This is a genomic window from Sorangium sp. So ce204 (assembly GCF_051526795.1).
Lineage (GTDB): Bacteria > Myxococcota_A > Polyangia > Polyangiales > Polyangiaceae > Sorangium > Sorangium cellulosum_B.
This window is the reverse complement of the sequence record NZ_CP150317.1, coordinates 9062098-9175673: the sequence shown is the minus strand read 5'-3', so window position 1 is coordinate 9175673 and position 113576 is coordinate 9062098. Positions and strand designations below refer to the sequence as shown.

Here is a 113576-nt window from a genome sequence, read left to right as displayed (position 1 = left end):
CAGAGCCGGTCCTCTTCATCCGCCTGCTTCGCATAGTACTCCTCGCGGAACGTCTTCTCTACGTCCGCCGCGAAGCTCGCCTCGGCGATCGCCCCAACCTCGGCATTGTCGGGCACCATCGCCTGGACGATCACGCACTCCACTTGCGGCAGGCCGCGGCGTGCCTGCTCGAAGCCGAGGCGCCGCACGATCCGCGAGAGGCCGGCGAGGCTCTGGGCGCTCGTCGTCGCGAACAGCACGTGGAGGTGCGCGAAACCCGAGAGCAGCAGACCCGCCGCGGGCGAGAGGCCGGCGCGGCCGTCGATCAGGATCGCGGAGGGTCGCTGCTCGTCCTCTCGGATTCGCTGCAACAAACGAAAGAGCGGGTGCCGTGACAGGTCGGCCCCCGCCTCTAGATCGATGCGCGAAAGCTTCGTCAGGTAGGCGTCATCGAGCATGCCAGCCGGATAGACCTCGATCCTACCTTCGCCGGTCACGCGCTCGCGCGCGCAGACATGGCGATAGTCGCTGAGGGGGAGATCGTCTTTCGCTTCGAGGAGGAAGTCGACCACTCCCCATCGCGCAGTCGTCCCCTGGCCGTCCGCGTCGAGTAGCCGGCCGACCCCGGGCGCGTCGAGATCGAAATCGACAACGGCGACACGTTCACCCGCGCGGGCGCGCGCGATGGCGTACGCCGCGAGCGCGGTCGTCCTCCCGACGCCACCTTTGAAGGAATGAAACACGATGACGGGAGGCCCCTCGGAGGCAGACCATATGGGCTGACTCTTCTCGATTGGCAGGAACCACGCGGTCCGGCTGCGATGCCGATCATTCAGGCGCAGCGCGTCGGACGGCACGACGGAGACGCCCTCCGCCCACGCGGTGTCATAGAGCAGCCGGTCCTCCGGCGGCGCCGACGTCCCGGCGAGCCATACGTCGCCTGTCCAGTACTGCGCGCAGGCCTGTCGGAGCCTCTCATCCACGCTGGCGCGCAGCGCGGCGTCGTCTCCGGTGACGTCCGGCCAGACGACGACGCGCACGCGACCGAACAGGTCATCAACGATCACAGCACGCTCGATGCCAAGCCCAGCAGCGTGGAGGTCCCGCATGACCTCCACCGCGGACGATCGTGCTTCGTCGAGATGGATTCGCCGCATCGTCAGATGACTCCATCCGCGCGCATCGCGAGGACTGAGCAGGTGTAGGCCACGCCGGCCCACTCGTGATACGAGCGTCCTCGTTCCGGCGTCACGGTGCCGGACGGCGCGTACCGCAAGACCTCGCTCCACCCGAAGACCGCCGCCGTCGGGGGGAGATCCGGCAGGTATCGAGCCCCCTCCGGCCCTACGAGGGTTGTCGCGAGCTTCCGCAGGTCGTGTCCACCATGTTGCTTCGTGCTTAGCATCTTGTGCCAGCTTGCCAGCTTCGTGGCGTCGTGGCTGCCGGTCGCTGGATCGAAGCTCCTGTCGTGGAGAATGACCGACTTTAGGGCACACTCGACGACGTAACCGCTCAGGTAGCCGGTGCCGTCATGGCGGCCCGCGTCGAGAAGCGCCGTGGCGTCAGCGAGGTGCTTCCCCGCGGCATCCGGGTGATCATCGTTCATCACGCGCAGCTTCGACATGAGCTTCCTGACTCGATTCCGCTCCCATCGGAGGCCAACTGGGGACCGCTGTCAACCCCAGGGCCCCTGGGCCGCGCTCGTGCGAGCTCCGCGGGACCATGCTGGAGCGGGCCGCTCCGCTGGATTTGCCCGTGCTGTCCCCCTATCTTTCCGTTCCGGTGGTCACACGCGCCCGCTTCGCGCCGGGTAGAGCTGTAAGAACCTGTCGCTCGGCGGATCGGTCGAGTCTGGAGGAGGCCAGCCGGCAGCCCCTGCGGGCAACGGGAACGGTCTGGGGGAGGCAGCCGGCAGCCCTGCGGGCAACGGAAACGGTCTGGGGGAGGCAGCCGGCAGCCCTGCGGGCAACGGAAACGGTCTGGGGGAGGCAGCCGGCAGCCCTGCGGGCAACGGAAACGGTCTGGGGGAGGCAGCCGGCAGCCCCTGCCGGCAACGGGAACGGTCTGGGAGAGGCAGCCGGCAGCCCCTGCGGGCAACGGGAACGGTCTGGGAGAGGCAGCCGGCAGCCCTGCGGGCAACGGAAACGGTCTGGGAGAGGCAGCCGGCAGCCCCTGCCGGCAACGGAAACGGTCTGGGAGAGGCAGCCGGCAGCCCTCCCGGCAACGGCAACGGTCTGGGGGAGGCAGCCGGCAGCCCTCCCGGCAACGGAGACGGTCGGCCGCGAACCGCCGCACGTGGATGGCACGGTGCGTGCCGACATGCGTGCTGATAGCTGCCAGACGCCGTGATGAGAGCAGCATGCTCGACGCCACCCCGCCGCGCGCCGGGCACATGACACCTTCATGCGACTTCTCGCGAACTTCGCGGGGCCCAGTCCATGATGCAAGATCCCGACGAGGGGCGGCACGCCGTCAGAAAATCAGCCGGCATGTCGATTGACGGGTGCGCGGGGGTGATTATCCCTGCCCGGAACGTCCGGCGTGCGCCTGGCGTTCTCAACACGTCCAGCGCGCGGGGGTGGAGCGCGTCGTGCCTGTTCTCCGCTGCTCCGCGACGACGAACAACGAGAGGTCATCCCCTCATGACGAAGCCTTCTCCGCTCAAGAAGAAGCCCGCTCCCAAGAAGCCCGCGGCCCCGCCCCAGGCGGCGGCGGCGTTCGACAAGATCCTGCCCGAGATCGAGGCGCTGAGCCCGGATCGGCTGATCGCCATCAACCTCGATATTCCCCGGGTCGTCTCCCAGGTGCTGGGCGTGCTGCCCGGCCTCCTCGCGCTGCGCTCCGCCATCGTGGAGCACGTGCCGACGCACGATGTCGCGTTGCTCGACCGGCTCGAGACCTACGCGCTGGCCGCGTGGTATGCGCACCTCGCGTGGCTGTCGAGCGGAGGCGCCGAGAACGCGCTGAAGCCGCTGCTCGCGGAGGCGGCCCCGCTGCGCGAGAACCTGCTGAGCGACGCCGAGGCGCTGGCTCGGCGCGGCCTGCTCGACGCGGACACGGTCGCGGAGATCCGCGCGGGGCTGGGGCACATCGACATGGCGAACGACCTGGTCGCGCTCTCGGCGCTGTTCACTGCGAGCTGGGCGGAGGTCGCCAGCAAGACGGCGGCGACCGAGGAGGAGGTGAGGCGCGCTGGGGAGATCGGGCCGCAGCTGCTCGCGGCCCTCGGCGTGCGGGAGCACGGCAAAGGCCCCGGGCCGACCGAGGCCGCGGACAGGAGAGCGCGGGCGTTCTCGCTGCTCATCCACGCCTACGACCAGACCCGCCGCGCCGTCGCGTACCTGCGCTGGGACGAGGAGGACGCCGATACGATCGCCCCCTCTCTCTACAAGGGCCGCACTGGCCGCGCGACGGCGCACAGCGACACCGTCGCCGCCCCGGGCGACGAGTCGCCGGCTGAACCGGCGGCGCCCGGCGCTGCGACCCCCGCAGCGCTGAGCGGCACGGCGGCCCCTGCTGCGCTGAACGGCACGGCGGCGCCCGCGGTGCCCGGCGCCGCGCCGAACGGCACGGCGCCTACCGGCTAGACACCGCCGCCCGCCTCCGCGGCGAACGCTTCCCGCTCCCCAGGATCGGCTGCCCAGGCGAACGCACCGGCGGAGAGCAGGCAGACTCCCCCGCTTGCGGTGCCGTTCGCGAGGCGGGATCGAGCTAGTCGCCGTCCGCGCACGCCGGCTTGGGGCAGCGGCCTTCCAGGATGTCGCGGCACACCTTGTCGCGCGCTTTCTTGTCGACCGCGCCGAGCGCTGCGTAGATCTGCTGCGTGCTGCACCCGAGCGAGCCCTCGGCCATGAGCGGGCCGCACGCGTCGAACACCTCCGGCGCCGGCAAGGCGGCGCAGAGGGCCTCGCAGGCCGCGATGTCCGCGAGCTCGAGCGGGCACACGGCCGCGTAGAGCACGCACACCGCCTCGCACCGCCCGACGCACCCGGCGCCGCCCTCCGGGCCGAGCGGCCCGGCCGCGGTGCAGCCGGCGGGATCGCCGGTCTCCGCCGCGCGGCACCCGGCATACCCCTCGGGCGACGGCATCGCCTCGCAGACGGTGCAGCACGCCTCGACCGACGGGTACTGCGGCGTGAGCTCGCAGAGATCCATCGACCGGGCGCAGTGCGCCGAGCACGCGGCGATCTCGCACGGGCCAGCCTCCTGCGCGGGCGGAACCCAGCTCTCCGGGCTCCCGTCGCCGGCGTCGCCCGCGGCGGCGCCGCTGTCGATGCCGTCGCCCTCGGCCGAGGTGTCGCCGTCCTCGGCGTCGGGCAGCGGGGCGACGACCTGACACCCGGCGAGCCACGCGGCGAACGCGCAGGCGGCAGCGCGGCGCGCCCTCACAGCGTCCCTCGCATGCTGATGTAGCCCGGACCGACCGCCCAGGTGACGCTCGACTCCGGAGCCTTCGAGCGCTCCAGGCCGAGGGTGATGCCGCCGACGGCCGCGCCGGCGATGGCGAGGCCGAACCCCACGTTCGAGACCCAACCCAGGGCGTTCGCGTCGCCTCGCGCGTCGGCGGAGCAACCCGAGGCGCCCTGCCGGCACGCCTCGGTGAGGTCGCTCCTCGCGCTCAGGTAGGCCGCGCCCACGCCGAGCCCCACCGCCAGCCCGGCGCCCGAGGCCACGAAGCCGCCGATGGCCCACGGCGAGACGCCGTCCGGGCGGGGCTCCGGGGTGAGCGTGACGTCGATCGCCGTGATCTCCCGCTCCGGGACGTAGACCCGCTGCCGGGCGCCGGCGTAGCCGTCGGCCTCGACCTCGACCCAGTGGTTGCCGGGATCGATCAGGGCCCCCTCCGAGGAGGCCTTCACCTCCTGGCCGTCGATCCGGAGCCTGGCCCCGGCGGGGCTCGGCATGAGCCGCACCTTCAGCCGGGGGATGCGGTCGTCGAGCTCGTCGCGCAAGGCGGCGGCGCGGCGCCGCGCCTGCATGAACGGCCAGGGCTCGCCGGGGAGCGCGCGCGACGAGGCGATCGTGGACGCGAGCTCGCGCGCCTCGCTGAGCCGGCCGATCGCGGCGAGCGTCTTCGCCACCTCGATGGAGGTCGAGGGCACGCGGACGAGCTGCTCGGCGCGCTGGTAGGCGCGGAGCGCCTCAGCGTACCTCCTCAGGATGAAGAGCTCGTCGCCCAGGTACACGAGCTCCCGGGCGTCGCGCCGCGCCTTCTCGTCCGCGGCGCCGCCGGCGGTGTCCGCCGCGTCGCCGGCGAGCGCCGGCGGCGACGCGAGGATCAGGCTGGTGATCATCAGCAGCGTGCTGGGCCGGGGGCGCATGGATCTCCTCTCCTGTCAGAAGCCGAGATCGCGGCGCCAGCGCGTGCGCGTCGCGGCCGTCTTGACCGGCGTCGCGGCCGGCGCGGCGAGCGCCGCCGGCAGGGCGCTCCGGGCGCCAGACACGGCCGGCACCCTGGCGTCGGCGGCCGCCCGGGTCGCAGGCTGCGCCGTGGCCGCGGCCTGCGCCGTGGCCGCAGCCCGCGCCTCGGCCTGGTGCGGCCTGGCGTCGTCCTGCGCCGTGGCCGCCGCTCGCGCCGCGACCTGCGGCGCCCTGGCCGCGGCCCGCGCCTCGGACAGCGGGCCCCTCGTCTCGCACTGGGCCGCGGGCTCGGCGGCGGGGGCGGCGCGCCCGGGCGCTCCGCCGGCCACCATCGCGAGCGACGCGGTCTGCGCTGCCGGCGCGGTCCGGGTGACGCCGGAGGCGACACCGGAGGCCCCCGCCCACGCCAGGGTGCTGAGGCCCATGACGGCGCCCGCGGCCAGGGCCCAGCTCCGCGCCCGCGCCCGCTGCCGGGGCGAGCTCGCGCCCAGCGTGCCGAACGGCATGAGCGTGGTCACGAGGGACGAGTAGCCCTCGCCCGAGCCGAGGGCCTCGCGCGGGGGCATGAGCTCGGTCTGGGCGGGCCGCGCGGCGCGCGGGGCGGAGACGGCCGCGTCCAGCGCCTCGAGGACGGCGCGGGCGTTCCGGGCGCGGCGCGCCGGGTCGGGCTCGAGCAGCGAGAGGACCCAGGCGTCGATCGCGGGCGGCACACCCGGGGCGAGCCGGGACGGCGGCGGGGGCGGCCCGCGGTCGATCGCCACGGCCACCGCGGCGACGGTGGCGCCGCCGAAGGGGATCTGCCCGGTCAAGCAGAAGTAGGCCACGACGCCGAGGGCCCAGAGATCGCTGTGCGGTCCGACCCGCGCGCCGCCCGCCATCTGCTCGGGCGACATGAAGTGCGGCGTCCCCAGGATGGCGCCCGTGACGGTGAGCCGCTCGGCCTCCTCGGTGGTGTTCTTGGCGATGCCGAAGTCGAGCACCTTCACGAAGGGCTCGCCCTCGCCCTCCACGAGGAAGATGTTCTCGGGCTTGATGTCGCGGTGAACGATCCCCGCCTCGTGCGCCCTGGCCAGCGCGGCGCAGAGCTGGCGGAGGATGGACACGGTCTCCTCGAGCGAGAGCCGCCGGCGGCGCTCGACCCGATCTTGCAGCGTCTGCCCTTCCAGGTGCTCCATCACGATGTAGGGGACCCCCTGGTCGGTGAAGCTCACATCGAACACGCGCACCACGTGCGGGCTCTGGATGCGGGCCGCGGCCTCGGCCTCCCGGTGGAGGCGCACGACGGCCAGGGGGTGGTCCATGTACATGTCGCGGAGGAACTTCACCGCGACATGGGTCCTGAGCGCGACGTGCTCGGCGAGCCAGACGCTCCCCATCCCTCCCTGGCCGAGCGCGCGGATGAGCCGGAGCTGGGAGCTCACGTGCATTCCCGGCATCGGCCCGCGCTCCGAGCTCGACGCGGTGTGGCAGCCTGCCTCAGCTGGGGCGATCAGGCAGGGCGATGGCTGGGTGGCCTCGCCTATTCCTAACGTCTTGCTCATGCCGGAGCTGGCTTGCACGCCGCGAGCCATCGCTCCGGCGGAGGGGTTGCCGGGACATGCGCCGGCGTCGAGGTGTCCTGTCGTGGCGTCGAGCCGCGCTGCGTGGCGCGCTCGTGACAGTTCGCTACAGGCGCGGCGGCGGCTGCGCTGCGCGCGCTGTCGACGCCGGATCGAGGACGTTTCACGGCCGCCGTCATCGCGCGCTCCACGCGTCGCCCTGTCGCCGGAAACCGTGACGTAACACGAACTGCGCTGTCAGTGGACGTCAGTGGACGCGGCGGGGGGCGCGCCGAGGGCGCGGGTCGAATCGGGCTTGTCGTCCGCGCGCCGAGTCACCAGGGTAGGCCGGGCGATGCAGCCTCTCCTCCTCTGTTCCCTGCTGGCTGGCGTCGGCCTCCTCGCCGCGGCGTGCGACTCGCGTCCCGCGGAGGCGCCCAGGCCGGTCGTCCTTCCGCCCGTCGCCCCGGGCGAGCTCCGCAGTCCGGAGGCGTTCGCGGCGATCCGGGACGACGACGCGCGCGCGGCCTCGCTCTTCCTCGAGGCGAGCAAGGTGCTGCTCCACCCGCGCTGCGTGAACTGCCACCCTCACGATGGCGTCCCGCGCCAGGGCGACGCCGGCGAGCGCCACAGCCCGCCGGCCGAGCGCGGTCCGAACGATCGCGGGGTGGCGGCGATGGAGTGCACGTCGTGCCATCAGGCGCAGAACCTCGAGCTCGCCCGCGTCCCCGGGGCGCCGGGCTGGCACCTCGCGCCGGCGGAGATGGCGTGGCTCGGGCGGTCGCCGGCGGCGATCTGCGCGCAGATCAAGGATCCGGCGCGCAACGGCAAGAAGACGCTCGCGCAGATCGTCGAGCACTCCAACCGCGACGAGCTCGTCGCGTGGGGGTGGGCGCCCGGCCACGGCCGCACGAAGGCGCCCGGCTCGCAGGCGGCCTTCGGCGCGCTCGTCGACGCGTGGGTGAAGGCGGGCGCGGCGTGCCCGCCCGAGGAGTCCCGACCATGATCATCCTGAAGGTGAACGGCGCGGAGCAGAAGCTCGACGTGGATCCGGACATGCCGCTCCTCTGGGTGCTGCGCGACGTGCTCGGCCTCACGGGGACGAAGTACGGCTGCGGCCAGGCGCTCTGCGGGGCGTGCGTGGTGCACCTCGACGGCGAGACGGTGCGCGCCTGCGTGACGCCGGTGAAGCGCGCCGCGGGCGGCTCGGTGACGACGATCGAGGGGCTCAGCCCCACCGGCGATCACCCGCTCCAGCGCGCGTGGGTGGAGCTCGGCGTCCCGCAGTGCGGCTTCTGCCAGGCGGGGCAGATCATGAGCGCGGCCGCGCTCCTGCGGAAGAACCCGCGGCCCTCGAACGACGACATCGACAGGTCGCTCGCCGGCAACATCTGCCGGTGCGGCACGTACACGCGCATCCGCGCGGCGGTCCGCAAGGCCGCCGGCCTTCCCACGGAGTGAAGATGGAACAGCAACGGGTCGTCCTCCTCCGCCGCTCCTTCCTCGCGGGGCTCGGGCTCGCGGTGGGCGGGCTCGCGCTCGGGGTCGCCGAGGCCGCGCCGCCCGCGCCGGCCGTGCCGCCTGCGCCGCCCACGTCCACAGACGCGCAGGCGCAGCCGGGGCTCCGGACCGGGGTGTTCCTCCACATCGCGCCCGACGGGACGGTGTCGATCGTCTGCCACCGGTCGGAGATGGGGCAGGGGATCCGCAGCTCGCTGCCGGTCCTCGTCGCCGACGAGCTCGGCGCGGACATGGCGCGGGTCAAGATCGTGCAAGCCGACGGCGACAAGGCCTTCGGCGATCAGAACACCGACGGCTCGCGCAGCGTGCGCGGCGGCTACGAGCCGATGCGGCGCGTGGGCGCGACGGCGCGCGCGATGCTCGTCGCGGCCGCGGCCAGGAAGTGGCGCGTCCCCGCCGCGGAGTGCGTCGCCCAGCAGCACGCGGTCCACCACGCGAAGTCGAAGCGCTCGCTGGACTTCCGCGAGCTCGTGGCCGACGCGGCGAAGCTCCCGGTGCCCGGCGCGGAGGCGGTCGCGCTCCGCCCCGCCTCGGAGCTCAAGCGCGTCGGCGGCCTGCTCCCGCTGCTCGACGGCCCGGCCCTCGTCACGGGCGCGGCCCAGTTCGGCGCGGACGTGCGCCTGCCCGGCATGCTCACCGCGGTCATCGCGCACCCGCCGGTCGTTGGGGGCAAGGTCGTGCGGTACGACGGGGCGCGCGCGCTGGCGGTCCCGGGCGTGAAGAAGCTCGTGGCGCTGCCGGCGCCGAAGGGCGGCGGGGTGGGGTTCCAGCCGCTCGGGGGCGTGGCGGTCGTGGCGGACACGACGTGGGCCGCGATGCGCGGCCGCGCGGCGCTGGAGATCGTGTGGGATCACGGCGCGAACGCGTCGTACGACTCGGCGAGCTACCGCGAGGCGCTCTCGCGCGCGGTGCGCGCGCCGGGCAAGGTCGTGCGCAAGGTCGGCGACGTCGACGGGGCGCTCAAGGCGGCGGCGCGCACGGTCGAGGCCGAGTACTACGTGCCTCACCTCGCGCATGTGGCCATGGAGCCGCCCTCGGCGGTGGCGAAGGTCGACGCGGGTGGCTGCGTGGTGTGGGCGCCGACGCAGAACCCGCAGGCGGCGCGGACCGAGGTGGCGCGGGCGCTCGGCGTCGACGAGGCCAAGGTCACCGTGCACGTGACGTTCCTCGGCGGCGGCTTCGGCCGGAAGTCCAAGCCGGACTACGTCGCCGAGGCGGCGCTGCTCGCGCGCGAGCTGGGCGTGCCGGTGCGCGTGCAGTGGACCCGCGAGGACGACGTGCAGAGCGGCTACTTCCACAGCGTCAGCGCGCAGCACCTCACGGCGGGGCTCGACGCGAGCGGCAAGGTGACGGCGTGGCTGCACCGGACGGCGTTCCCGCCGATCCCGTCGACGTTCGACGCGAAGGTGAAGACCCCGAGCGACAACGAGCTCGGCCTCGGCGTGCTCGATCTCGCGCTCTCGGCCCCGAACGTCCGCGCCGAGGCGTGCGACGCGCCGGCGCACGTCCGGATCGGGTGGCTCCGGTCGGTCTGCAACATCTTCCACGCCTTCGCGGTGCAGAGCTTCATCGACGAGATCGCGCACGCGCGGCAGGCGGATCCGCGCGAGGTCCTGCTCGAGGTGCTCGGCCCCGCCCGGAAGGCGACGCCCGCCGAGCTGGGGGTCGCCAGGGTCCCGAACTACGGGGCCTCGATCGAGCAGCACCCGGTCGACGTGGGCCGCCTCCGGCACGTCATCGAGCGGGTGACGGCGCTCTCGGGGTGGGACGCCGCGCGCAAGGCGGGCCGCGCGCTGGGCCTCGCCGCGCACCGGAGCTTCCTCACGTACGTGGCGGTCGTCGCCGCGGTCTCGAAGGACGCGCTCGGCAAGGTGAAGGTCGACGAGGTGTGGCTCGTGGCGGACCCCGGCACGGTCATCAACCTGGACCGCGTGCACGCGCAGATGGAGGGCGCGGTGGTCTTCGGGATGAGCATCGCGCTCCACGGGGCCATCACGATGAAGGGCGGCGCGGTCGAGCAGACGAACTTCCGCGACTACCCGGTGGTGCGGAGCCCGGAGGTGCCGGCGCGGATCCACGTGGAGATCGTGAAGAGCGACGCCCCGCCCGGGGGCGTCGGGGAGCCCGGGGTGCCGCCGGTGGCGCCCGCGATCGCGAACGCCGTGTTCGCCTTGACGAAGACGCGCGCCCGGGAGCTCCCGCTGCGGCGCCTGGGGCTGTGACGAGGGCAGGGCGCGCGGAGGGGTGAGCGAGAGGAGGCTGCCGCGAGCGGCCCGGATGGATTGAAAAGCTGAAGTTGGCGGCGGCGGCTGCCGGGGGCCTCGGTCGCGCACGAGCGGCCGTGGACTGTGCCGTCGCCGGCTTGCGGCGTCGCCCGCGGACACGAGGGTAAGCAGCATGCTCACGTTCCTCGGGGTCGCGGTCGTGGTCGTCGGCTTCGTGGCCCGGATCCATCCGCTCCTGGTCGTCGCGGCGGCCGCCATCGTGACCAGCCTCTCCGCGGGGATGGGCCTCGTCGAGGGGATCTCCGTCCTGGGCAAGGCGTTCAACGACAACCGTTATGTGAGCCTTGTCTGGCTCGTCCTGCCGGTCATCGGCCTGCTGGAGCGATCGGGCCTCCAGGAGCGGGCGCGCGCGCTGATCTCGCGGGTGAAGACGGCCACGACTGGGCGCATCCTGCTCGTGTACTTCGCGGTGCGGCAGCTCAGCGCGGCGCTCGGCCTGACCTCGCTCGGCGGCCACGCGCAGATGGTCCGCCCGCTGATCGCGCCCATGGCCGAGGCGGTGGCGGAGAACCGGTACGGACCGCTTCCGGACAGGACCCGCTGGCTGATCCGCGCCTCGGCGGCGGCGGCCGACAACGTGGCGCTGTTCTTCGGAGAGGACATCTTCCTCGCCATCGCGTCGATCCTGCTGATCAAGGCGTTCCTCGAGCAGAACGGCATCTTCGTGGAGCCGCTCCAGCTGTCGGTCTGGGCCATCCCCACGGCGGTGCTGGCGCTCGTGATCCACGGGACTCGGCTCCTCCTGCTCGACCGGCGGCTCCACCGCGACCTCGCCCGCGCGGACGCGGGGAAGGCGGCCCAGTGATCACGCTCGATGTCGTCTACGTCGTGGCAGGGCTGTTCTTCGCGGCGTCGGCCGTCCTGAGCGCGGCCGACCGCGAGAACTCGAGGCGCTGGAAGAACACCCTGTTCTGGGGTCTCCTGGCGATGAGCTTCCTCTTCGGCTCGCGCCTCGGGGATCTCGGCAACGGGGTGCTCGTGATCTCGCTCGTGCTCCTCGCGGGCGTCCGGGGCCTGGGCCAGGGGCGCCCCGCCACCACGACACCCGAGGAGCGGCGCGAAAGCGCCGAGCGGCGCGGCGACCTCCTCTTCGTCCCGGCGCTGATCATCCCGGCGACCGCCCTCCTCGGCGCGCTGGTCCTCAAGCGGGTCGAGATCCGCGGCGCGCACTTGCTCGACCCGAAGCAGGCGACGCTGATCTCGCTCGCCCTCGGCGTGGTGCTGGCGCTCGTGGTCTCGGTGGCCTGGTTGCGCCCGCCGCCGCTCGCGCCTCTGCAGGAAGGCCGGCGCCTGCTCGACATCGTGGGCTGGGCGGCGATCTTGCCCCAGCTCTTGGCCGCGCTCGGGGTCGTGTTCGCGGTTGCGGGCGTGGGGGACGTGGTCGGCGAGCTGGCCGGGAGCGCGCTCCCGAGCGGAGGCCGCCTCGCCGCGGTGGCCGCGTATACCGTGGGCATGGCGATGTTCACGGTGATCATGGGGAACGCCTTCGCGGCGTTTCCCGTCATGACGGCGGCCGTGGGGCTCCCCCTGATCGTGCGCCGGCTCGGCGGCGACCCGGCGATCATGAGCGCCATCGGCATGTTGTCCGGCTTCTGCGGGACGCTGATGACCCCCATGGCCGCGAACTTCAACATCGTTCCAGCGGCCCTGCTCGGCTTGCCCGATCGCGACGGCGTGATCAAGGTCCAGCTCCCCACCGCGCTGCTCCTGCTGATCGGGAACACGCTCCTCATGTACCTGCTCGCCTTCCGGCGCTGAGGTCGCCATCGCATGACGCACGCCCTGACACCGGACATCGCCTCGCGTCTCGCCGCCATCGCGCTCGGGCACGTGACGCGGGAGTACCCGAACAAGCTCGATCACGTCATGACTGGCCTCGGGGACGTGAAGGGCCCGCGCGACCTTCACCCCATCTTCCACGGCAGCTTCGACTGGCACTCGTGCGTTCACGGCCACTGGCTCCTCGCGCGGATCCACCGCCTCTTCCCTGGCGTGCCCGGCGCCGCGCCGGTCCGCGGGCTGCTCGACGCGCAGCTCACGGGCGAGAAGGTCGCCGGCGAGCTGGCCTATCTGCAGCGGCCGTCGAGCCGCGGCTTCGAGAGGCCTTATGGGTGGGCGTGGCTGCTGATGCTGGCGGCCGAGCTCTCGCGGTACGAGACCGAGGAGGGGCGGCGCTGGTCGGCCGCGCTGGCCCCGCTCGGCGACGCGTTCGCCGGACGGCTCCTCGAGTACCTGCCCAGGGCCACGTATCCGGTCCGCGCCGGCGCGCACACGAACAGCGCCTTCGCGCTCGCGCTCGCGCAGGAGTACGCCGCCGTGAAGGGCGATGAGCGGCTGTCGCTGCGCTGCGCCGAGGCCGCGCGCGCCTGGTACGGCCGCGACGCGGACTGCCAGGCGTGGGAGCCCTCGCAGGACGATTTCCTCTCGCCCTCCCTCGTGGAGGCCGAATGCATGCGCCGGGCCCTGCCCGGACCGGAGTTCCGTGGCTGGTTCGCGCGGTTCCTGCCGCGGGCGGCGCGCGGCGAGCCAGCGACCCTGTTCGAGCCCGCGACGGTCAGCGACCGGAGCGACGGCAAGATCGCCCACCTCGACGGGCTCAACCTGAGCCGCGCCTGGTGCTGGCGCTCGCTCGCCGCGGCGCTTCCCGAAGGGGACGCGGTCCGCGCCCGCGCCCTCGACGCGGCGGAGCGGCACCTCGACGCCAGCCTGCCGCACGTCGCCGGCGATTACATGGGCGAGCACTGGCTGGCGAGCTTCGCCCTCCTCGCGCTGGGCGAGGACATTGAGTGACGCGCCACGGGCGCCGCGGAGCGGTGCTCAGCGGCGGCCGGTGTTGCAGCGTCTATGTCGTGGAGCGGGAGACGGGATTTGAACCCGCGACGTCAACCTTGGCAAGGTTGCACTCTACCACTGAGTTACTCCCGCAAACGGCAGTCCAGCGCTCAGGAAACCACTCTCGTGCGGCGTGAACAGCGATGAGGCTGAGCGCGCCGGAACCTCCGAGGAGGTCGTTTCCGTCGATGGGCGCGGAGGAGTACCAACCGACGTCGCCCTAGTCAAGCACCGATGTGCTGGTCGTGGAGCTTCTCAGGAACGGAGAGCTGGGCCCCATGGTTTTCCGGGATCCGGCACCGGCGGGGCCCGGTTGTCGTCGAGGGGACACCTCGCACGCCTCTACCCCGCGCCGCGGGCGTACCTCCTGAGCTTCCGGTAGAGCGTCGACGCGCCGATCCCGAGCTCCGCGGCGGCGCGGGCCTGGTTGCCGCCGTGCCGCTCGAGCGCCGCGAGGATCGCGCGCCGCTCGACGCCCTCCAGCGTCCGCGCGGCCGGCTCCTCGCCCCCGCCGCCGCCGGTCGGCGCGGCGCCGCGGACGTCGTCCGGCAGGTCGTCCAGATCGGCGACGCCTCCCCGCGCCAGGGCGACCGCGTGCTCCACGGCGTTCTCCAGCTCGCGCACGTTGCCGGGCCACCCGTGGCGCTCCAGCGCGCCTTCGGCCTCCGGCGTGAAGCCCGCCACGGGGCGATCGAGCCGGCGCGACGCCGCCCCGAGCAGCGCCCGCGCGAGCGGCAGGACGTCCTCCCGGCGCTCGCGGAGCGGCGGAAGGCGTATCTCGATGACCCGCAGCCGGTAGTAGAGGTCCCGCCGGAAGCGGCCCGCCGCGGCGTCGGCCGCGAGATCGCGGTTCGTCGCCGCGAGGATCCGGACGTCGACGGGGCGGCTCGCGTTCTCGCCGACGCGGCGCACCTGCCGCTCCTGGAGCGCGCGGAGGAGCTTCGCCTGCACCCCGGGCGGGGCCTCGCCGACCTCGTCGAGCAGCAGCGTGCCCCCGCGCGCCGCCTCGAACAGCCCGGCGCGGTCGTGGGTCGCGCCGGTGAACGCGCCGCGCGCGTGCCCGAAGAGCTCGCTCTCCAGCAGCGTCTCGGTGATCGCCGCGCAGTTGACCGCGACGAACGGGCCCGCGGCGCGCGCCGACGCGCCGTGGATGAGCCGCGCTACCCGCTCTTTCCCGGCGCCGCTCTCGCCCGTGAGCAGGATCGTCGAGTCCACCGGCGCGACCCGCCGCGCGCGGTCGAGCGCCCGCTGCATCGCCGGGCTCTCCGCGACGAGCGGCGCCGGCGGCTCGCCCCGTGGCGCTGCAAAGGGCAGGGCGCTCGCCTTCGCGCCGAGCGCTCGCCCCGTCGTCCTACGCGGCGCGGGTTGCGCGGGCTCACCGAACGACGGGTCGAGGTCGCTGTCGCGGAAGAACGGCAGGTGCTCCTCCAGCGCGCCGCCCCACGCGGCGCGCGTCCGGCCCTGGAAGTGGCAGACGTCGTCGCCCCGGCCGATGCACCGATCCTCGATGACGTAGACCGCCTCGCCCGTCGCCCGCGTCATGTAGCCGCTCGCGATGCCGGCGAGCATCCAGCAGACCGGCTCGTCCGCGCGGCCGAGGCGCAGGAGGTGCTGCTCGGCCTCGTACGACGAGAGCAGCGTGGCGCCGCGCGAGGCGAGGGGCGTCGTGTCCCCGGGGGCGAGCCGGATGAAGCCCTGCAGCGTGTGGAGCAGGGCGCCCGCGCCGTGCAGCTCGGCCTCGCTGTCCCAGGCGAGCCGGGACACCATCGCCTCCGCCATCCGGGCGCCGTGCTCGACGCCGAAGCGCGTGAGCACGGCGCGCGCCCCCGCGTACCCCGCGAGCCGGACGAGCTCCTCGCGCAGCGTCCCGAGCGCCCCGGCGTCGAGGATGACCGCGCGCTCCCCGGCGAAGCGGACGACGCCGCCGCGCGCGTCGACGTCGAGCAGCTTCCGGATGTCGAGATCGGCTGCGCGCATGGGACGACCTTTCAAGGCGACAGGAGTGACCGGTCACCCTGACCGGCGGGTTCGCGAGGCGCCACGGACGAGCCCCGGATCTCCCATGGAAAGCGGCCTCTCCCGCGCGGGCCCGGCGTGTGCTCGGGCCGTCGCAGGAGGTCTCTTCGCATGAGCGAGCGCGTGGACATCATGACACCCGCCTTCCGGGCGGATCCTTATACGCCGTACGCAGCGATGCGCCGCGAGGCACCGGTCTGCCAGGTGGATCCTGGCGGGATGTGGGCGGTGAGCCGGTACGCCGATGTCGCGACGGTCCTGCGGACCCCGGAGCGGTTCTCGTCCCAGGGGTTCCGGGCCGCCTGGCAGCCGGCGTGGGTGGGGCACAACCCGCTCGCGAGCTCGATCCTGGCCATGGATGGCCCGGATCACGCGCGGCTCCGCGGCCTGGTGAGCCGGGCGTTCGGGGCGCCGGCGATCGCGCGCATCGAGCAGCGGGCCCGGGATCTGTGCGAGCGGCTCGCGGGCCGCCTCGACGGCGAGGTCGACTTCATCGCCGCGGCCGCGGCGCCGCTGCCGGCGTTCGTGATCAGCGAGCTGCTCGGTCTGGATCACGCGCTAGAGCCGCACTTCAAGCGGTGGATGGACGACCTCCTGTCCGTGACGCCCGAGCCGGCGAGCGCCGAGCACGCCGCCCGCGTCCGCGCCACGATCGCGGAGCTCGACCGGTACATGGCCGACGTCATCGCGGCCCGCAGGCGATCGCCCTCCGACGACCTCGTGAGCGAGCTCGCGCGCGCCGGTGAGCCCCTCGGCGACCGCGAGATCATCGATCTGCTCGTCAGCATCCTCGGCGGCGGCCTCGAGACCACGACCCACTTCCTCGGCAGCTCGATGCTCCTGCTCGCGGAGCGCCCCGCGGAGCTCGAGCGGCTGCGCGCCTCGCCGCAGCTCATCCCGAGGTTCATCGAGGAGATGATGCGTTATGACGGCCCGACCCAGTCCGTCCCCCGGCTCACGACGTCGGACGTCGCGCTGGCCGGCGTGACGATCCCCGCGGGCTCGCTCGTGCTGGCGCTGGTCGGCTCGGCGAACCGCGACGAGCTGCGCTTCACGGATCCCGATCGGTTCGATTTGCACCGCGGCCAGCCGAGCCTGACCTTCGGGCACGGCGCGCACTTCTGCCTCGGCGCGGCGCTGGCCCGGATGGAGGCGAAGGTCGCGCTCGAGGTGCTGGTCCCGAGGATCGGCGAGGTGACCCGCGCGCCGGGCGAGATCCCCTACAACCGCACGCTCACCGTGCGTGGCCCCGTGTCGCTCCCGCTCCGCTTCAGGCCGGCCTGACATGCCAACAAATTGAGGGGATTTGTCAGGTCCTGTTCTGCACAATGGCTGTCCATGCGATATCGAGCGTTCCTGCCGCTGGTCTTCGCTCTGCCGGCGTGCGGCCCTGCGGCCGCGCCCTCGCCTGCCGCGGGCGCCGCGCCCGCCGTGGCCAAGGCGGCGGCCCCCGCGGCGCCGTCTCCGTCGGCGCCCGCGGGGGGCGTCGCGCCCGCGCCTGCCGCGAGCGCCGCGCCGGCGCCGGCGCCGCAGAGCGCCTGTGCGCTGGAGCGCGGCTTCCACGGCACGATCGGGCCGAAGCTCGAGGTCTTTGCGCGGCTCGAGCGCGACGGAGGGGCGGTGCGGGGCCGTTACTTCTATGCCCACGTCGGCGTCGACATCCCGCTTTCCGGGTCTGTCACCGACGCCGGCGAGCTCGCGCTCGTCGAGGGCAACCCGGCGCGCCCGACGGGGCAGTTCGCGGGCACCTGCCGGGCCGACGGCCACCTCATCGGGACGTGGACGAGCCCGCGGGGCGCCTCGCTGCCGTTCGAGCTCGCCTCGGTCGGCGCGCGCGACGTGCTGCTCGTGGCCACGAAGAAGCGGGCGCGCCGCTTCCCGCCGCGGCCGAACCCCGATGGCCCGTCCGACGGCATCGGGATCCCCTTCGAGCCTGGCGAGGCGTGCAGCGAGGAGCTCGCCTGGCCCGAGGTCTTCGGCGCCGCGACGGCGACGAGCGAGGCGGCCCTCAACCGCGCGCTCGAGGGCGGCGCGTGGGTGTTCGAGCAGGGGGACGAGGCGAGTCTGCGCGCGTGCAAGACGGGCGAGCGAATGGCCGCGTCGCGCACCTTCGAGATCGCCCTCAACGAGAAGGGGCTGCTCGCGGTCCGCTCCCACGATGCAATGCGGTACGAGGGCGGCACGCACCCCTGGGATCCAGGGCCTGAGCGCTGGCACGTGCTCGACGCGCGCACGGGCGCGCCGGTGACCCAGCTGCTCGACCGGTCCGCCGCGTCGAAGAAGGCCCTGCGGCCCTTGCTGGAGCGCTGCCTCGCGCCGTTTGCCGACGGCGACGCGACCGTGCTCGAGCTGCTGCGGGAGCGCGTGAGCCTCGACAACCCGGATCTGCTCTTCCTGCCGACGCCCGCCGGGCTGAAGCTCGCCGCGACCGGATATCCGCCGCCGCTGCGCGTGTTCGAGGGGGATGGCCCCATCCTGACGTGGGCTGCGCTCGCCGGCGCGGGCGCGGTAGGCCCGAGGAGCCCTCTCGCTCGCCTCTGGGAGGGCCGCAGCGCGGCCGCGGCGGCGGATCCGTGCGCGAAGCAGGGGTCGCCCTGAGCCGGACCCGATCGGGCCTGTGAACCCGACCCGGGTTGATGCGACAACCGACAACCCGACGCGGGTTGTCGCCGACCATGGCGAGGTTGCTGATCGACTGCGATCTCGGCTTCGATGGCGTCCCCATCGTCGCGAGTCTCCAGGACGGCCTTCGGCGCTTGTTGTCCAGCCGCAACGGGGATCGTGCGATGAGCGTTGCTGGTGCTGTCGCCGCCGGCGCCCAGAGGCGGGATCCCGCGCGCAGCGATGAGCCGCGAGAGCGCTGAGGTTCAGCCGGCCCGGACGAGCGTCAGTGGACGTTCGACCCCGGTGCTGGCGAGCACCGTGCTACATCCGAGCGCGTGCCGACGCTCGTCCTCTCGCAGCGCTATAGCCCTGACTCGAACGCGCTGTTCGCCGCTGCCCTCGCGGCCGGCTGGGACATCGAGCGACTTCGCTCGTTCCGCTGCCCCGAGGGCCTCGCGGCGCGCGACCCCGTGCTCTACGGCGAGACCATTCTCGCCGACGCCATCATGGACGACCTCGAGGTCGCGCTGCTCGAGCCGACCGCCGACTGGCTGCCCCGCCTGCCCCAGCGCCACCGCCTTCGCAGCGTGCGCCTCGCGACCTTAGAGGATGCGCTGGCGCTCCGTGAGCCTTCGTTCATCAAGCCAGCGGATGAGAAGCTGTTCCCCGCGCGCGTGTACGCGGACGGCGCCGCGATGGATCCGGACCCGCGGTTGCCGCTGGATCTGCCCGTCCTCGTGAGCGAGCCCGTCGTGTTCGAGGTGGAGTTCCGGTGCTTCGTGCTGGAGCGCGAGGTGGCGGCGCTCTCGCCCTACATCCGCGGCGGGGAGATCGCGCGCAACGCGGCGGGCGACTGGGAGGCGGATTCAGCGGAGGTCGAGGCGGCGTCCGCGTCCATCCGCGCGGTGCTCGCCGACGCCGACGTGGAGCTCCCGCCCGCGGTGGTCGTGGACGTCGGGCGCATGGCAGGGCGGGGCTGGGGCGTCGTCGAGGCGAATCCCGCCTGGGCCTCGGGGCTCTGCGGGTGCGACCCGGCAAGGGTGCTCCCCGTGCTGCAGCGGGCAACCGTCCCGCGTAGGAGGGTCTCGGCGGCGGAGCAGCGCTGGCTGCGGCGTGTCGGGTGAGGGATCTGAAGCGTCCCCTCGAATTTCAGGGAAGCTCACAGGGAGGCGAGGAGGAAGAAGAAATGAATTCCTCCCTCTTGCCGTCTCTCGCTCCCCGCCTCCCCGCCTCCCTGTTCAATCTTTTTTTGCTAAACCTGTCAGCGAAATTCACGCCATCTTGGCGAACCACCGATCGAGGATGGTTTGCCCCCGCGCGAGCTCCGAGAGCTCCGTCACCTCGTTGAGAGCGTGCATCGTCCGCTCCGCCCCCGGCCCGAAATTCGCCGCCGGGATCCCGAGCGTCGTGAAGCTTGCCACTTCCGACCAGGTTTGCCGGGCCTCGACGCCTTGAACGCCGCTCTGTTCGAGAGCTGCGATGAGCGCGTGGTTCCGGTTCGGCGGCGCCGGACGGGAGAGCTCCTCGAACCGGACGGCCCCCACGCGGTCCACGAGCGCCATCAGCCGCTCTTGCGAGGTATGGGAGCTCGTGCTCGGACCGTACGTGTGGTGCACGTTCACTTCCAGGTGGTCTGGCACGACGCTGCCGGAGCGGCCCCCGTGCGCCGAGGTGGCGTTCATCATCTCGTACCAGGTGAGGCCGTCGACGACGTCGGGTACGGGCTCGAACGCGGCCAGCTGAGAGAGCACGCGCGCGAACTTGTGAATCGCGTTCACGCCGGCGCCGGGCAGCCCGCTGTGCCCCGTGCGGCCTGCAAACGCCAGCGTCGCGTGCGTCGAGCCTCCCGAGCCGAGCTGAAGCTTGTTGTCCGTGGGCCTGAGCACCAGCGCGAAGTCGGCCCCCCGGAGCTCGGCGTCCTGCTTCATGACCACCCTGAGCTCGCTCGCGTCGAAGCCGCACGCTCCGCGCGCGTGAAACACGAGGGTGATATCGGCGTGCACCTGCGGCCGGCGCTCGGCCAGATCGAGCATCAGGCAGAGGCCGCTCTTCTCTGCGGCTCCAGCGCCGAGCGCGCGGTTGTTCTCCGTCCGCGCTTCGCCTCGTTGCCCTGCGTTCGCCACGTCGAGCTGCCCGACGAGCAGGATCTTGGGGCCTCCCGACCCGCGCGTCAGCGGCGCGACCAGGGAGTCCCCGTAGCGGCGCGGCGGTGAAGCCAGGGGGAGCGCCGCGAGCCGTTGAGCCAGCTCGTCGGCCAGGTTGCGTTCCTCACCCGTCGGCGAGGGGATCCTGCACAGCCACAGCAAATTGTCGAGCAGCTCCACGTAGACCTCCGATCAGAAGAAACGATGCGCGCTGGCTCATCCTCCGTCGTACCGGAATTTTCGGTACCAGATCACCAGCCACAAGGCGACTATCGCTCCCAGCACGGTCACGTGCTTGCCGTTGAGCCAGAGCCCGGTGTGAAGCGTGAACGGCAGCGCGCCGGCCGCGAAGATCGCCGCGAGCTGCCCGAGATGGATGATCCGAAGATCGGCGAAGCCTCGCGGGTGACGCAGCCGCAGGGGAGCCCCACCGAGCGTGATCGACCCGATGAAGTACGGCCTGAGCTCGCGCACGAGCGCGTCGTGCGAGGCATCATCGTCGGGCACGCCCTGCAGCACGATCTCCACCCGAGAAGTCCACCAGAGCAGCCGGCGGAGGTACCACCGTCGGAGGACTCCTCCCGCCTGGCGCCTCGCCGAGAAATCAATGTAGCGAAGGAGCGCCTCGCACAGCGGCGGGGAGAATGTCTTCCGGGCGAATGGGCGGACGATAAGGATTTCCCCAATATGCGTCGGATCGAAGCGGGCGTCGCGCGCCAGGAGCCTGCCGTCGTTCCACCACGCCGCGCGCTCCAGGGGCACGACCCTTGCTAGCCGGTCCTCCTCCGTCTTCGCGAGGGAGCGGTCCATGATGCGGACGCTCTCCGTCATCTGGAGCGCGTTGCGGCCCACGGCGAGCACGCCGACGGGCGGGTAACCGCGAGACGGGCGCCGATAGATGACAGCGACGGCGGCTTCCTCCTCGAGCGAGATCCCGCGGGATGGGATCTCGGCCCGGATCCGGCGCTCGTCAGCGTAAAGGCGGATTACGTGCGGCACGCAGGATCCTTAATCCGGTGGAGCTGCGCAGGCGAGCAGATCCGCGCCATCGCCGCTCCGCCGCTCCGTCATGCCCATGCCGCCCACATAGGCGCCCCGATGCCATCGTGCGGAGCCCGCGCTTGCGCAGCGACGTGAGCATCGTGTCGAGCTGCTTGAGCTTCTCTTTCACGCTGCTCTCGAACATGCTGAGCACCCGTAACGCCGTGGCCTCCTCGTCCATCGAGATTCTTCCGTTCGCCTTGCCCCAGCGCAGAAACTGGCGAATGGCATCTGCTTCGTGCCGAGGCTTGAGCTCCTGGATCGGACGACGTGCCTCGTTCAGGCAAATGGACGGAAGATGAAGCTCGAACGCGGCCCAGCCGCACGCACCTCTCCTTGCTCCAGAGCGGGCACCACGTGATCCTCGACGGCCTCACGCAAGTCTGGCGCCAAGGCGGCCAGATTGGATCGGGTAAAAGCGGGCTCGCTCAGCGAGCTTGGCGAGACGCGGCAGCCTTCGGCTGGCTTCCGACGAACGCCGCCAGGTGCTCGCCGGTCAGCGTCGACTTCGCGGCCACCAGGTCGGCCGGGGTGCCTTCGAACACGATCCGCCCGCCGTCGTGGCCCGCGCCCGGCCCGAGGTCGATGATCCAGTCGGCGTGCGCCATCACCGCCTGGTGGTGCTCGATCACGATGACCGACTTGCCGGAGTCGACGAGCCGGTCCAGCAGCCCGAGCAGCTGCTCGAGGTCGGCCAGGTGCAGCCCGGTCGTCGGCTCGTCGAGCACGTAGACGCCGCCGTCGGCGCCCATGTGCGTCGCGAGCTTGAGCCGCTGCCGCTCGCCGCCCGACAGCGTCGTGAGCGGCTGGCCGAGCCGCAGGTAACCGAGCCCCACGTCGGCCATGCGCTGCAGGATCGCGTGCGCGGCCGGCGTGTGCCCCTTGCCGGCGCCGAAGAAGCCGACCGCCTCTGCGACCGACAGATCGAGCACCTCGGCGATGTTGAGCTTGCCGAGGCGGTACTCCAGGACAGACGCCTGGAACCGCCGGCCCTCGCAGTCCTCGCAGACCGTGGTGACGCCGGCCATCATCGCGAGATCGGTGTAGATCACCCCGGCCCCGTTGCAGGTCGGACAGGCACCCTCGGAGTTGGCGCTGAACAGCGCGGGCTTCACGCCGTTGGCCTTCGCGAACGCCTTGCGGATCGGCTCCAGCAGATCGGTGTACGTCGCCGGGTTGCTCCGCCGCGAGCCGCGGATCGGGGCCTGGTCGACCGACACCACCCCGTCACGGCCGGACACCGAGCCGTGGATCAGCGAGCTCTTGCCCGACCCCGCCACGCCGGTCACCACCACCAGCACGCCGAGCGGGATGTCGACATCGACGTTCTTCAGGTTGTGCGCGCGCGCGCCGCGCACCTTCATCACCCCCGACGGCTTCCGCACCGACCGCTTCAGGGAGGCCCGGTCGCTCAGGTGACGTCCGGTGAGCGTGCCGCTCGCCCGCAGCCCGTCGATGGTGCCCGTGAAGACCACCTCGCCGCCGGCGGTGCCGGCGCCGGGGCCCAGGTCGACGACATGGTCGGCGATAGCGATCGTCTCCGGCTTGTGCTCGACCACGAGGACGGTATTGCCCTTGTCGCGCAGCCGCAGCAGCAGCTCGTTCATCCGCTGGATGTCGTGGGGGTGCAGCCCCACCGTCGGCTCGTCGAAGACGTAGGTGACGTCGGTGAGCGACGACCCGAGGTGGCCGATCATCTTGGTGCGCTGCGCCTCGCCGCCCGACAGCGTGCCCGACGGCCGGTCGAGGCTGAGGTAGCCGAGGCCGATCTCGACGAACGAGTCGAGCGTGTGCCGCAGCGTCGCCAGGAGCGGCTTGACGGACGGCTCGTTCAGATCACGCACCCACTTGGCCAGGTCGTTGATCTGCATCGCGCAGGCGTCGGCGATGTTGATCCCCTTGATCTTCGAGGACCGGGCAGCCTCGCTGAGCCGCGTGCCGCCGCACTCGGGACAGGTGGAGAACTTGATAGCGCGCTCCACGAACGCCCGGATATGCGGCTGCATCGCGTCGACGTCCTTGGACAGCATCGACTTCTGGATCTTCGGGATCAGCCCTTCGTAGGTCAGGTTGATGCCCTCGACCTTGATCTTGGTCGGCTCCTTGTGGAGCAGGTCGTGGAGCTCCTTCTTCGTGAACTTGCGGATCGGCTTGTTCGGGTCGAAGAAGCCGCACCCGTTGAAGATGCGCCCGTACCATCCATCCATCGAGTAACCGGGGATGGTGAGCGCACCCTCGTTGAGCGACTTGCTGTCATCGTAGAGCTGGGACAGGTCGAAGTCGGAGACGGATCCCATGCCCTCGCATTTCGGGCACATGCCTCCGTTGACCACGAACTCGCGCTTCTCGGTCTTCTTCCCGCCGGCCTTCTCGATCGAGATCGCCCCGACCCCGCGGACCGACGGGACGTTGAAGGAGAAGGCGTTGGACGAGCCGATGTGCGGCTTGCCGAGGCGGCTCCACAGCACCCGCAGCATCGCGTTGGCGTCGGTCGCCGTGCCGACCGTCGAGCGGGAATTGGCGCCCATCCGCTCCTGGTCCACGATGATCGCGGTCGTCAGCCCTTCCAGCACGTCGACCTCGGGCCGGGCCAGCGCCGGCATGAACCCCTGCACGAACGCGCTGTAGGTCTCGTTGATCAGCCGCTGCGACTCCGCCGCGATGGTGCCGAACACAAGCGACGACTTGCCCGATCCCGAGACGCCGGTGAACACCGTCAGCCGCCGCTTGGGGATCTCGACGCTGACGTCCTTGAGGTTGTTCTCCCGGGCGCCCTGGACCCGGATCCAATCGTGGCTGTCTGCGGCGTGCTGTCTGTCTGCGGCTTGCTGCTTGGAGGAGGCCATGGTCGCGATCATGTCATCAACACCGACGGTCTGTGAAGGGGTTCCGGCAACCTGCGCGAGTCCGGCCGCAGCCACCACGACGTCACGGCCAGCGCGAGGACCACGAGCGGCGCGATGATGTGGCCAGCGTTGCTCGTGGCGTCGCTGGCGCCGACGGCGGCCCAGGCGAAGGCGGCGCCGGTGAGGTCGAACACGAGGCCCGCGTACGCCCACTCCTTCAAGCGCGGAAATCTCGGCGCCAGCAGCGCGAGCGCGCCGAGGATCTTCCAGATGCCGAGGAGCGTGACGAAGTGCAGCGGATAGCCGAGGCGCACGAAGCCGTCGACGCTCGCCGGCGCGTGGAGGACGTGGGCCACGCCGCCCGAGACCATGGACGACACGACCAGGCCTGTGGTCACCCAGTAGGCCACGAGCCTCGCGCGGCTCATGAGATCCTCTCGAGCAGGTCGACGAGCTTCCCGCCCATCATCTTCCAGCCGTAGCGCGCGCCGCCGAAGTTCTGCTTCTGGTCCGGCTTGAAGCCCGACTGCACGAGGGACAGGCGCGTGCCCGACGCCGTGGGCGTGAGCGTGAACGTCACGACGGTCTCCAGGAAGGGGACGCTCCACGTATAGCTGAGCTTCCGATGCGCTTCGATCTCCACGAACCGGCAATTCACGGTGCCGTCCCAGCCGGGGTACGGCTGCGTCTTGAGGGTGAACGCCGCCCCCGGCTCGAGCTGGAGGCCGATGGTGGGCAGGAGCCACTCCGCAAGCAGCGCCGGTTCGGTGAGCGCGCGCCACACCTTCTCCGGCGAGTGCTTCAGATCGAACTCGAACGAAATGGATTCGGTCTGCGATTGTGCGGTCGTGTCGGTGAGGTTCATTCGTCCATTTTCTCCAGCAGTTGTTCGAGGCGATCGACGCGCTCCGTCCAGAAGGCGCGGTAGTGCGTGATCCAGTCGACGAGCGGCTTCAGCCCGCGCGGCTCCACCCGGTAGTAGACACAGCGCCCCTCGCGCCGGCCGCTCACGAGGCCGGCGTCTTTCAACGTGGCGAGGTGCTGCGAGATCGCCGGCTGCGAGATGTCGAAGCGCGACGTGAGGTCCTTCACGGCCGCTTCGCCGCGCGTGAGCGACTCGAAGATCGCCCGGCGGCTGGGGTCCGCCAGCGCCTGGAAGATCTTGTCTTCGACCACGGCCGCGCTCTGCATCCACGACTTATAAGCCGCGGCTTATTGATTGTCAAGCGCGCGGATCCGGCTGTCTGGGCGCGTCGGCGCCGTGGGGCATGGTGCTGCGAAGCAGCCAGCTCTCCTGGTACGTGGCGGGGCGCACGAACGCGGGGAGTGTCTCCTCCGCCGCCGAGATCCGTGCGGCTTACTGTCCGGCCTTCGGATCCATCCACGCCACCTCCCAGTGGTGCCCGTCGAGGTCCTCGAAGCTCCGGGTGTACATGAACCCGTGGTCCTCCGGCGGCCCCGCCTCCTTGCCGCCGCCGGCGAGCGCCTTCGCCACCATCGCGTCGACGTCGGCACGGCTCTCGCACGAGAGCCCGAAGGCCCCCTCCACGTGCGTGGCAGTGTCGCAGATCTCCTTCTTGGTGAACGTCTTGAAGAACGGCTCGACGAGCAGCATCGCGTAGGCGTGCTCGCCGATGAACATGCAGGCGGCCTGCCCGCCCGTGACCTTCGGGTTGAACGTGAAGCCGAGGGCCTTGAAGAACGCCACGGTGCGATCGAGGTCCTTGATGGGCAGGCTGACGAAGAGCTTGTGGGACATGCAAATGTCCTCCTTCCGCGACATGGACCCCCGGCCCGCGGAGAAATCATCGGTCGCTCGAAAAAATCTTCGCGCCCTGCTCCGGCAGCTCCAGGGGCGAGGCCTTGCGCCACTCGCCGAGCAAGGTCGTCAGCGGTCGTCGGCCGACGCCAGGGCCTGGAACTGGGTGATGGCTTCGTAGACTCCCAGGCCGATGCCTCTGCTGAGCTGGTCCCGCTCGACCATGTTATGTGCCAGAAAGATCAGCACCGAGTCGTCGTCGGCGTCCGCGCGCCACCAGCCTCCGAAGCCCCCTGGCCAGCCGACTGCGCCCTTGCGGCCCCCACACACCGTGGGCTCGGCCTTCTTCGGATCGAGCACCACGGCGACGCCCATCCCGAACCCGTGACCGCCCCGGAAGAGCGGCATGCCTCCCACTTCAGCCGTGGCGCGCTGCTGCTCGGTGAGACGGTTGGAGGTCATCGAGGCGAGGGTCTCGGGCCGCAAGATACGCACGCCATCCACGGCGCCTGCTCCAAGGAAGATGCGCGCGAACGCGAGATAGTCGTCCAGCGTCGACCACAGCCCCTGGCCGCCGGAGACATAGGCCATGTCATCGGGCCGTTCAGGGACCGTCGAGCCGCCTGGGCAGGTGAGGCGCGCGGCGAGGCGGCCCGAAGCATCGAACCCGCAGTTCTTGACGCGCCGGTCCCGCTTCTCACGTGGCACGATGAAGCCGGTGTCGGCCATGCCGAGCGGATCGAAGATCCGGCGCTCGAGCACGTCGCCGAGCGGCGCGTCCTCGATGCGCGCAATGAGCAACCCGAGGAGATCGGTCGAGTGACCATAGTGAAGGGTGGCCCCCGGCTGGTCGATCAACGGCAAAGCAGCCAGCCGCGAGATCCACTCATCGGGCGCCACGTGGCTGTCGATGTCGCCTCCCAGCGCCTCCGCATAGGCCTCCGCGATGGGACCACGATGCAACGCCCCGTAGGTCAGCCCCGAGCGGTGCGTCAGCAGATCCTCGAAGGTGATCGGTCGCTCTGCCGGGTCGGTCTCGTCGAGCGGGCCCGTGGGAGAGCGCAGGACGCGCATGTCGCTGAACTCCGGTGCCCAGCGAGCGATCGGATCGGTCAGCGCGAAGCGCCCCTCCTCGAACAGCATGAGCGCCGCCGTCGAGGTGATCGGCTTCGTCATCGACGCGATGCGGAACAGGCTGTCATGCTCGAGGGGCAGCTTGGCCTCCAGGTCTCGCCACCCGACAGACGCGCGCTGAACCACCTTGCCGTCACGCCAGACCATCGTTGCTGCGTTGGCGAGCGCGCCAGCGTCTACGATCGTTCCGACGGCCCTCGCGATCGGCTCTCCTCCGTTCATTCGTTCCCTCGATTCATCCCATGTCCGGCCAACGTCGCGATCCGCTGCGTCGCAGGGCCTGGCGGCGGGTTATAACATGTGGACGGCGAGGCACCGCGGCCAACCTTCGTATTCCCGCGACCACGGTCGCGACGCTCCGCGGCCTTCAGGGAGGAGCACCCGAAGCGTGCGCGTGGTACCTTGGCCCCCATGAAGGAGGCTGGCGCCCCGGGGCTCAGGGAACGCAAGAAGGAGCGCACGCGCGCGCAGATCATCGAGACCGCGATCGAGCTCTTCCTGAAGAACGGCTACGAGCAGACGACGCTCGATGACGTGCTCGGGGTGGTCGAGGTCTCGCGGAGGACGTTCTTCCGCTACTTCGAGTCGAAGGAAGACCTCGTGATCGCGTGGATGGACCAGTTCATCGAGGCGGCGCGCGAGGCGGTGCGGGCGCGCCCGCCGAGCGAGCCGCCCGTCGTGGCGCTGCGAAACGCCGTCAAGACGATCGTGAAGTTTCACGAGGGGGATCTGCCCCGCTTCGCCCTGATCCAGCAGTTCGTCGCGCGGACGCCGGCGATCCGCGCGAGGCAGCGCGAGCGGCTGGGACACTGCGGGGAGGAGATCTGCGAGCCGCTGGCCGAGCGCATGGGCCTGGACGCGCGGCACGATCTCGCGCCGCGCGTGCTGGCGAGCTGCGCGATGGCGGTCGTGCAATCCGCGATGGACGCGTGGATCGCGCGCGGGGCCACCGAGGACCTGCCAGAGCTCGTGGACGAGGCCTTCCAGACGCTCGCGCGCGAGTTCGCCCGCGGTGGGAGCGGCACCTCGCCGCAATGAGCGCCGGCTCGGTCGTTTCCTCCTGAGGCGCGCCCCCGGTTCGTCTGCCGGCAGTTCCTCGTGCGCCTTCACAGCCAATCGCGCGCACGGCCCTTGACCTCCTCGAATTGTGTTGCTTTTCCTTCCCCCTCGATGCGCCTGGTCAAGATCAACCCGCCCGACGTCCACCGGACTCCCGGTTATCACCACGTCACGATCGTCGAGGCAGGCCGGCTGGCCTTCCTCGCCGGCCAGTGCCCGCTCGACCTCGACGGCAACGTGGTCGGCGCGGGCGACTACCTCGCGCAGGCCGACCAGGTGGCAGCGAACGCGCTGACTGTTTTGAACGCGGCCGGGGCGCGGCCCGCCGACGTGGTGCGCTCGGTGATTTACGTGGTCAGCGACGACGACCAGGTGCTGGGCGCGGTGTGGCAGCGACTGAACGACTCGGCGCTCGGCCCGGCCTTCGGTACGGCCAGCACCCTGCTCGGGGTCGCTTCGCTCGGCTTCACCGGTCAGCTGGTCGAGCTGGACCTGACCGCCGCGCTTCCCGGTTGATCCAGCGCTCCGACGTCACGCTCCCTGACCGAGGACCCTCGTTCAGCGGAAGGCGAAGCGGTCGACCGTGATCGTGTAGCTGAGCTGTTCGCCGCGCTCGATGCGGCCACCGAGCGATAGGTTGTGCTCCTCGCCGCTCGTCGCCACGTACTTCGCGTCGGCCGCCACGAACGTGCACGCACCCTCGATCGGCTGCGGGCGCTCGGAGAGGCAGCCGTGGCCGTCCTCGCCGACGGGGCGACAGACGCGGGTGTCGAGCTTCAGCGCCTCGACCTCCTCGCGCGAGAACAGGCGCTCCTCGTAGGTGATCTTCATGGGCTTCTCGCAGCGAACGTAGATGGGCAGGTACTGGTGCTGCGCGTCCCGGTACACGACGCCGTCTTCGATCTCCTCGCGCGTGCCCGTGGCCACGTCCAGATAGCCCTTCAGGCGGACCGGCGCCTCGACCGCAGCGGGGAGCCCCTCGGCGGGCATCGCCTCGGCGTGCGGGTGATCGCCGGCGTAGACGAGGACGTTGAGGAAGCGGTGCCGCGCGCCGTCCCCGGCGGGGCCGAAGATCTCGCTGACCGCGTCGCACCGTGCGGCCTGCTCGGCGGAGTGGCTCTCCATGTTGTCCCCGATCGACTCGAACCCGAGCTCGTAGACGCCCATGCTCGCTCCCCAGCCATTGTCGTTCCTGGACGCGGTCAGGCCGGCGGCGTCGTTGTCTGGGGCAATCCAGAGGTTGTTGGTGGCGAGCGCGGGGACGTGCGCCAGCGAGCGAACGAGGGAGCCGTCGTCGCCGCAGCCGCGCCCGATCTGTTCATAGGTGGTGTCTACCTCCGCCGGAGTCGACGGGGTTGCCGGCGCCGCGGTGCCCTCGGCGTTCGTGTCGCCATCCGCTCCGCCGCAGCCCGCGACGAAGATGAAAGGAGCCCCCACGAGAACCAGCGAACGAAAGCAATTCCTCATGACAGCGGTGAGAGCAAAGCTCGTACCTCCCCGATCCATGCGAATTTTCCGTCCAAATCGCAGCGCGAGACGCGACGCGTGAACGGGGCGCCACACCTCGGCTGCTTACGACGTGGCCGGCGTCATCAAGACCGTCGGTGCATCACACACCCTGGATCCAGCGTCGAAGCAAGGACAGCCCAGCTGGATCGACGGTTTCCGTGGCGACCGGCGGCATCCTCGCCAGGAACACCCCGTCGCGGTGGAACCGGCGGAACAGCGGGCTCGCCTCGGGATCGCCCGGCCTGACGAACCGACCCACCGCCGTCCGGTAGACCGGCGTGAGCTCGGGCTTCTCGAGCCGATCGACGCGCAGCGAGAGATCGAAATCCAGGCGCGGATCGGGGCGCTCGTCGAGGAGAGCGCGCTGCCGTGGCCATCGTCAAGAGGCCGATGCCGCGGCGTCAGCCATGGGGCGCGGTCCCCGCCTCGCCCTCGATCTCGCGCTTCAACGTCCGATCCAGCGCGAAGGTCCCGCCCGGTACGAGCGACGCGAGGAGCGCCGTGAGCGAACGGCGACGCGGCCACTCGCGCTCGGTGGCCGCGCGAAACAGCGCGGAGACGAAGAGGAGAAAGAAGAGCCCGTGGGCGCTGCCGGCGATCCGGACCGCGACCGGCAGGCCGAAGATGTATTTGAGCGGCATCGCGACGGTGAGGAGGACCAGGAACGACAGCCCTTCCAGGAAGCCGACGACGCGCAGGGTGCGAAGCGCGCTCATGATCGGACGTCAGACCAGGTGGGCCGAAAGACCATCATCAGCAGCACCACGAAGAGAGGGGCGAAGGTCGAGACGAACGCGCCGAGCGTGCGCCGGTCGCGCGCGACGCTGTGAACGAGGGCGAGCTGCGAGACCAGCGACAGGACGAGCCCTGCGATGACCCAGAGCTCCATCAAAGGGACCTGCAGCTGCGTGGTCAGCAGGTATCCCGCGATCCACGTGACGACCAGCCCCGGGGAGGCCACGGCGTGGACGGCGCGCTTGCGATCGGCGTGCGCCGTGGCGACGAAGCTGCCAATGAGGCCGCCCGCGTACAGGATGACGCCCAGGAACTTGATCAACCGTAGAATCTGGTAAGCGGGCATGAGGGGGGCTCCATGGCGCGGCGCGAGGCGCTCTTCACGGTTCGCCTTGTCGGGATGACCTCGACGACTCCGAGGCGTGAGACGGCCGGAGGGGCTCGCAAGCGCGGGGATGCCCCGGATGCCAGTGGCATCGAGCCGTCATCGCTCGGCGTATGGCACGGGTGGGATATGGCACAGCGGGGACGGCCCCGCGAGGGGCGTTCGTGCCAATCTTCGACGGCTTCTGGCCAGCTCGACGTCCCGGACCCGCGGCGGATCATAAAACCGTTGGCATGAAGTGGATCATCAAGCATCTTTCAGCCATGCATGTCGTGGCTGTGGTCGTGATGGACGGGGTCATCCCCTTCGACCTGTCGACGCCCTGCGAGGTGTTCGGGCGTGTCCGGCTGCCCGGGGGTCGGGCCGGGTATCAAGTCCGTGTTTGCGGGGTGACGCGCGAGGTGAGCGCCGGAGCGTTCGATCTCCGGGTGCGCTGCGGCCTCGACGAGCTGGCGCGAGCGGACACCATCATCCTTCCGGGCGTCGCCGGGGTGAGCGCCCCGGTCCCGGAGGCGCTCTTGCACGCGGTCCGTGCCGCGGCGGCCTCGGGCGCCCGGGTCGCCTCCATCTGCACCGGGGCGTTCCTCCTCGCCGCGACCGGGCTGCTCGACGGGCGCCGCGCCACGACCCACTGGCTCGCGACGGACGAGCTCGTGCGCCGCCACCCGGCCATTCGCGTCGACCCGAAGGTGCTCTACGTGGATGAGGGGCAGTTTCTGACGTCGGCGGGCGCCGCGGCGGCGCTCGACCTCTGCCTCCACATGGTGCGGCTCGACTACGGCTCGGCCGTGGCCGCGGACACGGCGCGGCTCTCGGTCATGCCGCTCGAGCGCGACGGGGGGCAGTCGCAGTTCATCCTCCACGAGCCCCCCGCGCCGGACGGCTCGTCGCTCGAGCCGCTGCTGCGGTGGATCGAGGAGAGCCTCGACAAGCCGCTCACGCTCGAGGACATCGCGCGGCGCGCGGCCCTCAGCGTGCGCACGCTGAGCCGCCGCTTCCGCGAGCAGACCGGCACCACGCCGCTCCAGTGGCTGCTCCGGGCCCGCGTGCGCCGCGCGCAGCAGCTGCTCGAAACGACGGGGCACTCGGTGGAGTCGATCGCGGCGAGGGTCGGGTTCGGCTCGCCGACCGCCTTTCGCGAGCACTTCCAGCGGCTCGTGACCACGAGCCCGCAGGCGTACCGCCGCGCCTTCCGCGCCGCGCCGATCAAGGCGAACGGCGCGATCCGCCCTCAGTCTTCGGCCCTGACGATGAACCCGTCCGAAGACGATCCCGGTCGTTTGTTGATGGCCAGGTAGACGCCGCTCGTGTCGGCCGCGATGTGGGAGATGGAATCGTCGGTCTTGACGAGCTGGGTGGGGTTCTTCCCGTCCACGCCGACGCGCCACAGCGCTCCGGACGAGGCCCAGTAGAGCGCCTGTGCGTGGGCGACGAAGAAGGTGCCCTCCACGTCGGGGGACGAGAGCACCTCGGTCGGATCGCCGCCGGATACGGGCACGCGCCAGATCGCGCCGGGGCTCATGTAATAAATGAACTCGCCGCTGATCGCGAAGCCCAGGAGGGTGCCACCGCCCACGGTCACGACCACCTGCGGCTCGCCGCCGGTCCGGGGGGAGCGCAGGATCTCGTCCTTGTCGAAAAACTCGACGTATTGCCAGTAGACGAACCCGGAATCCAGGGCCAGCGTCGTGCTGGAGATGTCGCCGGCTGGACCATGCACGACCTCGTCCCCGGCGTCGAGCCCGACGCTCCTGACCTCGAGCGGCCCCGAGCGCACTTGCTGGGTGAAGAACACGCGCTCGCCATCGGTCACGACGTCCTCGATGCGGCCAAAGTCGTCGACGAACGTCACCAGATCGAACACGGCACCGCCCGATTTCGGCATCGCGCGGACCCAGTGCGTGACCGAGTTTTCGGCCCAATACACGTTCTTCTCGTCCACCGCGACGGACAGGGGGACATTGAGTGAATCGTAGATCTCCTCGCGCCCTCCCCCCGCCTTCGCCACGCGCGCGACGGCGGTGTGTGTGAGCTGCTCGACCCAGTACACGTGCGACGCATCGACCGCGATGCCGTGATCGATGGACACGTGCCTCCCGGCGTGCGCGAGCACCGTGCAGCCGCCGGCCGACCCGCCCACGGGGAGGCACGCGCCATTGCAGGACACCTGCGCTTCTGGGCAGTCGGCGGGCCCCTGTCCGCCCCCGCCGGTCTCGCTGCCCGCGCTCCCGCCGGCCCCGCTGCCCGCGCTCCCGCCGGCCCCGCCCTCGCCCCCTTGCACCTGCCCCCCAGCCCCTTGCGCTTGCCCTCCAGCGCCCTTGTCGTCGCCTCCACAACCAACGATCATCGACATCACCACGACGGTGCTCCCGAACCAATTCAGCCGCATACAACTCTCCTGTTCCGAACTGCCGACCTGTACGCGCCCGCCGGCGCACGTTTTCGTCGCCGGGGGTCGCGCTGTCGCGGCGTTCGACGGTCGCGGGAGCGATCCATTCGACGCCGTGCGTCGCGCTCGCTCCCGGGCGATCGAGGCACCCGAGAAGGCCGCTCCCGACGCCGCCCCGCGGGGTGATCGCCGGCGATACCCGTGACGTGTGCCTATGCTCCGCCACGGCTTCCTTGCGTGTCATGAACGTGCTCGTTCTCCTGGCCCGGCGCAGGGCGGAGCTCGGCCTGGCGTCGCTCAAGGACGCCGTTGTCTCCACCGCTGGCTATCAGCCGCCAGGGCCGCAGCCGATTCAGCGAAGTTGCAGCAGCAGCGCCTCGCGCTCCCGGGCCAGGTGACCCCGAGGGAACTCCATGGCGTGCATGTCGAGCAGGCGTCGCGCCTCGACGTCAGCCCTGGCGTTGTAGGCCTGGATGGCCTTGCGCGCCTGGAGGATCAGGTCCTTCTCGCGCTCGCTCGCCCCCCGTTCAAGTCAGCAAGGACCGCTTGGACGTAATGTGGCCTAGGTCACCTGTTGACGCCGCCTTCCGTCAGGAAAAGCATCCGGGCTCGGGGGAGGGCATGGGGTACGGGCTGAAGGCAAAGGCGCGCGTGCTCGTGCTGTGCGGCTGTGCCTGCGCGCTCGCCGGCAGTGCTCCGGTGCCGGCACACGCACTCGAGTTCAGCGGCGGCGTCAGCGTGGGCGGGATCCAGATCGGGATCGATCCCAGGCTGGCCGTGAGCCCCTTCGCCGGGTGGCTCTGGCGCAGCGAGGGGGACTTCAGGCTCGAAGCCCATAACATGCTCAGCATCGTTCCAGGCGATGGTGTCGGGTTCTACGACCGAACGGCCGTCACTCTTGGGTATGCCACGAAGACAACGACCGTCAGCCTCGGGCCGTCCCTGGCGATCTACTCGATGCCGGTATGCAACATCGTGATCTGTAACCGCGTGGTGGGGGTTGCACCAGGCGGCCGCGCCCATTCCGATTGGTATTTCGTCGGGCCCTTGGGCGTCTCCAGCAGCGTCCATGTGGACTGGACGGGCGGCAGTAGTCGCGTTCTTCCTGGAAGTCTGGTTGTGATGGTGACCACTGGACCAGTTCTGAGATTTAGGGCAAGGTCGAAATGAATAAGATATTTGTTGTTCTGTGCTTCGGGCTCGCGGCGTGTAATTACGATGTGGGAGAGTGCTGGGTCCGCGGTGAGGGAAATGAAGGTGCCGGCGGTAGCATCATCACCCCGACAGGAGGGGATGGGGCCTTCGGGTATGTGCCGGCAAGACCGCAAAACGCACCGGTGGGAAGCGGAGCCTCTGAGGCGATGGCAGGGTGCACTCCCGACTGCCTAGAGGCGTGCAAGGAAAAGTGTGACAAGATATGGGAACTCTGCCGTGACAACTGCCCAAGGGGCGACACGAACTGCCTAAGACAGTGTACTGATGAATATAGTCGATGCCTCAAAGACTGCGACAGGAGATGTAAGTGATGCTCGAGCTGACCTTTAAGCTGACCCCAGAAGAGGGCGAGCCGCGCGACATCGTGGTTCGCATCCACGAGCCGACGCGAAACCCTCCGGGGAAAAAGTGGCCTTGGGCTGTCACTGTTGACATCGATGGGCGCCCATCTACTACATACGGGGTAGACCCTCTCGATGCGGTTGAAAACGGGGCCCAGCACGCCGCGATCGTGTTGCGCGGGGTCCATGGTGATGCGCTCGAGCCGCCCATCGAGCCGCGGATGAAGGAGGGCCAATAATCGACTCACGGATGCGCTAACACCCGCCAGCTGGGCGCCCGTCGTGGAGCACCGTGGAGCCCCGTACCCTGGCGTCGCTCGTCGCGCCTGCGCCCGGTGATCCCGCTCACGCGGGACCCACCAAATCCAGCAGCGCCAAAATTTGTCAGGTCACACGCAGGGCACACAAAAGAAAAAAGACACGGCTCTCGCCGTGTCTTTTTGGTGGAGGCGCCGGGAATCGAAACGCCTGCCGAGGGTAGGGATCCGCAGGGATCGCGTAGGTTTCCGCATGCGACGGGAGCGGCAAGCGTGCCGACGACGGCGGCTAAGTGCGCGAAACCTCGTGAGCCGGACGAATCCCGGACGAAACCGGCGGACCCGCGGACGGTGCTGCTCGGCCAGCTGGCGGAAGGCATGAGGGTGGCACTCGCGGCGGGCGACGTGGAGGCGGCGCGCATCGCCCACGAGACCATCGGGCGGCTGCTCGGCGCGCCGGGGGCTGATGCGGCCGGCGTCATCGACCTCGCCGCCGAGCGCACCCGGCGCGGCGGGTAGCGCCGGCTGGGGCGGCGCTCGCGGCGGGCGACGTGGAGGCGGCGCGCATCGCCCACGAGATCATCGGGCGGCTGCTCGGCGCGCCGGGGCCGACGCGGCCGGCGTCATCGACCTCGCCGCCGAGCGCACCCGGCGCGGCGGGTAGCGCCGGCTGGGGCGGCGCTCGCGGCGGGCGACGTGGAGGCGGCGCGCATCGCCCACGAGACCATCGGGCGGCTGCTCGGCGCGCCGGGGCCGACGCGGCCGGCGTCATCGACCTCGCCGCCGAGCGCACCCGGCGCGGCGGGTAGCGCCGGCTGGGGCGGCGCTCGCGGCGGGCGACGTGGAGGCGGCGCGCATCTCCCACGAGACCATCGGGCGGCTGCTCGGCGCGCCAGGGGCCGACGCGGGCGGCGTCATCGACCTCGCCGCCGAGCGCACCCGGCGCGGCGGGTAGCGCCGGCTGGGGCGGCGCTCGCGGCGGGCGACGTGGAGGCGGCGCGCATCGCCCACGAGACCATCGGGCGGCTGCTCGGCGCGCCGGGGCCGACGCGGCCGGCGTCATCGACCTCGCCGCCGAGCGCACCCGGCGCGGCGGGTAGCGCCGGCTGGGGCGGCGCTCGCGGCGGGCGACGTGGAGGCGGCGCGCATCTCCCACGAGACCATCGGGCGGCTGCTCGGCGCGCCGGGGCCGACGCGGCCGGCGTCATCGACCTCGCCGCCGAGCGCACCCGGCGCGGCGGGTAGCGCCGGCTGGGGCGGCGCTCGCGGCGGGCGACGTGGAGGCGGCGCGCATCTCCCACGAGACCATCGGGCGGCTGCTCGGCGCGCCAGGGGCCGACGCGGCCGGCGTCATCGACCTCGCCGCCGAGCGCACCCGGCGCGGCGGGTAGCGCCGGCTGGGGCGGCGCTCGCGGCGGGCGACGTGGAGGCGGCGCGCATCTCCCACGAGACCATCGGGCGGCTGCTCGGCGCGCCAGGGGCCGACGCGGGCGGCGTCATCGACCTCGCCGCCGAGCGCACCCGGCGCGGCGGGTAGCGCCGGCTGGGGCGGCGCTCGCGGCGGGCGACGTCGAGGCGGCGCGCATCGCCCACGAGACGATCGGGTGCCTGTTCGGCGCGCCCGGCGGCGTCATCGAACTCGCCGCGGAAAGCTGTGGTTGGGACTGGGAGCTTTCGATGCTGTTTGCTCCCTGCCGATGTTCCTGATGGCCTGCGAGCTATTTCGTCGAGTTACCGGGCGATCGCTCGGTGTCCCCGTGATGCTGTTCTCTCGTTGGGCCCAGAGTCGCCGCCTTTTGCTCGTGGAGCGACTGGTCTAAGGACTTGCCCGGATCCAATACTACACCCGTCTCATACACCTGTTCGGCCTGTGCAAGCTCATCATGCAACAGGGCCGGCCAAGGAATATCCCCCAGCATAATATCCTCTATTGCCCAGATGAGATGAACAGCCGCTAGTCCCAGCGCTCGAACGCCCCCAGTAAAGGCGATCTGCGTATCCTCGGTTACAAAAGGGCGTATTTGGCGACCGAGGTCCTTTTCGTTGTATACGCAAGGATTCATAATGACCGAACCTGCGGCAACGACATCAGGAAGTCGATCGATCGGTACGTCGCCGAAGGTCTCGAAGCGGGATGCTAAGGCTTCCGTTGGCTCGGCGCCCTTCCCGACGTTCAGGTTGAGTGCCCAGATGGCCGCATACCACGGGTTGCGAATCGAGGGGAAGCCCCGGCGTCGTTTGAACCACGCTGGCGGGGCGAGGAATTTCGGGGCAAATGCTTCCAATGGCATCGGCGCGCGCTTCAGCGCCTTGATCGCAGAAATTTGACTACACGCTTTAGCAAGAGATTGCCCCTCGTGTTTCTTGAGCACCTTCTCTTGTGCGTAAAGCGTATGCTTGGCTTCGATGTATGCTAGAACGGCCTCGGCTGGGACTTGCTCTTTTACTGCGAGATCTCGCCCGCTGGCACGTAGCGTTGGAAAGCGCGCGGCATCGTAAACGATAATATCGTCGCCCTGCATGTTGTTGTCCCTGTCGACGATGTATCCACGGCATACGCCGGCGCGCTCTGGCAAAAGGGCTCTAAGCGAACGGCATAGAGCCTTCTCGAATTCTTCACCTCGTTCGATATTGTGAACCGCGCGAATGGCCTTGAACTCTTGGTCCATTCGCTCAACAATATTGCCAAACCAATCGTTGTAACGCGCTGCGGCGACGGGAGCCTGAGCAGCGCCACCTCGTCGTTTTCTTTCCATTCGTCGTCCTGCTTCCTCGTTGTTGCTTGGCATTTAGCGGCTAGCAGAGGTGCGCAGGTGCAGGGTAACAATCTGCCCGGAGCCGTGATCCCGATGGGGCTGCACGCAGGCGATTGACAACGAGACGAGCGTCTCGTTGTCAGAAACCCGGACGGTGCGATCCACCCATCGCCGAGCGTGGGTATCGATTGCCATTCTCATGCTGACCACGTAAGCTCGCCGGACAAGCAAAGTGCCGCCCGCGGGTGCTGGTAACACCCCGGGCGGCGTGGCCGAACCCCGATCACGCGAGGTCCGACATGTCCGTTGTATACTTACGCCCCACGGCGGGCCAAGGAACCGATCCGCCTTCAGGACGGGCCGCTCGCCCGTCCGCTTCCTGTTCCGCAGGCGAGCCCGCCGGCCCGCGATTCCCCCACGAGGACCACAGGAGGCGCGCGTGAAGCGCCGGCGGAAGGGGGCCGGACGCCCGCCTGCCGCACGACATCCCCGGAAGCGCCCGTCGATGGCAGAGATCCTTGCCGAGCGCGGCATCGTCCTGGCGACGCTCGCTGGCATCCCGAAGCGCGACCGCGCGGACGTCGAGCAGCAGGTGCTCGTGAACGCCTGGAACGCCGTCCGCCGTGGGCTCTACCGCCCGGACCCGCGGGACAAGCCGCGCGACGCCTTGCGGAAGTGGCTCCACGGCATCGCCTGGCGCCTCGCCTCGCACTACGTGCACAGCGCGTGGGCGCGGCGCGCCGTGCTCCATCCCTCGCCTCTCGGGTTGCTCCGCGAGCCCGTCGGCGTCGACATGCACGCCCAGATCGAGGCGCGTGAGGTGCTGGACGCGATGGCCAGCTTGCCGCCCTGGCAGGTTGAGGCGTTGCTCTCGGTCGACAGCCCGGAGTCGCTCGTCGCGTACGCCAAGCGGCGCCGGATGAACCCGAGCACGGCAGCGTCCAGGCTTCGGATCGCTCGCGAAGCGCTGGCCTTGAAGCTACGGAGGTGGAGGCGATGAAGCCCCGCGACCCGAAGCGGCGCGTGCGCGTGACCGTGCCCGGGAAGCCCGTCACGCGCTCGATCACGCCCGCGCAGATCGACCGCTACCTCGACGCGACGGGGTGGCGGGACGACGGCTTGCTGCCCGCCACGACCGACCGCAGCGTCCCGCTCACCCGCATCATCGCCATGATCGCGATGCGCGAGCGCCGCTCCCCGGGCGAAGTTCTCGCTGACATCGCAGCCGGCAGGGGCCCGGAGCGCCGCACGCGGCGGGTCTGGCGGACCTGGGAGTAGGCCGGGCGCCGCCAGCAACGAGGACCGCACGCGCGCCGAACGCGAGGCCGTCGCCGAAGCGCGCGGCGCCTTGCAGATCCTCGACGCCATCGAGCGGCACTTCGTGCGGCACGACAGGTAGGCGCTCCACGGGCGGCGCATGCCGGGCGAGCTACGCGGAGCCTCGCCCCCACGCACGCCTGGCGAAGCGCGGCGCAGCCCGCCGGCCTCAGCATCGCCACCGCCGACGACACCGGGGGTCGATCGCTCCCCGGCCGTGCGGCCCTGAGATCACTCCCACATGCTGTAGGCTCGAAAGGATGCGGCCGGCGAGGGTGGAGCCTCCCGGCCGCGGGCAATCACGCGCGAGGTGACTGTGGTTAAGAAGGTACGCGCAAGCGAAGGCAGGAGCAAGGCAGGCGGGCACGGCAACGGCGAGGTGAAGCGGTTCCGAGTCGGCCCAGAAGAGATCCGCTCGGACGATCCCGAGGAGGTCGAGACGTGGGCGCATGCGAGGCTCACGGCATCGACAGACGCGGAGGCCGCCGGCGAACTCGTGGCGGATCTGCCCGCGATCGTCGGGCAGACGCCCGACGGAAACGAACTGCGTATCCAAGCCCGACCCGCCTTGCATCCAGCAATGGTCGATCTGAAGAGACTTACACGGGAGTTCTACGAGCTCGCGATCCAGCATGCCAACCCAGACGCAGTACCCGTGATGCACATCCTTCATGCGGTGTGCGACGCCGTGGAGAAGGGCGACTATGCAGCGCTGCGCGCGCCGGACAAGTGGGCACGCGACCGTCTTCGCCCTCCTCCCGGTTCAGCTGGCCGTTTTGGGTTTTTACCGCTTGAAGATTCAATGCGGCGTCCGCTTGATATCGCGCAGCTGTCCGGTGGCTTTCACATGCTCGCGAGCCTGATCCGGGTCGAGATCGAAAAATTCAGAGCGAATACGGCTACGCTCGAAGGCATGGCCACCCAAATCACCGCGTGTATGGCCCACAACTTCCCTTCGATCCCGAGCCTTTCAAGGGATCCCGACGTCTTCAAGCGGCAGGGTCAGATCGGGGTTCGTGTGCGCGAAGCACTGCTCGCGGTTAGCGAGACGCTCTCGGGCGAGCGTTCGGAATCGTTGGGGCAAACGATCGCCGAACGGCTGCTGCGCAAAGAGCTCGAGCTCTCCGGAAAAAGCCGCTCAGAAATCCGCAAAGCCTTCAAGTTCCTCGACCACAAGCCGCGCTCGCGATGATGTCAAGAGGGTGCCCCGCATCCCCCCGGTGGGGGGCAGCAGGTGCCCCGCATCCCCCCGGTGGGGGGCAGCAGGTGCCCCGCATCCCCCCGGTGGGGGGCAGCAGGTGCCCCGCATCCCCCCGGTGGGGGGCAGTTTCTAGCGGGACGAACCACCGCGATGCACGGTCTCGCGCATGGACCAGCACGCACCTGCTCGCGGACCGCGGACGAAGGCGAACCGCGCCCCCACAAATCTCAGTCTCCCCGTCGATGTTCGAGAACGGCTCCGCGTCATCTCCGAAGAAACGGGGATCCCGCAGTGCCGGATCGCAGAGCAGGGGCTTCGCCTTCGCTTGGCGCAGATCGAGCGCGCCCAGTCGACACAGGAGCGTTCGTCGTGAAGGCCGCGGTGGACGTCGTGGCCTTGCTGCGCGCGCAGGCGGATGCACTCGGTATGCAAGCCCGCACATCGCGTGCGCAGGCGGACGCGCTAGATGTGCAAGCCCGCACATCGCGTGCGCAGGCGGACGCGCTCGATGTGCAAGCCCGCACACTGCGCGCGCAGGCGGACGCGCTCGATGTGCAAGCCCGCATACTGCGCGTGCAGGCGGACGCGCTCGAGGCAGGCGGGGTCATCGCGCAGCGGACGCCGCGCTATGCGACCTCGAAGGCGAACCCGCTCGGCTCCGCCCGGGCGTTTCTGGACGCCGGGCGCCGCAAGAATTTCCCCACGTTCAAATGCGGAAAGGAAGTCTGGGCGGTCTGGACCGACGTCGAGACCTGGATCGAGAGCCGGAAGATCGTGCCTCGCGAACGCAAGCCCGTAGACGAAGCAGACGACGATCGCGCGCTGCTCATCGGCGCGGGTCTTCAGCTCCCACCGGCGAACCGCCGCGCTGGCCGAAGGTGACCGGACGGCAGCCTTATGAAGGGGTGTTCAAACACCACCGCCCCGCACGCCGGGAGCAGCCCCTACGTCGTCGGGGCACGGGTGGATGCGCTGGCGATCCGCTACCCGATGCGCGTCTGCCCCGCGGTGCTCCAAGAGCTGGCGCGCGCCAAGGTGGAGGCGCGCAGCGGCGGGGCGTGCGTCGTGATCGCGGGCGAGCGCTTCGCGGTCGAGCGGCAGGGCAGGCGGGGGAAACCGTTCTCCGCGGTCGGTCCGAGCGGCCGGATCTTCGTCGGGGAGGGTGACATCGTCGTGGATCTGGCGGTTCCGTTCCTCGCGTCGCGTCCCTTGGCGGAAGCCGTGAACCACGCCGACACGATCGCCGCGCACTTCGCCGCCCCCGTCTCCAAGGCCCCAGTGGGCCAGGTCCAAGAGCTCGATCTCTGCGTTGATGTCGCAGGCACGACGTTCAGCGAGGCCGATCGGGAGGCGTTCGTCGGCCGGCTGCGCCGCATGAGCAGCTGGCGGACCGACGCACGGCGGACGCGCAGCAGCCCCATGTTCACGGGCTTGCAGATAGGCGATCGGCGAAATCTAGCCTTCGTGCTCTACGACAAGACGGGCGAGCTCCGTCTGAGGCGCAAACCGGCCCGCGCCGCGATGGAGCGCACGGGGTGGATCGCGCACGGATGGGACGGGCAGGGGCAGATATGGCGTGCAGAGTTTCGCCCTCGCGGCCGGCACCTGGCCGAGCTCGGCCTACGTACGCCGTCGACGCTGCCCGAACGCCTGGATCCCGTATGGCAGCGGTTCACCCGCAAGACGCTGCGTCTCGTCGCCCTCGAAACCGCAACGCGCAGAGAGCGCTGCAAGACGGACCCACGCTGGGCAGTCCTACAGGAAGCCGTTTTCACGCAATCCGGAGCGTGCCCCGCCGTGCGCTTACGCCGAGCGCCGAGCGGCGCCACCTCGGAGACAGCGGAGCCGCGTGGATTGAACAGAGGTAGTATGAAGCAGGCCAATCCGCGGCTGATGATGGCCGAACACTTGATTCAAGGGATGGTTGAGGCGCACGCGGCGGGCGACATCGGGATGGCGCGCATCGCCCATGACGCGCTCGGACGGCTCCTCAGCGCCAACGGAGCGGCGCCGCGGGGGACGGTGATCGAGATCGGCGTGGCACGGAAGGGCGTTCCTGCCCTGCCGAGCTCCGGCGCTCGTGGTCCTCGGCTGGCGACGCTGGCAGCGAGCCAGGGCCCCGCGTGCTCGTCGCCATCAACTTCCCGGCCCACGGCGGAGAGTCGGAGCGGAACGCGAACGGAGCGCGCCGTCGCTCCGATCCACGAGGCTACGATGGCGCCTGATTCTTCGTACACGAAATATCTTGACAGGGCGGTGATAGGACATTGTTCTTCCGACGTCCCCCGCACGCGGCATGCCGGCCCGCGCTGATTTACTCGTGGGTAAATCAGCGCGGGCCGGCATGCCGCGTGCTGGGGGACGTGAGGCTTTCCCGATGGACACCATCGTGCTCGGGTTCGACCCTGGCGCCGCTCGCGTGGGATGGGCGGCGCTCGGCGCGGACGCGCGCGGGGCGCGGCACGTGGGCTCCGGCGTGCTCCCTGTCGACCTCGCGGGAGACTCCGGGCTCGATGCCCTGCGCGCGGCCGCGGGGGCGCTGCTCTCGCGCTACCGCCCCGCGCTGGTCGCCGTCGAGCGCGTCGTCCGGGTCTTCCCCCGCCCGCGGTTCGGTCCTGCCATGGCCAGCGAGCTCTGTGGCGCCTCGTGGGTCGGGGCCGAGCTCGCCGGCCTCGCGGCGGCGCGTGGGCTCATCGTGCGCACCGCGACGCTCCAGGCGGTGCGCTCGGCCCTGGGATGCGCCAGGGCAGGTGACGCCGCGCTCGCCGCCGCCATCCGCGCGCGGGTCGCCGGCTGGCCCGCCCGGTCCAGCGAGCATGCACGCGACGCCGCCGCGGTCGCGTGGAGCACGATCCGCGAGGAGGTGCCCGCGCCCGCGTCGCAGTCGTGGGTGATGTCGGCGGAGCTCGATCGCAATCCCCCTTGACCGAATACATGTTGAGATACATAATGTACATATGGGCGAGCGGACGAGGGCGATCGGTTACGTGCGGGTCTCGACCGAACATCAGGCGGACGGTGGCGTGAGCCTCGCGGCGCAGCGGGCGAAGCTCGAAGCCTACGCGACGGCCATGGATCTCGACCTCGTGGACATCATCGAAGACCCCGGCGTCAGCGCCAAGACGCTCGACCGCCCCGGCCTGCAACGTGCCCTCGGCATGCTCGATGCTGGCCAGGCTTCCGCCCTGCTCGTGGCGAAGCTCGATCGCCTCACGCGCAGCGTGCGCGACCTCGACACGTTGATCGCCCGATACTTCGCCGATCGCTTCTCGCTCCTGTCGGTCGCCGATTCGATCGACACGCGCTCTGCCGCGGGGCGCCTCGTGCTGAACGTCCTCGCGTCGGTCTCGCAGTGGGAGCGCGAAGCGACCGCCGAGCGCACGCGCGACGCGCTGGCCCAGCTCCGCGCCGATGGCGTGCGGCTCGGCGGGGCGGCGCTCGGGTGGGTTCACACCGGGGAGGCCGATGCGGACGGCCGGCGCATCATCGCCCGCGTGCAGGATGAAGCTGCGACGGTCGATCGGATCCTGGCGCTCCGCGCCGATGGCCTCTCGCTGCGCGAGATCGCCGCGACCCTGACCGACGAGGGGTATCGGACGAAGCGGGGCGGTAGCTGGGCGGCTGAAACCGTGCGAAAGGTGCTCGCGAGGTCGAGAGAGTGAGTTTCTCCATCGCGTGCAAGATATGGGGTAGCGCAGCGGTTCGGCATGCCCTGGCCGAGCCGAACCCCGACCCGGCGACCCGCGAGCTCTGCCAGAAGATCCTGAAGCACGCGGACCCGCCCGGCGCTTTCCGCGCGTGGGCGCTCGCGCAGCCCTGGCCGCGGTTCTGCGCGATCGTTCGCATCGTCTCCGGAGAAGAGCGTCGAGAGGTCAACGAAGCCGTGAAGGAAAGGATCAAGAGCATGGCACGCATGGGCCGCCCCCCGAAGGAAGACCGCAGCACCGTCGCCGGTGTCATGGTCCACGTCCGGCTCACCCCGGGAGAGGTCGAGACCGTGGATGCAGAGGTCGAGCGCCAGCGCACCATCGCGCCGCCCGGCCTCGCGGACAAGGTGTCGCGGTCGTCGGTCATCAAGGGCTTGATCTCGACGCTGCGCCAGCCTGCCGCAGAGCCCGCGCCCGCGGCTCCGCCCGCGCGCTCTCCCGCTCGCGAGAGCAACGAGAGCGACGTCCGCGAGCTCATGGCCCGCTGTTTCGAGCGGGGCCTTACCCAAGCCCAGCTGGCGAAGCTCTCCGGTGTCGAGCGGTCCCAGGTCAGCCGCTTTCACACGCAGAACGCCACGAAGCCGCCGTTGCCCGCCGAGAAGGTGGCAGCGCTCACCCACGCCCTGCGCGCGTGGGAGGCGAAGCAGAAGTAGATCGCGCCTGCCGCGCCCTGACGGAGACACCGACGCATGCCCCGACCTCCCAACGGAACGATCGAGCGCCACCGCGACCACTACGATGCGCGTTTCACGCTGGCCGATGGCTCGCGCCCGCGGGTCTGCATGCCTCCTGGCCTCTCGGAAGCTCGCGCCCGCGACCGCGCCAAGCGCCTCGCGGCGCTCGCCCGCGCCGAGGGCGCCACGAAGCCGCGGCGGGGCCGCACCGCAGCGGCTCCCGCGGGTGAGACCGTGGCCGCGTGGGTCGAGCGCTGGACCGCGGTGCGAGAAGAGCGGGGTCTGACGTCTGCGGCGGGCGACCGCGGACGTCTGCGGAAGTGGCTGTTTCCTCAGCTGGGCGACAAGCCGATAACCGCTGTGACCCGGCGTGATGTCGAGGCGTTCGTCGAACATCTCGATACCTCGGTGCGAGCCGGCGAGCAGTCGTGGAAAACCGCGGTGAACACCTGGGGGCTCGTTTCCAAGCTGTTCGATGACGCCTGCAACGCCAAGACGCTCTCGCTGCGCGTCCTCTCCAGCAATCCGGCCGCGGACGTGCGCGGGCCGGACCGGGGCATCAAGAAGGCGAAGGCGTACCTCTACCCGTCGGAGTTCCTGCCGCTCGTGTCGAGCCCGAAGATCTCGATCGCGTGGCGCCGCGCCGTGGCGCTCGCGACCTACCTCTACGTGCGGGCGAGCGAGCTCCGCGCCCTGACGTGGGACGACATCGATCTCGAGCGCGGCATCGTCCACGTGCACCGCAGCCTGGACCGCGAGGGCGGCGCCAAATCGACCAAGACGGGCACCACCCGCCGCTTCACCATCGAGCCGGCCTTGATGCCCCTCCTGCGCGCCATGCACGCCGAGTCAGGCGGCCGGGGCCGCGTCATCCGGCTCCCCGACGATCGCCACCTGGCACGCGCCCTGCGCGGGTTCATGACCGCGGCGCGGCTGGATCGGTCCGAGCTCTTCGCGGCGGACGCGACGCGGAAGAACATGACCTGGCACGACCTCCGCGCCACCGGCATCACCTGGCTTGCCATCCGGGGGGACGACCCGCTCAAGATCATGCAGCGCGCCGGCCATGCCGGTTTCCAGACGACGCAGGGCTACATCCGCGAGGCCGAAGCCGTCCGCGCGGGGTTCGGCGACGTCTTTCCGCCGCTACCTCTCTCGTTGTGGGAGGGTGGTGTTTCGTCCGGGAATCGTCCGGAAAGCGCGCAAGTGCGCGGAATCATGGTGGAGGCGCCGGGAATCGAACCCGGGTCCGCAAGGCATCCAGTCTACCTTCGTTCACGTGCGTAGTCGCCATGCGCCGGCGACGGCGTTCGTAGATTCGGCTACGACCTATCCCTCACTGAATCTCGGCCGCGTTATCGAGGGCGTCCTCACGCGACCCAGCCCTGTGGTTGACACCCTTAGAGTACTAGGACGACCTTCTCCTCGGATGGCTTAGCGGTTATTAGGCCGCGACAGCGTATGCGTTGTCGTTCGCACTTGTAACGTCCCGCTTGATAGGCGGAGCAGGAGCCGCCAGCACGCAGACAGACCTTCAGTCCCCACGTCGAAGCCGATCGCCCCCTCGTGGTTCGTTCAGACGGACCGAATATTGCTAGAAACCGTGCTGCCGTCAACCCCTCGGCGCCAGATCGTTCCGTCGCTGACGCCGTCGCGGACGTCGCCGTGCCTCGGTCGGGGCCCATCGGTCCGATCCTCCCGGCTTTCCTGTCTGCTGCTGCCTCCAGGCACCTCCGTCGGCCTTGCCCTCCGCCCCTGCCTCAACCTGCTGCCGCCGCTCGCCCGTCCGCTCCGGTCGGGCCCCTCTCTGGTCGGCCGCCCGCTGACCTCGCCGGCACGCCTCGCGCTCTCGACGGCTCCTCGCGGGTCGGCTAAGAAGCCCGCGAAAAGGAAAAGGAGTCGGGCAACTTATGGCGAGGATGGTCCAGTGCGTGAAGCTCGGCCGTGAGGCGGAGGGGCTGGAGAAGCCGCCGCTGAAGGGCGAGCTGGGCAAGCGGATTTTCGACAACGTCTCGAAGGAGGCGTGGCGGATGTGGCTCGAGCACTCGAAGATGCTCATCAACGAGTACCGCCTCGACCTCATCTCCGAGGCCGGCCAGCGGATCTGGATGACCGAGCTCGACAAGTACTTCTTCACCGGCGGGAACGAGGCCGCGCAGCTCCCGCCCGACTACGTGGCGCCCAAGGACAAGCCGGAGTAGCCGACCGCGACCGCGGTACCCCCGCGACCGCAGTTCCCCGCTCCCCATCGGCCCGGCGGCGCTCCCACCCACCCCATCCGGAAGCGCCCCGCCCCCGCCCGCCGCCCCTCAGGGCAGCGGGCCCGGAGCCGGCAGCGCTCCGCCCTTGCGCACGTACTCGATCAGCGCCGCCGCCATCTGCTTGTCGACCTTCTCGCACTTCGCGGTGACCGCCCCCATCGTCGCGCCCTTGCACTCTCTCTTCCGCTCGATGATGAGCTTGCCCGTCTTCTCGTCGGCCAGGAACGCGTCGCGCGTCTTCTGATCGAGGCTCTTCCACGGGATCGCCGCGAACTTCGGCTTCGGCGGCACGTGCTGCCGGACCTCCTCCGCCATCAGCGTGGCGCACGTCCCGTCCCATCGCAGGACCTCGTAGCCGCCCCCGGCTCCGCTCACGACCATGCCCCCCGTCTCCGGCTCCCGGTGATAGAGGATCAGCACCTCCTCATCGAAGACCAGCTTGTCGTTCGAGGACGACCCGCCGGAGGCGTTCACCGCGTCGGTGTCCCGCGTCAGGTACCCGCGCGTGAACGGCGACCCCTTCGCGAACAGGGTGAGCGCCACGTCCGGATGGAACCCGCTGCAGAGCCGCTTCACGAACGCCACCGGCGGCAGACACTCGTTGCCCCGCTGCTCGCACGTCGTCGGGATCTGCCGTGACGCTTCCGCCGCGGCGTCCTCCTCCTTCTTCCCACCTTCACCCTCCGCCGCCTCACCCTCCTTCGCGGCCGGCGCCGCAGCCGCCACCTCGGCCTCCGCACGATCCGGCTCCGACGGAGGAGGCGCCGCGCCACCGCAAGCGGCCAGGGTACCCACCAGCACAAGCGCAAACGAGCTCTGGACAGATCGCATGGCCCACGAACCTACCGGAGCCAGCCCGCCCCTCCGCATGGAAAAATAACGCCGACCCGCGACGCAATGCGCCAACACGGCGTCAAAACCCGTGGCGCATTGCAGGAAGCCGACCGCTGCTCGCAACGCCGCCCGCGACGCAATGCGCTGCAGATCACGAATGGTTCAAATTTCCGACAGCGCTTGACATCAGCATCCCATCAGCAGAGTCTGAGCTGATTCCGGCAGGAGGTGGTCGTGCTGGATCTTTCTTCGTCGACAGTCTCGTCATCGTGTGTTGGCGGTTCGCGTAAGTGCAAGTCTCACACGGGTGCTCGTCGAAGGCGACGGCGGGTGTCCGCTGCTCTGGGAGGGTGGGTGATGGTCGCCTCGTGTGTTCTCCTCGCGGGCTGCAGCGCGGCCGGGGAGCAGTTCGATCCGCCGGCGAGCACCGGCGAAGTGCTCACGGGCGCGGGGGGCGGCTCCGCTTCGGGCGGCTGGGCGAGCTCTTCGGGCTTGTCGGACGACCCGGGCGACCCGGGCGAAGTCGGCGGCGGCTGGCCGTCGGGCAAGCTCGGGCCGCCGTATCCCATCGTGCTCGCTCACGGCTTCTTCGGATTCGAGGACTTCGCGGGCGCGGGATACGTCAGCTACTTCTACAACCTCAAAGAGGCCCTCGCCGAGAGCGGCGAGACGGTCTTCACGCCCGCCGTCGACCCGTTCAACAGCTCCGAGGTCCGGGGCGCGCAGCTGCTCGCGCGGATCGAGCAGATCCTGGACGCGACAGGCCACGAGAAGGTGAACATCATCGCCCACTCGCAGGGAGGGCTCGACGCGCGCGTTGTCGCGCACGACAGGCCCGATCTCGTCGCCTCGATTGTCACCGTCGCCACACCCCACCTGGGCTCGAAGGTCGCCGACGTGGCGCTCGAGCTCGTCGCCCACGAGCGCCTGCAGGACATCCTGGACGATCTCATCAACGCGATCGGCGCGCCGCTCTACGATCAGATAGGCAACGAGACGAGCGTCTTCGCGGCGCTCGAGCAGTTCTCGACGCCCGGCATCGCGGAGTTCAACGCGAGGTTCACCGATTCCCCCGGGGTGTTCTATGCCTCCTTCGGCGGGCGGACGAACCGCGCGCGCGGCGGCAGCGACTGCTCGACGCTCACCCCCGCGCCCTTCGTCGCGCAGTTCGACGACGGCCTCGATCCGGTCCACCCGCTGCTGTCGCTGACCGAGACCCTGCTCGACGGCGGCATCGGCGAGTCGTTCCCGAACGACGGCCTGGTGCGCGCGCGGGACGCGCGGTGGGGGGACTTCTGGGGCTGTATCCCGGCCGACCATTTCGACGAGATAGGCCAGCTCTTCGGACAGAGTCCTGGCGCCGGGAACCCCTGGCTCTATATCGACTTCTACCGCTCCGTGATCGCGCGGCTCCGGCAAGAAGGCTTCTGACGAGCGCGCGCTCGTCCGCCATCGTCCGCGCTCGTCCGCGCTCGCCCCGCCGAAAACCGCCCCGAGCGGCCGCCCTCTCCACTACCATCACCCGTCGATGCTCACGGCGCCGCTCACCCGCGCTCTCCCGCTGCTCGCCCTGCTCAGCGCGGCGTGCAGCGGCGACGTGCGCCGGTTCCCCCTGCGCGATCCGGTCTGGCGCGACGCCGACCTGAGCCCCGTCTCGTTGCCCTGCCGGCCCGATCCCGAGGCGCCCAGCGACGATCCGCAGCACCGCCTCTGCTCGCCCGCTCCCTACGAGTCCTCGTTCGCGTGGGACGCCGCCGACAACCTCGTCTTCCGGCCGGTGACGCGCTTCTTCGCCGTGGAGCCAGGGAGCGAGGCGGCCAACGTGAACAGCGTCGACGAGGTGCCGGACTCCAGCTGGTTCACGAACCGGATCGGCAAGCGGCCGCTCTCCGCCGAGGAGCTGGTGCGCGGGCCGTGCGGCGACAGGACGCTGGATCCCGAGGCGCCGGACGGGTCCTGGGTCATCGACATGGGCAAGCCGAACGGCGCGAACCCCGGCTTCCGGATCAAGGTCGAGGGCGTCGGCAAGTTCATGCTCAAGGCCGACCCCTCGGACCAGCCCGAGCGGGCCACCGGCGCGACCGCCATCGCGGCGCGCCTCTACCACGCCGCCGGCTTCTGGGCGCCGTGCGACAGCGTGGTCTACCTGAAGCCGTCGGTCCTGAAGCTGTCGCCAGGGCTCACCGTGACCGACAACAGCGGTGTCGCCAGGCCCTTCGATCAGGCGGCGCTCGACGGCGTGCTCGCCAAGGCCTCGAAGCGTGGCGGCCGGGTCCGCATGGTCGCCTCGCGCTGGCTCCCGGGCCGCGCCCTCGGGCCGTTCCGGTACGAGGGGACCCGGGAGGACGATCCGAACGACGTCATCCCGCACGAGGACCGGCGCGACCTGCGCGGGGGGCGCCTGCTCGCCGCCTGGCTCAACCACTTCGACTCGCGCGAGCAGAACTCGATGGATGTCTGGCTCGCCGAGGACCCGAAGGACAAGGACGCGTCGCCGGGCCACGTGCGCCACTACACCATCGATCTCGGCGACTGCTTCGGCAGCGAGTGGGAGTGGGAGGAGATCTCGAAGCGCCTCGGCCACGCCTTCTACTTCGACGCCGAGTACGCGCTCCTCGACTTCGTGACGCTCGGCATCCCCGAGCGGCCCTGGGACCGGGCGAGCCACGATCCGCAGGGCGACATCTTCGGCTTCTTCAGCGATCGCGATTTCCGGCCGGAGGCCTGGCGCGGCGGCTACCCCAACCCGGCCTTCGGGCGGATGACCGAGCTCGACGGCGCCTGGGCCGCCCGGACGCTCGCGCGCTTCACGCCGGAGCTCATCGAGGCCGCCGTGAAGACCGGCGACTTCACGGCGCCGCGCCACACAGCGTTCCTGATCGGCAAGCTCCTCTCGCGGCAGCGCGCGATCATGGCGCGGTACCTGACGCGCCTGTCGCCCATCGCCGACGTCGCCCTGGCCTCGCCGGCGGCGCTGTGCGGCGTCGATCTCGCGCGGCGCACCGGCGTCGCGCGCCCGCAAGACCTCCGCTACGAGGCCGCGATGTACGCCGGCGACTCGCTCGCCCTGCGCGCCCGGCCTGTCGTGCGCCCCTCGCCGGACGGCCGCGTGTGCCTCGCGCTCCCCCACATCGCCGCGGACGGCGGCGCGCCCGACGACGCGCCCTCGCGCTACGCCATCATCGATGTCCTGAACGGGCAGGCCCCCGGTCCGCTGCGCGCCCACCTCTACGACCTCGGGCCGCGCCGCGGCTACAAGCTCGTCGGCATCGAGCGCCCCGACGACGCCGAGCCGCCCAACTGAGGTCCTTACCCTGACAATTGCCCTCATTTTTCGAGAGAAATTGAACAGGGAGGCGGGGAGACGGGGAGATTTTTGGGATTTTACTCCCCGTCTCCCCGCCTCCCTGTGAATTCAGATCCCCACCGGACATTCGCCCTGCTCGATCAAAAGCCGTGGGTGGCGCCGATCATGAGCCGCAGCTCCTGCAGGCCGGCCCCCTGCTCGAAGGTCTCGGTCGCAGAGCCGATCAGGACATCGATGGAGTGGTCACGCTCGCCTCTCGTGCGCAGGCCGAGCACGAACGACATGCGGAGCAGGTCGAGATCGAAATCGCGGAGGTGCTCGCCGAACACGTTGCCCGCGGCGACCTGCACCGTGCCGTCGACGAACGCCCAGACAGGATAGCGGTACTCGAGCGTCGCCGCGGCGGCGCTCCGCCCGCGCAGGCGCCCCTCGCGGAAGCCCCGCATCGGCGCGTCGCCGCCGAGCTCGGCGAGCTCGGTGAAGGGGACCTCCGCGGCGCCGAGCGGGTCGGCGAACGCCGCCGAGAGCACGAGGCTCACGATGCGATCGTGCCCGGTGAGGTCGACGAACCCGCCCAGCGAGCCGCCATAGCGGATCCACCGGCTCTCCAGCGGCCGCTCCAGGTCGACGGCGTGCTCTCCGGAGAGCTCCAGCCGGACGCCGTTGCCCCGCGCCGGGCGCGGCAGGCGCGAGTCGAGGCCGGCGCGGCCCCCGATCCGGTAGGCCGTATATCCGGTGTCGTACGACGGGGGCATCGGATAACGGCCGCGCGCGACCCGGACGCCGACCGTCCGCCAGCAACAGACGTCGTGGAAGTCGACCGTCTTCGCGCCGGTGATCGCCTCGACGAAGCTGAACGCCCCGAAATCGGCGTGGAGCGTCGCCGTCCCCTCGACGCTGCGGGCGTTGTAGCGGGCCCGGTCGCGCTCCAGCGAGCTCGGGCCGATCCCGGAGAACAGCCAGTCTGGCCGGGTGTCCGCCTCGCCGCGGAGCTTCAGGTGAGCGCGCTCTCCGAGGGGGATCCGGTCGGCGATCGTGAGCCTCCACCAGTCGACCCCGCCGGTCGCGGCGTGGACACGGAGCTCGTTGCCGGGGACGAACAGGTCATCATAGAAGAAGTAAACGCCGATGCTCTCGCGAAAGCCGAAGTCGAAGAGCGCCGTCGGGACGATACCGATGTTGTCGTTCGGCCCGAAGGTGAAGATGTCCTTGAGCTCCCTGAGCCACTCGCCCTGCTCCGCCGCGACGGTGAGCGCGCCGAGCGGCCGCCGGACCAGGTACTCGCTGGCGAGGTAGGCGGGGAAGAACACGACGCGCGGCACCCAGAGCAGCGCGTCGCCGGCGCTCGTCACCTCGTCCGGGCGACCGTCGTAGTCCGGCACAGGGCGCTTCGCGCCGGGCGCCAGCGGCGCCACGGCGGAAGGTCGTGGCGGTCTAGCAGGCTCTGCCTGCGCGCGAGGAGCCGCCGGCGTAGCAGGCTCTGCCGATGTGCGAGGCGCCGCCGGTGGCGCCCCCGGGACCACGGGCGGCGGCGCGGCGCCCCCCGCCGGAGGCGCGGCCTGTGCCTCGGCGCACAGCGACAGCGCGGCGCAGCTCGCGAGCGCGGCCACGCGCCGCCGAAATGCCGTGCCGAGCGCGCGCGTCGGTCCCTTCTCGTTGGTGCCCAATCCGCCTCGCCTCTCGCACGGAAACACGTCGCGGCGCGGGAGCATAGCGGAGTTCCCGACCCGGGAGACGCCTGTCTGCGCGGCGCGCCTGTCGCGCGTCCACGCGACGGCGCGGCGGGTGCGGCGGTTCACACGCCCGGCGGCGAGAGGGAGGTTGCCGGCCGGGACCAGGCTCGATAGCCTCCCGCGCTCGGCATCTCGGCATCGGTCCTGTGCCGGTGCCGCCAGAACGGCGGTTTTCCGGGCATGGAGCGGCGGGTGGCGAGCACAGGCGAGAACGAGACACGGGCCCGGGGCGTGCTTCACAGGCTCCTCGCGATCTTCGCCGAGGTGAAGCCGCGCGAGGTCTTCAGCGTGCTCGTTCTCACGCTGAACGTATTCCTCCTGCTCACGGGCTATTACCTCCTCAAGGTGGTCCGCGAGCCGCTGATCCTCGCGGGCGGCGGGCTCGAGATCGGCGGGCGGCGGCTCGACCTCGACGGCGCCGAGGTGAAGGCCTACGCGGCGGCGGGCCAGGCGCTCCTGCTCGTGGGCGTGGTCCGCGCCTATGGCGCCCTGGCCAGGCGCTTCGGGCGCATGCAGCTCACCACGGCGCTCACGCTCTTCTTCGCCTCGAACCTCGTCCTCTTCTTCCTCCTCGCGCGCCTCGGCGTCCCCCTCGGGGTGCCCTTCTATCTGTGGGTGGGCTGCTTCAACCTCACCGTGATCGCGCAGTTCTGGTCCTTCGCCAACGATGTTTACACGCCCGAGCAGGGCAAGCGGCTCTTCGCCATCGTCGGCATCGGGAGCTCGCTCGGCGCCATGCTCGGCGCGCAGATCGCGAAGCGCATCTACGTGCCGATCGGCCCCTACAACATGATGCTGCTCGCGGCGGGCGTGCTGCTCGCCTGCCTGGGGCTCACCTACCTCGTCCACCGCGACGACCTCGCGGGCTCGAAGGGCGCCGCGGACAAGGCCGACGCGCCGCCCGGGGGCGCGGCGGGCGGCTTCAAGATCATCGCGGGCGACCGCTATCTGCTCCTCATCGCCGGCCTGACGCTCGTCCTCAACTGGGTGAACTCGACAGGCGAGTACATCCTCGATCGCACCCTGATCGAGTCCGCCACGAGCGCGCTCCACACGGGAAGCGAGCAGCGCGGCGCGCCGGACGCGGCCCCCGCCGGCGCGGCCCCGGGCGCGCCGCTCGCGGCGGGCGCGCCGGTCTACCTCGTCGATCCGCAGGCGTCGCGCCTGCTCGAAGGGAAGATCGCCGCCGTCAAGGGCGGCGCGTTCGACGTCGAGGCAGGCGGCAAAGTCGTCGAGGGCGCCGGGGCGGGGCTCGTCCACCCGCGCACAGAGAAGGGGAAAAAGGCGGCGCTCGGCGCGATCATCGGGACCTTCAAGGGTGATTTCTTTTACTGGGTCAACACGTTCGGCGTCGTCCTGCAGCTCTTCTTCGTCTCCCGCATCTTCAAGTACCTCGGCGTGCGATTCGCCCTGTTCATCCTCCCGGCCATCGCGCTGCTCGGCTACGCGTCCCTCGCCGTCCTGCCGGCGCTCGCCGTCGTGCGCGTCGCGAAGATCGCGGAGAACAGCGCCGATTACTCCATCCAGAACACAGCGCGGCAGGCGCTCTTCCTGCCGGTCGGCCGCGACGCCAAGTACAGCGCCAAGGCGGCCATCGACACCTTCGTCGTCCGCGCGGGCGACGTGCTCGCCGCCGTGGGGGTGATCGCCGGCCAGGTGCTCGCGCTCTCCACACGCCACTTCGCGATGGTCAATATCGCCCTCGCGCTCGTGTGGCTCGGCGTCGTGGCCGGCATCGCCCGGGAGCACAGGCGCCGCGCCGCGGACGAGCCGGCGGCGCCGAAGCCCGACGACCTCGAGGCCGCGTAGCCTCAGGGCCGCGCGGCGCTCGCCTTCCAGCCCTCGTAGGCGTCCATCAAGGCCAGGTACAGCCAGCGGCCGATGACCTCGGCCCCCGCGCCCGACGGGTGCGCGAGATCGGCGCCGCCGAGCCCGCGCCGGGCCCAGATCCCCATCGAGCCCGAGCCGCCCATCGCGCCGAAGGTGTCGAAGTAGCCGCAGCCGACCTGCCCGGCCACCCTGCGCTGGATCGCCGCGAGCTTCGGGATCACCGGGCGGCTCCGGTACACCTCGCCCTTCTTGTCGGCGCGGTCCATCGGGCCCACGAGCAGGCACGACGACCCGGGCAGCGCCGCGGTCACCTGCTCGAGCACCGCCTTCATCGTCGACTCGTATTGATCGAGCGGGAACAGCTCGCCGTCCTCGCTCTCGTTCATGCCGTAGTGGAACACCGTCAAGGACGGGCTCCGCGCGCGCAGCTGCTCGGCGAAATGGGCGTCGTCGCTCTTGTCGAGGAAGCGGATGCGGCAGCCCTGGATGCCGATGGCGTCGAGCACCACCCCGGGCGTGTCCCGCTCCATCCAGACGCCGAACGCCCGCACCCCCGGGCCGTGCGCCCGCACCTCGATGGAGTGCGGCCCGTCCGGGACCTCGTAGGTCGCGATCGCCGAGCTGGCCGCGTCGGCCCGCGTGTCGATCATCTCGCGGCTCTCGCCGTCGATCTTGACCTCCATCCGCCCGCCCTCGGGGTGCTTCAGGTAATCGACGGCGAACCGCGAGACAGCGCGCCCGTAGGTCCCGGACTCCGCGGTGCCGAAGCGCGAGAACACCCCCGCGCCCTGCGACCGGAACGACACGCCGCCGAGCCCGTAGAGCCCGTCCTTGGCGAACGGGCCCACCACGCGGCTCACCTGCCAGCCCGGGCCGGCGAAGCGGACAACGTCGTTGTGGAAATATCCCGGCCAGGCGTTCGCCATCAGCATGAACCCGTGGCCGGCGTCCCCGAACCGCTTCTGCAGCTTGCGCCGCAGCGTCGCCGTCACGAAGTCGCTCGCCACGATGGAGTCGCCGAAGTAGGTGATGCGCGCGATCGACTGCGGCGCCTTGCGCTCCACCGCCGCGAGCGCGCGGAAGAACGGCGTCATCGCCTCGCCGCTCGGGTCCTCGATCGGCCGCGGCGGCTTGCCCTCGGAGGCGACCGCCGCCGGCATGAGCTCGGCGGCCGCGGCCGGCAGCGCGACCTCCTCGGGCTGGCGCAGCTCGGCCTGCTCGGTGGTCTCAATGACGAGCGTCGTCTCGCCGACCGAGGCCACCGGCGCCGGCGCCGGGACCACGACGAGCCCCTCTCCCTCGGGCAGCGGTGTGAGCAACCGCAGCCGCGACAGGCTCGGGTGCGCGTAGGGGACGAGCACGAGCAGGGCGAGCGTCGCCATCGCCCGGGCAGCCGGCGAGGCGAGCCCGTTCCGCGCCGGCGAGCTCACGGTCACGGCGCCTCCCTCGCGCCCGGCCGGAGGCCCATCGCGCCCGCCCGGCGGCGGCGCCTCGTGGACGTGGGCCTCGCGCGCATCCGGCGCGTGGACGGCCGGCTCGTGAGCCGTGGTGCTGCTCCTGGAGGTCATCGACGCACGTGGGAAGAACGATGGAAGCGGCGGCTACAGGCCCTTCTTGTCGAGCTTGTCCAGGGCCGCCGTCGCCTTGTCGCGGCAGACCGCGTCGCCCTGGTGGATGCAGATCGCGCGCAGCAGCTTGATCTCGCTGGCCGACGCCTTCCCGTTCCAGACCTTCGGCTCGAGCGCCCGCCGCTGCGCGGGGTACGAGCTCGAGTCGAGGCCAGAGCTCGCCGGCGCGGCGCCCGAGGCCGAGGGCGCCGAGGCCGAGGCCGAGGCCGAAGCCGAGGGCGTGGGGGCAGGTGCAGGCGCAGGCGCAGGCGCGGATTGCGGCAGCCAGGACGCCGGCGAGCCGACGTGCTGCGGCGCCGGCTCCGGCTCGGGCGGCGCCTCGGGGTCGACCTGCCGCCGCATCTCGGCCACCCGCGCGCGGAGCGCCGTCGGGACGCCCGTCGTCTTCGCGATCTCGTTGAGCAGCGCGAGCTTCTCCTCCTTCGTCCCGGCCTGCTCGACCTGCCGGAACATCCCCTCCGCCCAGCGCTCCTCGATCTCCTTGAAGCGCGGCGTCTCCCGGACCGGCGACGTCTCGGCGATCTCCTGCAGCTTCCGGTGCGCGGCGTCGATGTCCCCCGAGCGGAGGTGCTCCTGCGCCGCGTCGAGGATCTTCGTGTCGTCGCCCGCCTGCGCCGCCACCACGGGCCTCACGTCCGGCTCGGGCGTCGTGGACCCGTGCGACCGGGCGCGCGTGGCCACGATCACGGCGATGACGACGATCAAGGCGACCGCGAGCAGGAGCCCCATCGCCTTGCTCGCCCCGCCGAGCGAGCGGGACGACGGCGCGGAGGGGGCCACGCTCCCGTAGGCGCCCGGCGCCACGCCAGGCCCGCCGTCCGGCCCCGCGCGAAAGATCTTGCCAGCAGCGACGAAGCGGAGGCGGACGTCGCCGAGCTCGAGCGCGTCGCCCGCCTCGAGCAGGCCCCGCTTGAGCTCGACGCCGTTGATGCGCACGCCGTTCGCGCTCTGCTTGTCGACGACCTCGTAGCGGCCGCTGCCGAGGCTGATGAGCTCGGCGTGCAGGCGGCTCACGGAGCTGTGGTTGATCGAGATGGTCGCGTCCTCGGAGCGCCCGATCGTGAAGCGCTCGCCGTCGAGCGGGAACTCCGCGCCGGGGGTCGGGCCGACGACCATGACGAGCCGGTTCGGGCGGGTGTGGAGCGGCAGGTGCGCCGTGCTGCGGCTGCCCGGCGGCGGCGTCGGGCTCGTCACGGCGGACGAGAGCGCCTCGTCGACGATCTCGATGCGGTAGTCGCCGAGCTGCACGAGGTCGCCGTGGCGCAGGTGCTGCTCGCCGGTGACGCGCCCGCCGTTGACGTACGTGCCGTTGTAGCTGTCGAGATCCCGGATGACCCAGCCCTGGCCGTTCTTGGCCAGCGTGGCGTGGGTGCGCGAGACGTTGCGATCGGTCAGCCGGATCGAGTTCGACTCTCCGCGTCCGAGCGCGTACTCCTCATGGGCGAGGGGGAGCCCCGTCTGTTTCCCCTCGTCATCCTCGATCGTCAGCTTCCACATAGCGGGTTCGGGGTACTCGGGCGGGGCCAGGCTCGCCCCGCGAGCCCTTGTGGATCCGTGGCACCTACCGTTCGCCGTACGAGCCTCCTCAGCGAGGCGGGACTACTTTAGCGAGTCCGCCTCCGGGAAGGCAATGACGGCGCGCGGCCCATGGCGGGCGGCCGGGACCGCGCCGTCGCCAGCGCCGAAATCCACGAGCGCGCCTCGGATCGCCGCGCGCGCCGGGCAACCGCCGGGCGGGCCAGGCAGGCCGCCCGCCGGCGCGGCCATCCCGGAAGGCCTGGCCGGCCTTCGGGCGGGCGGAGCTAGTGGCCGCCGCCCACGGGCCGGAACGGATGGAGGAACGCCGAGAGCGCCCCCGGGTTCCGGGTCTGCAGCCAGAGCCTCCCGTGCCCCTGGAACTCGCAGACGAGCCCCTCGCCGGACAGGAACAGGCCCTTCAGGCCCGACAGCTTGCGCACCTGGTACCTCAGGCCCTCGGTGAACGCGAGCAGATGGGTGTTGTCGCAGAGATAGCCCTCGTGCTGGCGACCGACGTCGATCGCGTGGATACCGCCGTAGCTCGAGAACCAGATCTGCCCCTCGCCATACGCCCGGAGCAGCGACAGGCCGCCGGCGAAGAAGCCCTTGGCCCCCTGCCACTTCGTGTCGAGCGTGATGCCGGGCGTGGAGGCGAGATAGGCGCCCGACTGGAGGAACACCTCCATGCCCGAGCGCAGCACGAGGCGCTCGATCGAGCCCTCGGGGGCCGGCGCGAGCCGCATCGACTGCATGGGCGCCGTCGCCGTGAAGGTGCTCTGGAAGAGGCTCTCTCCGGCCGTCATCCTGCGCTTGAGCGCGCTGGCGAGCCCGCCCTGCAGGCTGGTCTTCATGTCGATGGCCGCGTCGCGCGCGACCATCGCGCCGCTCTCCGCGACGATCTGCTCGCCGGCGTGCTCGAAGGTCACGTGGAGCACGCCGAACTCGGGGTTGCCTCGGATCTCGTCGCGCACGTCGTCCCCCCGATCTCTAGGGCTGCCGCGGGGCGAGCCGCGCGCCGATCGCCGCGCCGTACCTGCCGGCGTTGCGCGACTGGACCCACAGGCTGCCGTTCCCCTCGACGTGGCAGACGAGGCCCTCGCCCGAGAGCCACGTGCCGAGCCACGTCGACGTGTTCTTGCCGATCCGGCAGGCGAGCGTCGACTCCCACGCTGCGATGTGCCCCGTGTCGATGACGACGTGGCCTCTCACCTCGAGCTCCTCGAGCGCGCCGAACGCGCCGATGATCATCCGCCCCTGCCCGGCCGTCTCCAGCGCGAAGAGCCCCGCCCCCGAGAAGAAGCCGCGCAGGCCGGACGAGCGCGTCCTCACCTCGACATCGGGGCTGGACGCGACATAGGCGCTGCTCTGGACGCACCATTGCCGGTCACCCACCTCCAGCACGGCCATGTCCCCGGACAGCGGTGTCGCGAACAGCACCTCTCCGCGCCCGCCCTCCGCGGCGAACGCGTTCCTGTAGAACGACTCTCCGGCCAGCATCCGCTTCAGGCCCGACATGAGGCCGCCCGACTGCGTCTCCACGCGCACGTTCGTCGACATGCCCACGAGCGCGCCGCTCTCGGCGAACACGCGCTCGCCCGGGTCGAGCCAGCACTGCGCGAGGGCCTGGGAGGGACGGTAGAGGAGATTCACCTGCATCGGACGTCTCCGCCGCTCCCTCAGGGCGGGAGCAGCGGCGCGAGCCACCCCACGAGCGCGCCGGCGCTGCGCGACTGGATCAGCACGCGGCCGCGGCCCGAGAGCTCGCACACAACGCCTTCGCCAGAGACCATGAGGCCCATGAGCCCGCCGCCAGGGCTCCTGATCTTGAGCGCGAGCGACGCGTCGAACCCGACGAGGTGCCCGCTGTCCACGACGAGCGAGCCGTCGCAGGCGAGCTCCTCGATCGCCCCGTAGCTCGTGATCCAGAGATCCCCGACGCCGGAGGCCTCGATGAAGAAGGCGCTCTCCCGCGCGAGGATGGCGCGCAGCCCACCCCAGCGCACCTTGACGTCGACGTCGCCCGCGCTCGCGAGGTACGAGCCCGCGCCGAAGAGCACCGTCTCTCCCTGGAGGCGGACGTGCTTGATGCCGCCGCTGAGCGGCGGGGCGAGCCACACCCACCCGCCCTCCGGCGCCTCGATCCGGTTCACGAAGAACGTCTCGCCCCCCGCGAGCTTCCGGAGCAGCGCGACGAAGAACGCCTTGAGCCGCCCGAGCAGCCCGGCCCCGCGGCCCGCGTTGAGCCGCACCTCCGTCCGCAGGCTCGGCGACCGCGCGACCATCGCGCCCGCCTCCGCGAGCAGCGCCTCGCCCGGATCGAGGCTCACCTCCAGCAGAGAGGACGACGGCTCATGCTTGGTGCGATGCTGCATTCGTCCACCCGCGGAGCGCGTACATATAACGGAGCGACGCCAGGAGCGGAAGCGGGAAGAAGGTATGTCGAGGTGAGCAGGACGCGGCGAATTTCATGTTTTCTGTCCGGTGGTTCGCTCGCGCTGACTTCTCCCCTCCAGCGTGGGTAGACTGAGCGGGTGAGCGACAGGCGACTGACGGCCTCCGAGCCGACGCCCCGCAGCGAGCCGAGCCATGGGTCTGGCTTCGTCGCGGCGCCTCAGCGCATCGCCGGGCGCTACGAGATCCTCGGCCTGCTCGGCACCGGCGGCATGGGCAGCGTGTACCGCGTCCGCGACGTGGAGCTCGACGAGGTGGTCGCCCTCAAGATGCTCCGCCGTGATCTCGCTGACTCCGCCGGCATGCTCGAGCGCTTCCGGCAAGAGGTGAAGCTCGCGCGCCGCGTCACGCACAGGAACGTGGCGCGGACGTTCGACTTCGGCGACCACGACGGCGAGAAGTTCCTCACGATGGAGTGCGTCGAGGGCGAGTCGCTGCACAGCGTCCTCGCGCGGACGGGCCCGATGCCGTCGCAGCAGGCCATCGGCATCGGCTGCTCGCTCTGCGACGGGCTCGGCGCCGCGCACGCGGCGGGCATCGTGCACCGCGACCTCAAGCCCGAGAACGTCCTCATCGACAAAAACGGGCGCGTCGTCATCACCGATTTCGGCATCGCGCGCACCTCGTCCGGGCCGAGCGCCGGCGAGTCGCAGGGCTTCGTGCTCGGCTCCCCCGCGTACATGTCGCCGGAGCAGCTGACCGGCGAGCCCGACCTCGACGCCCGCACCGACATCTACGCGCTCGGCATGATCCTCTTCGAGTGCCTCACCCACCGGCGCGCGTGGCCGGGCGCCGGCGCGATCGCGGCCGCCATGTCCAGGCTCAAGTCCCCGCCGCCCGACCCGCGCTCCGTCCGTCCGGACGTGCCCCTCGCCGTTGCGGACGTCGTCCTGAGGTGCATGGCGATCCGCCGTGAGGACCGCTACGCCAGCGCGGCCGAGGCCCACCGCGCGCTGCTGCTCGCGCGCTCGCGCGTGTCGATCGCCCCGCAGCCGGCGCAGTCGCTCGTGTCCGCCATCGCCGCGTCCTCCACCACGGCCGCGCCGACGGCGCCGCAGCCGATCGAGCAGAACCCGACCCGGGTCGCCGCGTCGTCCGGCGAGGCGATCACGGCGCCGCAGCGGCGGCTCAACTCGCCCACGCTGGCGGCGCCCGCGCCCGTGCCCACGCCCGCGCCGACGCCGACGTCGTCGCTGAAGACGGTCGCCGTGCTCCCGTTCCGCAACGTCGGCGCGCCGGACGACGAGTACCTCGCCGACGGCTTCACCGAGGATCTCACCGACACCCTGTCGATGACCGCCGGCCTCAAGGTCCGGCCGCGCGCGGCGGTCTCCCGGGTGCGGCTCGACGGCCGCGATCCCAGGGATGTCGGCCGCGAGCTCGGCGTGCAGGTCGTCGTCGAGGGGTCGATCCGCCGCACCGGCGGCGGCGGCTACGCGCCGGATGGGCCGCGCTCGCAGCCCCCCGCGCCGTACTCGCGGCCGGCGTCGCGCGCGCCGTCTGGCGGCGTGCGCGTCACCGTGCGCGTCATCGGCGTCGAGGACGGGTTCCAGCTCTGGGCGAAGCGGTTCGACAGCTCGCCCGAGGCGCTGCTCACGGTGAGCGACGACGCGGCGGGCGCGATCGCCGCGGCGCTCACCGTCGACGCCGCCAGCCGCGAGCGCGAGTCGCCGAGCGACCCGCGCGCGATCGACCTGTACCTGCGCGCGCGCCACCAGATGCGGCGCCTCTGGTACGGGGACGCCGCGCCGGCCGTGGCGCTGTTCGAGGAGGCGCTCTCGTTCTCCCCGAACGATCCGAGCATCCTGTCCGGCTACGCGATCGCCTTCGCGCGGCTGATGGGCGCGCGGGGCGAAGGCGCGGCGCAGTTCGCGAAGGCGCAGCAGGCCGCCGAGCGGGCGATCGCGCTGGCCCCCGCGCTCGGCGAGCCGTGGGTGGCGCTCGCCACGGTCCGCTTCAGCGCGGGTGATCCGGTCGGCGCCGTCCCGGCGCTGCGCAAGGCGCTCCAGTGCGCGCCGAGCCTGGCGAAGGCGCACGAGCTGCTCGGCCGCATCCTCCTCGAGGCGGGGCTCGTCGACGAGGCGATGTTCCGGCTCGACACGGCGCTGGTGCTCGATCCGAGCGAGCCGTTCCCGCGCTGGGAGCTGGCGCGCGGCCGCGCGCTGCTCGGCGACTGGCCGGCGGCCGGCGTGCTGCTCGACCTGCCGGCGGAGGACCCGTCGAGCCGCTTTCACAAGGCGGTGATGCGCGCCCGCTTCGGGCTGTGGCGCGGCGCCGCGTTCCCCATCGACGATCTGCCGCTCGCGACGGAGACCATCCCGATCCAGTACGCGCGCATCTACCGCGACGTGCTCGCGACGTCGCGGCTCTCGGACGAGCAGCGGGCGTTTTTGAGCGCGAAGGCGGACAGCTCCGAGCCGGGCAGCCGCCTGCGCCCGCTCTTCTTCCAGATGTACGCCGAGATCCTCGCCTTCCTCGGCGACGACGACGCGCTCTTCCGCGTGCTCGCCGGCGCGGTGGACGCAGGGCTCTTCGACGCCTTCTGGATGCAGCGCTGCACGGTGCTCGACCGCGCGCGCGCGGACGCGCGCTTCGCCCCGCTCCGCGCGCGCGTCGAGGAGCGGGCCGCGGCGATCATCGCCGCGTTCAGGGCCTGAGCGCCGCGGCGTCGCGGCGTGCATCTCAGCGCGCGCGGCATGCGAGCGCCTCGCGCGCGGCGCTCAGCTCCTGCGCGCGTTCTTGGCCGCCTTGGAGACGGCGGGCATCAGCAGGTCGCCCTCCACGTGGCCGGAGACGTCGAGGATGGTGCGCCCCTCCGCGTCGCGCCCGGGGCGCTCCCGCGTGTAGCGCTCGGCGGGCGCGGCGAGCACCACGCCGAGGTCGCGCGCGGCGCCGGTGAGCTCGGCCGAGAGCGCCTCGTCGACGAGGCGGGCCCGCTCGCCGCTCGACGAGCCGGCGGGGATGGCGACGGCCACCGAGCCCGCGACGACCCCGTCCTTCGCGAGCAGCCCGTGCGGCGAGCCGGTCGTCTGCGCGAGCTTCAGCGCGACGCGCGCCGCCTCGCAGCGGTCGCGCGCGGCGGCGAGCGACGCCGCGCCGCGGCGGAGGATCTCGCGCGCTTCCTCCGCGGGAGCGCCGCGGTACGTCTCGGCGAGCTCCGCGTTCTCCTCCCTGATCCGCGTCACCTCGGCCTCGGCGGCCGCGACGTCGGCCTCGTACTGGGAAAGATCGATCGAGCTCATGGCGTGTCGTCACCCTCGGTTCGTGAACAGGAGGCTCCCTGCGAGCAGCGCGCCGGCCGCAGCGGCGCCGTACAGGCAATAGCGCGCGAGCGCCGCCTGGCCAGCCAGGTGCAGCTCTAGCCCTGCGAAGCCGGCGGCGATCGCGAGCGCCGCGTAGATGAGCTGGCGCACCCCCGTATAGACGAGCGACGCGGCCTGGGCGAGGCCGCGGATCTTCACCTCGGCCTCGCCGCGGTTGGCGCGCGTGAGGTACTTGCGCAGATCGTCGGGGATCGTCAGCGCCTTGATCCCCATGTCCTTCGCCGCCTCGAGGGCGATCTGGGCCCAGTCGCGGCTGCCGAGGACGAAGTCCTGCAGGTAGGGGCGCACGACGTCCATCGGGTTCAGGTCCGGATCGAGCTGCGTGCAGACGCCGGTCAAGAGGAGGAGGGTGCGCTCGAGCAGCACGAAGTCGCGCGGCACGTGGAACGCGCCGGAGAGCTCCTTCAGCCCGATGTTCATGCGCCGGAGGTCGATCAGGCTCTCGATGCCCTTCTGCGGGTCGAGCTTGATGTCCTTCAGGTTGAACGACTCGAGCTTCACCTCGTCCTGGAAGCGCTGGTGGAAGAACTCGACGACCTTCTCGCTGACGTCGACGGCGTCCCGCCGCGAGAAGAAGCGCATCTTGCGCAGGGCCTTGATGATCCCCTCGGTGTCGCGGCGGATCACGGCCTCGAGGAACTCGGGGATGCCCTCGCGCATCTCCTGGGAGAGCTCGGCGACCGCGCCGAAGTCGAGCAGGACGAGCTCCCCGTCCGGCCCGACCAGCATGTTCCCCGGGTGCGGATCCGCGTGGTAGACGCCGTCGATGAAGATCTGCTGGCAGAAGACCTGCACGATCTGCCGGGCGAGCGCCTTGCGATCGACGCCGTGCGCGTCGAGCGCCGCGACGTCGCCCACCTTGATGCCCTCGACGAAGGTCGTCGTCATCACCCGGCGCGTGCAGTAGGCCTCGATGGGCCGGGGGAACCGGACCTGCGGCTGCTTCGCGAAGTTGTCCGCGATGCGCACGATGTTCCTGGCCTCGCGCACGAAGTCGAGCTCCTCCAGGATCATCGAGCGGATCTGGTGGTAGTAGGCGTCGAGCCCCTGCACGGGGACGAACTGCGCGACGATCGCCATGATGCGGCGGATGGTGCGCAGGTCGAGGCGGACGATCTCGTCGATGTCGCGGTGCTGCACCTTCACGGCCACGCGCGTGCCGTCCATGAGCCACGCCTCGTGCACCTGGCCGAGCGACGCGCTCGCGAGCGGCTCCCTGTGGAAGCGGGCGAAGACCTCGCCGATGGGGCGCCCGAGCTCCTCGGCGATGCGCGCCTCGATCTCCTCGTAGGGGCGCGGCGGCACCTGGTCCTGGAGCCCCTCGAGCCCTGCGCGCAGGGTCGCGGGGAGGAAGTTCGCCATGATGCTGAGCATCTGGCCGACCTTGATGAAGAGGCCCTGGAGCTCGACGATCGTGCGCTCGATGCGGCGGGCGTTCCTCGCGTGGACCTCGTCCACGCGGTTGTTCGCCCACGTCTCTCCGAGGAGGCGGCGGAGGAAGAAGAACCAGAGGTAGCTCGCGAGGACGGTGAACGTCGTCAGGTACGCGCGGATGAAGCGGCCGCTCTGCGCGGCGTTCTGGCGCAGCGAGCTCTGCCTCGCGGCGGGGGTCTGCGCGCGCCGCGGCGCCCTCGCGGATCCGGGCGGCGGGGCGTGGCCCGCGTCGAGAGGCCTCGGCGCGCCGTCCGCGTCGCGCGCGCCCTCGTGCTCGCGCTGGACCACGCCGGCGCGCGGCGCGCCGTCCGCGCGCGGCGGCTCTGCGGGCGAGCGAACCAGCCCGGAGGACGGGCCCAGCTCTTCGGGGACGGCGCCGTGTGACACCGCGGCAGCCTAGCATCGCTCCGCGCCGGCCCGCGAAAACGCGGGAGCGATGCGGCGCGCCATCCGCCCTCGCGTCATCGCGCCTGCGCCATGGCCTCCGCGATCGCGTCATAGACGGCGGGCCGCGCGCGACGGATCGCGTCGGAGGTGCGCGTCGGGTGGACGCGGTTCGTGAGCAGCACGCCGACGAGCTCCGCTTCCGGATCGATCCAGAGGCTCGTCCCGGTGAAGCCGAGGTGGCCGAAGGTCTGCGGTCCGAAGCGCGCGCCGGAGCTCGGCCTCTCGCCGCTCCTGCCGTCGAACCCGGCGCGCAGCGACCCGCCCGGGCGCGGCGTGATCAGCCGCTCCACCTCGTCGCGCGAGAGCCACTCTGGCCGCTCGCCCGCGAGCGCCTCGAGCAGCGCGACCCCGAGCCGCGCCACGGACATGGCGTCGCCGAAGAGGCCCGCGTGCCCGGCCATCCCGTCGCGCGCGATCGTCCAGGCGTTGTCGTCGTGCACCGCGCCGCGGATCACGCCCCCGCGGAACGCGACGTCCTCGGTGGGGACGACGCGCTCATCGAACCGCGGATCGCGCCGCCGGAGCGCGCGGACCGGCGCGACAGCGAGCCCGAGCGGCCCTGTCACCTCCCGCGCGACGACCTCGTCGAGCTCGGCCTCGCCGCGCCGCGCGACGGCGGCGCCGAGCAGCAGGTACCCGAGGTCGCTGTACACCGGCGGGAACCCGCTGGCGGGCGGATCTCCCTCGCACTCCGCGCGGCGCCCGTTCGCGCACTCGAGCAGCGCGCCGAGGGGATCGATCGGCGCGTCGTCGCCGGGCGGATGGAGCGGGCGGTGCGCCTCGAGCCCGGCGCGGTGGGCGGCGAGCAGCTCGAGCGGCACGCGCGCCGACCGCGTGCCGGCGAGCTCCGGCAGCACCTGCCCGAGCGGCTCGTCGAACCTCACCTTGCCGGCGCGGGCGAGCCTGGCGAACGCGAGCGCGGTGAACGGCTTCGTCACCGACGCCAGATCGAAGGTCGCGTCGCCCGTCGCCGCGGCCGGCGTCGCGCCGCGGGCGCCCGCCGGCGGGCTGTCTTCCAGCCACAGGCGTCCAGCGGCGCCCGCTCCGTACCGGACGTTGTCTCGCGTGCGCACGGCTGCGGCGACGCACGCGCATGGCGCGGCGCGGTGCGCTTCGATCGCGAGCGCTGCGATCGGCGTGAGATCGACGGGGGTCATGGCCGAGGATGAGGAGGGCTGGGCGCCCGTGTCAAACGAGCTCTGGCGGCGGGCGGGATGAGCCGGGCGACGCGTGGACAATCGCGACGCGTTCCCTGAAAGATCGAGCCGCACCGGCGGTCCTGCTTCAGGATCTCCCCGTGGCTTCTCCCGTGGGCACTGAAACACGCGCCGCCGTCGCGCCGCTCGCCGCGCTTGCGGCGAGGTACGACGATCGCCGGCCCGATCGCTGGGAGCCGGTCCCCGAGTGGCTCGACGCGGCCATTGCGTGCGACGTCGAGCTCGCCGAGGCTGGCCGCGTCGCGCGGGCGCCGCTCGTGGCCGAGCTCGCGCGCCGCTTCGAGTTTCTTGCCCACTACCTGGACGCGATCCTGCTCGTGCCGCGCGAGCGCTTCGTCCTGCCGGAGGATCTCGCCGCGTCGGCGGACGACACGCCGTTGCCGCTCGACCGCGCGGGGCACGCGACCGTGAGCGCGCCGCACGCGTACCTGCTCACGTACAGCCTGCTCGATCTCGGTCCGGGCGATCGCCTGCTCGAGCTCGGCACGGGCACCGGATACGGGGCGGCGCTTGCGCGGCGCATCGTCGGCCCGACAGGGCACGTGGCTTCGATCGAGATCGACCCCGTGCTGCACGCGCGCGCGGTGCGGCTGCTCGGCGCGCGGCCCGATCGCCGGGAGGGCGACGATGCGCTCGCGGCCAGCGCCGCCGGCCCGTCCGACGAGGGCGCGGGCGTCACGCTGCTGTGCGGCGACGGGCGCTCGCTCGCCGAGCGCGTGCTCGCGGGCGAGCGGACATCGCCGTCGGAGCGACCCTGGAAGGTCGCGGTGACGTACGCGTTGACCGAGCCTCCCACGGCGCTCGAGGCGCAGCTCAGCGACGGGGGCGTCCTTGTCGCGCCGGTCGGCGCGTGGGAGGGCCACCAGGAGCTCGTGCGAGTCGAGCGCCGGCAGGGCGCGCTCCTCCGCGAGGTGCACGGCGCGGTCCGCTACGTGGCGGAGCGCGGGCACAGCTAGCTCTCGCAGCGGCCACGCACCGACGCCTTCGCCGTCCGGTGTTGACCCATCCGGACCAGACGCCCCGTTCTCTGGACAACCGGAGCCATCGCACGATCCCGTGCCCGGCGACCCGCTTCGTCGGATGAACCTGTGCCATGCCGATGTGACACACCCATCGTGTCCAGATGTCCCCCCACGCTGTCCAGATGGCACACGCTCCTGTCCAGATGGCACATGTTCCTGTCCAGATGGCGCATGCTCCTGTCCAGATGGCACACGCTCCTGTCCTGATGTCCCACCATTCCGTCCAGGTGATCCGCCCATCGTTCCCGTGTGCGCGCTGTGGTGAGCCGTGCCCGTGATCCAGGGCCTCTGGATCGGATAGGAGCTGTTGGGCTGGATCGAGGTGAGCGCCGGCGGGGGTCTCCGCGCGGCGGGGGCGGGTGGGCGCGGCGAGCACCGACCGAGGTACCATCCGGTGTCAGGGGGCGCGGCGTCTCAGGCGCGCCTTGTGTGGCGCGCGACGAAACGTTCCAGGTGGCATGGCCCGAAGGGAGACATGCCGGGTGGTGTTCTCAGCGTAAGCTCTCCTGCTCCGGTCTTGGCGGATGGCCGAGCGCCCGCCCGCCCCCGCCGCGCGGAGACCCCCGCCGGCGCGTGCTGTTCGGCGTGGCGCCCTCTCCCTCCCTCTCTTCCTTCCCCGTCCCGTCGCACGCACCGCCCCCCACCGCCCCCCCTGCCGGATCAGAGAACGCGCCACCGTCTTTGACCCTGGACCGCCTGGAACTTTATCCTGGCCTCCCCAAGGCGGGGCCGCCCCTGCGCGTCGGCTAGGCCCGTCGTGGATCAGGGAGAAGACCGGGAGCACTATGGCGGAGTTCGTTTGGGAGGCGCGCGGCCGCACCGGAGAGATCCGGAAGGGCACCATGGAGGCCGAGAACGAGGCGGCGGTGCAGAACCGCCTCCGCGCTCAGCAGCTCAACCCCACCCGCGTCAAGAAGAAGGGGGCTCAGCTCAGCTTCAACCTGAGCTTCGGCTCGGGCGTCGAGCCGAAGGACCTCGTCAAGTTCATCCGCCAGTTCGCGACGATGATCGACGCGGGCCTCCCGCTGGTCCAGTGCCTCGAGATCCTGTCGAACCAGGAGCCGAACAAGGTCTTCCAGGCGGCGCTGAAGGACATCAAGAACACGGTCGAGCAGGGCGCCACGTTCAGCGACGCGCTCCGGCGCCACCCGAAGATCTTCGACGACCTGTTCGTCAACCTCGTCCAGGCCGGCGAGGTGGGCGGCATCCTCGACAGCATCCTGAACCGGCTCGCCATCTACATCGAGAAGCGCGTGAAGCTCGCGCGCCAGGTGCGGGGCGCGCTCGCGTACCCGATCGCCGTCATCGTGATCATGGTCGTCGTCATGGTCGTGCTGATGTCGTTCGTCATCCCGTCCTTCGAGACGATGTTCGCGGAGTTCGGCGCCAAGGACGCGCTCCCGCAGCTCACGAAGATCGTCATCGCCGTCTCGAAGGCGTTCGTCACCTACCTCCCGCTCATCGTCGTCCTGACCGCGGCAGCGGCCTTCGGCGCGACCTACTTCTACCGCTCGCCGTCCGGCAAGCGGATGGTGCACCGCCTCATCCTCAGGCTCCCCATCATCGGCCCGGTCATGCAGAAGATCGCCGTCGCGCGGTTCTCGCGCACGCTCGGCACGCTGCTCGGCTCCGGCGTGCCGATCCTCGACGCGCTCGACATCGTCGCGAAGACGGCCGGCAACGTCGTCGTGGAGGAGGGCCTCATGTACTCCCGCCAGAAGATCTCCGAAGGGAAGAACATGGCCGAGCCGCTCGGCGAGATGAACGTCTTCCCCGGCATGGTCGTGCAGATGGTCGCCGTCGGCGAGCAGACCGGCGCCCTCGACACGATGCTCAACAAGATCGCCGACTTCTATGAAGAGGAGGTCGACGTCGCCGTCGCCGCGCTGACGTCGCTGCTCGAGCCGCTCCTCATGGTCATCGTCGGCGGCATGGTGGGCATCGTGCTCATCTCGATGTACCTGCCGATCTTCGATCTCGCCGGCAAGATCAAGGCGGAGTGATGTCGACCGCGGCCTCCCCGGCGAGCCCCGGCGGCGAGGCCGGGGCGCCGCGAGAGCACGCCGGGGCCGCGCCGCCGCGCGACGCCCGCGCCTCGACGCCGGCGATGCTGCTCCCGTCCGGCGCCCCCGGCGGCGCCGAGGCGCCGCTCGCGAGCCGGCTCACCTGGCTCATCGCGCTGCGCCTCGCGGTGCTCACCGTCTTCCTCGTCGTGACCGCGGCGGTGTACCTCGGCGGCTTCACCCCCGGGAGCTTCTCCAGCAACGTCGCGCTGGTCACGGTCGCCGCCGCGTACGGCGTCTCCGGCATCTACGCCGTGTTCCTGCGCATGAACCGCGCCCTCCGGGCGATCGCGCGGGCGCAGCTCGTGACCGATCAGATCACCTGGACCGCGCTCGTGTACATCACCGGCGGGGCCTCGAGCGGCGCGACGTCGCTCTACGGCCTCACCTGCCTCACGGGGGCGATCCTCCTCGGGCTCCCCGGCGCCATCGTCGCCGCGGCGTCGGGGGCGGCGGCGTACCTCGTCCTGTGCGCGGCGCTCGGGCTGCACCTCCTCGGGGTGCCGCCGGATCAGCCGGCCGGTGCGTACGCGACGCACTGGGGCGAGCTGCGGTACCCCATGTTCGTCAACCTGCTCGCGATCCTGGTGGTCACGCTGCTCGCGAGCTACCTGGCGGAGCGGCTGCGCGCGACGGGCGGCCGGCTCGTGCAGGCCACCGCGCGGGCGGAGCAGGCCGAGCGGCTCGCGGCGCTGGGCCGCCTCGCCGCGGGGCTGGCCCACGAGATCAGGAACCCGCTCGGCTCGATCGCGGGATCCATCGAGCTCCTCCGCACGGGCGGCACGCTCTCCGACGAGGACCGCAAGCTCTGCGAGATCATCGAGCGCGAGACCGCGCGCCTGAACGACCTCGTCGGCGACATGCTCGATCTGTCGCGCCCGCGGGTGCCCACGCTCGAGGGCGTGGACCTCTCGGCGACGGCCCGCGACGTCGTCGTGCTCGCGGGGCGCTCGGGCCGCGGTGGCGACGTCGAGGTGCGCTTCGAGGGGCCGCCGTCCGCGCCGGTGACCGCCGACGCGGCCCAGATGCGCCAGGTCGTCTGGAACCTCGTGCGGAACGCGATCCAGGCGAGCTCCGCGGGCGCCGTCGTGACCGTGCGCCTCTGGCGCGACCCGAGCGCCTGGCTCCTGGAGATCCGCGACCAGGGGCGAGGCATCCCCGCGGGCGCCCGCGATCGCCTCTTCGACGCGTTCTTCACGACCCGCACGCACGGCATGGGCATCGGCCTGGCCGTGGTGAAGCGGATCCTCGACGATCACGGCTTCGCGATCGAGGTGGACAGCCGCGAGGGCGAGGGGACCGCGTTCCGGGTGAGGGTCCCGGACCGGCCGCCGGAGCCCTGCGGCGCGGAGCGCCTCGCCGTCGCCGCGGAGCTCTCCCCGCGATCGCGCCCGGCGGGCTGACGCGGAGCCCGCGCGGCCGCGGTCGATGCCTCGTCACATCGGACGCGTGGCGCTCCGTTCACGCCCCGGTGCGCCGCGCACGAGCTTCTCCCGGCGCCCAGCCGAGAGATCGCGGCCGAGCCCGCCGCCGCGCGTGAATAGGCCGCGGAGGCCGTCGTCTGCCCCTGGGGAGCGGGCCAGCGCAGTCGGATTGCTGTCTCTTCTCGCGGTGTTCATGGAGAGCAGGGATGCGACGTCGCCGGGCCACCGGGCCCTGCGTCCGACCTGGCAGGCCGTTTGCCATGCCGTTTGCGGATGGACAGGGTGAGCAGTAGAAGCCTCCCGAGGCGCGCTCGCTGCCCGCAGGCACAGAAGGAGAACCATACGTGACACGCAGGATGAACCATCTCTTCGCGGCGACGTTCTCGCTGCTCGCGCTCACGCTCGGCCCGGTGGGCCTCGCCAGCGCCGGGCCGGCGACGGACGTCGTCAAGGCCAAGCAGACGGCCCTGTTCGACCTCCTGAAGAAGGGGGGGGTCGAGAACCAGAAGAAGGTGGGCGCGGTCTTCGACGAGATGCTCGATTACGCGGCGCTGGCGGAGGCCTCGCTGGGCAGCGAGTGGGCCGCGCGGACCGACGCCGAGAAGCAGCAGTTCAGCGAGCTCCTCAAGCAGCTCGTGCGCAGGGCCTACGAGCGCAACCTGAAGAAGACGCTCGACTTCAACGTCGAGTACCTCAGCGAGACCGACAGCGGCGGCGTCATGACGGTCAAGACCAAGGCCGTCTCCAGGAAGGACGCGCGCGAGGAGCCGGTCGAGATCGCCTTCAAGCTCTCCCAGAAGGGGGGCGCCTGGCTCGTGAAGGACATCGTCACCGAGGGCGTCAGCCTGGTGGGGAGCTACCGCGCGCAGTTCACGAAGATCATCAAGAAGGATGGGTTCCCGGCGCTCATCCAGAAAATGAAGGACAAGCTCGCCAAGGGCGAGATCTGACCCGCCCCGCCGCGCCTCGTCCGGCGCGATCGCCGTGAACTCGCCTGAAATGCCGCCGGGTTGATACCCTTGGCGGGTATGGCTGCTGGACAGAGGCGCGGCCGGCCGGCGCGCGCGCTGGGCCTTGCGCCGTCGATCCGCGCGCTCGCGCCCGGCGGCGGCGCGGCCCCGCGCCCGCCCGACGACCGCCCTGTCCTCCGGCTCGCCGTCAGCAAGGGCGCGCTCGCCATCGAGCTCGGGGAGCCGTTCGCGCTCGGGCCGCTCCGCGTCACCGAGCTCGTGGTGCGGCTCGCCGGGATCCGGTTCCCCGTCGACCTCTCCGGCGGCGTGGCGCGCTTCCGGCACCGGCGTGGCCAGCTCGCCCGGCTCTCCGTCGAGGCGCAGGGGACCGAGCTCGCCGGCTGGGCCGCGCCGCGGCTCCGCGGCCTCCTCGGCGACGGCGCGCCGCAGCTCCTCATCGCGCCCATCGAGGACGGCGCGCTGGTCGCGCTGCGATCCGGCGAGACGGCGCTCGCGTTCGACGTCGCCGTGGCCCCGGGGGAGCGCGCGCTCAGGCTCCTGCCGGAGCGCGCCCGCGGCATCGGCCTCGCCGCCCCGCCGCACGCGCTCGCGCTGCAGGCGCTCTCGATGATGGCGGGCGCGCACGGGCGCCTCGTCGAGGGCGCGATCGTTCTGGACGCCGCGGTCGAGCGGATCGTCCGCCTGCTCCTGCCCGCGGCGGGCGCGAGGGCGCCCGCGGTGGAGGGGGTGCAGTGGGCCGTGGTCACCGCGGAGGCGGGCCGCTTCCGCGCCGAGGGCGCGCTCGGCGCGGCGCCCCCCGCGCTGGGCGACCGCGCGCTCCGGGCGCTCGAGGCGGCCGAGCTCGCGGGCGCCGCCGACGAGCTCGCGTCCGCGGGCGGGCTCGACGAGGCGCGGCGCGCCTACCTCGCCGCGCTGGAGCGCGCCCCGCGGCACCCCGAGATCTCCTCGCGCCTCGCCTGGCTCGACCTCGTGATCGGCGAGCGCGCAGAGGGGGCGCTCTCGACCGTCGTCGACGCCATGCCCGCCGTGGACGCCGGCCTCCTCGGCGGCGCGCTCCTCGAGGCGGTCGGCGATTACGACGGCGCGTTCTCCGCGCTCGCGCGGGCCGCGCACGCGGAGCCTTACGGCCCGCTCGCCGCGCTCGCGTGGCTGCGCGCGGCGGCGCTCGCGGACGCCGTCGACGTGCGCCTCGACGCGCTGAACCTCGGCGTGGCGCGCGCGCCCGGGATCGAGGCGCTGCGGTGGGCGCGATTCCACGCGCGGCTCGACGTCGCCGACGTGCGCGGCGCGCTCGCGGACGCCGAGCACCTCGAGGCCTCCGCGCGCGGCGCCGAGGCGCGCCACGCCGTGTCTCGCAGGGCCGCGGAGGCGTTCCTCGCGCGGGGCGACGTCGCCGACGCGCGGGTGCTCTTCGAGCGGGCGCTCCGCTACGCGCCGGAGAGCCCCGACGTTGTCGCGGGCCTCGGGCGCTCGCTGCGGGCGGCGGGGGAGGGGAGGCGCGCGCTCGACCTCCTCGCCCGGGCGCGCGCCCTCGCCGCGCGCAGCGGCGCGCCCGCGTGCGCGCTCGATCTGGAGCTCGGCCGCGGCCTCGCGGAGATCGCGGGGGATCTCCCGGCGGCGATCGCGCGCGTGCGGAGCGTCCCGCCCGGCGCGCCGGAGGCGCTGGAGGCGCGGCTGCTCGAGGGCCGCTGGTGCGCCGGGCTCGGCGATCTCGGGGGAGCGTCGGTCGCGCTCGGGCGGCTGCGGGACGCGGTGGAGCTCGCCCTCCAGGGCCGCGCGGACGACGCGGGCCCCGCTCGCGCGAGGGGAGCGCCGTTCGGCGACGGCGCCGCCGCCGTCGCGGCCCTGCTCGCCGAGGCCGCCGAGATCGAGGAGCGATCCCGGGGGGATCTCCTCGCGGCGCAGCGACAGCTGGGCCTCGCGCTGCGCCTCCGGCCGCGCGATCCGGGCATCAACGCCGCGTTCCGCCGCGTCTCGGGCGAGATCGCGCCGCCTGTCGCGCCTGTCCCGGCGGCGCCGCCCGGCCCGGTCCAGCGGCCCCGCGCGGCCGAGCAGCGGATCGAGGTCCACGTCGCGGCCCCGCGCCGGCGCACGATCCCGCCCGAGCCCGTGGTGATCGCCCCGGCGCCGATCAAGCCTCCCCCTGTCCCCCGCGCGCCGGCCGCCCCGCCCAGGGCCGCGCCGATCGACCCCGGGACCATCGACGAGATGCCCACGCTCGATGGATCCGACACGTCGACCGACCTCACGGCGCCCATCCCCAGCAGCGTCACGCTGGCGGAGGGGCAGGTGCCGTTGGCCCGCGCGTTCGGCGTCGACGACGAGCTCCTGGCCGAGCGGCTGGCCGATCGGCTCCGCGCCGATCCCGCCGACCAGGGGGTGGCGATGGCGCTCGCCGATGTGCTCGAGCGGCTCGGTCGCGACCTCGATCTCCTCGCCCTGCTCTCGGCGCGGATGGAGGAGGGGGACGACGCCGTCCGCCTGGAGGTCGCGCCGCGGCGGCGCGACGTGCTCGCGCGGCTCGCCGCTCGGGCGCGGGCCGAGGGGCGCGACTCCGAGGCGGAGCTCTACGAGATGCTGCTCCAGAGCGAGCCCGCCTGAGCGCGCCCGCCTGAGCGCGCCCGCGCGGTCTGCGCCCGAGCGGTCTGCGCCCGAGCAGCGAGCCGCGCGCTTGGCCCACGCGCCGCGCCCGTGATAGCCCGAGCTCTTGCGCAGCGCGCGCAGCGCTTGGAGGTGCAGCATGGCCGAGCAGCCGTCGAACCGCGCCCAGCAGGAGGGCTCGCCGTGCGAGCCGGGCGCCTCGCCCGCGAAGGCGGGCCGTCCGATCATCGTGCAGAAGTACGGCGGCTCATCGGTCGCCGACGTCGACAGGATCGGCAAGGTCGCCGAGCGCGTCGTCGCCGCGAAGCGCGCCGGCAACGACGTCGTCGTCGTGGTCAGCGCGATGGGCAAGACCACCGACGGCCTGCTCGCGCTCGCCCGGCAGGCGGCGAGCGCGGCCGCGGATCCTCCCCGGCGTGAGCTCGACATGCTGCTCTCGACCGGCGAGCGCGTGTCGATGGCGCTCCTCTCGATCGCCATCCAGGCCCGGGGCTTCGAGGCGATCTCGTTCACGGGCTCCCAGTCCGGCATCCTCACGAACGATCGCCACTTCGACGCGCGCATCATCGAGGTCCGCCCGTTCCGCATCGAGGACGAGCTCGCGCGCGGCCGCATCGTGATCGTCGCCGGCTACCAGGGGATGAGCTACCGCCGCGAGATCACGACGCTCGGCCGCGGGGGCTCCGACACAACGGCCGTGGCGCTCGCGGCGGCGCTCTGCGCCGAGCGCTGCGAGATCTACAGCGACGTCGACGGCGTGTACTCGGCCGACCCGCGGGTCGTCCCGGACGCCCGCCACCTGCCCGAGCTCGACTGCGCGGTCCTCCAGGAGATGGCCGAGTGCGGCGCGAAGGTCGTCTGCGCCCAGGCGGTCGAGTGGGCGCGGCGCTCCGGCGTGGCCCTCTACGCGCGGTCGACCTTCGACGCCGGCCCCGGCGCGCGGGAGACGGTGGTGCGCCGGTCCGCGCCGGGCTCGGCGCCTCCGGCGCTCGCGGCGCGCGCGATCGTCGCCGAGGGCAACGTCGTCCTCGCGCGGGCTGACGGCGGGCTCCGGCTCGACGAGGTCGTCCGCGCGGCGGGCGATCTCGGGCTGGGCTTCCGGGATCTCTCCTTCGGTCACGGCGGCGGCGCGTTCGTGATCCCGCTCCTCAACGTGCCCGAGTGGCAGGGCGCCAGGCGAAAGCTCGCCGCGCTGCTGCCGTCGCTCGAGCTCGTCGAGGGGCTCGCGGCGGTCAGCGTCGTCGGCGACGGGCTCTCCGCGACGGCGGAGCCGCTCGCGCGCTTCGTGGAGGTCCTCGCGCGCGCCGGCATCGCGCCTCGGTTCACGGTCGCGGGCCCCCTGCGCCTCGGCGCCCTCGTCGACGCCGCGGACGTCGCGGCCGCGCAGCGCCTGCTGCACGCGTCGTTCGTCGGCGGCTGAGCGCGCCGCGCGCGAGGCGAGCGATGTGCGAGCGCGGCGAGCCGGCGCTCGCGCGCCGCCCGCGCGGCGGAGGACGACCGTCAGTGCTTTCTCTGTCGCGTGAGCGCGACGAGCCCCGCCCAGCACGCGACCCACACGACCTCGCGCGACGCGTCCCAGGCGATCGCCGCCGGTCCGATCGACGCGGCCTCCTCGTCGGGGGCGCCGGGGGGCGTCGCACCGAGCTCGGCGACGAGCGTCGGGGCGGCGTTCGACGGGACGTGGACCAGCTGCGCCCGGCGCTCACCCTCGCGCGCGACGAGCGCGAGCAGCGGCGACGCCTTGTGGTCGCCCGCGAAGGCGAGGGCGGCGACCACCGCGAGCCCCTCCAGCACGCGGAAGGTCTCGCCGCCGTTGCGCGACACGCAGAGGAGCCCGGCGCCGGAGATCGCGATCGAGCGCCCGCCGGCCGCCGCTGCGAGCCTGCAGTCGTCGGCCTCGGCCGCGCGCCGCGCCGCCCCCGACAGCGGCACGACCGGCGAGCCTTCGTCGTCGCCGCGGAGCCGCTCGAGCTGCGGTCCTTCGGCCGCGCTCGTGAGCGCGACGATCACCCCCTCGCTCGCGCTCATCCGGAGCACGCCGTCCCGCAGCGCGGGCCCGGGCGACAGGGAGAGCGCGCCCTTCGACGGCGTCGGCGCGCCGTCGCGGCGGGGCGAGCCCGCGGCCACGGCGGAGGCGGTCTCCGGCGGCGAGACGACCGCGCCGGCCGCGGGCGACCACAGCGTCTTGCCGGCCAGCACCCACAGGCGCCCCGGCGTCGTCGCGAGCGTCACCGGCGCGCCGCCCGAGCCCCACGCGCCGAGCGGGCTCGCGCTCTTCCCCCGGTCGTCGCTCAGCAGCAGGTTGCCGCGGCGCGTGGCGATGAGGATCGCGCTGTCCGACAGCGCGATCGAGGAAGCCGACGTGTCGATGCCGGCGCGGCGCGCGGAGAGCGCCCCCGCGTCGACGACGAGCACGGCCCCGCGCTCGCCGCCCGCACGCTCCGCGCGGCGCGGGCGGCCTCCCGATCGCGCGGCGGGCTCGCTCGTCAGCCCGGGCTCTGCGCCGGCGCTGCCCGCGACGACGTAGCCGCCGGCCACCGCGAGCGTGCTGCACGGGACGGCGGCGCCCGCGTCCTCGACGACGACCCAGGGCAGCGCGTCCCAGACGGGGGCCTGGTCGTCGGGCAGATCGGGCAGCTCTGCGAGCAGATCTTCGCCCTCGTACGCGCCGTCCTGGTCCGCGTCGAGCGCCGGCAGCTCCCCCTCGTCCACGTCGTCCGCCGGGTCCTCTCCCGTCCCTTCCGCGCCGCCGTCGTCGCCGTGCGGCCCGCCGTGATCGTCGAGATCGTCCTGCTCGGCGTCGCTCTGCTCGACGGCCTCATCGGACAGCCACGTGCTCGCGTCGGCCTCCGCGATCCCCTCGTGGAGCGCCCCGACGTCGACGCCTTCTTCCGCGGGCTCGTCCTCTCCGGTCCCGCCGTCGTCCACGGCGAGCTCGACGCCGATCTCGAGGTCGCTCGCGTTCGCGTCGTCGAGCCCCTGCTCCGCGTCGTCGAGGGTCTGCAGGAGGTCGTCGAAGCCCTCGTCGCCCCCTTCTTCCTCGTCGTGCCCGAGCGGCGGCAGGTCGATCAGCTTGCCGTCGTTCTCGTCGTTCTCGTCGTGCTCGCGCTCGTCGTCATCGACGGCGGTCTTCGGCTGCGGCGCCGGGCACGTCTCGCGGCGCTCCTCCATTCGCTCGCTGCAGGCTCGTGAGGCTGACATCGGCGGGAGTGTAGCGCCCCTCGCGGCGCTTTCGCCCCGCGCGGCGATCCCCGAGCGCTCCGTGGGCCCCAGAGCCCGCCTGCCCCGGCTCGCGGCGGTGGCTCTCGTCGGCTCCCGTCGGCTCTCGTCTGGCTCGGGCCCGCGGCCCGTCGCCTCCCGACGACGCCGCCGGCGAGCCGCCCGTGCGAAGGAGGAAGGGTGAAGGTGAGCGGCCCGACGATCTCGCGCCGCTTTGGCGGGCTAGAGAACGCCGCGGGGCCCGCGGATCGAGGGAGGAACGCGGCCTCTTGACGCGGCGAGGGGGCTGGCCATCCCCGCCGGGTGTGCCCGCTGGATCCCTCCGGCGAGCGGTGCTTAGCTCCGCCGTCCATGGGCCGGAACGACAGCAATTCCAGGCGAGTCGCGTCCGCGTCTCCGGCCGGCGGGCAGCCATCGGGCGCCGCGGAGCAGCTCGGGCCCGCGCGCGGCCCCCTCTCGATCGCGGATGCGAGCGCCGGGATGCTGGTGCAGCACGTCCTGGTCCACCCAGCGGACGTCGTGTTCGTGAAGAGCATCGTCGAGGCGAGCGACGGCGTCGCGCTCCTGTTCGCGGATCGCGGCGGAGAGCTGACGCTCGCGGCGCCGCTCGGACGGGGCGACGAGTTCGCCGAGCTCGTGCGCGATCTGGAGCGCGACGTCGGGGCGCGTCGCCGCGACGCGCTGCGCTGAGGGTGGCATGACGGAGCGCCGCGACCCGAGCTCGGTCGATCTCGTCCAGGAGCCCTCGCTGGACGCCGCCGCGCCCGACGGCGCGGCGCAGGGCCTGCCCGCGTCGTCGGGCGCGCTGCTCGATCCGCGCATCCTCGCCGCCTGGCGGGAGTGGCTCGCCGCGCTCGCGACCGACGCCGAGGCGGCCATCGCCGCAGCGCACGTGTACGGGGAGCTCGGCCCCGAGGCGCGCGAGGCGTGGCTCGACGTCCTCGCGGAAGACGCGCCCAAGCTGCAGGTGCCCGCGGTGGCGATCTATGCGCCGCTCCTGTCGGTCGAGAGCGACGCCGGGCGCCGCGAGCGGATCGAGGTCGCGATCGAGGGGGGGGAGCATGCGCCGCGCCCGGCGGGCGGCTTCGCGCTGCGCGGCGTCGCCGCGGGGGGCGATCGCGTGGTGGCGCTGGTGACGCCGCTCTACCTGCGCTTCGTGCGGGTGCTCTGGTGTCGCTATCTCCCCGAGGATGGCATCGCCTGGGCGCGGCACGATCCCATCGTCCGCGCGGAGGACGCCCCGGGTCCGGGGATCCTGCTCGACGGCGCGCAGCTCGAGGCCACGCCGATCAAGCTGGTCATCGAGGAGCTGTGCCATGCCGTCCTGGCGCAGCGGCGCAAGGGCGCCGAGCTCCCACCCTCGCTGCAGCTCTGCGCCGATCTCTTCGACGCCCACCTGGAGGGTGATCCGCTTCCATGAGGCCGCTCGCGCCGGTGTGCACGCCGCTCCTGCTGCTCGCGATCGGCTGCGGCGGGGGCGGCGACGCCGTCCGGGAGCCGGCGGCGGGGCCGCCGCTCGCCGCGGCGGCGCCGGCGCCCGGCCCGGTGCGGAGCTTCTCGTACGAGACCCTCGACGGCCGCGAGCTCTCGACCGGGTCGCTCTCGGGCAGGTTCAGCGTGATCGGCTTCGTCGCGACCTACGATGTGGCGTCCCAGGCGGAGGCGCGGTTCCTCGCGGGGCTGTTCCGCGATCACACGCCGCGCATCAACGCGGCGCTCCTTGTCCTCGAGGCGAGCGAGAACCGGCCGCTCGTCGAGGCCTTCGTCGCGGCGCTCAAGCTCCCGTACCCGGTGGCGCTCGCGGACGCCCCGACGATCGCCGGAGAGGGGCCCTTCGCCGGGCTGCACCACGTGCCGAGCGTCGTCGTCCTCGACGCAGGGGGCCGGGAGGTCTTCCGGCACGTGGGTCTCATCACCCAGGAAGCGCTCGAGGAAGTCCTCCGCGGCCTCGAGCGCGCGAGCGCGCGGCCCGCGCGGTAGGCAAGGCAGCGCTGCCCGTCGAGATCGCGGCGCCGGGCGGAAAATCGCGTGTGGACGAACCATGGGGGCGGCGTCCGAGCGGCCGTGGCGCGCGCTGCCGACTTCCTGCTGAGGATGGCAATTCCGTGTGGCCTATTGGAATGCTGTTCACGGCGTTGCGTGGTGCGCTTTGCCGGGAGGAGAGATGCAGTCCTTTTTCTTCAGCTGGGGCGGTCTGCCTGGGCGATGATGGCGCGCATGATGATCGACCACATCGGTTTTCCAGTCTCGGATTATGAGCGGAGCAAGGCCTTCTATCTGGCGGCCCTGGCCCCCCTTGGCTACGGGCTCGTGATGGAGATAACGCCCGAGATGACCGGAGAGGCGGGCACCCACGCCGGCCTCGGGCCTGAGGGGAAGCCCGACTTCTGGATCGGCACGGGAACACCGCTGCAGGGCGGCTTGCATGTCGCCTTCGTCGCGAAGACGCGGGCCGACGTCGACGCGTTTTACCGGGCCGCGCTCGCTGCTGGAGGCGTCGACAACGGTCCGCCGGGGCTACGGCCGCAGTACCACCCGGGCTACTACGGCGCGTTCGTGCGTGATCCTGATGGGCACAACATCGAAGCGGTCTGTCACGGCGGGTGACGGTCGACGGAGCATGGCGAGCGCTCCTCTCCGGCGCTCGCCGCCCGCCCCTCCTCGCCCTCGGCGACCGTCCTTTGCTCGTGCTCAGAGCCTGCCGAGGAGCTCTGTCTTCTTCGCAGCGAACTCCTGCTCGGTGATGAACCCCTTTTGCCGGAGATCGGCGAGCCGCTCGATGGCGGCGAAGATATCCCCTTCCTGCGCCGGAGCAGGGCGGGGGGCGTCCGCCTGCACCGGAGCGGCCGCTTGCGCCGGAGCGGGCGGGGCGATCGGCGCCTGCTTCACGGCGAGGTCGCCGGAGATGATGGGCAAGCTCAGCACGCTCACCACGCCGTACTGGCTGGTGAACGTCACGGACGCCCCCGACCCTTGCTGCTGCGAAACGCCGCCGATCTGGTGATCGAGCGTGTCATAGACGCTGACGCGCCCGTTGACCTCGACGGCCAGGCGCCGCGCGCCGGGGAAGTAGGCATATCGGACGTTGTTCTGCGATCCGCTGGAGCTCGGCACGCCGAGCTCCCCGGGCCACCAGCTGCCCGAGCCCCCTCCCGAGCCCGGGACGAACAGGCTGACCGGCGATCCCCCAAACCCTCCACTGCCACCTTGCTGCTGCTGCTGACCGCCCTGCGATGGATAACTCGGGGGCGCTGGAACGAAGGGCTGGCTGGCCAGCAGGCTGGACAGCTCGGAGCACAGGCCGTCCACCTTGGCCTTGAGGCCGTTGTTGAACATGTCCCCGACCATGGTCATGCCGCCCTGCATCCACTGCCCGCCGCCGCCCAGCTCGGGGTGGTAGAACTGCGCCATCGTTCCATGGCCGTTCACGAGCGCCTGCAACAGCGTCATCACCGCGTCGGTGCTGACGAAATAGCGCTGTGACAGGTCGGAAACTCTCTGCTGACCTTCGAGGGTGAGTTGCTGCATGGTGAGGCGCTCCGGGAGGAAGCGCCCACCCTTGCACTGCGGTGCGTCGATCGCAATGCGAGCGAGCGACGATGACGGCGATACGGCGATCAGCCAGCGAGCTTGCGGACGCTCGCGAGCTGGACACAGACAGCGACGACGTCCATGGCGACGCGGATCTGCTCCAGCGGCGGCATCGAGGGCGCGACCCGGATGTTGCGGTCGCGAGGATCGCGGCCGTACGGGTACGTCGCGCCGGCGCCGGTCAGCTTCACGCCCGCCTTGTTGGCCAGGCGCACCACCTCTTTCGCACAGCCGTCGAGGGTGTCGAGGCTGACGAAGTAGCCGCCGCGCGGCGAGGTCCAGGTGGCGATGCCCTTGCCGCCGAGCTCGCGCTCGAACGTGGTCGTCACCGCCTCGAACTTGGGCCGCATGAGCTCGGCGTGCCGCTGCATGTGGCCCAGCAGGCCCTTGTAATCCTTGTAGAAGCGCACGTGCCGCAGCTGGTTCACCTTGTCCGGACCGATGGTCTGGATGCCGAGGTGCTTCTTCGCGTCCGCCACGTTCGCGGGGCTCGACGCCATGGCGGCGACGCCGCTGCCGGCGAACGAGATCTTCGACGTGGAGGCGAAGACGATCGGCCGGTTGGGGTGGCCCGCGGACTGGCACGCCGGCACGATGTTCGCGAGCTTGTCGCCCTCGGCGTAGAGGTCGTGGACCGCGTAGGCGTTGTCCCAGAAGAGGCGGAAGTCCGGGGCCGCCGTCTTCATGGCCGCGAGCCGGCGCACGACCTCGGCGCCGTACGTGGTGCCCGTGGGGTTGGAGTACTTCGGCACGCTCCACATGCCCTTGATGGCCGCGTCCTCGGCGACGAGCTTCTCGACCTGGTCCATGTCCGGGCCGTCGTCGCGCAGGTCGACCGTGATCATCTCGATGCCGTGGTGCTCGCAGATCGCGAAGTGGCGATCGTAGCCGGGGCTCGGGCACAGGAACTTCACCTTGGGCTGCTTCACCCAGGGGCCGCTGCCGTCGGGCACGCCGTGGATGAGCGCGCGGACCACCGCGTCGTGCATCATCGTCAGGCTGCTGTTCCCGCCGACGATGACCTGCTCCGAGGGGACCTCGAGCATCTCGGCGAAGATGGCCTTCATCTCGGGCAGGCCGTCGAGGCCGCCGTAGTTGCGTGTATCCGAGCCGTCCGAGGCGATGAGGTCGCCCGCGCCGGGCAGCGCGAGCATGCCGTTCGCGAGATCGAGCTGCTCGGACGACGGCTTGCCGCGCGTCATGTCGAGCTTGAGGCCGCGGGCTTCAAAGGCAGCAAAACGCGCCTCGAGCTCACGGGTGAGCGAGGCAAGAGCATCGGGAGACAACGAGCGCAGTTCGGTCATGGCGCGCGATATCTAGCAGAATTTCGCGCGTGCGTCGCGGCCGGACGGCGCGGCGGGCGGGGCGGCGCGGCGCGCCGATCGCGGAGAGGCTGAGGGGGCCGCCGGGCGCAGCTCGCCCGGCGGCGTCCGCCTCGTCCGCCTCACTCCGCGGCGATGGGCTCCACGCTGTTCGCCCCGTGGCTCACGTGGCGAACCTCGGGGTTGTTCTCGAAGTACGCCTTGCCGGCCAGGCGCTTGACCAGCGGGCTGAACCGCTCCGCGGCCTTGCCGCCGACGATGTCGCGGAGCAGCGCGACGTCCTCGCGCGCCCGGGCGAGCGTCTCCGGGTCCGTGAGGAAATCCTTCGCCGCCTTCGCCTTGGCCGGGGCCGCCATCACGGCGTCGCGGAGCGCGCCCGCCGCCGCCCTGGCCTTGCCCGCGGCGCGCTCGGCGGCCGTCTGCTTGATGAGCGGCGCCACCTCGTAGACGAGGTTGGCGGCCGAGCCGGCGACGCGGTGCGGCGCGTGGTGGAGCGGGCTCGCGTACTTCGGGTTCCTCGCGAGGAACGCGCGCACCTCGGCCTCCGTGACGCCCGCCTCCTCGTAGGCGCGGGTGAGCTCCTGCTCGGCCAGGATGCGCGCCTTGAACATGTACATCTGGATGCGCGAGTAGAAGTTCGTCGCGCCGTCGCCGCTCGTCTCCACCGCGCAGAAGATCGTCCCGGGGTAGCGCGACGTGATCAGCGACTGGACGCCGTCGGAGACGCCCGACGAGGGCATGCAGCCGAACGGCTTCACGCTCACCGTCACGTGCGCCTTCGACTTCACGGCGTTCACGATGAGCTTGCCGACCTCCATGTGCCCCTCGCCGCCGCGGAGGTCGTTCGAGTAGTAGTCCTTCGCCACCTCCGCCACGAGCTCCATGTCCGGAAGGTGGTAGTCGAGCAGGCCGAGCGGCAGCGCGAACGCCTGGAAGCCGACGCGCAGCGCGCCCTCGGCGAGGCGCATCGTCGCGAGGCGCTTCGCCACGCCGAACTCGTCCAGGCTGGCGAGGCCGTAGTTGCCCTCGTCGGCGCCGCGCAGGTCGCGCCGCTCGCGGGTGTCTCGGGCGCACTCCCAGATGTTGTAGAGCAGCCACGCCGTCGTGAGCTGGATGTCGTTCTCGCCGCCCTCGCTCTCGAGGAACTTCTGCAGGGCGTAGTTGCCGTCGCCCTCGGTCGTCATCGCCCAGAACTCGCCGATGATCGACGTCTTCGCCTTGGGCCGGAGCTTGTCCACCCGGACGCCCTCGAACTCCTTGCGCGCCTCGTAGAGCGCCTTGAACACGTTCGTCTGCTCGTAAAGCGCCTTGTAGAGGATGCGCTTCGCGCTCTCCATCGCGCGGTTCGTCGCGCCCGGCTCGACCTCGTAAGGCCGGATCCGGTAGCCGAGCGCGTTCAGCGTGTCGCCGCAGACGATGGCCTTGATGATCGCGATGAAGAACGCAGGGTTCATCTCGAGCCCGACGTCGTCGCCCGTCGCCTGCGAGAGCCCGCCGGTCTGCTGGAAGAGCATGACCCGGAAGCCGTCGAAGCCGGCGTCGCGGAGCGCCTTCCTGTACTCGGTCACGTACATGCCGAACCGACAGGGCCCGCACGCGCCCGCCGTCAGGAACACGTAGTTCTTGATGATGTCCTCGGTGGACATCCCCTGCTTGTCGCGCAGGTCGATGAGGTACTTCACGAGGCCGCCGACCGTGAAGTACGTCGGGTTGCACTGGCCGCGGTTGCCGAACTCCTTGCCCGTCTGCAGCCCCGCGTTGTCGCTCATCCCGAAGTAGTGGACGTTGTAGCCGAGGCCCTTCAGCGCGCCCTCGCACAGGAAGTCCTGCGCGGCGGTGAGGCCGCTGATGAGGAGCGTGACGCTCTCGCGCTCCTTCTTCGTCATCTTCGGCTTGAGCATGTTGTCGACCCACTGGCGCCGCTCGGCCTTGAGCCCGAGCCGCTCCCGCTCGGCCTCCTCGAACGCCCTGAGCTCCGCCTCGATGTCGACGTCGGTCTTGATGGATCGCGTCTCGCCCGCCAGAGGAAGGCGCGTCTTCTGCGTGGTGGTCGTGCTCGTCGTGCTCGTGTGTTGCATGGCGTGGCTTCCCTTCGCTTGGATGCTGGAAGGGGCGGCCCCGCCGTCCCCCCCTCGACCTTCGACGTGGTTCAGGCTTCCAGGGGGACGACGGTCCCGTCGGACTGCTTCTTCTTGAGCTGCACGAGGCCCGTCTTCTGGGCCTCGGGCGGCGAGACCGGCGCGACGTAGCTCCGGACCTTCTCGGCGAGCGCGGCGATCTCCCGCTCGAGCGCGGGATCCGTGATCTTGCGCGCCGCCTGCTGGTCGCGCTTCAGCTGGAGCAGCTCGAGCCGCTTCTCCTCGATGCGCTGGACCAGCTGCGCCTTCTTCTTCGCCGCGTCCTCGAGCGCCTCCTCGTGCAGCTTGAGGCTGTGCGCGTACGTCTTCACGCGGATCTTGATCGACCCGCCCGGCTTGTTGGCGTCGATGTCGTGCAGCGCCGCGTACGGCGTGGCGCTCGAGCTCACGATGCTGTCGATGATCCCGTACGTCGGCGCGTCGTGGCCGCACTTGAAGCTCGAGAGATCGAGCAGGACGACGTTCGGGTGGCGGGCGGCGAACTTGGCCGCCCAGACCTTCTGCGCGCTGTTCGCCGAGTAGTTCTCCGGCCAGACGTCGTTGATGTCGAGCGGGTGCTGGCCCGTCGCGATCTCGTCCTTGAAGTACCGCGCGAGGTACTCCATGTCGCGCGGGATGGACCGCACCGAGAGGATCGGATAACCGAGCACCTGGAACTCCTCCGGGATGCCGTGGTTCAGGCCCGGGTCGGAGTGGTACGGCCGGCCGATCATCAGGATGGCCACCCGGTTCTCGGACTCGACCGTCTCGAGGATCGCCCGCCCCTTGTCCTGGAGGTCGCGCTCGAACTGCGAGAGCGCCCGCATCCCCTCGCGGTGCGCGTGATCGCTCTCGTCCTCGGTGATGCCGAGCCGCGGGCCCCAGGTCTCGAACATCCGGCGCGCCGTCAGCGTCATCTCGGAGAACGTGAGCGCGGGGTCGAGGTACTCGATGCCGCGCGTCTTGAAGAAGTCGACCTCCTTCGTGAACGCCGCCTTCATGACGTCCGGCACGCCCGCGACGATCGGGCAGCTCGTCTTGTCCATCACCCCTTCGCCGAAGCTCGGCACATGGGTGAGGATGGGGAAGAAGATGTAATGGAGCTTCTTCTCGTCGCTGTGGTGGTGGAAGAGCAGGTTGTGGACATGGGCCTGCGCCACCTTGGACGGGAAGCACGGATCGATGGAGCCGTATTTGCCGCCCTCGACCCACATCTCCTCGCTCGTCGCGTCGCTGAAGACGACGTTCTGCTTGGGGACGCCGAGCGCCTCGAAGTAGGCGCGGTAATACGGGCCTGTCGAGTAGATGTTGAGCACGCGCGGGATGCCGATGCGGACGCGGCGGAGGCGCTCCCGCACCTCGATGCCGCTCCGCCGGAACGGGCGCGTCGTCTCCACCCGGCGGATGCCGAGGAAGCCCTTCTTGACGACCGTGTCCTTCACCGGCGCGCCGTCCTCCGGGAGCGGGGCCGTGTCGTAGAAGTGCCGGAAGGCGAGCTTCGACTCGTAGTCGACGAGGTTCGGGAACTGCTTCGCGATCTTCTTCCGCTCGGCGACGAGCGCGAGCATCGCCTGCTCGCTCTCGACCGTGCCCTTCTCGCACGAGAAGCCCGAGATGTAGCGGCTCGTCGTCCCGTCAGGCCGCTTCGTGTCGATGAAGGTCCGCTTGCACTCGTTCGGGCAGAAGTGGCAGACCGTCTCCTCGTCGTTCTTCGTCGTGTATTCGAGGGCGATCGCCGCGTCGATCCCGATGAACGTCGACCGGCCCTTGCGCTTCACGACGCGGAGCGTCTCGAACGCGGCGCCGAGCGCGCCGGCCTCGCCCGTGTGCGGGTGGACGAACACCTCGGCGCCGGGGACGCGCTCCTTGATGTAATCGACCTGCGCCTTGACCGCCGCGAGGTTGTACTGCGTGCCGCCCTGCAGCACGTAGCGCGTGCCGAGCGCCGCGAGCCGTGGGATCTGCACGACGTACTGCCACACGTTCTTCGGCAGCACCTGGGCGAGCCCGGCGAGCAGCTCCTCCTTCGAGAAGCCCTCCTTCTGGAAGTTCACGCGGTCGGTGTCGAGGAAGACGGCGCAGCCGTAGCTGAACTTCGGCGCGAGCTCGGCGCCGAACGCCGTGTCGGCGTACTCGGTCACCTTCAGGCCGAACTGGTCGGCCATCGCCTGGAGCAACATGCCGTTGCCCGCAGAGCACGAGTTGGAGAGGCGGAAGTTCGCGATATCGCCGTTCTTCATGAACAGGACCTTGATGTCCTGTCCGCCGATGTCGCAGATGACGTCGACGTCGCCGAAGAACTTCACCGCGCTCATCATGTGGGCGACGGTCTCGACGATGTTGACGTCGGCGCGCATGCACTCCTGGAGCACGTCGGCCGCGTACCCGGTGCCGCCGAAGCCGAGCACATCGAGCGTCGCGCCCTGATCGAGCACGTACTGCCGTAGCTGGGAGAGCAGCTCCTTCGCGTCCTGGATCGGGTTGCCCTTGGAGAGCTGGTAGGCCTTGCAGACGATGTTCCCGTCCTCGTCGATGAGCACCGCCTTCGACGAGGTGGAGCCACCGTCGAGGCCGATGACCCCGCGCACCACCTGGCCGGGCTCGAGCTTCATCGGCGAAAACCGCGGGATGCTGTAGAGCTTCCGGAACTCGTCGACCTCGTCCCGGGTCTTCACGAGCGGCGGGCCCGCGCTCTCGCCGAGCCGGGCCTTCCTGCCGTTCGTCATGTACTCGACGAGCCCCGCCTTGCCGCCGTAGCGGCCGACCTCCGGCGCCTCCTTGAGCCCGTAGACGCACGCGCCGAACGCCGCGTAGTACTGCGCGTTGTCCGGGACGAAGATCGTCTCCTCGACCGGCTGGTCCTTCGGCCAGTCGTAGCCGCGCTCGTCCCAGGTCTCGGGGATCCGCTTGCGCCAGCACTCCTGGAGGAAGGGGAGGTAGGTGTTGGGGCCGCCGAGCAGGATCACCTTGTGCTTCAGCGTCGAGCCGCGCGTCAGCACCGACAGGTTCTGGAGGACGATCGCGTCGGCGAGCGAGCAGAGGATCTCCGTCGAGGGGATGCCGCTCTTCACGAGGTTCACGATGTCCGTCTCGGCGAAGACGCCGCACTTCGCGGCGACGTGGTGGAGCTTCGAGTCGTCGAAGTGGATCTTCACCACCTCCGTCGAGGGGAGGCCCACCTTGATCATGCACTTGTCGATGGTGGCGCCCGTGCCGGAGGCGCACTTGTCGTTCATCGACGGCGCGGCGGTCTTGTCGCCCGTCTTCTCGTCCCGCTGGAAGATGATGATCTTCGCGTCCTGCCCGCCGAGCTCGATGACGCTGCCCACGTCCGGGTGCAGGCTTTCGACCGCGAGCGTGACCGCGTTGACCTCCTGCACGAACTTGGCGCCGAGGCCGGGGCAGAGGGGCGCGGCCCCGGAGCCCGTCATGAACACCCGCCAGCTGTCCCTCGGCGACGCGGGGAACGACGCCTCGATGGTCTCGAGGAGCTCGAGCACCTTCTCCGGCTGCTTCGTCTGATGCCGCTGGTAGTCGCTCCAGAGAATCTCGAGCGTCTGCGGATCGAGCACGACGGCCTTCACCGTCGTCGAGCCGACGTCGATGCCGACCACGACCGGATCCTGGATCTGCCTTCCCATCGGGGCTCCTCCCACCGCCGTCGCCGGTCCCCAGCGTCCGACTGACTGGCTGGTCAGTCGTGATGGCTACAACGGGATGCCCGGGAAATCAAGCAATCCGGTGCGTCTTGGTCGCCGCGCGACGCCGTTTTCCGGGCATCTCGGGCCGTCGCTGCGTCCAGGGTGCAAGGTTCCGACGCCGCGCTCGGTTGCGGCGGGTTGCGGCGGGTTGCGTCGCCCGCACGGCGCCGGAGGGGAGACATCGGTCCCCAGGTGGCGGGCCGGTGATGGTAAAGCGACCGGCCCATGGACAAGGCCGAGCGCCGCCAGGCGCTCCTCCGCGCCGCGCGTACCGTGTTTTCCGAGAAGGGCTATCACGAGGCGAAGGTCGACGACATCGTCGCGCTCGCGAAGGTCGCGAAGGGGACGTTCTACCTCTACTTCCCCGACAAGCGCTCGGTGTTCGGCGAGCTCGTGCGCGGCCTCTTCTCGCGGCTCGGCGGCGCCATCCTGCGCGTGGACCCGTCGGCGGACGTCGAGGCGCAGGTCAAGCACAACATCCGCGCGATCGTGGCCGTCCTGCTCGACGATCCGGCGCTGACGAGCATCCTGCTGTCGCACGCGGCCGGGCTCGACCCGGCGTTCGTCAAGGAGCTGCGGGCGTTCCGCCAGGAGGTGAAGCTCCTGCTGCAGCAGAGCCTCGCCGAGGGGCAGCGGCTCGGCGTCATCGAGCCGGGGGACACCGAGCTCTACGCGACGTTCACGATCGGCGCGCTGAAGGAGGTGCTGTTCGAGAACGCCCTCGAGGAGCAGGCCCGCCCGCGCGAGCGGATCGTGACGGCGCTCCACGATTTCCTGCGGCGCGGCTACCTCCGGATGGACCCCGCGGCCGGGCTCGCGGCGCGGGGCCCGGAGGGCGAGCGCGCCGCGCCCGCGACGGGGGACGCCTCCGGCGAGGCGCCGGAGCGGGTGAGCCCGTCGCGCGGCCGGCGGGCCAGGTCGAGGGGCGACTGACCGGCGCGTCAGTCAGGGCGGGGACTACCCAGGTCAGGTCGGCGGCGTAGGGATCAGGCGCCGCGCACGACAACGTGCCGGATGAAATTGTGCAGCGTCCGTGTGCCGAGCTGATCCGGCGCGATGGGGGCGAGGAGCGCGGGGACGTCGCGGCCCTCGGCCTGCAGGATCTCGCTCCGCCACGCGATGTAGCCGGCGATGACGTCGTGGTCCATCTCGGGGTGGAACTGCACGCCGTAGCACGCGCTCGTGAAGCGGATGACCTGGTGGTCGTCGAGCTCGGTGAACGCGAGGCTCGTGGCGCCCTTGGGCAGCGTGCCGACCGTGTCGACGTGGGTCGCGTGCGTCTCGAAGCTCGACGGCAGGCCGTCGAAGAGCGGGTCGTCGGCGCGGCGCTGGACGCGGATCCTGCCGATCTCGCGGCCGCGCGGGTTGCGGACGACCTCGCCGCCGAGGGCCTGGGCGAGGATCTGGTGGCCGAAGCAGATGCCGAACGTGGGGGTGCCGGCGTGCACGACGCCGCGCAGCCACGCCTCGCAGCGGAGCATCCAGGGCTCGCGGTGGGGGACGTTGGCCGACGAGCCGGTGACGACGAAGGCGGCGGTCTCGGGGGCGCCGGGCGCGGGGAGCTCGTCCGTGCGGGCGTCGACGGTGGCGTATCCGCCGCTCCAGCTGGCGCCGATCGTCTGCTCGATCAGGTCCGCGAACTGGCCGCGTCGCTCGAGGACCGGGGGGACGGGCTCGCCGGTCTTCACGATGACGATCTTCTTGCGATGTCGCACCCTTCCACCATAGCGCAGCGCCGCCGCCGGGCGAGGGCGGGGCTTGGCAGCGCGGGGCCGGGGCGCGAAGATGCGCCCCGATGTCCGCATACGTCGTGTCTCGCCCCATCTGGCGTCGGTTTCGCCCGCGTTTCCTGAGCCGCGCGGCGGCGCACGTGAGGGCCGGCGGGCACGCGGCCATCGTGTTGCCGGACGAGCGGGTCGACCTCCTGCTCTCCATCGGCGAGGACGGGAAGCTCACGGAGCTCGGGCTGTGGTCGCTCCTGTCGATCGAGCAGCAGCGCTTCCGCCGCGTGGGCGAGGGGCCGGCCAAGGGGCTCGCGACGGCGCGGGTGAAGCGGCAGTACGAGGGCTCGGTCCTCGACTGGTGCGAGCGCGACAGCACGCACCCGGGGGCGATCCGCGAGGTGGCGCTCGACTGCCTGGCCTGCGGCGCCTGCTGCCACGACGCCAACGTGCTGCTCGACGAGGTGGACCTCGCGCGCTTCCGGGGCGCCGGGCGCGGCGACCTCACGGGGCGCGCCTACGTGCGGCGGGCGCGGGACGGGAAGATCACGCTGCGCTTCGCGGCGAGCGGGCGGTGCCAGCACCTCTGCGAGGACCGGCGCTGCGCCATCTACGAGATCAGGCCGGACAACTGCCGCGCGTTCGTCGTGGGGAGCGAGGCGTGCCTGTCGGCGCGCGAGGAGACGCTCGGGATACGGGACGGGGCGCCCGCGGAGCCGTGAGCGCGCTTCAGAACAGGAGCCGGACGCTTCCGCCGAGCGGACCGAGATGCAGCTCGGCCTGGGTCGTGGCGCGATCGAGCTTCATCTGACCCGTGATCCAGAGCGGTACACCCGTGAGGGCCATCGCGCCTCCGACGCTCATGAGCACGGTGGGAAAGACCCATGCGCGAGACGCGCAACCGCAGGAATCGTCGCCGCGCGGCCGGGTGAGGAAGAACATGCCTGCTCCGACGGAGCCGACGACCAGCCCGCCCACGGAGAGGCCGGTGCCCACGTCGCGCCGGGTGGTGTCGACGGCGGGCGCTGGCGCCGTCGACTCGGCGTGCGCGTTGCCCACGAGCAACAGGATCACCCCGAACGCGGCGAGACGCATGCCGTCGAGGATCCCTGCTCGCGGCGTGCCCGTCAAGACGAGGAGGGGCTCTCGATCGGTCGAGAACGTGGCGCGCGGGAACGCGAGGCTCGAGGCCACGATGCCCTGGGCCGGGCGCTCACGTCCGGACGCTCGTGAGCTGGCCCGCGATCGCGGCCTCATGGAACGCCGAGAGGTCGTGATGGGCGGCCGCCCCGTCCGGCAGGCCGTGGGTGGCCAGCCAGGCGACGCCTTCCTCGATGCTGGCGAAGACACGATGTGGAAACTGCTGGCGTCCCAGGGCGTTGAGCCCCGTGACGATGCTGCGCACGACGGACGCACGAAAGCCCGATCCGATGTGGATCACCGCCGAGTGGGACACGATACCATCCACCGAACCCAGCATTCCGGCGAGCGCGCTGCGGCTGCGCGTGTCGGGTACGATGGCTTCAGGGGTCACGACCTGCAGCAGCCACACCTTGCGGGACGGGGAGCTCGCCTGCGCCCCCAGGATCGCCGTCTTCAGGGAGGCGGCGTGGTGCGGGTGGGTCGTCTTCATCCACACCGCGGTGGCCAGGGAGCTCCAGTAGCCTACCGCGACATCCGCTGTCGCCTCGACGACCTGACAGCCCGCGTGTAGCGGGTGCTGCTCACCCGCCTGGGTGAGCGACCGCTGCGGTGCGTCGCTGAGAGGTCTCCGTGACGTCGACGATCTGTCCACTACGCTCGATTCTACGCGAACCCGGCGAAGAACACGGCGAAGAACACGGCGAAGAGTGGCCACGAGGGAGCCGTCCGACCGATGGGAACACACGGGGGCACCTGAACGAAAGAACATGTTGTGAGGTTCCGGAGGGTCGGTACGATGCCAGGTGATGCGGCTTGGGTACTGGCTCGTCGTTGGAATGGCGATGTTCGCGGCGTCCTCGGCCAGGGCAGATGCGCCGAAGACGGACGCCGCGATCCGGAAGGCCCTTATCGCCGAGTCACGAGCGGCGTACAGCGGGAGCTGCCCGTGTCCTTACGATACCGATCGAGCGGGCAGACAATGCGGCAAGCGCAGCGCTTACTCGCGGCCGGGAGGCGCGGCGCCTCTCTGTTATGATCGCGACGTGACGAAGGAGATGATCGCCGAGTACCGCGCGCGCGACGCGGGTCCTTAGCGACGCGCGGCTGGTCGTGGGCGCGGCTGGCGACGAGCACGACTACTGGAGTGCAGGAGTCTCCCAGGGGATCCAGGTGTCGGTGTCGATCGTGTACTTGGAGCGCAGGATGTCCGTGTCGACGTCCTCCTTGCCAAGGAGATACCTGTCGACGTACGCCTCGAGGTCGGGCGTGAAGCCGTTGTGCCAGACGCAGTGGTTGGTGTTCTCCTCCGATGCGCCCAGCCGGAACGGGACCCCGAGAGCCGCCCAGATCTCGCGCGCCGCCAGCGCGTCGACCCGCGCCGCCTCGGCCCCCATTCGCGCGATCGCGGAGCTCTCGATCGCCAGCAGGGCGCGAGGAGCCACCATGGCCATCAGCTCATGGTGATCGTACGGGAGCTTGTCGGGCGCGTTGTTGAACTGCATGAGGGCCGCCGCGTACCAGGGCGCCCCCTGCGCGTGCAGCAGGTTCTCCACCTCGGTCTTATCACGCTTTTCGAGCATGTCGGAGTAGCGCCACGAGATCGTCCCCCCGCCGCCTGACTCATGGGGGATGGTGAGCGCGATGCGCTCATCGAAGGCACCGGAATAGAGGGCTATCTTGCCCTGAAACGAGCAGCCGGACACCGCGATGTGCTTGGTGTCGATGTTGGCCTCGGGGAGCGCCTCGAGCGCGTCGATGATGCGGCTGATCCCCCAGGCCCAGCGGATCATGGCCCCCGCGGTGGTGCCCGGGTAAAGCTTGTAGAAGTTGCCGTCGGTCCGCGAGCCGCCGGAGAAGCCGTTCGACATCAGCTGGTCGGAGTTGAACGTGATCGTGGCGATGCCCCGGCTGCTGAAGACCTGGGCAGGAAGGCTGCCCGTGGGCGAGTTGACGCCGATGATCGCAGGGATCGGGCCGCTCGGCGCGCCCGCGGGTCGGTTGATGGGGGCGGTGATGGTGAACGAGTTGCCTCCCTCACCCACCTTGATGCTGAGCGTGCTGCCGCTGAGGCTCGCCTCGAACGTGCTCGGCTTGCCCGGCTTTTCCCCGGCCCCGTACTTCTCGATCTCGGCCTTGATCTCGGCGCGCCGGCAGCGCCAGTCTGAAACCGAGCGGATGCGATCGCCGTTCGCCATCTCGAATGGATCGGGCAGGTGCGGGATCGACTCCAGCTCGCTGAACGCAGGGAGCGGCGGTTTTGGGCAGTCCGCGCCGGTGTCCTCCACGTCATGGACGAGCGGCGGCGGGCCGCTGCTCTGGCCCCCGGTCGAGGTCGTGCTCGTGCTGCTGGACCCGCCCGTCCCGCCCGTGCCAGCGGCCACGCTCCCTGTCGAAGAGCCGCTGCCCACCGCCGAGGTCTGGCCGCTGGCCCCGCTGCTGGCGCTGACGCTGGCTCCGCCGCTCCCGGGCTCGACGGCGGACCCGCCGCTTCCCGCAGGGTCGGGGCCCGCTCCGCTCTCGGAGCTGCAGCCCGTGAGTCCAAAGAGGATGAGCAAACTTGCGGATGCGGTCAGTTCAGCGCGCATGGATCCTCGCTTGTACGTTGCAGAAAAGACGGCGGCAGAGCGGTGGAGACGCGTCATTCTGCCACCAGCGTCGTGCTGGCCCCGGCCAGACCATTCGACTTCGCGCTCACGACGATCTGCCCCTTCTGTCCAGCCTTGGCTCGGACGATCGCGAGCGCCAGTCCGTTGAACGCCTTGCGATCCTTCGATGGAAATGCGGTCATGTCCGTCGGATCGCCGTTGTCCGTCGCGACGATCTCGCCCGGTCCGCTCACCTCGAAATGGATCGAGTTCATCGCGCGAGGGGCCATTCGATCCTCGTCATCTGCCACCGCGACCGTCACGAACGAGAGATCTCTCCCGTCCCCCGCGATGGTCGACCTGTCAGGCGTCAGGAGGAGCTTGCTGGCGGCGCCGGCGGTCTTCACCGAAGCCGTCGCCCATTCCATCCCGGATTTGTAAGCGACGACGGCCAGCTCACCCGCCTCGTACCTCACGTCATCCCAGCGCAGGCGGTACTCGAGCTGCGCCTTCCGCTTGCGTCCGAGCGACTGGTCATTGAGGAACAGCTCCGCCTCATCCCCTGAGGTGTACACATGGACTGGCGTGACCTGGCCTGTCCGCTCCGGCCATGTCCAGTGCGGCAGGATGTGAGCCATGGGGAGCTCGGGGCGCCAGTACGCCTGATAGAGGTAGAAGCGGTCCTTCTTGAATCCCGCCAGATCGATGATCCCGAAGTAGGAGCTCCGCGAGGAGTCGAAGGGCGTCGGCTCTCCCAGGTAGTCGAAGCCAGACCAGACGAACTCTCCGCCCACGAAGGAGTACCTGTCCTGTGACGCGAATTCCTTGTCGGGAGAATAGGCCCAGGACGCAAAGTACAGATCGTAGGAGCTGACCTGTCGACCTGGACTGTCTTGGCCCGCGGTGTCCGACGCCGGAACGCCAGCGCCAGAGGCGACAGGGAACGTATAGACACCTCTGCTGCTCAGGGTGGCCGTGGTCTCGGTGCCCACGATGAACTTGTCCGGGAAGCTGGAATGAAACACCGGGTATTGTGCCGGCCCGCTGCGAACCCCGGTCCCCTGGTAGTTCAGGCCCACGGCGTCGATCGGCCCAGGAAATGGACCGTCGGCCTTGGCAGAGTTCATGCCGCTCACCGTCGGGCGCGTCGGGTCCTCTTCGTGACAGATACCCGTGAGCTCCTTGGCGATCGCGGCGCCCTCCGCGCCACCGCCCTGCTCACCGACCTCGTTGCCGATGCTCCACATCACCACGGAAGGATGATTGCGGTCCCTCCTCAGCAGGGACCGCAGGTCCTGCTCGTGCCAATCCGGAAAGATCTGGTGAAAGTCCAGCGCCGCCTTTTCGCGCACCCACACGTCGAACGCCTCGTCCATGACGAGGAAGCCCATCTTGTCGGCGAGCTCGAGGAGCTCCGGCGCAGGGGGATTGTGCGCAGTCCTTATGGCGTTGCACCCCATCTCCGCCAGCATCTCCAGTTGCCGCTCCAGCGCGCGGACATTCACGGCGGCCCCCAGCGCGCCCAGATCATGATGATTGTTCACTCCGTTCAGCTTGATGTGCTCACCGTTCAGAAAGAAGCCCGCGTCAGGATCGAACCTGAGCGTGCGAACACCGAACGGCGTCTCGTAGACATCGACGGTCTCGCCTTCCTGCTGCACGGTCGTCACCGCCACATATCGGTTGGGCCTCTGATGGGGGCCGGTTCCCCATAGCTTCGGGCTCGCGATGGCCCCCTCGGTGTCGGCCGTGGCGCTCGTGCCGGCGGGGATCTGCAGAGCCACAGGCGCGATGGACGCCACGGCGACGCCCGACCTGCGACCGTCTGCGTCGAGCTCGAAGATGGCTGTCGCCACGCTCACGTTGGCATCCTGCTTCGAGTCATTGTCGACGGTCAGCTTCAGGTCGACGGTCGCCGATGTCTCGGAGACCTCCGGCGTGGTGATGGTTGTGCCCCACTGAGCCACATGCACGGGCTCCGTCTTCACGAGCCATACGCTCCGATAGATGCCTGCTCCTGGATACCAGCGGGAGGATCCTGATTGCCAGTTGGCGTCCTTGGGGACCGGATTGTCGAGCCGGATCGCCAGGACGTTGTCTTCGCCGGGCTTCACGTAAGGCGTCAGGTCGAGGCGATAGGAGGCGTATCCGTAGGGCCACCCGCCCACGAACTGGCCATTCAGCCAGACCATGCTGTACGACATGGCGCCGTCGATATCGAGAAATATAGACTTCCCGGCGTCGCTCGCCGGCAGGGTCAGCTTCTTCCGGTACCACGCGACTCCCGGAGAAGGCAGGCGTCCCATGCTGCCGCTGACGCTCGTGGTGAACGGGCCTTCGATGGCGTAGTCGTGCGGCAGGTTCACTGTGTTCCATGAGCTGTCATCGTGGCTCGCGGTGACGTAGGCCACGCCGTCCCCGAGATTGCCGTCCGGACGCGCCGCCCTCTTCGCCGGGTCTTTGAGGAAGTCATTCCCGCTGGGCAGCACCCAGGATTTCACGGCAGGTGTCGAGTAAGCGAGGTCTGTCGTGTTCCCTGGCGGATCACCCTTGGTAAAACGCCAATCATCATCGATCAGCAATCGCGTCCGCGGTCGAGCACCTCCGCCGGGCTCCTCCGGTCCCCCGCCGTTTCCGGAGCTCCCGCCGTTGCCGGCCGAGCCAGGGGTCGCCTCGCCGTTGCCGGCCGAGCCAGGGGTCGCCCCGCCGTTGCCGGCCGAGCCAGGGGTCGCCCCGCCGTTGCCGTCGTGTTTGCCGCCGGCGCCAGCCTCACCGCCGCTGGACTCATTGCTGCAACCAAGGTTGCCATGGGCGAGGACTGCGAGCCCGACCGCGAGCAACGTGAACGACCTTGATCTCATGACCGTCTCCGTGGGTTTCCTGGATCACCGTCCGCTCGAGGTCGTGGCTTGTGCCATGGGAAGAACGAGGCGAACTCCAGGGAGCGCCGCCTCGCGGCGGGCGTGACATCGCCTATCTGCCCCTGTCGGCTGGAGCGCGCCCGCCCCACGGCAGCGGGCCGCAGGGGAGGGAAGAAAGAACGCGAGCGCGCGAGCGTCAGTGGAGCGTCCGTCAAGCAGTAGCGGCTGGCCCTCGAACCGGCTCACGACGAGAGCGAATAGCGCGACGATGAAATGTTGCCGTCAGAGCGTGGGCCTGCTCGCCGCGACGTGGCGACTCCCGAAGCGAGGCGTTATCACCGCTGTATTTGCTCTCGCGGTGAGCCGATCCGAGGGCGAGCCGCTACTGCCTGACGCGTGCTCCGCTGGCTCTCTATCTGGGATCGCGCAGGCAGGCGAGCTCTCGACGAAGGAGGGCGTGCGCGCACGCCGAGCGCAACTAAGTTTGGAGTACGCAAGGAGGCCTGACATGCAGCAGTCGCGCACGCCGCACCGCACCATCACCGGGACGTTCAGCAGGACGGCCATGGCGGGCGGACGCGCGGCGCCCCGCTGCCTTGCCGCGGTCGCGTCGCTCGGGCTCGCGGCCTGCGAGCAGGGGCCGATCGACGCCGTCGAGCTGACGCCGACGACGTTGACCCAGGGCATGGTCGCCTACTGGACGTTCGACGAGGGCGAAGGGACGATCGTGACCGACGGGTCCGGCAACCGGCGCGACGGCGAGCTCACCGGCGGCACATGGGTGGAGGGCGGCCGCTTCGGGCAGGCGCTGCACCTCGATGAGGGCGAGTTCATGACGGTGGGCGACTTCCCGAACGCCACCTCGAGCTGGACCGTCTCGGCGTGGGTTCGCGCGCTGGCCGACGGACCCCCGGCCAACGACACCCTGAGGACCGTCATCAGCACGGAGGACACCGGCGGATGGGAGCTCAACATCGACTACGACGGCGAGGCGCGGGGCATGGACTTCGGGTTCTGGAAGGGGCCCGAAATCAGCGACGACCACCGCCTCCGGTGTTCCTGCCTTGAGCTCCAGCGGTGGACACACGCTGCCGCTGTCGTCGACGGCGAGGGGCTCTCCATGAGCCTCTACATCGATGGGCGCCTTTACCGCACCGAGCCCATCGAGAGGACGATCTCGCCCGGTTCCACCAGCCTCTACGTCGGTCGATGGCCGCAGGAGGGTCGGCTCCTCGTCGGCGACGTCGACGACATCGCGATCTACAGCCGCGCGCTCGTTCCGGCGGAGATCGCCGAGCTCTCCCAGCACGCCGTCCCGGCGGAGGTCGAGGCGGGCATCTCGACAGGCACCCCCTACACCCTGGTCGGCGTCCAGAGCGGGCGCTGCGTGGACGTCGAAGCCGCCCTATCCACGGCCGACGACCTCGTCCTGCAGCTCTGGGATTGCAACGGCGGCACCAACCAGCACTTCCGCTTCGAGGCGGTGGACGGCGGGTATCACCGGATCCGCAGCGTCAGGAGCGACAAGTGCCTCGACGTCCGCGGCGGGTCGACCGCCGACGGCGCCTTCATCGTCCAGCTCCCCTGCGACGGCGATCCCAGCCAGCAATGGTCCGTCACCGATCCCGGCGGCGGTGCCGTCCGCATCACGTCGCGCCTCAGCGGCAAGGTCATCGACGCCCACGGCTCCCCGCCCACCGACCGCACCGCCCTCTTCCAGAGCGCTTCCAGCGGCGGAAGCAGCCAGCTGTTCACGCTGAACCCGGTCGGGACCGGCACCGACGCCGGTGCGGGCACCACCGGCGGCCCGGAGCCGTGACGCCCTCTTCGATCACAGCCACCCCACGAGGCTGAGGCTGCCGAGCAGCGCAGGGCGTGCGCCGCGCGCCGCCTCGGTCTCGACGAAGCGGACCACCGGATACGGGTGCGCGACGAGCGCGTGCGCCTCGACGACGACGTCGAGCCGCCTCACGATCCCGAGCTCGACGCCGGCGCCGGCGTCCGCGGCGAACGCCCATCGCCCGCTGTGGACCCCCCGGTACGGCCACGATGCCTCGCCGTCGACGGCGACGTGGAGCGCCCCGAGGCCCACCGAGAACCTCGGGCGCAAGCGCAGCTCGGGCCAGGGGAGCGCCGCGAGCTCGACGAGCCCGAACCGCTGCTGCACGGTCGCGCTGCCCTGCGGCCCAGCGACGCGCGGCGCCGTCCCGAGCCCGGCGAACGACAGGCGCGCCTCGAGCGGACCGATCGGACCGAGCGGCGCGAAGCGCAGACGCGCGACAAGGAGCAGCGCCGGGCCGACGCCGCCCGGGCTCGCGAGGAGCCCGCCCCCCAGCTCGACGCCCCACATCGAGCGGCGCGGCGGGTCCAGCGATCGGTCTGCCTGCCGAGGCGCCTGCTGGCTCACCTCGCTCGGGGGCGGCGCGGCGGCGGGCGCGGGCGCCGCCGCGCGCTGCGAGGACATCAGGAGCTCGAGCAGGCTCGCGCGGAGCAGCTCGACAGCGCGCACCGCGAGCACCTCGACGATGTGCTCTCGCGCCTCGCCGCGCGTGTCGATCCGCCGCACGAGCGTCTCGTGCGTCCGCGGGTCGACCACCCAGAGCTCGGCGGCCTGGCCGTCCGGCGCCAGGAACAGCCCGATCAGGGCCGCGGAGCCGGCCTGCTGCCCGGCGTCGTCCATCGTCGGCCGGGGGGCGGAGGCCGCCGACTGCGCCGCATCGAGGACCTCCACGTCGAATCCGTCGGCGACGAGCTCCCCTCGGATGCGGATCAGCGCCTCGGAGATCGACGGATCGGCGGCGCCTGGCCGCACGAGGACCACACGCGCAGGCTCCCCCGACGCCGCGGGGCTCGCCGCGCAGAGGAGGAGCGTGAGGGCCCCGGCCAGCGCCTGCGCCCGGGCGAACCTCACGGCGTTCGAGCGAGGGCCCGCGCTGCCTGCGCGTAGGTTCCGCCCGGGAACCGGCGCAGGTACGTCCGCGCGACGGCCTCGGCCTGCGCGTCGCCGTGGAGCCGCTGCACGATCACCATCTTGCGCCCGAGCGCTTCGGAGACATAAGCCCCCTGCGGAGCCTCCTTGAGGTAGGTCTCGAACCAGGCGAGCGCCGCCGCGCCTCCCTCCTGGGCCTCCGCGAGGCGGCCGAGCAGGAACGCCGCGTCCTTGCCTCGTTGCGTCCCCGGAAAGCGCCGGCGCTGGGCGAGGAGCGCCTGCCGCGCGATGTCGTTCCGCCTCGTGTAACGCGCGGCGTCCGCGAGGACCGAGAGCTCCTCGTTGCTGCTCTCCGCGAGCGAGACGTCGAGCCCGCGGCGCTGCGCCTCGTCGACGATGACGTCGAGCTTCCCGGCCGCGAGCTTCCCGGCCCAGTCGCGCCTCGGCTCGGCCGAGAGCGCCGATGCGGCCGGGCCCGCGGGCGCCCCCGGCGGATCCGGGACCGGCGCCGCGCCGGGCTCCTCGGCGCGGTCGGACGACGGCGGGGCGGGCGCCGGCGACGCCTCCGCGCCCTGCTGGAGATCGAGATCGCGGAGGAGCACCTCTCCCGTGCGCTGCCGCAGGGTCAGCCACTGCCCGGCGCGCACAGCGATCGGCTTGCCGGACAGCGGCCCGCTGACGACGACGGCGCCGTTCTCGAGCCGCAGATCGAGGCGCTCGTCCTCCGGCGCCCAGGAAAGCGCGAAGGCCGTCCCGGTCACGGTCACGAGGAACGGCCCCGCGTCGAACAGCCACTGCGCCTCCGACCGATGGACCACGCGCGCGTGGACCTCTCCCCGGTCGAGGGTGACCCTGGCGCCCTGCTCGTTCACCGACACGATGTGCGCGCGCGCCATCTCGGCGAGCTGAACCTCGGTGCCATCGGAGAACCGGACCTTCGGACGGCTCGACGTGTCCGCCTGGACGGAGCCGTCCTGCTGCACGGCGCCGCCCTCCACCTCGTAGGAGAGCCGATCGGAGCGCGCTCCCCGCTGCCACCCGTTGACGCCGAGCAGGACCGCGGCGGCCGCCGCGAGCGCGAGCGCTCCGGCCCGGAGGGGCGACAGCCGGAAGCCCGGGCGCCTCGCCGTCCGCTCCGTCACGCGGAGCAGCCCCTGGACACGCTGCTGGGGAGACATCACGCCGAGCGAGCTGCGAGCGAGCTCGACGGCGCGCGCGGCCTTCGGTCCGAGCGCCGGGTCCTTCTCCTCGTCAAGCGTCATCCCGCGCCTCCGGCCTCATGCAGTAAGCGGCGAGGGACGTGTCCTTCTCGACCTGGGACGACACGCGCTCCGTCGCCCGGCTGAGCCTGCGCTTCACGGTGGCCAGCGAGCTCCCGGTCGCCTCCGCGATCTCCGGCAGGCTCATCCCCTCCATGTGGCGGAGCACGAACGCGGTCCGCTCGTCTGCGCTCAGCGTGTCGAGGATCGCATAGAGGCGGCCCAGCGCCTCGCGCGCCTCGCTGTCCGCCGGCTCGACGGCCTGCTCGGGGAGCTCGGCCGTGTCCGCGAGCTGGAGGATGCGCCTCACGCGCCTGCGGCGGAGCTCCCATTTCAGGAGGCGAACGGTCACCGAGAACACGAAGCTCCCCAGCGCATCTGGGTCTCTCAGCCCGGATACTCTGGAGAACACCCGAACAAAGACCTCCTGGGTGACGTCCTCTGCGTCGGCGCCGGGCCCGAGCACGCGCGCGACGATCCGGAACACCTTGGGCGCATGTGCGTTCCACACCGCGGTTGCCGCCCATGGTTCCCCTTCGATGAGCGCGCGAACCACCTCACTTGCGTCCGTACCGCCACGCTCCGGCGGAGCGATGGCAAGGCTGGCTCTACGCACGACGTCATCGCTCCGAGGGCTCGTGACTTCGCAGATCGGCCGTGATGAACGACCACAGTACCGAGCCCAGGTTCCCGGCGCAAGGCGGTCCGCGGGCGCCGCCGGGGAGGTCGTTCCGGCGAGCTGCCCTGGTCCCAGCACGGGGTGTGGTGCGCTCGCCGCCGCCACCCTCGGAGTGAGCCGCGCGACGCAGCCGGCAGCGAGGTCCCTGGTCACCCGGACCGCGGCGACGGCCCACCCGATGACGTGGAGTGGAGTCAACATCGCATCGGACGCTCACGATCTGCGTTGCCCGGATCCCGGCGCGGCGACCGCCACGGATGTCCGCGGAGGCCGCAAGGATCTCGGTAGGTACTTCGACCCAGCCAGCCAAGCGCACGTCTGTCATGCAGTAGCGGTGCGCCCTCGAACCGGCTCACCGCGAGAATGAATAGCGTGAGGGCGGAAATTTCCCGTCGTGAAGCCGGAAACGGCGCGGCGCGGGAGGAGGAGAGGAGCGCGCCGATGCGCCTGCGCTCGGCCCAGAGCACGCGCGATGCGGCGGCGCCTCAGAAGTACGCGCAGGCGTCGGGGCAGTCCATACGGTACGGGCAATCATCTATCGCGCTGCAGTACGTGTCCTCGGGGCACTCCAGGGAGGATTCGCACAAGAACACGCAGCTACCGCGGTAGCAGGTGGCGCCCGCCACACACGCCGTGTCGGAGGTGCAGCCCGTGTTCGCCTGACACGCGCCGAGCGTGTCGATCGTGGAGCCCTGGCAGAGCTGACCCGCGGGGCAATCGCTGTCGGCAGTGCACGTACCGGGCGTGCTGCACTCACCCGGGTTGTTCGTCCCATGCCGGAAGACGCAGATCAGGCCTTCATTGCACCAGCCGTTGTCTTCGCAATCGCCGCCCAGCGGTCTCGTCGGCGCCTCTTGCAAGAGCAGGCACCCTGCCGGCAGAAGAATGAGCAGCGCAGCGCTCAGCGTGCGGAGCAACATCAGAACGTCCCCATGATGGAAAGTGAGGTGAGGCCGATGCCGGGCGCGCCGACACCGGCAGCGATGGTGCGGCCCGGCGTCGAACGCCCCCCGGTCGCGGGCGGCTTCTTGTCCGGCGCAAAGACGTAGGAGCTCAGCACCATGCCCGCGCCGAGCCCGGCGACGGCCCAACCCACGGTGTTCCAGGTGCGGAGCGTGCCGAAGCTGGAGGGCGTACTGCTGATGAGCGCGGTCGTGCCGACCGTGGCGCCGCCGGCGACGAACGCCACCCAGCCCCAGCCGTTCGCCTGCCCGACCCAACCCGGCGTCTTGCCGGGCGCGTCCTTGCCCACATAAAACCAGGGCGGATCGGGCTTGTCGGCCACGCCGCTGAGCGCGAGCCCGCCCGACACCGTCGCCGTTTTGCGCTCGACCTTGAGCGCCCCTGTCGTCTCGCCGAAGCTCAGCCCGAGCGACGAGAGCGCGGTGGCCGAAGGCACGCCGAAGCCCAGGCCCTCGATGCCCTGCCCGGTCGCCTTGAACGTCATGATCGCGACCACCTGACCCTTGTCGTCGACCAGCGGCCCGCCGCTGTTGCCTGGGCTGATGCTGGTGTCGGTCTGGATCAAGCTGTTGCCGTCGAACGTGCGCTGGCCGCTGACGATGCCGCGCGTCACGGAGAACGACTGCCTCTCGCCGCCGGGCGCGCCGAGCGCGAACACGTCGTCGCCGGTGCTGGGGGGCGGCATGCGCAGCGTCAAGCACGGCGTTTCGCGCGAGCCATCCTTCAGCTGCAAGAGCGCGACGTCCGACTGCTCGTTGACGCGCATCACGGTCGCCGGAAACTCCTTGCCGTCGCGGAAGCGCACCACCACCTCGGGCGTCGTCGCCACGTGCGCCGCGGTGAGCAGCAAGCCGTCCGGAGAGATCACGACCGCGCTGCCGACGCCGTCGTCGAGCTTGACCAGCGCCGTGGCGTTCAAGACGTCCTCGCTCATCTTCGGCATTGCCAGCGTGCGGGCCGGGCAGCCGCGCATCTCCCCGGGCGGGAACTCGGGCGCGGCCGGCGCCTCCGCAGGGGCGCCCGAGCCCCGGAGGGCCTGCACGAACATCGGCCGGGCGAGCAGCGAGCGCAGGCTGCCGAGCAGCAGCGCGTTGCCGGCCGCCGCGCGGTCGAGCTCGCGCATCTCCATCTCCTCGTGGTTCGACGTCATCTGATAGACCACGGTCTTGGAGGCGCGATCGAGCACCTCCCACGTGATGGTGATGCCGCAGGTGAGGCCTCGCTCGTCGGCGCAGTCCGCCGCCGTCATCGTCCCGGCAAGGACGAAGGCCGCCTCGCTCGAGCGATCCTGGTTCAGCGCCAGGTTCTCGCGGCCGAGCGCGCGATAGCCGAGCTCGCGCATCTCCTCCAGGAACATCACCAGGAACTTTTCCTTGACGATCAGCACGTCGTCCAGGTTCGGCGCCTTCAGGATCACGTTCGAGATCGTGATCGTCCCGAGCTCGCTGCCGTTCACCTTGATCGGCTCCACCGGCCGCACCGACTTCGCCTCCGCGAAGCGCGGCGCCAGCAGCAACGCCGAAACGCCGAATCCGGTCAGCAAACCGCGGCGCAACCAAACCCCGAGGGTCCGCAATTGGTTCATCCCGTGCTCACGAAATCCTGAAACCTGGCCTCTGAGCTGCCTCTCCGCGCTCGCAGCTCCGGCTGGAAGCCATTTCCAGCGACCAAGAAGCCCTATGCTCCTCGGCAGCGCCCACGATATCCACCTCAGGCGCGGTGTCGAGCCCCATTGCTCAGGCCGCCGCCGCGCCTGTTCCTCGGCCGACGGGCCCCGTGCAACTTGAACGGCTTCTGAGCCGTTCGCAGCCCTAACGTCCGCCGTCCTCCTCACCCGGCCCGAGGAACACCCCCACGCTCCGGAGATCGCGGTGCGCGTAATGCACCTTCACGGTCTCCGCGTGCGCGCGCCGCCCGAGCTTCTCGTACGCCATCACCAGCAGATCGAGCGCGGCGTCGCGGTGCTCGTCCGTACCGAGCCAGTGCAGGTCGAGCCCGAACGTCAGCGCCGCCGCGGGCCGCCCCTCGGCGCAATCGCGCTTCGCCGACTCGATCCACTTCCGCACGCGCGGCGGCTGCGTCTTCCACGCCTTCACGCGCTCATCGGGCGAGCCCACGCGGATGCTCCCGGCGCCGGGCGGCAGCGCGGGCCCGAACGTGCCGAGGGTCGGGATGCGGTCCGCCTCGAGCCACCGTTGCGCGGGCGGGTCCCCGGCGAGGGCCTCGCGGTCGGCCTCCTCGAACCATTCCATGGCGGCGAGCGCGGCGTACACCGGCAGCGGCGCCGGCTCCTCCTCGTAAGGGTCTGAGATGCGCTCGCGCGCGCGGGCAGCGAGCACGGCGAGGGGCGTGGGCTCGCTGTCTCTCCAGGTCTCCGCGGAGTCGCGGGCGTAATTGTGCGCGATGCACGTCGGCGGATCCGCGGGGTCGTCGTACCAGAGGCCATAGTGCAGCCCGTCGGAGTCGCCCCACATCACGGTGACCAGCTCGGGCGGGTCGGCGCGGAACCGGCACTCGAGGCGCGGGTCGAGCCCGCCGCGCGTTTTCCGCTCGAGCCCGCCGTCCTCGAACCAGATCATGATCCCGCCCGGCGAGCGCCCGAGGTGGCTCATCCCCTGCCGCTCCGTCTCGTCGAGGCTGCGCCAGAACGCCGCGAAGGTCGCGAGGTAGCGCGGCAGCCGCAGGCCATAGACCTCGTTCATTCGCCTGGCCGCGGCCTCGAAGCGGGCGTTCATCGACGCGAGCGCCTCGGCGCGGCGGCGCGCCCCGAGCTCGTCGGTCGCGAACATGCCCTCGGTGTAACGCGCCGGCGCGAGGCCCACCGTCGCCTCGAGCGGCGCGTCGAGCTGCGAGGCGACGCCGCGGGATCTGAGCCCGTCGAGCGTCGCTGCGAGCTCGTCGAGCGCCGCCGCGGGCTCGCCCATCCGCGAGAGCGGCACGACGATCAGCTCGCCGGACGGCCCTCGGTTCGTGCGCGCCTCGAAGAGGCTGAACTCCGCGACGAGGCCGAGCCCCGGCGCGAAGTGCGGCGGATCCCAGCTCGCGAGCCTGGCGCGCTCGTCCTCGACGGGGAACATCGTCTCCCAGCGCTCGCGCGCGAGCGCGAGCGCTGCCTCGATCTCCGGGTCGCTCATCGCGTTCGCCATCCTACGCGAAGCCGGCCCCGCCGGGAGCCGAGGCGGACCCGCTGGGCGCCCGCCGCCCCCCCGAAGGGTCTGTCGCCCCGAGGTCCCACGCGTAAGCCATGCTTGACAGGACCGACCGCCATGGCATCTCCTGTCCTCCGCGGCGTTTTTCATGCCTTGCCCCATGGAGTCGCTGATCCACGGCTCGCTCGACGATCTCCTCAGCGCCGCTCGTACCTCCGGGGGCTCGCCGAGCCGGCCCCTCGCCTCACCGCCGAAGGGCGGGGTCGCCGACCTGCCCACCATCGAGGCGGTGCTGGACGCGATAGCGGAAGGCCGGGTGCATCCCGAGGGAGTGTTCTTCATCGACGCGACGTCGGAGTACGTGGACGCCAGGCGCTTCCTCCGGGCGGAGCCCGACGCTGCGCTCGACGGCGCGGCGGTGCGGCGCTTCTTCGAGGTGGAGGGGGGGAGCCTGCTCCTCGCGGGGGTCCAAGACTGCTTCCCGGCCGTCGGTGCGCTCACAAGCGCCCTGTCCGGAGCGCTCTTGGCCCAGGCCAACACGAACCTTTACCTCACGCCGGGCGGGGCGCAGACCTTCCCCCGCCACTGGGACACCCACGACGTGGTGGTGCTCCAGCTCGAGGGGCGCAAGCGGTGGATCATCTACGAGCCCCTCCTCGAGGCGCCGCTGCACCGCCACCACGCCTGCCGCACCGCCGAGCTCCACGAGATGACCCCGCGCTGGGGCGAGATCGAGATGCAGCCGGGTGGCGCGCTGTACATCCCCCGCGGCTATCTCCACGAGGCGACCGCTGTAGGGGGCCCCTCGCTCCACATTTCCACCGGGATCCACCGGATCACCTGGCACCGCCTCGTCGAGGTGATGGTGGCTGACGCGCTGCGGGAGTGCGCCGAGGACCTGACCTTCCGGGGGGACTGCCCCGCTGGGGGGGCGCACCTCGCCGCAGCCATCCGAGAGGGGATCGCGCCCCGCGTCGAGGCGCTGGTGAAGCGGCTCCACGAGATGGATGCAGCGGAGGTGCTCCAGTCCCTCACCGAGCCGGCCGACGGGGAGCAGAGCTAGGAGCCAGGAGCCAGCCCAGGGCCCGCTCGCGCGAGGCGCTTCTTCTTGCGGACAGGTGCGAATTCTCGGTAACTTGTGAGGGCCACCTCTCCTGCGGCCGCTGCACCGCCGCGCACTGTTCATCGCCCACTGCTCCAAGGAGACAACGGATGTCTACGACGCCCCGATCCAAAAAGGTGAACGTCCCGAAGCCCGCCGCCAGCGCCCACGTCTGCCGGCATGATCCGACGCCCGTCACGCGGAAGATCAGCATCCCCAAGCCCGCCGCCAGCGCCCACGTTTGCCGGCACGACCCGACGCCGAGCAAGAAGACCAAAATTTAGCTGTAGTGCTGGAGGTGCGTCGCCATTCCCTCCGGCCGCTGGGTGACACGACACGCCCCGGAGGGGACGATCGCCTGCAAGGACTCCCCCTGCATACCGCGCGATTTCGCCCGTCCCGACCCACGTCGTCGCACGGCGACGGGCGAGCCGGATTCACGGATTCTCGGGCAGACGTCGTGGACCCGAGGGACCTCTCATCGCCCGCGGCAGCGGCCTCCTCACGGGAGTGATCCGATGGCTGTTCACATCGGCATGAGCTACCATCCGGCGCTTCACGACCTGCTGTGGCGAGCCAGGGATGAGGGGCTCGTCGACTTCCTGGAAATACAGCCGGAGCGATACATCTACAGTCACTTCGAGAGGGGCCAGATGAAGCGGCTACTCTCCGATTTCGGCGCGCCGTACTGCTTTCATTTCGCCTGCAACTCGCTGGGCAGCGCCGACTATCGCCTCGACCGCAACGCGCGGCAGCGTCGAGACATCGTCAATCGGTTGGCCCCGCGCTGGTGCTCGGATCACATGACGTCCTGCCGCATCGGCGACTTCGACCTCGAGAAGAACCTGCCTCTGCTGCGGACCGACGAGACGCTGCAGATCCTCGTGGAGAACATAAAGCTCTTTCAGGAGGGCCTCGCTGCGCCGTTCCTGCTCGAGAACATCGCCACGATGTGGGAGCTGAGGCGATCGACGATCGCCCACGACGACTTCTTTGCGCGGGCCGTCGAGATGGCCGACTGCGGCATCCTGCTCGACCTCCACAACCTGTACGCCGACCAGCTCAACCACGGGCTGGACCCGAGGGCGTTCATCGATCGCATGCCGGCGCACCGTATAAGGCAGCTCCACCTCGCCGGAGGCTCGTCGTACGACGGTTACTATTATGATGGCCACGATCACGAGGTCCCCCAGGTCGTCTTCGAGCTGCTGGAGTACCTCCTGGCGCGGGTGACCCCGGATGCCGTGATCCTGGAGCGTGAGGCGCGCTTCAAGGACCTCCCCAGGGTGTGGGATGATCTCGTCCGGATTCGAGGGATGTGCCAGCGATGAGCCGCACGAGCGTCGCCCGCTGGCAGGAGCGCTACCTGAGGAGCCTCGTCCAGGGTGGGCCTGTCGAGGGAGCTGAGCTCGGCGACGAGCTGTCCCAGTACAGCGAGTCGTGCCTGGCGAGCATCGCCACGTCGTTCAGGGCTTCGATACAGCGCTCGGTCAAGAGCCATTACCCGGTGTTCTGCGGCCTCACGGCGAGGAGGCGTCGGCTCTGGGACTGCCTCTATTCTCAAGTCAGCATGGATACCGATCGAGGAGCCATGATCAAGAAGATCTTCGGCGTCCTGTATTCATGGGCGGAGCGCCTGGACAGCGCATGTCTCTACAGAGACCTCCTGAGGGTGGAGCGGGCGGTCGCTCTCGCGCAGTTCCATCAGGCGCGGCCCCGGATCACGGGGCGCCTCAGGATAGACACCTCCCGCTTCGGGATCCATGACAGCGGCCACCTCTACTGCATGAAGCTCGCCTCGAACGTCATGGACCTGTATCCAGCCATCGATCGCATCAGCGTCCTTCAGGGCAGAGGAGAATCCATCTACGCGATCTACTACTCCCGCGACAGGCAGAGCGTGATGACGCATCGGCTCTCGAAGCAAGCCGCCGAGGATCCCTGCAATCTGCTGAGAGGTGAGCTGAGCTGAGGCGGACGCCGGGCACGCCTGCGCCAGCAGCGAGGAGATTTGCGCGATGAAGATCTGCATCATCAGCAAGTTCCCACCCATTCAAGGGGGTGTGAGCACCCGGACCTACTGGATGGCGTATGCGCTCGCCAAGCGCGGCAATCAGGTCTGGGTCGTCACGAACGCCGACGAAGCAGAGGCAGACTGCCGGATGGTCATGACCCCATCCGACAAGCGGCGGCTGCAGATCCGCTTCGCGAACGGCGGCTCCGTCCGCTGCGTCTCGTCGGAGCGTCCTCTGTACGACCTCTACGTCCCCTGGGCGAACCCGTACGTGACCAAGCTGGCCTCCATGGCGACGGATATCGTCAGGGAACACTCCTGCGATCTGATCTACGCCTACTACCTGGAACCGTACGGGATGGCTGCCTCTCTCGCGGCGCAATGGACGGGGGTCCCCTGCGTCCTGGCGCACGCGGGAAGCGATATATCGGTCCTGATGACGAGGCCGTGGCTGAGGACCTCCTACGCCGAGATCCTGAAACGGGCGCACAGGGTCGTGACGGCGAAGCACTTCGATGACCTCTTCGTGGGGCTCGGCGTGAAGAAGAGGCGGCTCTACCACCTCGGCTCCGACTCCCTCCCCACGCACTGCTTCCGCCCCGGCGCGCCGAGGCTCGACGTGAACGAGCGCCTGGCGGAGGCGCTCGCCGGCAACGGCTGGCTCCATGCGTGCTTCCGCGAATCCGCCCCGAAGACCTTCGATCCCCGTGTCCCCACGCTCGGGATGTACGGCAAGATCGATCACGCGAAGGGCATGTTCGACTTCATCCGGGCGCTGGGGATGGTGAAGCGCCGGCGCGTCGACGTCCAGGCGATCATGATGTGCGGCGGCGCCGAGGGGAGCTGCCGCGAGCTCGCCGCGTTCATCCGCGAAAACGGGGTGGAGGAGAACGTCTGGCTGCTCCCGTTCATGCCGAACTGGGTGATCCCGAGCCTCATCAACGCCACCACGGCGACGTGCTTCCTGGAGCGAGACTTCTTCATCGACTACCACACGCCGGGCGTACCGAGAGAGGTGCTCGCGTGCGGCGGCTGCCTCGTCCTGTCGGGTGATATCCACGAGAAACGAGGTTACAAGGAGGGCCTCGTGGACGAAGAGAACTGCCTCCTCGTGCGGGATCCGAGGGACCACGAGGCGCTGGCCAGCAAGCTCGAATGGGTCGCGCGCAACCCCAGGGAGGCGGAGAAGCTCGGGCGTCGTGGTCTCCTCCTCTCGCGCATGTGGGAGGATTTCGACGAGTACATGGAGGATTTACATACCATGTTCCATGGATTCGTCAGCGCGTAGGGCTTCACGGCGCTCCCCCTCCCGGATGCTGGCCTCTGTTCCCTGAGACATCGCGGGCGATGAAGATACAAGAAACGACGGTCAACGGACGCAAGGTCATCCTCGTGGATCACCTCTTCCGCAAGAAGAAGATCGAGCAGATCTACCGGACCCTCTCGGAGTCCTACGTCTACTACCGAGGGCAGCTCAGCTCGAGCGCGGATCATTTCCCGAAGATGGTGGCGCACTTCGTGGACCTCGACGCGTTTGAGGCGCTCTTCTTCTACGAGGACGTCGCCGGTCTCATGAGGCAGTGCTACGCGGACGTGCCCCACCATCTCTACAAGGCGTACGTCAACCAGACGTGCTACGGCGACGTCAACTACCCGCACGTCGACTGCAAGCCGCGTCGCCGAGACGTGACGGTGCTCTATTACGCCAACCCGCGCTGGGACCGCGAATGGGGGGGAGAGACGATGCTCTACGACGACTCGGGGGCCTTCAACCTGGCCGTCTTGCCGGCCCCTGGGCGCGTCTTGATCTTCCCGGGCGCGACATGGCACTGCGCGGGCATTCCGAGCAGGGTGTGCCCCGTGTCGCGGTTCACGCTGGCCATGAAGTATACGCTGTCCGCGAAGGACGCCCGGGAGGTTCGCTCGAGCAGGCCGCGAGATGCGTGATCGAGGCGCTATGTCCAGGGAGAGAGCGGCGATTCACGGCGCGGGAAACACGAATTCAATCGATGGGTGGTCGCCATGAGGATCAAGACACACCTGGTGTCGATGCCGTGGGCCGATGTCTATGTTCCCTCGGTCCAGCTCGGCGCGCTAAAGGCGCATCTCGATGTCGCGCTCCCCGGCCGCTTCACGACCACTACGTACTCTGCATTCTGCTCGGTGTTCCTCGACGCTGGCGAGTCGGACCTGTACTCGGAGCTCTCGGAGTTCAGGGAGTTCCCGTACTTCCTCCTCGCTCTGGAGCGGTTCATGAGGCCGCGCGGGTCCGTCGAGGGGGCACCCTCCCTCGACGAGCTGCTCTCGATCGTGAACGCTCCGAAGCGCGGTCGCGTCAAGCTCACGAAGCGCTCGCTGACCCGCCTGAGGAACGCGACGCACAGGTACATCGACGCAGCGCTGGGGCCGGAGCTCATCCGGAGCGGCGTGAACCTGATCGGCTTCACGCTCAATTACAACCAGGTCTATTCGTCCATTTACTGCGCCCTCTACCTGGGCCAGCGGTACCCGGAACACAGGTGCGTCTTCGTGTTCGGTGGGGCGAGCGCGGCGGCGCCCAGCGTCGCCGACGCGCTGAAACGGCTAGGCATCCGCGGGTTTGGTGTGCTCGGAGAGGGGGAGAAGAAGCTGGAGCGGCTCGCGGCCGCCTACCTGCGTACCCCCCTCAGCGAGATGGATCGTCTCCACGACAGCATCCCCGGCGAGGTGCAGGGGATCTATGACATCCAGACCAACCAGATGGATCTCTTCAGGAGAGATCCGGCGAACTTCGCTTCGCAGCTCGCATCCATCCGAGACCTCGGCGTCCCGGATCTGGAGGAGTACTTCCGGGCCGTCAGGAGGGTGTTCCGGGGCGCGGAGGCGATCCGACCGTTCAGCAAGAACGTGATGCTCCCCGTCGAGGGGAGCCGGGGATGCTTCGCCAAGTGCGATTTTTGCGGCATCAACGTCAACTGGGAGGGCTTCAGAAAGCGGCTCGCGGCGGACATCGTCAAGGATGTGCTGTCCATGACCAAGCGCTACGGGGTGCGGCGTATCCTGTTCATGGACAACGTCTGCGACACGTGGGCGGAGGGTTATGCCGATGAGCTGATACGGCTCAACATCCAGATTCCGGCGACGATGGAGCTCCGGGCGCACCACCCTGAGAGGTTCTGGACAAAGCTGGCCCTGGCCGGGGTCGACGCTGCTCAGGTCGGGATCGAGTCGCTGGCCTCGTCCCTGATCCGACGAATGAACAAGGGGACCAGGGCGCGGCAGAACATCCTCGTTCAAAAGTGGCTGAAGGAGCTGGGCATCCGCTCGCTCTCGAACCTGATCATCGGGCACCCCCGCTCGACGATGGATGACATCGCCGAGACACAGCGGATTATCAAGGAGACGTCCCACCTGGGGAGCTACAGCCTGTCGGATTATACGTTGTCTTATGGAAGCCCTCTTTTCAACCAGCTCGGTCCTGATGAGATGGCGCGGCTCAGGCCCGATACCTATCTGGAAGGACTGGAGGGCGTCGAGCGATTCCTCGTGCCATACTACGGCTACTCGGCGCCCGAGGCGTGGTTTGAGCCCGGCGTGATGGAAGGCTGGCGTAGCTTTGCCGGATGGTACGAGGAGCACGTCCAGCGGGAGCGTGGGATACCAGCCATGGAAGTTCACAGGGTGAGCCCGGGCGAGCTGCTCATCAGGGACGAGCGCTCCGGGGATCTCGTCGAGACGGTTCTCGATGGAGAGCTCGCGTGCATCTATGATCTGTGCCACGCCGGCATGGAGCCAGGGCGAGCGGCAGCGGCCGCCGGGCTCCAGCAGGAGAAGGTCCTGCGGCTGCTTGGTGAGCTCGTCGAGCGGCGCCTCGCGCTCGAGGTGGAAGGCCACGTCATCTCCCTGGCGCTGAGACCCAGGGATGAATTGCTCCGGAATCACTACGTAGCATCGGCAAGCCGGGAGACGGAGGCGACGAGGCCCACGGAGGCGAAGCCGCAGGCGAGGCGACTCTCGCTGATATGATGGCAGCGGAATCCTCGTGGCGGCGGCGCCGGCTCCCCGCGGCGCCGATCACGCATCACACCCCACGCGGCGCCCTCGTTCGCCAGGCATGCTCGCCTCCTCCGCCCCCCTTCGCTGTCGCGCGCGGGATGCGGCGCCTGGACGACGAGGGCTACGCGTCTTTGGCAAGAGACTTTCCTTCTGCTTCGAGGGCAGCCTTGATGACCCCGATCGCCTTGGGGCCCACGCCATGAAGCGCCATGAGCTGGGCTTCCGTGAGCCGAGCGACCTGGTCCAGGCGAGAGACGCCGGCCGAAGCGAGCGCCCGCAGCGCCGGCTTCCCGATGCCCTTCGGAAGTGGAGATTCCGATCGTTCTTTCGTTCTGCTCGGCATGCGCCTCGCTCCTTGTCGGTTGTCCCCTGCTCCGTGTGCGGCGGGTGAGATCACGCCGAGGTCTCGCGACGCGTAGTCGGCCCCTTCGCCGCGCGTCTCCACGCGCCGGGCGACTGTCCGGTCTTCTGCCGGAAGAGCTTCGAGAAGTGCTGCGGGTGCTCGAATCCGAGCGCG

At 70.8% G+C, this 113576-nt stretch carries 97 protein-coding genes, 1 tRNA gene, 1 other RNA gene and 1 pseudogene (2 of these 100 only partly in view); 51 read left to right on the top strand and 49 right to left on the bottom strand.

Going from position 1 to position 113576, the window contains the following annotated elements; genetic code table 11:
• Positions 1 to 1046: the 5' portion of a KGGVGR-motif variant AAA ATPase gene (locus WMF22_RS34330; protein ID WP_438032525.1), read on the bottom strand. 187 nt of this gene lie to the left of the window's left edge; 1046 of the gene's 1233 nt are visible here — the first part of the coding sequence; it begins with the start codon at positions 1044 to 1046; its stop codon lies beyond the left edge, outside the window.
• Between the two features lie 92 nt (positions 1047 to 1138).
• A complete protein-coding gene (locus tag WMF22_RS34325; protein ID WP_438032524.1) occupies positions 1139 to 1603 on the bottom strand; it encodes a hypothetical protein in 465 nt (154 codons plus the stop codon).
• Between the two features lie 1018 nt (positions 1604 to 2621).
• On the opposite strand from WMF22_RS34325, the gene WMF22_RS34320 reads away from it, so the two are divergent.
• The gene (locus WMF22_RS34320; protein WP_438032523.1) at positions 2622 to 3566 is read left to right on the top strand and encodes a hypothetical protein; all 945 of its coding nucleotides are present in this window, start codon (positions 2622 to 2624) and stop codon (positions 3564 to 3566) included.
• Positions 3567 to 3690: 124 nt separating this feature from the next.
• Here WMF22_RS34320 and WMF22_RS34315 read toward each other — a convergent pair whose 3' ends face one another.
• Genes WMF22_RS34315 through WMF22_RS34305 form a run of 3 tightly spaced genes read right to left on the bottom strand, consistent with a single transcriptional unit; the run spans position 3691 to position 6767 of the window.
• Entirely contained in the window at positions 3691 to 4368 is a 678-nt protein-coding gene (locus WMF22_RS34315) for a hypothetical protein (RefSeq protein ID WP_438032522.1), read from the bottom strand.
• The gene (locus WMF22_RS34310; protein WP_438032521.1) at positions 4365 to 5300 is read right to left on the bottom strand and encodes a PEGA domain-containing protein; all 936 of its coding nucleotides are present in this window, start codon (positions 5298 to 5300) and stop codon (positions 4365 to 4367) included. The genes WMF22_RS34315 and WMF22_RS34310 overlap by 4 nt, the downstream gene beginning before the upstream one ends.
• Positions 5301 to 5315: 15 nt before the next feature.
• On the bottom strand, positions 5316 to 6767 hold the full coding sequence (locus WMF22_RS34305) for a serine/threonine-protein kinase (protein WP_438032520.1): 1452 nt from the start codon (positions 6765 to 6767) through the stop codon (positions 5316 to 5318).
• A 466-nt stretch (positions 6768 to 7233) separates the two neighbouring features.
• Between WMF22_RS34305 and WMF22_RS34300 the strand changes: the two genes are divergently transcribed.
• From WMF22_RS34300 to WMF22_RS34275, 6 genes are all read left to right on the top strand, one after another.
• On the top strand, positions 7234 to 7884 hold the full coding sequence (locus tag WMF22_RS34300; RefSeq protein ID WP_437294176.1) for an Isoquinoline 1-oxidoreductase subunit: 651 nt from the start codon (positions 7234 to 7236) through the stop codon (positions 7882 to 7884).
• Positions 7881 to 8339, top strand: a complete 459-nt coding sequence (locus tag WMF22_RS34295; RefSeq protein WP_437294175.1) for a (2Fe-2S)-binding protein — start codon at positions 7881 to 7883, stop codon at positions 8337 to 8339. The genes WMF22_RS34300 and WMF22_RS34295 overlap by 4 nt, the downstream gene beginning before the upstream one ends.
• A 2-nt stretch (positions 8340 to 8341) precedes the next feature.
• Positions 8342 to 10621: a molybdopterin cofactor-binding domain-containing protein gene (locus WMF22_RS34290; RefSeq protein WP_438032519.1), complete on the top strand. Its 2280-nt coding sequence runs from the start codon at positions 8342 to 8344 to the stop codon at positions 10619 to 10621.
• Positions 10622 to 10796: 175 nt separating this feature from the next.
• Complete coding sequence (locus WMF22_RS34285) at positions 10797 to 11489, top strand: DUF969 domain-containing protein (RefSeq protein ID WP_438032518.1); 693 nt, start codon at positions 10797 to 10799, stop codon at positions 11487 to 11489.
• On the top strand, positions 11486 to 12442 hold the full coding sequence (locus WMF22_RS34280; protein ID WP_438032517.1) for a DUF979 domain-containing protein: 957 nt from the start codon (positions 11486 to 11488) through the stop codon (positions 12440 to 12442). Before WMF22_RS34285 ends, WMF22_RS34280 begins: the two co-directional genes overlap by 4 nt.
• A gap of 12 nt (positions 12443 to 12454) precedes the next feature.
• Positions 12455 to 13474, top strand: a complete 1020-nt coding sequence (locus tag WMF22_RS34275; protein WP_438032516.1) for a DUF2891 domain-containing protein — start codon at positions 12455 to 12457, stop codon at positions 13472 to 13474.
• Between the two features lie 60 nt (positions 13475 to 13534).
• Here WMF22_RS34275 and WMF22_RS34270 read toward each other — a convergent pair.
• Positions 13535 to 13609: transfer RNA gene (locus WMF22_RS34270), tRNA-Gly, on the bottom strand.
• Between the two features lie 249 nt (positions 13610 to 13858).
• A complete protein-coding gene (locus tag WMF22_RS34265) occupies positions 13859 to 15493 on the bottom strand; it encodes a sigma 54-interacting transcriptional regulator (RefSeq protein ID WP_438032515.1) in 1635 nt (544 codons plus the stop codon).
• A 150-nt stretch (positions 15494 to 15643) separates the two neighbouring features.
• Here WMF22_RS34265 and WMF22_RS34260 point away from each other — a divergent pair, with 150 nt between their 5' ends.
• The 3 genes from WMF22_RS34260 to WMF22_RS34250 all read left to right on the top strand — a co-directional run bounded on the left by WMF22_RS34260 (position 15644) and on the right by WMF22_RS34250 (position 19260).
• A complete protein-coding gene (locus WMF22_RS34260) occupies positions 15644 to 16816 on the top strand; it encodes a cytochrome P450 (RefSeq protein WP_438032514.1) in 1173 nt (390 codons plus the stop codon).
• Between the two features lie 54 nt (positions 16817 to 16870).
• Positions 16871 to 18130 (top strand): hypothetical protein, encoded by a 1260-nt coding sequence (locus WMF22_RS34255; protein WP_438032513.1) that lies wholly within the window; start codon positions 16871 to 16873, stop codon positions 18128 to 18130.
• 341 nt (positions 18131 to 18471) lie between these two features.
• Positions 18472 to 19260, top strand: coding sequence for an ATP-grasp domain-containing protein (locus tag WMF22_RS34250; protein WP_438032512.1), 789 nt, complete (start codon positions 18472 to 18474; stop codon positions 19258 to 19260).
• Positions 19261 to 19407: 147 nt separating this feature from the next.
• Here the strand turns inward: WMF22_RS34250 and WMF22_RS34245 are convergent, their stop codons facing one another.
• The 8 genes from WMF22_RS34245 to WMF22_RS34210 all read right to left on the bottom strand — a co-directional run bounded on the left by WMF22_RS34245 (position 19408) and on the right by WMF22_RS34210 (position 27282).
• Positions 19408 to 20460: a M20/M25/M40 family metallo-hydrolase gene (locus WMF22_RS34245; protein ID WP_438032511.1), complete on the bottom strand. Its 1053-nt coding sequence runs from the start codon at positions 20458 to 20460 to the stop codon at positions 19408 to 19410.
• A gap of 36 nt (positions 20461 to 20496) precedes the next feature.
• Entirely contained in the window at positions 20497 to 21279 is a 783-nt protein-coding gene (locus WMF22_RS34240) for a hypothetical protein (protein WP_438032510.1), read from the bottom strand.
• A 470-nt stretch (positions 21280 to 21749) separates the two neighbouring features.
• On the bottom strand, positions 21750 to 24167 hold the full coding sequence (locus WMF22_RS34235) for an ATP-binding cassette domain-containing protein (RefSeq protein WP_438032509.1): 2418 nt from the start codon (positions 24165 to 24167) through the stop codon (positions 21750 to 21752).
• Positions 24168 to 24175: 8 nt separating this feature from the next.
• The gene (locus WMF22_RS34230; protein WP_438032508.1) at positions 24176 to 24595 is read right to left on the bottom strand and encodes a DoxX family protein; all 420 of its coding nucleotides are present in this window, start codon (positions 24593 to 24595) and stop codon (positions 24176 to 24178) included.
• Positions 24592 to 25032 carry an SRPBCC family protein gene (locus WMF22_RS34225; RefSeq protein ID WP_437294156.1) on the bottom strand — a complete coding sequence of 147 codons (441 nt, stop codon included), beginning with the start codon at positions 25030 to 25032 and terminating at the stop codon, positions 24592 to 24594. Before WMF22_RS34225 ends, WMF22_RS34230 begins: the two co-directional genes overlap by 4 nt.
• Positions 25029 to 25358, bottom strand: coding sequence for an ArsR/SmtB family transcription factor (locus WMF22_RS34220; protein WP_437294155.1), 330 nt, complete (start codon positions 25356 to 25358; stop codon positions 25029 to 25031). The genes WMF22_RS34225 and WMF22_RS34220 overlap by 4 nt, the downstream gene beginning before the upstream one ends.
• Positions 25359 to 25524: 166 nt before the next feature.
• Positions 25525 to 25926 (bottom strand): VOC family protein, encoded by a 402-nt coding sequence (locus WMF22_RS34215; RefSeq protein ID WP_437294154.1) that lies wholly within the window; start codon positions 25924 to 25926, stop codon positions 25525 to 25527.
• 129 nt (positions 25927 to 26055) lie between these two features.
• Positions 26056 to 27282 carry a serine hydrolase domain-containing protein gene (locus tag WMF22_RS34210; RefSeq protein WP_438032507.1) on the bottom strand — a complete coding sequence of 409 codons (1227 nt, stop codon included), beginning with the start codon at positions 27280 to 27282 and terminating at the stop codon, positions 26056 to 26058.
• Positions 27283 to 27471: 189 nt separating this feature from the next.
• Between WMF22_RS34210 and WMF22_RS34205 the strand changes: the two genes are divergently transcribed.
• Entirely contained in the window at positions 27472 to 28098 is a 627-nt protein-coding gene (locus WMF22_RS34205; RefSeq protein ID WP_437294152.1) for an acyl-CoA-like ligand-binding transcription factor, read from the top strand.
• Positions 28099 to 28230: 132 nt separating this feature from the next.
• A complete protein-coding gene (locus WMF22_RS34200; protein WP_437294151.1) occupies positions 28231 to 28635 on the top strand; it encodes a RidA family protein in 405 nt (134 codons plus the stop codon).
• 42 nt (positions 28636 to 28677) lie between these two features.
• On the opposite strand, the gene WMF22_RS34195 is transcribed toward WMF22_RS34200, so the two are convergent.
• The 3 genes from WMF22_RS34195 to WMF22_RS34185 form a co-directional block, all read right to left on the bottom strand.
• Positions 28678 to 29556, bottom strand: a complete 879-nt coding sequence (locus WMF22_RS34195) for a hypothetical protein (protein ID WP_437294150.1) — start codon at positions 29554 to 29556, stop codon at positions 28678 to 28680.
• A 473-nt stretch (positions 29557 to 30029) separates the two neighbouring features.
• Positions 30030 to 30344 carry a DUF3817 domain-containing protein gene (locus WMF22_RS34190; RefSeq protein ID WP_437294148.1) on the bottom strand — a complete coding sequence of 105 codons (315 nt, stop codon included), beginning with the start codon at positions 30342 to 30344 and terminating at the stop codon, positions 30030 to 30032.
• Positions 30341 to 30709: a hypothetical protein gene (locus WMF22_RS34185; RefSeq protein ID WP_437294147.1), complete on the bottom strand. Its 369-nt coding sequence runs from the start codon at positions 30707 to 30709 to the stop codon at positions 30341 to 30343. Before WMF22_RS34185 ends, WMF22_RS34190 begins: the two co-directional genes overlap by 4 nt.
• Before the next feature lie 302 nt (positions 30710 to 31011).
• On the opposite strand from WMF22_RS34185, the gene WMF22_RS34180 reads away from it, so the two are divergent.
• Entirely contained in the window at positions 31012 to 32046 is a 1035-nt protein-coding gene (locus tag WMF22_RS34180) for a GlxA family transcriptional regulator (RefSeq protein WP_438032506.1), read from the top strand.
• Here WMF22_RS34180 and WMF22_RS34175 read toward each other — a convergent pair.
• Positions 31980 to 33137, bottom strand: coding sequence for a hypothetical protein (locus WMF22_RS34175; protein ID WP_438032505.1), 1158 nt, complete (start codon positions 33135 to 33137; stop codon positions 31980 to 31982). The two genes, WMF22_RS34180 and WMF22_RS34175, sit on opposite strands and share 67 nt — an antisense overlap.
• 621 nt (positions 33138 to 33758) lie before the next feature.
• On the opposite strand from WMF22_RS34175, the gene WMF22_RS34170 reads away from it, so the two are divergent.
• Both WMF22_RS34170 and WMF22_RS34165 read left to right on the top strand, forming a co-directional pair.
• Entirely contained in the window at positions 33759 to 34307 is a 549-nt protein-coding gene (locus WMF22_RS34170; RefSeq protein ID WP_438032504.1) for a hypothetical protein, read from the top strand.
• Between the two features lie 1021 nt (positions 34308 to 35328).
• Positions 35329 to 35469 carry a hypothetical protein gene (locus WMF22_RS34165; protein WP_438032503.1) on the top strand — a complete coding sequence of 47 codons (141 nt, stop codon included), beginning with the start codon at positions 35329 to 35331 and terminating at the stop codon, positions 35467 to 35469.
• 1199 nt (positions 35470 to 36668) lie between these two features.
• Here WMF22_RS34165 and WMF22_RS34160 read toward each other — a convergent pair.
• Positions 36669 to 37706, bottom strand: a complete 1038-nt coding sequence (locus tag WMF22_RS34160) for a DUF6602 domain-containing protein (RefSeq protein ID WP_438032502.1) — start codon at positions 37704 to 37706, stop codon at positions 36669 to 36671.
• A 439-nt stretch (positions 37707 to 38145) separates the two neighbouring features.
• Here WMF22_RS34160 and WMF22_RS34155 point away from each other — a divergent pair, with 439 nt between their 5' ends.
• The 10 genes and pseudogenes from WMF22_RS34155 to WMF22_RS34110 form a co-directional block, all read left to right on the top strand.
• On the top strand, positions 38146 to 38706 hold the full coding sequence (locus WMF22_RS34155; protein WP_438032501.1) for an RNA polymerase sigma factor: 561 nt from the start codon (positions 38146 to 38148) through the stop codon (positions 38704 to 38706).
• Complete coding sequence (locus tag WMF22_RS34150; protein WP_438032500.1) at positions 38703 to 38984, top strand: hypothetical protein; 282 nt, start codon at positions 38703 to 38705, stop codon at positions 38982 to 38984. Before WMF22_RS34155 ends, WMF22_RS34150 begins: the two co-directional genes overlap by 4 nt.
• Before the next feature lie 355 nt (positions 38985 to 39339).
• Positions 39340 to 40215, top strand: a complete 876-nt coding sequence (locus WMF22_RS34145; RefSeq protein WP_438032499.1) for a hypothetical protein — start codon at positions 39340 to 39342, stop codon at positions 40213 to 40215.
• 175 nt (positions 40216 to 40390) lie between these two features.
• Entirely contained in the window at positions 40391 to 40597 is a 207-nt protein-coding gene (locus WMF22_RS34140) for a ribbon-helix-helix domain-containing protein (RefSeq protein ID WP_438032498.1), read from the top strand.
• Positions 40594 to 41106 carry a hypothetical protein gene (locus WMF22_RS34135; protein ID WP_437324223.1) on the top strand — a complete coding sequence of 171 codons (513 nt, stop codon included), beginning with the start codon at positions 40594 to 40596 and terminating at the stop codon, positions 41104 to 41106. The genes WMF22_RS34140 and WMF22_RS34135 overlap by 4 nt, the downstream gene beginning before the upstream one ends.
• Before the next feature lie 81 nt (positions 41107 to 41187).
• Positions 41188 to 42537 (top strand): hypothetical protein, encoded by a 1350-nt coding sequence (locus WMF22_RS34130; protein ID WP_438032497.1) that lies wholly within the window; start codon positions 41188 to 41190, stop codon positions 42535 to 42537.
• A gap of 64 nt (positions 42538 to 42601) precedes the next feature.
• Positions 42602 to 43150 carry a crossover junction endodeoxyribonuclease RuvC gene (locus WMF22_RS34125; RefSeq protein ID WP_437903572.1) on the top strand — a complete coding sequence of 183 codons (549 nt, stop codon included), beginning with the start codon at positions 42602 to 42604 and terminating at the stop codon, positions 43148 to 43150.
• A gap of 31 nt (positions 43151 to 43181) precedes the next feature.
• Positions 43182 to 43886: a recombinase family protein gene (locus WMF22_RS34120; protein WP_437903571.1), complete on the top strand. Its 705-nt coding sequence runs from the start codon at positions 43182 to 43184 to the stop codon at positions 43884 to 43886.
• A complete protein-coding gene (locus WMF22_RS34115) occupies positions 43883 to 44584 on the top strand; it encodes a hypothetical protein (protein ID WP_438032496.1) in 702 nt (233 codons plus the stop codon). Before WMF22_RS34120 ends, WMF22_RS34115 begins: the two co-directional genes overlap by 4 nt.
• 36 nt (positions 44585 to 44620) lie before the next feature.
• A pseudogene (locus tag WMF22_RS34110) lies at positions 44621 to 45700 on the top strand (tyrosine-type recombinase/integrase); the annotation flags it as partial.
• A 124-nt stretch (positions 45701 to 45824) separates the two neighbouring features.
• On the opposite strand, the gene ssrA reads toward WMF22_RS34110, so the two are convergent.
• Positions 45825 to 46169, bottom strand: a transfer-messenger RNA (tmRNA) gene (gene ssrA, locus WMF22_RS34105).
• A gap of 346 nt (positions 46170 to 46515) precedes the next feature.
• Between ssrA and WMF22_RS34100 the strand changes: the two genes are divergently transcribed.
• On the top strand, positions 46516 to 46806 hold the full coding sequence (locus tag WMF22_RS34100) for an oxidative damage protection protein (RefSeq protein ID WP_272095228.1): 291 nt from the start codon (positions 46516 to 46518) through the stop codon (positions 46804 to 46806).
• Positions 46807 to 46914: 108 nt separating this feature from the next.
• Here the strand turns inward: WMF22_RS34100 and WMF22_RS34095 are convergent, their stop codons facing one another.
• Positions 46915 to 47697, bottom strand: a complete 783-nt coding sequence (locus WMF22_RS34095) for a hypothetical protein (protein ID WP_437294137.1) — start codon at positions 47695 to 47697, stop codon at positions 46915 to 46917.
• A 333-nt stretch (positions 47698 to 48030) separates the two neighbouring features.
• Here WMF22_RS34095 and WMF22_RS34090 point away from each other — a divergent pair, with 333 nt between their 5' ends.
• Both WMF22_RS34090 and WMF22_RS34085 read left to right on the top strand, forming a co-directional pair.
• Positions 48031 to 49131 (top strand): esterase/lipase family protein, encoded by a 1101-nt coding sequence (locus tag WMF22_RS34090; RefSeq protein WP_438032495.1) that lies wholly within the window; start codon positions 48031 to 48033, stop codon positions 49129 to 49131.
• Positions 49132 to 49228: 97 nt separating this feature from the next.
• On the top strand, positions 49229 to 51004 hold the full coding sequence (locus tag WMF22_RS34085) for a hypothetical protein (protein WP_438032494.1): 1776 nt from the start codon (positions 49229 to 49231) through the stop codon (positions 51002 to 51004).
• A 143-nt stretch (positions 51005 to 51147) separates the two neighbouring features.
• On the opposite strand, the gene WMF22_RS34080 is transcribed toward WMF22_RS34085, so the two are convergent.
• A complete protein-coding gene (locus WMF22_RS34080; RefSeq protein WP_438032493.1) occupies positions 51148 to 52422 on the bottom strand; it encodes a BamA/TamA family outer membrane protein in 1275 nt (424 codons plus the stop codon).
• Between the two features lie 510 nt (positions 52423 to 52932).
• Between WMF22_RS34080 and WMF22_RS34075 the strand changes: the two genes are divergently transcribed.
• Positions 52933 to 54549 (top strand): NTP/NDP exchange transporter, encoded by a 1617-nt coding sequence (locus tag WMF22_RS34075; RefSeq protein WP_438032492.1) that lies wholly within the window; start codon positions 52933 to 52935, stop codon positions 54547 to 54549.
• A 2-nt stretch (positions 54550 to 54551) separates the two neighbouring features.
• Here WMF22_RS34075 and WMF22_RS34070 read toward each other — a convergent pair whose 3' ends face one another.
• From WMF22_RS34070 to WMF22_RS34050, 5 genes are all read right to left on the bottom strand, one after another.
• Positions 54552 to 56138, bottom strand: a complete 1587-nt coding sequence (locus WMF22_RS34070; protein ID WP_438032491.1) for a GDSL-type esterase/lipase family protein — start codon at positions 56136 to 56138, stop codon at positions 54552 to 54554.
• A gap of 33 nt (positions 56139 to 56171) precedes the next feature.
• A complete protein-coding gene (locus tag WMF22_RS34065) occupies positions 56172 to 57695 on the bottom strand; it encodes an FHA domain-containing protein (protein WP_438032490.1) in 1524 nt (507 codons plus the stop codon).
• 305 nt (positions 57696 to 58000) lie between these two features.
• Complete coding sequence (locus WMF22_RS34060) at positions 58001 to 58687, bottom strand: TIGR00266 family protein (RefSeq protein ID WP_437294130.1); 687 nt, start codon at positions 58685 to 58687, stop codon at positions 58001 to 58003.
• A 16-nt stretch (positions 58688 to 58703) separates the two neighbouring features.
• Positions 58704 to 59372 carry a TIGR00266 family protein gene (locus WMF22_RS34055; protein ID WP_438032489.1) on the bottom strand — a complete coding sequence of 223 codons (669 nt, stop codon included), beginning with the start codon at positions 59370 to 59372 and terminating at the stop codon, positions 58704 to 58706.
• Positions 59373 to 59392: 20 nt separating this feature from the next.
• Complete coding sequence (locus WMF22_RS34050) at positions 59393 to 60088, bottom strand: TIGR00266 family protein (RefSeq protein WP_438032488.1); 696 nt, start codon at positions 60086 to 60088, stop codon at positions 59393 to 59395.
• Between the two features lie 159 nt (positions 60089 to 60247).
• Here WMF22_RS34050 and WMF22_RS34045 point away from each other — a divergent pair, with 159 nt between their 5' ends.
• The gene (locus WMF22_RS34045) at positions 60248 to 62824 is read left to right on the top strand and encodes a protein kinase domain-containing protein (RefSeq protein ID WP_438032487.1); all 2577 of its coding nucleotides are present in this window, start codon (positions 60248 to 60250) and stop codon (positions 62822 to 62824) included.
• 63 nt (positions 62825 to 62887) lie between these two features.
• Here the strand turns inward: WMF22_RS34045 and WMF22_RS34040 are convergent, their stop codons facing one another.
• From WMF22_RS34040 to WMF22_RS34030, 3 genes are all read right to left on the bottom strand, one after another.
• The gene (locus tag WMF22_RS34040; RefSeq protein WP_437294126.1) at positions 62888 to 63409 is read right to left on the bottom strand and encodes a hypothetical protein; all 522 of its coding nucleotides are present in this window, start codon (positions 63407 to 63409) and stop codon (positions 62888 to 62890) included.
• Positions 63410 to 63418: 9 nt separating this feature from the next.
• Positions 63419 to 65311, bottom strand: coding sequence for an ABC1 kinase family protein (locus WMF22_RS34035; protein ID WP_438032486.1), 1893 nt, complete (start codon positions 65309 to 65311; stop codon positions 63419 to 63421).
• Between the two features lie 74 nt (positions 65312 to 65385).
• The gene (locus tag WMF22_RS34030; RefSeq protein ID WP_438032485.1) at positions 65386 to 66528 is read right to left on the bottom strand and encodes a serine hydrolase domain-containing protein; all 1143 of its coding nucleotides are present in this window, start codon (positions 66526 to 66528) and stop codon (positions 65386 to 65388) included.
• Positions 66529 to 66680: 152 nt separating this feature from the next.
• On the opposite strand from WMF22_RS34030, the gene WMF22_RS34025 reads away from it, so the two are divergent.
• The 6 genes from WMF22_RS34025 (at position 66681) to WMF22_RS34000 (ending at position 76089) form a co-directional block, all read left to right on the top strand.
• Complete coding sequence (locus WMF22_RS34025) at positions 66681 to 67544, top strand: protein-L-isoaspartate O-methyltransferase family protein (RefSeq protein WP_438032484.1); 864 nt, start codon at positions 66681 to 66683, stop codon at positions 67542 to 67544.
• Between the two features lie 851 nt (positions 67545 to 68395).
• Positions 68396 to 69613, top strand: coding sequence for a type II secretion system F family protein (locus WMF22_RS34020; RefSeq protein WP_437294122.1), 1218 nt, complete (start codon positions 68396 to 68398; stop codon positions 69611 to 69613).
• On the top strand, positions 69613 to 71076 hold the full coding sequence (locus tag WMF22_RS34015) for a sensor histidine kinase (RefSeq protein ID WP_437294121.1): 1464 nt from the start codon (positions 69613 to 69615) through the stop codon (positions 71074 to 71076). Before WMF22_RS34020 ends, WMF22_RS34015 begins: the two co-directional genes overlap by 1 nt.
• A gap of 377 nt (positions 71077 to 71453) precedes the next feature.
• Positions 71454 to 72047 carry an MlaC/ttg2D family ABC transporter substrate-binding protein gene (locus tag WMF22_RS34010; RefSeq protein WP_438032483.1) on the top strand — a complete coding sequence of 198 codons (594 nt, stop codon included), beginning with the start codon at positions 71454 to 71456 and terminating at the stop codon, positions 72045 to 72047.
• Between the two features lie 78 nt (positions 72048 to 72125).
• Complete coding sequence (locus WMF22_RS34005; protein WP_438032482.1) at positions 72126 to 74669, top strand: tetratricopeptide repeat protein; 2544 nt, start codon at positions 72126 to 72128, stop codon at positions 74667 to 74669.
• Between the two features lie 139 nt (positions 74670 to 74808).
• Entirely contained in the window at positions 74809 to 76089 is a 1281-nt protein-coding gene (locus WMF22_RS34000) for an aspartate kinase (RefSeq protein ID WP_438032481.1), read from the top strand.
• An 80-nt stretch (positions 76090 to 76169) separates the two neighbouring features.
• On the opposite strand, the gene WMF22_RS33995 is transcribed toward WMF22_RS34000, so the two are convergent.
• Complete coding sequence (locus tag WMF22_RS33995; RefSeq protein WP_438032480.1) at positions 76170 to 77870, bottom strand: hypothetical protein; 1701 nt, start codon at positions 77868 to 77870, stop codon at positions 76170 to 76172.
• A gap of 369 nt (positions 77871 to 78239) precedes the next feature.
• Here WMF22_RS33995 and WMF22_RS33990 point away from each other — a divergent pair, with 369 nt between their 5' ends.
• From WMF22_RS33990 to WMF22_RS33975, 4 genes are all read left to right on the top strand, one after another.
• Positions 78240 to 78578: a hypothetical protein gene (locus WMF22_RS33990; RefSeq protein ID WP_438032479.1), complete on the top strand. Its 339-nt coding sequence runs from the start codon at positions 78240 to 78242 to the stop codon at positions 78576 to 78578.
• 7 nt (positions 78579 to 78585) lie between these two features.
• Complete coding sequence (locus WMF22_RS33985) at positions 78586 to 79308, top strand: hypothetical protein (protein ID WP_437294115.1); 723 nt, start codon at positions 78586 to 78588, stop codon at positions 79306 to 79308.
• Positions 79305 to 79868 carry a TlpA family protein disulfide reductase gene (locus WMF22_RS33980; RefSeq protein ID WP_438032478.1) on the top strand — a complete coding sequence of 188 codons (564 nt, stop codon included), beginning with the start codon at positions 79305 to 79307 and terminating at the stop codon, positions 79866 to 79868. The genes WMF22_RS33985 and WMF22_RS33980 overlap by 4 nt, the downstream gene beginning before the upstream one ends.
• A gap of 240 nt (positions 79869 to 80108) precedes the next feature.
• Entirely contained in the window at positions 80109 to 80495 is a 387-nt protein-coding gene (locus WMF22_RS33975; RefSeq protein WP_437301647.1) for a VOC family protein, read from the top strand.
• Between the two features lie 84 nt (positions 80496 to 80579).
• Here WMF22_RS33975 and WMF22_RS33970 read toward each other — a convergent pair whose 3' ends face one another.
• From WMF22_RS33970 to WMF22_RS33955, 4 genes are all read right to left on the bottom strand, one after another.
• Entirely contained in the window at positions 80580 to 81416 is an 837-nt protein-coding gene (locus WMF22_RS33970; protein WP_438032477.1) for an SHOCT domain-containing protein, read from the bottom strand.
• A gap of 89 nt (positions 81417 to 81505) precedes the next feature.
• Positions 81506 to 82783 (bottom strand): aminotransferase class I/II-fold pyridoxal phosphate-dependent enzyme, encoded by a 1278-nt coding sequence (locus WMF22_RS33965; protein ID WP_437294112.1) that lies wholly within the window; start codon positions 82781 to 82783, stop codon positions 81506 to 81508.
• Between the two features lie 140 nt (positions 82784 to 82923).
• The gene (locus tag WMF22_RS33960; protein WP_438032476.1) at positions 82924 to 84879 is read right to left on the bottom strand and encodes a 2-hydroxyglutaryl-CoA dehydratase; all 1956 of its coding nucleotides are present in this window, start codon (positions 84877 to 84879) and stop codon (positions 82924 to 82926) included.
• 71 nt (positions 84880 to 84950) lie between these two features.
• Positions 84951 to 88559, bottom strand: coding sequence for a BadF/BadG/BcrA/BcrD ATPase family protein (locus tag WMF22_RS33955; protein ID WP_438032475.1), 3609 nt, complete (start codon positions 88557 to 88559; stop codon positions 84951 to 84953).
• A 285-nt stretch (positions 88560 to 88844) separates the two neighbouring features.
• Here WMF22_RS33955 and WMF22_RS33950 point away from each other — a divergent pair, with 285 nt between their 5' ends.
• Positions 88845 to 89552: a TetR/AcrR family transcriptional regulator gene (locus WMF22_RS33950; RefSeq protein WP_438032474.1), complete on the top strand. Its 708-nt coding sequence runs from the start codon at positions 88845 to 88847 to the stop codon at positions 89550 to 89552.
• Positions 89553 to 89605: 53 nt separating this feature from the next.
• Here WMF22_RS33950 and WMF22_RS33945 read toward each other — a convergent pair whose 3' ends face one another.
• A complete protein-coding gene (locus WMF22_RS33945) occupies positions 89606 to 90334 on the bottom strand; it encodes a glutamine amidotransferase (protein WP_437294108.1) in 729 nt (242 codons plus the stop codon).
• Positions 90335 to 90414: 80 nt separating this feature from the next.
• Here WMF22_RS33945 and WMF22_RS33940 point away from each other — a divergent pair, with 80 nt between their 5' ends.
• The gene (locus WMF22_RS33940; RefSeq protein WP_437294107.1) at positions 90415 to 91062 is read left to right on the top strand and encodes a YkgJ family cysteine cluster protein; all 648 of its coding nucleotides are present in this window, start codon (positions 90415 to 90417) and stop codon (positions 91060 to 91062) included.
• Between the two features lie 7 nt (positions 91063 to 91069).
• Here the strand turns inward: WMF22_RS33940 and WMF22_RS33935 are convergent, their stop codons facing one another.
• Together WMF22_RS33935 and WMF22_RS33930 are read right to left on the bottom strand one after the other, a co-directional pair.
• Positions 91070 to 91534, bottom strand: a complete 465-nt coding sequence (locus WMF22_RS33935; RefSeq protein WP_438032473.1) for a hypothetical protein — start codon at positions 91532 to 91534, stop codon at positions 91070 to 91072.
• A 19-nt stretch (positions 91535 to 91553) separates the two neighbouring features.
• Entirely contained in the window at positions 91554 to 92135 is a 582-nt protein-coding gene (locus tag WMF22_RS33930) for a hypothetical protein (RefSeq protein WP_438032472.1), read from the bottom strand.
• Between the two features lie 184 nt (positions 92136 to 92319).
• On the opposite strand from WMF22_RS33930, the gene WMF22_RS33925 reads away from it, so the two are divergent.
• Positions 92320 to 92577, top strand: coding sequence for a hypothetical protein (locus WMF22_RS33925; RefSeq protein ID WP_437301646.1), 258 nt, complete (start codon positions 92320 to 92322; stop codon positions 92575 to 92577).
• A gap of 42 nt (positions 92578 to 92619) precedes the next feature.
• Here the strand turns inward: WMF22_RS33925 and WMF22_RS33920 are convergent, their stop codons facing one another.
• Together WMF22_RS33920 and galB are read right to left on the bottom strand one after the other, a co-directional pair.
• On the bottom strand, positions 92620 to 94068 hold the full coding sequence (locus tag WMF22_RS33920) for a glucuronyl esterase domain-containing protein (RefSeq protein WP_438032471.1): 1449 nt from the start codon (positions 94066 to 94068) through the stop codon (positions 92620 to 92622).
• Between the two features lie 53 nt (positions 94069 to 94121).
• Complete coding sequence (galB, locus tag WMF22_RS33915) at positions 94122 to 96929, bottom strand: beta-galactosidase GalB (protein WP_438032470.1); 2808 nt, start codon at positions 96927 to 96929, stop codon at positions 94122 to 94124.
• A gap of 508 nt (positions 96930 to 97437) precedes the next feature.
• Between galB and WMF22_RS33910 the strand changes: the two genes are divergently transcribed.
• Positions 97438 to 98748, top strand: a complete 1311-nt coding sequence (locus WMF22_RS33910; RefSeq protein WP_438032469.1) for an RICIN domain-containing protein — start codon at positions 97438 to 97440, stop codon at positions 98746 to 98748.
• Positions 98749 to 98760: 12 nt separating this feature from the next.
• On the opposite strand, the gene WMF22_RS33905 is transcribed toward WMF22_RS33910, so the two are convergent.
• The 6 genes from WMF22_RS33905 to WMF22_RS33880 all read right to left on the bottom strand — a co-directional run bounded on the left by WMF22_RS33905 (position 98761) and on the right by WMF22_RS33880 (position 105893).
• Positions 98761 to 99840, bottom strand: coding sequence for a hypothetical protein (locus WMF22_RS33905; protein WP_438032468.1), 1080 nt, complete (start codon positions 99838 to 99840; stop codon positions 98761 to 98763).
• The gene (locus WMF22_RS33900) at positions 99837 to 101120 is read right to left on the bottom strand and encodes a FecR domain-containing protein (RefSeq protein WP_438032467.1); all 1284 of its coding nucleotides are present in this window, start codon (positions 101118 to 101120) and stop codon (positions 99837 to 99839) included. The genes WMF22_RS33905 and WMF22_RS33900 overlap by 4 nt, the downstream gene beginning before the upstream one ends.
• Positions 101110 to 101997, bottom strand: a complete 888-nt coding sequence (locus WMF22_RS33895; protein ID WP_438032466.1) for an RNA polymerase sigma factor — start codon at positions 101995 to 101997, stop codon at positions 101110 to 101112. Before WMF22_RS33895 ends, WMF22_RS33900 begins: the two co-directional genes overlap by 11 nt.
• 284 nt (positions 101998 to 102281) lie before the next feature.
• Positions 102282 to 102716 (bottom strand): hypothetical protein, encoded by a 435-nt coding sequence (locus tag WMF22_RS33890; protein ID WP_438032465.1) that lies wholly within the window; start codon positions 102714 to 102716, stop codon positions 102282 to 102284.
• Positions 102716 to 104302, bottom strand: coding sequence for a S1C family serine protease (locus WMF22_RS33885; protein ID WP_438032464.1), 1587 nt, complete (start codon positions 104300 to 104302; stop codon positions 102716 to 102718). The genes WMF22_RS33890 and WMF22_RS33885 overlap by 1 nt, the downstream gene beginning before the upstream one ends.
• Before the next feature lie 268 nt (positions 104303 to 104570).
• A complete protein-coding gene (locus WMF22_RS33880; RefSeq protein WP_437294100.1) occupies positions 104571 to 105893 on the bottom strand; it encodes an ADP-ribosylation family protein in 1323 nt (440 codons plus the stop codon).
• Positions 105894 to 106068: 175 nt separating this feature from the next.
• Between WMF22_RS33880 and WMF22_RS33875 the strand changes: the two genes are divergently transcribed.
• The 7 genes from WMF22_RS33875 to WMF22_RS33845 all read left to right on the top strand — a co-directional run bounded on the left by WMF22_RS33875 (position 106069) and on the right by WMF22_RS33845 (position 113029).
• Positions 106069 to 106971, top strand: coding sequence for a JmjC domain-containing protein (locus WMF22_RS33875; RefSeq protein WP_438032463.1), 903 nt, complete (start codon positions 106069 to 106071; stop codon positions 106969 to 106971).
• A gap of 149 nt (positions 106972 to 107120) precedes the next feature.
• Positions 107121 to 107294, top strand: a complete 174-nt coding sequence (locus tag WMF22_RS33870; protein ID WP_437294098.1) for a hypothetical protein — start codon at positions 107121 to 107123, stop codon at positions 107292 to 107294.
• A gap of 234 nt (positions 107295 to 107528) precedes the next feature.
• Positions 107529 to 108341, top strand: a complete 813-nt coding sequence (locus tag WMF22_RS33865) for a multinuclear nonheme iron-dependent oxidase (protein ID WP_438032462.1) — start codon at positions 107529 to 107531, stop codon at positions 108339 to 108341.
• Complete coding sequence (locus WMF22_RS33860; protein WP_438032461.1) at positions 108338 to 108982, top strand: hypothetical protein; 645 nt, start codon at positions 108338 to 108340, stop codon at positions 108980 to 108982. The genes WMF22_RS33865 and WMF22_RS33860 overlap by 4 nt, the downstream gene beginning before the upstream one ends.
• A 46-nt stretch (positions 108983 to 109028) precedes the next feature.
• On the top strand, positions 109029 to 110312 hold the full coding sequence (locus tag WMF22_RS33855) for a glycosyltransferase (RefSeq protein WP_438032460.1): 1284 nt from the start codon (positions 109029 to 109031) through the stop codon (positions 110310 to 110312).
• 59 nt (positions 110313 to 110371) lie between these two features.
• Positions 110372 to 110971: a 2OG-Fe(II) oxygenase gene (locus tag WMF22_RS33850; protein ID WP_438032459.1), complete on the top strand. Its 600-nt coding sequence runs from the start codon at positions 110372 to 110374 to the stop codon at positions 110969 to 110971.
• A gap of 75 nt (positions 110972 to 111046) precedes the next feature.
• Positions 111047 to 113029, top strand: a complete 1983-nt coding sequence (locus WMF22_RS33845) for a radical SAM protein (protein ID WP_438037308.1) — start codon at positions 111047 to 111049, stop codon at positions 113027 to 113029.
• Between the two features lie 151 nt (positions 113030 to 113180).
• Here the strand turns inward: WMF22_RS33845 and WMF22_RS33840 are convergent, their stop codons facing one another.
• Complete coding sequence (locus WMF22_RS33840) at positions 113181 to 113402, bottom strand: helix-hairpin-helix domain-containing protein (protein WP_437294092.1); 222 nt, start codon at positions 113400 to 113402, stop codon at positions 113181 to 113183.
• A 50-nt stretch (positions 113403 to 113452) separates the two neighbouring features.
• Positions 113453 to 113576 carry the 3' end of a helix-turn-helix domain-containing protein gene (locus tag WMF22_RS33835; protein WP_438032458.1) on the bottom strand. It continues 836 nt past the right edge of the window, so 124 of the gene's 960 nt are visible here — the last part of the coding sequence; its start codon lies beyond the right edge, outside the window; its stop codon occupies positions 113453 to 113455.

Coding starts and splice junctions, on each gene's coding strand:
- WMF22_RS34150 (WP_438032500.1), top strand. CDS start 38,703: ATGAAGCCCCGCGACCCGAAGCGGCGCGTGCGCGTGACCGTGCCCGGG.
- WMF22_RS34260 (WP_438032514.1), top strand. CDS start 15,644: ATGAGCGAGCGCGTGGACATCATGACACCCGCCTTCCGGGCGGATCCT.
- WMF22_RS34305 (WP_438032520.1), bottom strand. CDS start 6,767: ATGCACGTGAGCTCCCAGCTCCGGCTCATCCGCGCGCTCGGCCAGGGA.
- WMF22_RS33975 (WP_437301647.1), top strand. CDS start 80,109: ATGATCGACCACATCGGTTTTCCAGTCTCGGATTATGAGCGGAGCAAG.
- WMF22_RS33860 (WP_438032461.1), top strand. CDS start 108,338: ATGAGCCGCACGAGCGTCGCCCGCTGGCAGGAGCGCTACCTGAGGAGC.
- WMF22_RS33910 (WP_438032469.1), top strand. CDS start 97,438: ATGCAGCAGTCGCGCACGCCGCACCGCACCATCACCGGGACGTTCAGC.
- WMF22_RS34070 (WP_438032491.1), bottom strand. CDS start 56,138: ATGACCTCCAGGAGCAGCACCACGGCTCACGAGCCGGCCGTCCACGCG.
- WMF22_RS33850 (WP_438032459.1), top strand. CDS start 110,372: ATGAAGATACAAGAAACGACGGTCAACGGACGCAAGGTCATCCTCGTG.
- WMF22_RS34055 (WP_438032489.1), bottom strand. CDS start 59,372: ATGCAGGTGAATCTCCTCTACCGTCCCTCCCAGGCCCTCGCGCAGTGC.
- WMF22_RS33950 (WP_438032474.1), top strand. CDS start 88,845: ATGGACAAGGCCGAGCGCCGCCAGGCGCTCCTCCGCGCCGCGCGTACC.
- WMF22_RS34065 (WP_438032490.1), bottom strand. CDS start 57,695: ATGTGGAAGCTGACGATCGAGGATGACGAGGGGAAACAGACGGGGCTC.
- WMF22_RS33865 (WP_438032462.1), top strand. CDS start 107,529: ATGGCTGTTCACATCGGCATGAGCTACCATCCGGCGCTTCACGACCTG.
- WMF22_RS34290 (WP_438032519.1), top strand. CDS start 8,342: ATGGAACAGCAACGGGTCGTCCTCCTCCGCCGCTCCTTCCTCGCGGGG.
- WMF22_RS34255 (WP_438032513.1), top strand. CDS start 16,871: ATGCGATATCGAGCGTTCCTGCCGCTGGTCTTCGCTCTGCCGGCGTGC.
- WMF22_RS34235 (WP_438032509.1), bottom strand. CDS start 24,167: ATGGCCTCCTCCAAGCAGCAAGCCGCAGACAGACAGCACGCCGCAGAC.
- WMF22_RS34125 (WP_437903572.1), top strand. CDS start 42,602: ATGGACACCATCGTGCTCGGGTTCGACCCTGGCGCCGCTCGCGTGGGA.
- WMF22_RS33855 (WP_438032460.1), top strand. CDS start 109,029: ATGAAGATCTGCATCATCAGCAAGTTCCCACCCATTCAAGGGGGTGTG.
- WMF22_RS34140 (WP_438032498.1), top strand. CDS start 40,391: ATGGACCAGCACGCACCTGCTCGCGGACCGCGGACGAAGGCGAACCGC.
- WMF22_RS34030 (WP_438032485.1), bottom strand. CDS start 66,528: ATGACCCCCGTCGATCTCACGCCGATCGCAGCGCTCGCGATCGAAGCG.
- WMF22_RS34320 (WP_438032523.1), top strand. CDS start 2,622: ATGACGAAGCCTTCTCCGCTCAAGAAGAAGCCCGCTCCCAAGAAGCCC.
- WMF22_RS33870 (WP_437294098.1), top strand. CDS start 107,121: ATGTCTACGACGCCCCGATCCAAAAAGGTGAACGTCCCGAAGCCCGCC.
- WMF22_RS34005 (WP_438032482.1), top strand. CDS start 72,126: ATGGCTGCTGGACAGAGGCGCGGCCGGCCGGCGCGCGCGCTGGGCCTT.
- WMF22_RS33985 (WP_437294115.1), top strand. CDS start 78,586: ATGACGGAGCGCCGCGACCCGAGCTCGGTCGATCTCGTCCAGGAGCCC.
- WMF22_RS34215 (WP_437294154.1), bottom strand. CDS start 25,926: ATGTCCCACAAGCTCTTCGTCAGCCTGCCCATCAAGGACCTCGATCGC.
- WMF22_RS34275 (WP_438032516.1), top strand. CDS start 12,455: ATGACGCACGCCCTGACACCGGACATCGCCTCGCGTCTCGCCGCCATC.
- WMF22_RS34015 (WP_437294121.1), top strand. CDS start 69,613: ATGTCGACCGCGGCCTCCCCGGCGAGCCCCGGCGGCGAGGCCGGGGCG.
- WMF22_RS34050 (WP_438032488.1), bottom strand. CDS start 60,088: ATGCAGCATCGCACCAAGCATGAGCCGTCGTCCTCTCTGCTGGAGGTG.
- WMF22_RS34200 (WP_437294151.1), top strand. CDS start 28,231: ATGCGCCTGGTCAAGATCAACCCGCCCGACGTCCACCGGACTCCCGGT.
- WMF22_RS33900 (WP_438032467.1), bottom strand. CDS start 101,120: ATGACGCTTGACGAGGAGAAGGACCCGGCGCTCGGACCGAAGGCCGCG.
- WMF22_RS34120 (WP_437903571.1), top strand. CDS start 43,182: ATGGGCGAGCGGACGAGGGCGATCGGTTACGTGCGGGTCTCGACCGAA.
- WMF22_RS34170 (WP_438032504.1), top strand. CDS start 33,759: ATGGGGTACGGGCTGAAGGCAAAGGCGCGCGTGCTCGTGCTGTGCGGC.
- WMF22_RS34175 (WP_438032505.1), bottom strand. CDS start 33,137: ATGCGGCTGAATTGGTTCGGGAGCACCGTCGTGGTGATGTCGATGATC.
- WMF22_RS34310 (WP_438032521.1), bottom strand. CDS start 5,300: ATGCGCCCCCGGCCCAGCACGCTGCTGATGATCACCAGCCTGATCCTC.
- WMF22_RS33960 (WP_438032476.1), bottom strand. CDS start 84,879: ATGCAACACACGAGCACGACGAGCACGACCACCACGCAGAAGACGCGC.
- WMF22_RS34185 (WP_437294147.1), bottom strand. CDS start 30,709: ATGCCCGCTTACCAGATTCTACGGTTGATCAAGTTCCTGGGCGTCATC.
- WMF22_RS34010 (WP_438032483.1), top strand. CDS start 71,454: ATGAACCATCTCTTCGCGGCGACGTTCTCGCTGCTCGCGCTCACGCTC.
- WMF22_RS33990 (WP_438032479.1), top strand. CDS start 78,240: ATGGGCCGGAACGACAGCAATTCCAGGCGAGTCGCGTCCGCGTCTCCG.
- WMF22_RS34225 (WP_437294156.1), bottom strand. CDS start 25,032: ATGAACCTCACCGACACGACCGCACAATCGCAGACCGAATCCATTTCG.
- WMF22_RS34160 (WP_438032502.1), bottom strand. CDS start 37,706: ATGGAAAGAAAACGACGAGGTGGCGCTGCTCAGGCTCCCGTCGCCGCA.
- WMF22_RS34165 (WP_438032503.1), top strand. CDS start 35,329: ATGAGGGTGGCACTCGCGGCGGGCGACGTGGAGGCGGCGCGCATCGCC.
- WMF22_RS34085 (WP_438032494.1), top strand. CDS start 49,229: ATGCTCACGGCGCCGCTCACCCGCGCTCTCCCGCTGCTCGCCCTGCTC.
- WMF22_RS34220 (WP_437294155.1), bottom strand. CDS start 25,358: ATGCAGAGCGCGGCCGTGGTCGAAGACAAGATCTTCCAGGCGCTGGCG.
- WMF22_RS34325 (WP_438032524.1), bottom strand. CDS start 1,603: ATGTCGAAGCTGCGCGTGATGAACGATGATCACCCGGATGCCGCGGGG.
- WMF22_RS34040 (WP_437294126.1), bottom strand. CDS start 63,409: ATGAGCTCGATCGATCTTTCCCAGTACGAGGCCGACGTCGCGGCCGCC.
- WMF22_RS34180 (WP_438032506.1), top strand. CDS start 31,012: ATGCATGTCGTGGCTGTGGTCGTGATGGACGGGGTCATCCCCTTCGAC.
- WMF22_RS33840 (WP_437294092.1), bottom strand. CDS start 113,402: ATGCCGAGCAGAACGAAAGAACGATCGGAATCTCCACTTCCGAAGGGC.
- WMF22_RS34265 (WP_438032515.1), bottom strand. CDS start 15,493: ATGCGCGCAGCCGATCTCGACATCCGGAAGCTGCTCGACGTCGACGCG.
- WMF22_RS33845 (WP_438037308.1), top strand. CDS start 111,047: ATGAGGATCAAGACACACCTGGTGTCGATGCCGTGGGCCGATGTCTAT.
- WMF22_RS34000 (WP_438032481.1), top strand. CDS start 74,809: ATGGCCGAGCAGCCGTCGAACCGCGCCCAGCAGGAGGGCTCGCCGTGC.
- WMF22_RS33970 (WP_438032477.1), bottom strand. CDS start 81,416: ATGCAGCAACTCACCCTCGAAGGTCAGCAGAGAGTTTCCGACCTGTCA.
- WMF22_RS33965 (WP_437294112.1), bottom strand. CDS start 82,783: ATGACCGAACTGCGCTCGTTGTCTCCCGATGCTCTTGCCTCGCTCACC.
- WMF22_RS33890 (WP_438032465.1), bottom strand. CDS start 102,716: ATGTTGCTCCGCACGCTGAGCGCTGCGCTGCTCATTCTTCTGCCGGCA.
- WMF22_RS34230 (WP_438032508.1), bottom strand. CDS start 24,595: ATGAGCCGCGCGAGGCTCGTGGCCTACTGGGTGACCACAGGCCTGGTC.
- WMF22_RS33880 (WP_437294100.1), bottom strand. CDS start 105,893: ATGAGCGACCCGGAGATCGAGGCAGCGCTCGCGCTCGCGCGCGAGCGC.
- WMF22_RS33920 (WP_438032471.1), bottom strand. CDS start 94,068: ATGCGCGCTGAACTGACCGCATCCGCAAGTTTGCTCATCCTCTTTGGA.
- WMF22_RS34190 (WP_437294148.1), bottom strand. CDS start 30,344: ATGAGCGCGCTTCGCACCCTGCGCGTCGTCGGCTTCCTGGAAGGGCTG.
- WMF22_RS34020 (WP_437294122.1), top strand. CDS start 68,396: ATGGCGGAGTTCGTTTGGGAGGCGCGCGGCCGCACCGGAGAGATCCGG.
- WMF22_RS34295 (WP_437294175.1), top strand. CDS start 7,881: ATGATCATCCTGAAGGTGAACGGCGCGGAGCAGAAGCTCGACGTGGAT.
- WMF22_RS34300 (WP_437294176.1), top strand. CDS start 7,234: ATGCAGCCTCTCCTCCTCTGTTCCCTGCTGGCTGGCGTCGGCCTCCTC.
- WMF22_RS33895 (WP_438032466.1), bottom strand. CDS start 101,997: ATGTTGACTCCACTCCACGTCATCGGGTGGGCCGTCGCCGCGGTCCGG.
- WMF22_RS33955 (WP_438032475.1), bottom strand. CDS start 88,559: ATGGGAAGGCAGATCCAGGATCCGGTCGTGGTCGGCATCGACGTCGGC.
- WMF22_RS33940 (WP_437294107.1), top strand. CDS start 90,415: ATGTCCGCATACGTCGTGTCTCGCCCCATCTGGCGTCGGTTTCGCCCG.
- WMF22_RS34095 (WP_437294137.1), bottom strand. CDS start 47,697: ATGCGATCTGTCCAGAGCTCGTTTGCGCTTGTGCTGGTGGGTACCCTG.
- WMF22_RS33925 (WP_437301646.1), top strand. CDS start 92,320: ATGGCGATGTTCGCGGCGTCCTCGGCCAGGGCAGATGCGCCGAAGACG.
- WMF22_RS34210 (WP_438032507.1), bottom strand. CDS start 27,282: ATGAACGGAGGAGAGCCGATCGCGAGGGCCGTCGGAACGATCGTAGAC.
- WMF22_RS33980 (WP_438032478.1), top strand. CDS start 79,305: ATGAGGCCGCTCGCGCCGGTGTGCACGCCGCTCCTGCTGCTCGCGATC.
- WMF22_RS33875 (WP_438032463.1), top strand. CDS start 106,069: ATGGAGTCGCTGATCCACGGCTCGCTCGACGATCTCCTCAGCGCCGCT.
- WMF22_RS34285 (WP_438032518.1), top strand. CDS start 10,797: ATGCTCACGTTCCTCGGGGTCGCGGTCGTGGTCGTCGGCTTCGTGGCC.
- WMF22_RS34100 (WP_272095228.1), top strand. CDS start 46,516: ATGGCGAGGATGGTCCAGTGCGTGAAGCTCGGCCGTGAGGCGGAGGGG.
- galB (WP_438032470.1), bottom strand. CDS start 96,929: ATGAGATCAAGGTCGTTCACGTTGCTCGCGGTCGGGCTCGCAGTCCTC.
- WMF22_RS33995 (WP_438032480.1), bottom strand. CDS start 77,870: ATGTCAGCCTCACGAGCCTGCAGCGAGCGAATGGAGGAGCGCCGCGAG.
- WMF22_RS34205 (WP_437294152.1), top strand. CDS start 27,472: ATGAAGGAGGCTGGCGCCCCGGGGCTCAGGGAACGCAAGAAGGAGCGC.